Annotated in this window: 97 protein-coding genes, 2 tRNA genes and 1 pseudogene (1 of these 100 running past the window's edge); 39 read left to right on the top strand and 61 right to left on the bottom strand. The window is 68.2% G+C overall.

Annotated elements, in window-relative coordinates; genetic code table 11:
* Positions 1-138: the 5' end (the start) of a ribose-phosphate diphosphokinase gene (locus ACLM5J_RS13775; protein WP_413656999.1), read on the bottom strand. Its footprint begins 843 nt before the window's first position; only the first 138 of its 981 coding nucleotides appear in the window; its start codon is at positions 136-138; its stop codon lies beyond the left edge, outside the window.
* Between the two features lie 97 nt (positions 139-235).
* Entirely contained in the window at positions 236-1,639 is a 1,404-nt protein-coding gene (gene glmU, locus ACLM5J_RS13770; protein ID WP_413656998.1) for a bifunctional UDP-N-acetylglucosamine diphosphorylase/glucosamine-1-phosphate N-acetyltransferase GlmU, read from the bottom strand.
* 159 nt (positions 1,640-1,798) lie between these two features.
* Here glmU and ACLM5J_RS13765 point away from each other — a divergent pair, with 159 nt between their 5' ends.
* The gene (locus ACLM5J_RS13765; RefSeq protein WP_413656997.1) at positions 1,799-2,821 is read left to right on the top strand and encodes a hypothetical protein; all 1,023 of its coding nucleotides are present in this window, start codon (positions 1,799-1,801) and stop codon (positions 2,819-2,821) included.
* A gap of 25 nt (positions 2,822-2,846) precedes the next feature.
* On the opposite strand, the gene ACLM5J_RS13760 is transcribed toward ACLM5J_RS13765, so the two are convergent.
* The 5 genes from ACLM5J_RS13760 to ACLM5J_RS13740 form a co-directional block, all read right to left on the bottom strand.
* A complete protein-coding gene (locus ACLM5J_RS13760) occupies positions 2,847-4,025 on the bottom strand; it encodes an oxygenase MpaB family protein (protein ID WP_413656996.1) in 1,179 nt (392 codons plus the stop codon).
* 157 nt (positions 4,026-4,182) lie between these two features.
* Positions 4,183-4,261: transfer RNA gene (locus tag ACLM5J_RS13755), tRNA-Gln, on the bottom strand.
* Between the two features lie 144 nt (positions 4,262-4,405).
* Positions 4,406-4,693 (bottom strand): DUF6752 domain-containing protein, encoded by a 288-nt coding sequence (locus ACLM5J_RS13750; protein ID WP_413656995.1) that lies wholly within the window; start codon positions 4,691-4,693, stop codon positions 4,406-4,408.
* Entirely contained in the window at positions 4,690-6,339 is a 1,650-nt protein-coding gene (locus ACLM5J_RS13745) for a class I SAM-dependent methyltransferase (protein WP_413656994.1), read from the bottom strand. Before ACLM5J_RS13745 ends, ACLM5J_RS13750 begins: the two co-directional genes overlap by 4 nt.
* Positions 6,336-6,782 carry an adenylyltransferase/cytidyltransferase family protein gene (locus ACLM5J_RS13740; protein ID WP_413656993.1) on the bottom strand — a complete coding sequence of 149 codons (447 nt, stop codon included), beginning with the start codon at positions 6,780-6,782 and terminating at the stop codon, positions 6,336-6,338. Before ACLM5J_RS13740 ends, ACLM5J_RS13745 begins: the two co-directional genes overlap by 4 nt.
* Positions 6,783-7,004: 222 nt before the next feature.
* On the opposite strand from ACLM5J_RS13740, the gene ACLM5J_RS13735 reads away from it, so the two are divergent.
* Positions 7,005-8,102 carry an ATP-dependent DNA ligase gene (locus ACLM5J_RS13735; RefSeq protein ID WP_413656992.1) on the top strand — a complete coding sequence of 366 codons (1,098 nt, stop codon included), beginning with the start codon at positions 7,005-7,007 and terminating at the stop codon, positions 8,100-8,102.
* A gap of 20 nt (positions 8,103-8,122) precedes the next feature.
* The gene (locus ACLM5J_RS13730) at positions 8,123-8,668 is read left to right on the top strand and encodes a hypothetical protein (RefSeq protein ID WP_413656991.1); all 546 of its coding nucleotides are present in this window, start codon (positions 8,123-8,125) and stop codon (positions 8,666-8,668) included.
* Between the two features lie 58 nt (positions 8,669-8,726).
* Here the strand turns inward: ACLM5J_RS13730 and ACLM5J_RS13725 are convergent, their stop codons facing one another.
* Positions 8,727-9,839: a DNA polymerase domain-containing protein gene (locus ACLM5J_RS13725; protein WP_413656990.1), complete on the bottom strand. Its 1,113-nt coding sequence runs from the start codon at positions 9,837-9,839 to the stop codon at positions 8,727-8,729.
* A gap of 65 nt (positions 9,840-9,904) precedes the next feature.
* On the opposite strand from ACLM5J_RS13725, the gene msrB reads away from it, so the two are divergent.
* Positions 9,905-10,309: a peptide-methionine (R)-S-oxide reductase MsrB gene (gene msrB / locus ACLM5J_RS13720; RefSeq protein WP_413656989.1), complete on the top strand. Its 405-nt coding sequence runs from the start codon at positions 9,905-9,907 to the stop codon at positions 10,307-10,309.
* A 39-nt stretch (positions 10,310-10,348) separates the two neighbouring features.
* Here msrB and ACLM5J_RS13715 read toward each other — a convergent pair whose 3' ends face one another.
* Together ACLM5J_RS13715 and ACLM5J_RS13710 are read right to left on the bottom strand one after the other, a co-directional pair.
* Positions 10,349-10,762 (bottom strand): rhodanese-like domain-containing protein, encoded by a 414-nt coding sequence (locus ACLM5J_RS13715; RefSeq protein ID WP_413656988.1) that lies wholly within the window; start codon positions 10,760-10,762, stop codon positions 10,349-10,351.
* On the bottom strand, positions 10,759-11,217 hold the full coding sequence (locus tag ACLM5J_RS13710) for a cysteine dioxygenase (protein ID WP_413656987.1): 459 nt from the start codon (positions 11,215-11,217) through the stop codon (positions 10,759-10,761). Before ACLM5J_RS13710 ends, ACLM5J_RS13715 begins: the two co-directional genes overlap by 4 nt.
* A gap of 228 nt (positions 11,218-11,445) precedes the next feature.
* On the opposite strand from ACLM5J_RS13710, the gene hemQ reads away from it, so the two are divergent.
* Positions 11,446-12,144 carry a hydrogen peroxide-dependent heme synthase gene (hemQ, locus tag ACLM5J_RS13705; RefSeq protein ID WP_413656986.1) on the top strand — a complete coding sequence of 233 codons (699 nt, stop codon included), beginning with the start codon at positions 11,446-11,448 and terminating at the stop codon, positions 12,142-12,144.
* A gap of 56 nt (positions 12,145-12,200) precedes the next feature.
* On the opposite strand, the gene hemG is transcribed toward hemQ, so the two are convergent.
* The 5 genes from hemG to sfnG all read right to left on the bottom strand — a co-directional run bounded on the left by hemG (position 12,201) and on the right by sfnG (position 17,916).
* Positions 12,201-13,649: a protoporphyrinogen oxidase gene (hemG, locus tag ACLM5J_RS13700; protein ID WP_413656985.1), complete on the bottom strand. Its 1,449-nt coding sequence runs from the start codon at positions 13,647-13,649 to the stop codon at positions 12,201-12,203.
* A 243-nt stretch (positions 13,650-13,892) separates the two neighbouring features.
* The gene (locus ACLM5J_RS13695) at positions 13,893-14,399 is read right to left on the bottom strand and encodes a flavin reductase family protein (protein ID WP_413656984.1); all 507 of its coding nucleotides are present in this window, start codon (positions 14,397-14,399) and stop codon (positions 13,893-13,895) included.
* Positions 14,396-15,562 carry an LLM class flavin-dependent oxidoreductase gene (locus tag ACLM5J_RS13690; RefSeq protein WP_413656983.1) on the bottom strand — a complete coding sequence of 389 codons (1,167 nt, stop codon included), beginning with the start codon at positions 15,560-15,562 and terminating at the stop codon, positions 14,396-14,398. The genes ACLM5J_RS13695 and ACLM5J_RS13690 overlap by 4 nt, the downstream gene beginning before the upstream one ends.
* A gap of 33 nt (positions 15,563-15,595) precedes the next feature.
* Positions 15,596-16,804: an SfnB family sulfur acquisition oxidoreductase gene (locus ACLM5J_RS13685; RefSeq protein ID WP_413656982.1), complete on the bottom strand. Its 1,209-nt coding sequence runs from the start codon at positions 16,802-16,804 to the stop codon at positions 15,596-15,598.
* A complete protein-coding gene (sfnG, locus tag ACLM5J_RS13680; protein WP_413656981.1) occupies positions 16,804-17,916 on the bottom strand; it encodes a dimethylsulfone monooxygenase SfnG in 1,113 nt (370 codons plus the stop codon). The genes ACLM5J_RS13685 and sfnG overlap by 1 nt, the downstream gene beginning before the upstream one ends.
* A gap of 278 nt (positions 17,917-18,194) precedes the next feature.
* Between sfnG and ACLM5J_RS13675 the strand changes: the two genes are divergently transcribed.
* Entirely contained in the window at positions 18,195-19,121 is a 927-nt protein-coding gene (locus tag ACLM5J_RS13675) for a LysR family transcriptional regulator (protein WP_413656980.1), read from the top strand.
* Positions 19,122-19,198: 77 nt separating this feature from the next.
* Positions 19,199-20,143, top strand: coding sequence for a DUF4349 domain-containing protein (locus ACLM5J_RS13670; protein ID WP_413656979.1), 945 nt, complete (start codon positions 19,199-19,201; stop codon positions 20,141-20,143).
* A gap of 36 nt (positions 20,144-20,179) precedes the next feature.
* On the opposite strand, the gene hemE is transcribed toward ACLM5J_RS13670, so the two are convergent.
* Positions 20,180-21,205 (bottom strand): uroporphyrinogen decarboxylase, encoded by a 1,026-nt coding sequence (gene hemE, locus ACLM5J_RS13665; RefSeq protein ID WP_413656978.1) that lies wholly within the window; start codon positions 21,203-21,205, stop codon positions 20,180-20,182.
* A 70-nt stretch (positions 21,206-21,275) separates the two neighbouring features.
* Between hemE and ACLM5J_RS13660 the strand changes: the two genes are divergently transcribed.
* Positions 21,276-21,893 carry a DUF3000 domain-containing protein gene (locus tag ACLM5J_RS13660; RefSeq protein WP_413656977.1) on the top strand — a complete coding sequence of 206 codons (618 nt, stop codon included), beginning with the start codon at positions 21,276-21,278 and terminating at the stop codon, positions 21,891-21,893.
* Positions 21,890-23,143: an HRDC domain-containing protein gene (locus ACLM5J_RS13655; protein WP_413656976.1), complete on the top strand. Its 1,254-nt coding sequence runs from the start codon at positions 21,890-21,892 to the stop codon at positions 23,141-23,143. The genes ACLM5J_RS13660 and ACLM5J_RS13655 overlap by 4 nt, the downstream gene beginning before the upstream one ends.
* A 117-nt stretch (positions 23,144-23,260) precedes the next feature.
* Here the strand turns inward: ACLM5J_RS13655 and ACLM5J_RS13650 are convergent, their stop codons facing one another.
* Positions 23,261-24,664 (bottom strand): ABC transporter substrate-binding protein, encoded by a 1,404-nt coding sequence (locus ACLM5J_RS13650; RefSeq protein ID WP_413656975.1) that lies wholly within the window; start codon positions 24,662-24,664, stop codon positions 23,261-23,263.
* Between the two features lie 160 nt (positions 24,665-24,824).
* Between ACLM5J_RS13650 and ACLM5J_RS13645 the strand changes: the two genes are divergently transcribed.
* Positions 24,825-25,550, top strand: a complete 726-nt coding sequence (locus ACLM5J_RS13645) for a hypothetical protein (RefSeq protein WP_413656974.1) — start codon at positions 24,825-24,827, stop codon at positions 25,548-25,550.
* A gap of 38 nt (positions 25,551-25,588) precedes the next feature.
* Positions 25,589-25,990, top strand: a complete 402-nt coding sequence (locus ACLM5J_RS13640; protein WP_413656973.1) for a hypothetical protein — start codon at positions 25,589-25,591, stop codon at positions 25,988-25,990.
* A gap of 129 nt (positions 25,991-26,119) precedes the next feature.
* Here the strand turns inward: ACLM5J_RS13640 and ACLM5J_RS13635 are convergent, their stop codons facing one another.
* The 3 genes from ACLM5J_RS13635 to hrpA all read right to left on the bottom strand — a co-directional run bounded on the left by ACLM5J_RS13635 (position 26,120) and on the right by hrpA (position 31,394).
* Entirely contained in the window at positions 26,120-26,512 is a 393-nt protein-coding gene (locus tag ACLM5J_RS13635) for a type II toxin-antitoxin system PemK/MazF family toxin (RefSeq protein ID WP_413656972.1), read from the bottom strand.
* Positions 26,513-26,815: 303 nt separating this feature from the next.
* Positions 26,816-27,403 carry a hypothetical protein gene (locus ACLM5J_RS13630; protein ID WP_413656971.1) on the bottom strand — a complete coding sequence of 196 codons (588 nt, stop codon included), beginning with the start codon at positions 27,401-27,403 and terminating at the stop codon, positions 26,816-26,818.
* A 46-nt stretch (positions 27,404-27,449) separates the two neighbouring features.
* Positions 27,450-31,394, bottom strand: a complete 3,945-nt coding sequence (hrpA, locus tag ACLM5J_RS13625) for an ATP-dependent RNA helicase HrpA (protein WP_413657028.1) — start codon at positions 31,392-31,394, stop codon at positions 27,450-27,452.
* 80 nt (positions 31,395-31,474) lie between these two features.
* Here hrpA and ACLM5J_RS13620 point away from each other — a divergent pair, with 80 nt between their 5' ends.
* The 3 genes from ACLM5J_RS13620 to ACLM5J_RS13610 all read left to right on the top strand — a co-directional run bounded on the left by ACLM5J_RS13620 (position 31,475) and on the right by ACLM5J_RS13610 (position 34,277).
* Entirely contained in the window at positions 31,475-31,978 is a 504-nt protein-coding gene (locus ACLM5J_RS13620) for a hypothetical protein (protein ID WP_413656970.1), read from the top strand.
* Between the two features lie 149 nt (positions 31,979-32,127).
* A complete protein-coding gene (locus ACLM5J_RS13615) occupies positions 32,128-32,844 on the top strand; it encodes a response regulator transcription factor (RefSeq protein ID WP_413656969.1) in 717 nt (238 codons plus the stop codon).
* Positions 32,841-34,277, top strand: coding sequence for a sensor histidine kinase (locus ACLM5J_RS13610; protein ID WP_413656968.1), 1,437 nt, complete (start codon positions 32,841-32,843; stop codon positions 34,275-34,277). The genes ACLM5J_RS13615 and ACLM5J_RS13610 overlap by 4 nt, the downstream gene beginning before the upstream one ends.
* 6 nt (positions 34,278-34,283) lie before the next feature.
* On the opposite strand, the gene ACLM5J_RS13605 is transcribed toward ACLM5J_RS13610, so the two are convergent.
* Positions 34,284-34,877: a TetR/AcrR family transcriptional regulator gene (locus ACLM5J_RS13605; protein ID WP_413656967.1), complete on the bottom strand. Its 594-nt coding sequence runs from the start codon at positions 34,875-34,877 to the stop codon at positions 34,284-34,286.
* An 80-nt stretch (positions 34,878-34,957) separates the two neighbouring features.
* Here ACLM5J_RS13605 and ACLM5J_RS13600 point away from each other — a divergent pair, with 80 nt between their 5' ends.
* Entirely contained in the window at positions 34,958-36,454 is a 1,497-nt protein-coding gene (locus ACLM5J_RS13600) for a flavin-containing monooxygenase (protein WP_413656966.1), read from the top strand.
* A complete protein-coding gene (locus ACLM5J_RS13595; RefSeq protein ID WP_413656965.1) occupies positions 36,451-37,296 on the top strand; it encodes an SDR family NAD(P)-dependent oxidoreductase in 846 nt (281 codons plus the stop codon). Before ACLM5J_RS13600 ends, ACLM5J_RS13595 begins: the two co-directional genes overlap by 4 nt.
* 78 nt (positions 37,297-37,374) lie before the next feature.
* On the opposite strand, the gene ACLM5J_RS13590 is transcribed toward ACLM5J_RS13595, so the two are convergent.
* Positions 37,375-38,502 (bottom strand): glutamate--cysteine ligase, encoded by a 1,128-nt coding sequence (locus ACLM5J_RS13590; RefSeq protein WP_413656964.1) that lies wholly within the window; start codon positions 38,500-38,502, stop codon positions 37,375-37,377.
* A gap of 132 nt (positions 38,503-38,634) precedes the next feature.
* Here ACLM5J_RS13590 and ACLM5J_RS13585 point away from each other — a divergent pair, with 132 nt between their 5' ends.
* Together ACLM5J_RS13585 and ACLM5J_RS13580 are read left to right on the top strand one after the other, a co-directional pair.
* The gene (locus ACLM5J_RS13585) at positions 38,635-39,972 is read left to right on the top strand and encodes a threonine/serine ThrE exporter family protein (protein ID WP_413656963.1); all 1,338 of its coding nucleotides are present in this window, start codon (positions 38,635-38,637) and stop codon (positions 39,970-39,972) included.
* Between the two features lie 78 nt (positions 39,973-40,050).
* The gene (locus ACLM5J_RS13580) at positions 40,051-40,572 is read left to right on the top strand and encodes a DUF402 domain-containing protein (RefSeq protein ID WP_413656962.1); all 522 of its coding nucleotides are present in this window, start codon (positions 40,051-40,053) and stop codon (positions 40,570-40,572) included.
* 39 nt (positions 40,573-40,611) lie between these two features.
* Here ACLM5J_RS13580 and ACLM5J_RS13575 read toward each other — a convergent pair whose 3' ends face one another.
* The 4 genes from ACLM5J_RS13575 to ACLM5J_RS13560 all read right to left on the bottom strand — a co-directional run bounded on the left by ACLM5J_RS13575 (position 40,612) and on the right by ACLM5J_RS13560 (position 50,162).
* Positions 40,612-41,460, bottom strand: a complete 849-nt coding sequence (locus tag ACLM5J_RS13575) for a collagen-like protein (RefSeq protein WP_413656961.1) — start codon at positions 41,458-41,460, stop codon at positions 40,612-40,614.
* A gap of 234 nt (positions 41,461-41,694) precedes the next feature.
* The gene (locus ACLM5J_RS13570) at positions 41,695-42,381 is read right to left on the bottom strand and encodes a hypothetical protein (RefSeq protein WP_413656960.1); all 687 of its coding nucleotides are present in this window, start codon (positions 42,379-42,381) and stop codon (positions 41,695-41,697) included.
* Between the two features lie 213 nt (positions 42,382-42,594).
* A complete protein-coding gene (locus tag ACLM5J_RS13565; protein WP_413656959.1) occupies positions 42,595-43,995 on the bottom strand; it encodes a cystathionine beta-synthase in 1,401 nt (466 codons plus the stop codon).
* A gap of 128 nt (positions 43,996-44,123) precedes the next feature.
* Positions 44,124-50,162 (bottom strand): sortase domain-bontaining protein, encoded by a 6,039-nt coding sequence (locus tag ACLM5J_RS13560; RefSeq protein WP_413656958.1) that lies wholly within the window; start codon positions 50,160-50,162, stop codon positions 44,124-44,126.
* Between the two features lie 418 nt (positions 50,163-50,580).
* Here ACLM5J_RS13560 and ACLM5J_RS13555 point away from each other — a divergent pair, with 418 nt between their 5' ends.
* The 3 genes from ACLM5J_RS13555 to ACLM5J_RS13545 are packed head-to-tail and all read left to right on the top strand — an operon-like array spanning position 50,581 to position 55,278.
* Positions 50,581-51,849: an MFS transporter gene (locus ACLM5J_RS13555; RefSeq protein WP_413656957.1), complete on the top strand. Its 1,269-nt coding sequence runs from the start codon at positions 50,581-50,583 to the stop codon at positions 51,847-51,849.
* Entirely contained in the window at positions 51,846-54,218 is a 2,373-nt protein-coding gene (locus tag ACLM5J_RS13550) for a LuxR C-terminal-related transcriptional regulator (protein WP_413656956.1), read from the top strand. The genes ACLM5J_RS13555 and ACLM5J_RS13550 overlap by 4 nt, the downstream gene beginning before the upstream one ends.
* A 49-nt stretch (positions 54,219-54,267) precedes the next feature.
* Positions 54,268-55,278, top strand: a complete 1,011-nt coding sequence (locus ACLM5J_RS13545) for an SGNH/GDSL hydrolase family protein (RefSeq protein WP_413656955.1) — start codon at positions 54,268-54,270, stop codon at positions 55,276-55,278.
* Between the two features lie 50 nt (positions 55,279-55,328).
* Here the strand turns inward: ACLM5J_RS13545 and ACLM5J_RS13540 are convergent, their stop codons facing one another.
* Positions 55,329-57,521, bottom strand: coding sequence for an MMPL family transporter (locus ACLM5J_RS13540; protein WP_413656954.1), 2,193 nt, complete (start codon positions 57,519-57,521; stop codon positions 55,329-55,331).
* A gap of 141 nt (positions 57,522-57,662) precedes the next feature.
* Here ACLM5J_RS13540 and ACLM5J_RS13535 point away from each other — a divergent pair, with 141 nt between their 5' ends.
* Positions 57,663-58,985 (top strand): histidine kinase, encoded by a 1,323-nt coding sequence (locus ACLM5J_RS13535; protein WP_413656953.1) that lies wholly within the window; start codon positions 57,663-57,665, stop codon positions 58,983-58,985.
* Positions 58,937-59,581, top strand: a complete 645-nt coding sequence (locus ACLM5J_RS13530; protein WP_413656952.1) for a response regulator — start codon at positions 58,937-58,939, stop codon at positions 59,579-59,581. The genes ACLM5J_RS13535 and ACLM5J_RS13530 overlap by 49 nt, the downstream gene beginning before the upstream one ends.
* A gap of 148 nt (positions 59,582-59,729) precedes the next feature.
* Here the strand turns inward: ACLM5J_RS13530 and ACLM5J_RS13525 are convergent, their stop codons facing one another.
* From ACLM5J_RS13525 to ACLM5J_RS13480, 10 genes are all read right to left on the bottom strand, one after another.
* Positions 59,730-60,593, bottom strand: a complete 864-nt coding sequence (locus ACLM5J_RS13525) for a Bax inhibitor-1/YccA family membrane protein (RefSeq protein WP_413656951.1) — start codon at positions 60,591-60,593, stop codon at positions 59,730-59,732.
* Positions 60,594-60,788: 195 nt separating this feature from the next.
* Entirely contained in the window at positions 60,789-62,963 is a 2,175-nt protein-coding gene (locus ACLM5J_RS13520) for an acyltransferase family protein (RefSeq protein ID WP_413656950.1), read from the bottom strand.
* Between the two features lie 69 nt (positions 62,964-63,032).
* Positions 63,033-63,108 (bottom strand) — tRNA-Leu (locus ACLM5J_RS13515).
* A 7-nt stretch (positions 63,109-63,115) separates the two neighbouring features.
* Positions 63,116-63,697: a peptide deformylase gene (gene def / locus ACLM5J_RS13510; protein ID WP_413656949.1), complete on the bottom strand. Its 582-nt coding sequence runs from the start codon at positions 63,695-63,697 to the stop codon at positions 63,116-63,118.
* Between the two features lie 17 nt (positions 63,698-63,714).
* Positions 63,715-64,233, bottom strand: a complete 519-nt coding sequence (locus tag ACLM5J_RS13505) for a glycine cleavage system protein R (RefSeq protein WP_413656948.1) — start codon at positions 64,231-64,233, stop codon at positions 63,715-63,717.
* A gap of 61 nt (positions 64,234-64,294) precedes the next feature.
* Complete coding sequence (locus ACLM5J_RS13500) at positions 64,295-65,215, bottom strand: exopolyphosphatase (RefSeq protein WP_413656947.1); 921 nt, start codon at positions 65,213-65,215, stop codon at positions 64,295-64,297.
* Positions 65,212-65,706: a DUF501 domain-containing protein gene (locus ACLM5J_RS13495; protein ID WP_413656946.1), complete on the bottom strand. Its 495-nt coding sequence runs from the start codon at positions 65,704-65,706 to the stop codon at positions 65,212-65,214. The genes ACLM5J_RS13500 and ACLM5J_RS13495 overlap by 4 nt, the downstream gene beginning before the upstream one ends.
* The gene (locus ACLM5J_RS13490; RefSeq protein WP_413656945.1) at positions 65,703-66,290 is read right to left on the bottom strand and encodes an FtsB family cell division protein; all 588 of its coding nucleotides are present in this window, start codon (positions 66,288-66,290) and stop codon (positions 65,703-65,705) included. The genes ACLM5J_RS13495 and ACLM5J_RS13490 overlap by 4 nt, the downstream gene beginning before the upstream one ends.
* A 6-nt stretch (positions 66,291-66,296) precedes the next feature.
* Positions 66,297-67,577 (bottom strand): phosphopyruvate hydratase, encoded by a 1,281-nt coding sequence (eno, locus tag ACLM5J_RS13485; protein WP_413656944.1) that lies wholly within the window; start codon positions 67,575-67,577, stop codon positions 66,297-66,299.
* A gap of 106 nt (positions 67,578-67,683) precedes the next feature.
* Positions 67,684-68,760 (bottom strand): glycosyltransferase, encoded by a 1,077-nt coding sequence (locus ACLM5J_RS13480; protein WP_413656943.1) that lies wholly within the window; start codon positions 68,758-68,760, stop codon positions 67,684-67,686.
* A 168-nt stretch (positions 68,761-68,928) separates the two neighbouring features.
* Between ACLM5J_RS13480 and ACLM5J_RS13475 the strand changes: the two genes are divergently transcribed.
* The 4 genes from ACLM5J_RS13475 (at position 68,929) to ACLM5J_RS13460 (ending at position 74,568) form a co-directional block, all read left to right on the top strand.
* Positions 68,929-69,867 (top strand): hypothetical protein, encoded by a 939-nt coding sequence (locus tag ACLM5J_RS13475; protein WP_413656942.1) that lies wholly within the window; start codon positions 68,929-68,931, stop codon positions 69,865-69,867.
* Between the two features lie 68 nt (positions 69,868-69,935).
* Positions 69,936-70,511, top strand: coding sequence for a tetratricopeptide repeat protein (locus tag ACLM5J_RS13470; protein ID WP_413656941.1), 576 nt, complete (start codon positions 69,936-69,938; stop codon positions 70,509-70,511).
* Positions 70,512-70,581: 70 nt separating this feature from the next.
* Positions 70,582-71,703 carry a hypothetical protein gene (locus ACLM5J_RS13465; protein ID WP_413656939.1) on the top strand — a complete coding sequence of 374 codons (1,122 nt, stop codon included), beginning with the start codon at positions 70,582-70,584 and terminating at the stop codon, positions 71,701-71,703.
* A 255-nt stretch (positions 71,704-71,958) separates the two neighbouring features.
* A complete protein-coding gene (locus tag ACLM5J_RS13460; protein ID WP_413656938.1) occupies positions 71,959-74,568 on the top strand; it encodes an esterase-like activity of phytase family protein in 2,610 nt (869 codons plus the stop codon).
* 264 nt (positions 74,569-74,832) lie between these two features.
* Here ACLM5J_RS13460 and ACLM5J_RS13455 read toward each other — a convergent pair whose 3' ends face one another.
* The 6 genes from ACLM5J_RS13455 to ACLM5J_RS13430 form a co-directional block, all read right to left on the bottom strand.
* Complete coding sequence (locus ACLM5J_RS13455) at positions 74,833-75,231, bottom strand: MazG nucleotide pyrophosphohydrolase domain-containing protein (protein ID WP_413656937.1); 399 nt, start codon at positions 75,229-75,231, stop codon at positions 74,833-74,835.
* A gap of 51 nt (positions 75,232-75,282) precedes the next feature.
* The gene (locus tag ACLM5J_RS13450; protein WP_413656936.1) at positions 75,283-76,002 is read right to left on the bottom strand and encodes a hypothetical protein; all 720 of its coding nucleotides are present in this window, start codon (positions 76,000-76,002) and stop codon (positions 75,283-75,285) included.
* A gap of 48 nt (positions 76,003-76,050) precedes the next feature.
* Complete coding sequence (gene mfd / locus ACLM5J_RS13445; protein WP_413656935.1) at positions 76,051-79,575, bottom strand: transcription-repair coupling factor; 3,525 nt, start codon at positions 79,573-79,575, stop codon at positions 76,051-76,053.
* Positions 79,576-79,713: 138 nt separating this feature from the next.
* The gene (locus ACLM5J_RS13440) at positions 79,714-81,057 is read right to left on the bottom strand and encodes a serpin family protein (RefSeq protein ID WP_413656934.1); all 1,344 of its coding nucleotides are present in this window, start codon (positions 81,055-81,057) and stop codon (positions 79,714-79,716) included.
* Positions 81,058-81,123: 66 nt separating this feature from the next.
* Positions 81,124-82,038 carry a pseudouridine-5'-phosphate glycosidase gene (locus ACLM5J_RS13435; RefSeq protein WP_413656933.1) on the bottom strand — a complete coding sequence of 305 codons (915 nt, stop codon included), beginning with the start codon at positions 82,036-82,038 and terminating at the stop codon, positions 81,124-81,126.
* Positions 82,035-83,135, bottom strand: a complete 1,101-nt coding sequence (locus tag ACLM5J_RS13430; RefSeq protein ID WP_413656932.1) for a PfkB family carbohydrate kinase — start codon at positions 83,133-83,135, stop codon at positions 82,035-82,037. The genes ACLM5J_RS13435 and ACLM5J_RS13430 overlap by 4 nt, the downstream gene beginning before the upstream one ends.
* Positions 83,136-83,283: 148 nt before the next feature.
* Here ACLM5J_RS13430 and ACLM5J_RS13425 point away from each other — a divergent pair, with 148 nt between their 5' ends.
* Positions 83,284-84,945 (top strand): DNA repair helicase XPB, encoded by a 1,662-nt coding sequence (locus tag ACLM5J_RS13425; RefSeq protein ID WP_413656931.1) that lies wholly within the window; start codon positions 83,284-83,286, stop codon positions 84,943-84,945.
* 133 nt (positions 84,946-85,078) lie between these two features.
* On the opposite strand, the gene ACLM5J_RS13420 is transcribed toward ACLM5J_RS13425, so the two are convergent.
* On the bottom strand, positions 85,079-85,456 hold the full coding sequence (locus tag ACLM5J_RS13420; protein WP_413656930.1) for a nuclear transport factor 2 family protein: 378 nt from the start codon (positions 85,454-85,456) through the stop codon (positions 85,079-85,081).
* 129 nt (positions 85,457-85,585) lie between these two features.
* Between ACLM5J_RS13420 and ACLM5J_RS13415 the strand changes: the two genes are divergently transcribed.
* Positions 85,586-87,013 carry a hypothetical protein gene (locus tag ACLM5J_RS13415; protein WP_413656929.1) on the top strand — a complete coding sequence of 476 codons (1,428 nt, stop codon included), beginning with the start codon at positions 85,586-85,588 and terminating at the stop codon, positions 87,011-87,013.
* Between the two features lie 44 nt (positions 87,014-87,057).
* Here ACLM5J_RS13415 and ACLM5J_RS13410 read toward each other — a convergent pair whose 3' ends face one another.
* The 4 genes from ACLM5J_RS13410 to ACLM5J_RS13395 form a co-directional block, all read right to left on the bottom strand.
* Positions 87,058-87,741, bottom strand: a complete 684-nt coding sequence (locus tag ACLM5J_RS13410) for a copper homeostasis protein CutC (protein WP_413656928.1) — start codon at positions 87,739-87,741, stop codon at positions 87,058-87,060.
* Positions 87,742-87,822: 81 nt separating this feature from the next.
* Complete coding sequence (locus tag ACLM5J_RS13405) at positions 87,823-88,554, bottom strand: GntR family transcriptional regulator (protein ID WP_413656927.1); 732 nt, start codon at positions 88,552-88,554, stop codon at positions 87,823-87,825.
* Positions 88,555-88,681: 127 nt separating this feature from the next.
* Positions 88,682-91,234, bottom strand: coding sequence for an ABC transporter permease (locus ACLM5J_RS13400; protein WP_413656926.1), 2,553 nt, complete (start codon positions 91,232-91,234; stop codon positions 88,682-88,684).
* A complete protein-coding gene (locus tag ACLM5J_RS13395; RefSeq protein WP_413656925.1) occupies positions 91,234-92,001 on the bottom strand; it encodes an ABC transporter ATP-binding protein in 768 nt (255 codons plus the stop codon). The genes ACLM5J_RS13400 and ACLM5J_RS13395 overlap by 1 nt, the downstream gene beginning before the upstream one ends.
* A gap of 208 nt (positions 92,002-92,209) precedes the next feature.
* Between ACLM5J_RS13395 and ACLM5J_RS13390 the strand changes: the two genes are divergently transcribed.
* Both ACLM5J_RS13390 and ACLM5J_RS13385 read left to right on the top strand, forming a co-directional pair.
* Complete coding sequence (locus ACLM5J_RS13390) at positions 92,210-92,872, top strand: alpha-ketoglutarate-dependent dioxygenase AlkB (RefSeq protein ID WP_413657027.1); 663 nt, start codon at positions 92,210-92,212, stop codon at positions 92,870-92,872.
* Positions 92,873-92,936: 64 nt separating this feature from the next.
* On the top strand, positions 92,937-93,287 hold the full coding sequence (locus ACLM5J_RS13385) for a hypothetical protein (protein ID WP_413656924.1): 351 nt from the start codon (positions 92,937-92,939) through the stop codon (positions 93,285-93,287).
* A 52-nt stretch (positions 93,288-93,339) separates the two neighbouring features.
* On the opposite strand, the gene ACLM5J_RS13380 is transcribed toward ACLM5J_RS13385, so the two are convergent.
* From ACLM5J_RS13380 to ACLM5J_RS13330, 11 genes and pseudogenes are all read right to left on the bottom strand, one after another.
* Complete coding sequence (locus ACLM5J_RS13380) at positions 93,340-93,843, bottom strand: hypothetical protein (protein WP_413656923.1); 504 nt, start codon at positions 93,841-93,843, stop codon at positions 93,340-93,342.
* Complete coding sequence (locus tag ACLM5J_RS13375; protein ID WP_413656922.1) at positions 93,840-94,472, bottom strand: hypothetical protein; 633 nt, start codon at positions 94,470-94,472, stop codon at positions 93,840-93,842. Before ACLM5J_RS13375 ends, ACLM5J_RS13380 begins: the two co-directional genes overlap by 4 nt.
* The gene (locus ACLM5J_RS13370) at positions 94,469-95,617 is read right to left on the bottom strand and encodes an MlaD family protein (protein ID WP_413656921.1); all 1,149 of its coding nucleotides are present in this window, start codon (positions 95,615-95,617) and stop codon (positions 94,469-94,471) included. The genes ACLM5J_RS13375 and ACLM5J_RS13370 overlap by 4 nt, the downstream gene beginning before the upstream one ends.
* A complete protein-coding gene (locus ACLM5J_RS13365; RefSeq protein WP_413656920.1) occupies positions 95,617-96,918 on the bottom strand; it encodes an MCE family protein in 1,302 nt (433 codons plus the stop codon). The genes ACLM5J_RS13370 and ACLM5J_RS13365 overlap by 1 nt, the downstream gene beginning before the upstream one ends.
* Complete coding sequence (locus ACLM5J_RS13360; protein ID WP_413656919.1) at positions 96,915-97,958, bottom strand: MCE family protein; 1,044 nt, start codon at positions 97,956-97,958, stop codon at positions 96,915-96,917. The genes ACLM5J_RS13365 and ACLM5J_RS13360 overlap by 4 nt, the downstream gene beginning before the upstream one ends.
* A complete protein-coding gene (locus tag ACLM5J_RS13355) occupies positions 97,955-98,974 on the bottom strand; it encodes an MCE family protein (protein WP_413656918.1) in 1,020 nt (339 codons plus the stop codon). The genes ACLM5J_RS13360 and ACLM5J_RS13355 overlap by 4 nt, the downstream gene beginning before the upstream one ends.
* Positions 98,974-99,999: an MCE family protein gene (locus ACLM5J_RS13350; protein ID WP_413656917.1), complete on the bottom strand. Its 1,026-nt coding sequence runs from the start codon at positions 99,997-99,999 to the stop codon at positions 98,974-98,976. The genes ACLM5J_RS13355 and ACLM5J_RS13350 overlap by 1 nt, the downstream gene beginning before the upstream one ends.
* The gene (locus ACLM5J_RS13345; protein ID WP_413656916.1) at positions 99,996-101,297 is read right to left on the bottom strand and encodes an MCE family protein; all 1,302 of its coding nucleotides are present in this window, start codon (positions 101,295-101,297) and stop codon (positions 99,996-99,998) included. The genes ACLM5J_RS13350 and ACLM5J_RS13345 overlap by 4 nt, the downstream gene beginning before the upstream one ends.
* Positions 101,294-102,130 (bottom strand): MlaE family ABC transporter permease, encoded by an 837-nt coding sequence (locus ACLM5J_RS13340; RefSeq protein WP_413656915.1) that lies wholly within the window; start codon positions 102,128-102,130, stop codon positions 101,294-101,296. Before ACLM5J_RS13340 ends, ACLM5J_RS13345 begins: the two co-directional genes overlap by 4 nt.
* A gap of 2 nt (positions 102,131-102,132) precedes the next feature.
* Positions 102,133-102,882, bottom strand: coding sequence for an MlaE family ABC transporter permease (locus ACLM5J_RS13335; RefSeq protein WP_413657026.1), 750 nt, complete (start codon positions 102,880-102,882; stop codon positions 102,133-102,135).
* 432 nt (positions 102,883-103,314) lie between these two features.
* Positions 103,315-103,911: pseudogene (locus ACLM5J_RS13330) on the bottom strand (ABC transporter ATP-binding protein); the annotation flags it as partial.
* Positions 103,912-104,218: 307 nt separating this feature from the next.
* On the opposite strand from ACLM5J_RS13330, the gene ACLM5J_RS13325 reads away from it, so the two are divergent.
* Positions 104,219-104,548, top strand: coding sequence for a DUF6907 domain-containing protein (locus tag ACLM5J_RS13325; RefSeq protein ID WP_413656914.1), 330 nt, complete (start codon positions 104,219-104,221; stop codon positions 104,546-104,548).
* Between the two features lie 112 nt (positions 104,549-104,660).
* On the top strand, positions 104,661-104,891 hold the full coding sequence (locus ACLM5J_RS13320; protein ID WP_413656913.1) for a helix-turn-helix domain-containing protein: 231 nt from the start codon (positions 104,661-104,663) through the stop codon (positions 104,889-104,891).
* 187 nt (positions 104,892-105,078) lie between these two features.
* On the opposite strand, the gene ACLM5J_RS13315 is transcribed toward ACLM5J_RS13320, so the two are convergent.
* Entirely contained in the window at positions 105,079-105,714 is a 636-nt protein-coding gene (locus tag ACLM5J_RS13315; protein WP_413656912.1) for a hypothetical protein, read from the bottom strand.
* A 92-nt stretch (positions 105,715-105,806) separates the two neighbouring features.
* Positions 105,807-106,559 (bottom strand): hypothetical protein, encoded by a 753-nt coding sequence (locus ACLM5J_RS13310; protein WP_413656911.1) that lies wholly within the window; start codon positions 106,557-106,559, stop codon positions 105,807-105,809.
* A gap of 567 nt (positions 106,560-107,126) precedes the next feature.
* Here ACLM5J_RS13310 and ACLM5J_RS13305 point away from each other — a divergent pair.
* From ACLM5J_RS13305 to ACLM5J_RS13280, 6 genes are all read left to right on the top strand, one after another.
* Complete coding sequence (locus tag ACLM5J_RS13305) at positions 107,127-108,083, top strand: hypothetical protein (protein WP_413656910.1); 957 nt, start codon at positions 107,127-107,129, stop codon at positions 108,081-108,083.
* Positions 108,084-108,092: 9 nt separating this feature from the next.
* Positions 108,093-109,655 (top strand): Ig-like domain repeat protein, encoded by a 1,563-nt coding sequence (locus ACLM5J_RS13300; protein ID WP_413656909.1) that lies wholly within the window; start codon positions 108,093-108,095, stop codon positions 109,653-109,655.
* A 75-nt stretch (positions 109,656-109,730) separates the two neighbouring features.
* Positions 109,731-111,098 carry a helix-turn-helix domain-containing protein gene (locus ACLM5J_RS13295; protein ID WP_413656907.1) on the top strand — a complete coding sequence of 456 codons (1,368 nt, stop codon included), beginning with the start codon at positions 109,731-109,733 and terminating at the stop codon, positions 111,096-111,098.
* A 12-nt stretch (positions 111,099-111,110) separates the two neighbouring features.
* The gene (locus tag ACLM5J_RS13290; protein WP_413656906.1) at positions 111,111-111,851 is read left to right on the top strand and encodes a hypothetical protein; all 741 of its coding nucleotides are present in this window, start codon (positions 111,111-111,113) and stop codon (positions 111,849-111,851) included.
* A gap of 9 nt (positions 111,852-111,860) precedes the next feature.
* The gene (locus ACLM5J_RS13285; RefSeq protein ID WP_413656905.1) at positions 111,861-113,870 is read left to right on the top strand and encodes an Ig-like domain repeat protein; all 2,010 of its coding nucleotides are present in this window, start codon (positions 111,861-111,863) and stop codon (positions 113,868-113,870) included.
* Positions 113,871-113,999: 129 nt separating this feature from the next.
* Complete coding sequence (locus tag ACLM5J_RS13280; protein WP_413656904.1) at positions 114,000-115,292, top strand: helix-turn-helix domain-containing protein; 1,293 nt, start codon at positions 114,000-114,002, stop codon at positions 115,290-115,292.
* The last annotated feature ends 51 nt before the right edge of the window (positions 115,293-115,343 follow it).

Genomic DNA, 115,343 nt, shown 5'->3' with positions numbered 1-115,343 from the left:
GGAGTTGGCAAACTCGTACGCCGAGGTCGGCACCAACTGGGTGTCGAGGCGCTGAGCCACCTCTTCAGCAAGCGCGGGGTGCGCCCGTCCACTGAAGACCATGAGGTTCTTCTCGGTGGCCCGCTTCAATCCCGTCACCGCTTGCTCCCTAGCTATTGCGATTCACTCCGCCACCGACGATTCTGCCTCGCGAATCGCGATCAGGAAATCGGGGGTGTCGACGATGAGACGCCGGTTACTTTTCGTCGTCCGAGTCGAGTGCGGCACGCCGGGCAGCCCATCCCGCGATGTTGCGTTGCGGTGAGGCGCTGACGGCCAGCGCGCCGTCGGGAACATCGCGCCGCACGGTGGTCCCGCCACCGGTGCTCGCGTCGTCGCCGATCGAGACCGGCGCGATGAACGTGTTGTTCGAGCCGGTCTTGGTCCGGCTTCCCACGGTGGTGCGGTGCTTCTTCTTGCCGTCGTAGTTGGCGAAGATGGTGCCGGCGCCGATGTTGGTCGCCTCGCCGATCTCGGCGTCCCCCACATAGGACAGGTGCGGGACCTTGGAGCCGGCGCCGATGGTGGAGTTCTTGGTCTCCACGAAGGTGCCGATCTTGCCGGCCTCACCGAGCGAGGTACCGGGGCGCAGGTAGGCGAACGGACCGACCGAGGCACCGTCGCCGATCACCGCGAGCTCGCCATGGGTGCGCACGATCCGGGCGCCGACGCCGATCTCACAGTCCTTCAGGGTGGTGTCGGGGCCGATCACCGCGTCCTCGGCGACCACAGTGGCGCCGATCAGCTGGGTCCCGGGAAGCAGGGTGACGTCGCGGCTCAGCACCACGTCAGCGTCGATCCAGGTGGTCGCCGGGTCCATCACCGTGACGCCGGCCCGCATCCAGTCGACGACGATCCGGCGGTTGAGCTCGCGGCCCAGGGTCGCCAACTGCACCCGGTCGTTGGCGCCTTCGGTCTGCATGACGTCGTCGAGAAGGTGGGCGCCGACGGTGAGGCCCGCCTCGCGGGCGATCCCGACGGTGTCGGTCAGGTAGTACTCGCCGCCCGCGTTGTGGTTACGCAGTTGACCGATCGCACCGGTCAGGAACTCGGCGTCGAACGCCAGGATCCCCGAGTTGATCTCGGCAATCTCACGCTGGGCGGGGGTGGCGTCCTTCTCCTCGACGATGGCCTCGACGTCGCCCTCGTCGTTACGCACGATCCGGCCGTACCCGAAGGGGTTGCCGACCACGCCGGTGAGCACGCTGACGGCGCGCTCCGCGGCGTCGTGCTCCTCGGCGAAGTCACGGAGGCTCTCTCCGCGCAGAAGAGGAGTGTCGCCGGTGACCACGAGGACGGTGCCCGTGACACTGCCGCCGATCGCCTGCAGAGCGACCCGCACCGCGTCGCCGGTGCCGTCCAACGACTCCTGGACGGCGAGCACGGCGCCCGGCGCATGCTCCAGGATGTGCGGACCGACGGTGTCGCGCTGGGTGCCGACGACGGCGATGATCTGGGTCGGCTCGGCCTGCTGTACGGCATGCAGGACGTGGCCGATCATGCTGCGCCCGCCGATCGGATGCAGGACCTTCATCGTCTTGCTCTTCATCCGCGTACCACCACCTGCGGCGAGGACCACGACGGTGAGGTTCTTCGGCATTCTTACTTCCTCCGGCGACAGGCACATCCGCCCGACACAGGCGAACCAGAGATCCCAGCCTAACTGGGACGGCGGCTCCAGGCGGTCCGTGGTGGTATCGGAGCCACCTTCCACCGACTTTTCCCCAAAAGTTGTCACCGGCGAGCCAGAATCGGGGTCATGACGTTGACCCCGCTCGCGCAGCAACTCCTCGACGCCCAGGTGACGTGGCTCCTGGCCCGGTTCAGCGGCGAGGGGTCTGACGCACTGGCCGACGACATCGTCGACGATCTGCTGGCTCTCGGCGGCCAGATCACCTTGGCTCAGGCGCTGAGCGCCGACGACGCCAAGGCGGTCCTGAACCTGATCGCCGAGCGGGTGCCGCCGAGCACCGCCGCCAGCACCTTCGCAGCCGTGGTCGCCGACGTCGTCAAGGCCGGGCCGACGGCGCCCTTCACCCGGGGCGATCTGGTCCACCGGGACCACGTCGAAGGCCTGCTGGCTGAGGGGTTCGGCCTCTCCGACGTTGCCGAGTCGTTCCTCGACCAGATCGCGGACAGCCCGATGGTGGCCACGGTTGCGACCCGCTTCCTGGGCCGCGTCGTGGCCGACGTGATCGCCACCAACCGGGCCGTCGCGGAGAAGGTCCCGGGCCTGGGTTCACTGGTCTCGTTGGGCACCAGCATGGCGGGGAAGGTTGCCAGCGCCGCCGACAAGCCGTTGGAGTCGTTGCTCGGCGACACCGCCGGTCGCAGCACGTCGTTCGCGATGCGCCGGCTCAACAAGGTGGTCGTCGAGACCCTCAAGGACCCGGCCGCCCAACAGGCCGCCCTGGAGATCTTCGACCTCTATGCGGACCGTCCGATCGGCCGGTTCGCAGCGCAAGCCTCGACCGAGGACCTGCACCGGGTCGCCGGCCTGGTCCAGGACGTGGTGATCGCGGGCGCGGCCAGCGAGCCGTTGCGCGCGTTGATCGCCTCGCTCGTCGACGGCTTCTATGCGATCTACGCCGAGCACCCGCTGACGGCGTTGCTCGACGATCTGGGGGTAACACCTGACGAGCTCACCGAGCACGTCAAGCGAGCCCTGCCCGGTCTGTTGAAGGCAGCGGTCGGCTCCGGCGAGGTGGAGCGCATCCTGCGTCTGCGACTGGAGCCGTTCTACGCTTCACCCGAAGTAGCCGCACTGCTCGGCGGCGAGTGACTCCAACGGCGCGGGGGCCGCAGCGCTAGTGCCCCACCGCGCCCGGGACGGCGTCGACCAGGTCGTGCTCGATCGCGTGCTGGGCCTTGAGTCTGGCCAACTCGCGGTCGCGGATCGGGTACGCGGCCTCGGTGATCCGCTGTCGACCGAGCACCCGGAGCCGGAGCTGGTCGAGGAGCATCAGACCCGGCGCCGCGACCCGGATCACGTGCTTCGCGACGCCGTCGGGGATGTCGAGGCTGTCAGCGGCGTCGTCGCCGAGGAAGACCCGCGACATCCCGTACATCAGGTTGCTGGCCAGCGGTCGGCCGATGACCTGCGGGAGCGGGACCAGGTTGGCGAGTTCGGGAGCGAGGTACCCCTCGGTCAACGCCCGGACGAAGTCACGGCTGTACTGATCGGGTCCGGGAGAGGTGAGCCGGTACAGCTCCTCGATCCGCTGGTGGTCGACCTCGTGCAGCGGGTTGAGCCTGTCGTCGACCCCGATCAGATGGCCGACGTAGCGCCACAGGTGGTAGATGTCGTCGAGCTCGCCCGGGGTGAGTCGAACCCCGATCTGCGCCATCGCGGCAAGCGAGATGTGGCCGAACTCGGCCAGGGTGAACGCCATGTAGGGCTGGGGAATCGGCACACCCCAAGCGCGGTGGTCCCAGGTACCCGAGGCTTCGATGTGCTGGCGCACGTGGGCGTGGATCATCCGCACCCGGACGGTGTGCCGGAATCCGTCGGCACCGACCTGCATACCTCCGCGGGCGACGACCTTCGAGAGCCACTCCCCCACCTCGATCGAGCGGACCGCGGGCTGCGTGCCGTAGCGGCCGGTCAACAACAGCGGTTTGGCAGCGATCGGGTTGATCGCGCCCCGCAGCAGCGAGGCGGCGCCGAGCACGAGGCCCCACTGCGCGCTGTAGCGGACCAGCACGTCGGCGGCCCGGTCGAGGCGGTCACGCTCCAGCCAGAGCGGATCGGCGCCGACCTGGGCGATGAGCGCCGCGGCGGTCTCGTTGGTCGGCTCGACGCCGTCGGCGAGGTAGGCGCGGACCTCCCGCGCCGCCGCTCGACCATCCGCCACCACGGCGTCGGCGAGCGGGTCGCCCTGCCACATCCCGGCCAGCCAGCGCTCGCCGAGTTCGCCATAGCGCGCGAGCGCCTCCTCGGCCTTCAGCAGGTCCGTCGGAACCTTCGCGGCAGCACCGATACTCATGCTCTTCATTGAAGCAGCCGCGGTGAGCCATGTCACTCAAACTGTGACAGTTTCACTGTCTCTATTGCCGGGGGCCGCTCAGAGCACGTCGCGAGATGCACAACGCCGCTGTCCGGTGTCATCAGGTGACACCGGACAACGGCGCTGAGAAGATCTGCTCCCCGGGTAGGAGTCGAACCTACGTCGCTAGTCCTGATTCAAAGTCAGGCGGGCCCTGCCGGCAGACCAACCGGGGAATGCAACCTCGACCGCCCACCTGCGGGACTGGATACCCGCCCGGCAGAGCAACCGGGGATCGCTCCGCGGTCTCGCCGCGCAGCATGCAGGCACAGCGTACCCATGACCCGCCCGATCCCGTGCAGGGCCGCCGACTCTTCCACTCAGACGAGTTCGGTGCGGTACTTCTCCAGCACCTCCTGGACCTTCGCCTCGTCACGGTCGGCCGCGGGCACCAGGAGCTCGGCGACGACATCGGTGAGCTCGGCGATCCGGCGGTTCAACTGACGCTGCTCCTGGACCTCATCCTCCAACGCCCGCAGCCGCGAGAGCACGCCCACGTTGTGTTCGCGCGCCCTGCTGGCGAGATGCTGCGCACGGCGCAGCCGGCTCCGCAGCGCAAGCCGCTGGCGAGCTCGGGACAGGGGGCCGACAGCCTCGATGGTCGTCACTCTGATTCCTCTCCGCCCGCAGCAGCGGGCCGGTGTTCTGCCCCTGCGGGCTGGTTCCGTTCGGCGGTGCTACGGGTTCCCGGCGCCGGCCAACGCGCCACGAGCCGACAGATCGCCGGATCCGACTGCGCCAAGCTGTCCACGCCGGGCGCCACCTCGAGCCGCTCGATGACACCCCCCGACGCCTCGATCTCGGCACGGACCGACGCGACCTCGAGGCGGTGCACCAACGGAGCAGGCCCCGGGAGTGGCGCGTTCGGCGCTTCGGCGGAGAACTCCAGCAGCAGCGCACCGCCCCACCGCAACGACATCCGCGCCAGCAGCCACAGGTTCGCGCGCTCAGCCGGCTCCAGGCAGCCGAGCAGCTGCCGGGCGTAGAGGTGGTGCGGCGCCCGGGCCAGATCCGCGCCGTTGGCCAGCACGGTGCGCAACTCCCCCAGGATCAACGGCCGCACCTCGACGTCAGCCTTGGCGCGCCGCACCTCACGTTGGATGTGTCGACGCGAGAAGCGCGAGTAGTCGTAGGCCCGCACCGGGTGTCCCGCGGCAGCCAGGGCGATCGCGTCACGACCGGTGCCCGAACCGAGGTCGGCGACCGGGTCGCCGTCAGCCAGGAACGGTTGAACCCACGAGGCGAACTCCGAGCCTTCGGCGGGCACCTGGTGCACGCGCGGACTCTGATAGAACTCGCTCCACTTGCCCATGTAGGTCCGGAAGCCGCGCAGCCAGCCGTTGAGGCGCCGGACGCCGGGTAGCGGATCCGCGTACTTGAACGACGGATCCGGGATCCGCCAGTTCTCGCCGTAGAGGAAGCGGAGCATCGCCTCCGGGTCGGCCGGCGCCGGGAAGGCGTAGCCATGCAGGTCGATCGTCGACAACGGCAGCACGGCGGAGACCGGGAGATCTCCGCTCCGGTTGCCGAGTTGGTAGAAGGTCCCACCGACCCAGAACGCGACGAAGACGTCGATGTGGCACTGCCGGCCGTCGCTCAACGGCAGCAGCAGCTTGATGTCGCCGCCGGACATCCGCAGCAGCCGCCAGCCGAGTGCGCGCATCCTGCGTTCGATCCGATAGGACTCGCGGATCAGGTCGGCGGGTGACGCCGCTCGGCTCACGTAGCAGATATCGGAGTCAGAGTCGTGGGCGATCATCGCGCCGTCCCGGATCGCACCGAGCAGCATCCCGTAGTTCAGGTAGGCCTCGACGCCGACGGATCGCAGATCGTCGAGCGCACGGGCCGTGCCGCCGAGGATCTCTTCGCGGATCTGGGCGTCGGTCGCCGCGAAGGAACGGGTGAGGTGACCGACCTTGTCCACCGAGAGCGGATGGCCGGAGGCGTCGCGGATCGCGAGCTCGCCGACGCCGGTACCGAGCGCGACCTGCTGATCGGCGTAACGGACGCCGGCGCTGTCGGTGACCACGAGCCGACCCACGCCGTCGAGGTAGGGGCGGAGAACCTCGGGCCACGGCACCAGCAGGCCGCCGGCCTCGAGGCGGCCGTCGCGGGCCGGGGTGCAGGAGAAGAGGTACTGCCCGTTCAACTCGACCAGCAGCGGACCGTGCGCCTCAGCCGGAACATGCAACCCGGCGTCGTCGATGCGCACCCGAGCGGCCGCCGTCGGGGCGGCAGGGACGGCGACGCTCACGAGACGGCCCGAACCGCGCCCACCGGCGCGGCGGCGGCCTTGATCGCCCGACGGAGCTGGGTGCTGGAGGTGTGCACCGTGTAGGGGAAGTAGACGACCTCGGCTCCGACGCCGGCCATCTGCAGTTCCAACGCGTCACCCTTCGCCGTACCGCGCCAGTCGTCGCCCTTGAAGATCCGGTCGAAGCCGACCTCGCGCCAGGCGTCGATCTTGCTCGGCGTCAGCTCGGCGTGGACCCGATCCACGATGTCGAGTGCGGCGACGATCTCGAGCCGCTCGCGCAGCGGCACGAACGGCTGGACGCCCTTGGCCGCGAAGACCATCTCGTCACCGACGACGCCGGCGACCAGCACGTCACACATCTCGCGAGCCTGTCGCAGCACGTTGAGGTGCCCGATGTGGAACAGGTCGTAGACGCCGGGGGCGTATCCGATGACGCTCATGCTCGATCTCCATCACTTGAACTCGGGTAAGCCACCATATCCTAGTGACTAACTCTACTTTAACCAGAGGGGTGGAGACGTGCCGCGCTTTCCCGCAGGATCGGCGTGTGGCCGCCGCTCGGTGCCGGCAAGGTTGGCATCACGCCCTCTTCAGGCTGTCGAGGCGCGCAGGAGCCAGCTGAGTCGCACCGTAGAACGGCCTACCGACACTACGGTTGGCTCATGGACCTGCCCGTGATGCCGCCGCTGCTGCCCATGCTCGCCAAGCCGATCGCCTCCGTGGCCGCGACCGCCAAGCACGGCGAGGTGCTCTTCGAGCCCAAGTGGGACGGGTTCCGCTGCCTGATCTTCAAGGACGGCGAGGAGGTCGAGCTCGCGTCGCGCAACACCAAGCCGCTGACCCGATACTTCCCCGAGGTCGTCGCGGCCGCGCTTGAGCAGCTCCCGGACCGCTGCGTCCTCGACGGCGAGATCTTCGTGGCGCTCGGCGAGCCCGGCAACCAGCGCCTCGAGTTCGAACGGCTGCAGGATCGCATCCACCCGGCGAAGTCTCGGGTCGCGAAGCTCGCCGAGGAGACGCCGGCCGGATTCGCGGCGTTCGATCTGCTCGCCCTGGACGACACCGCATGGATCGAGCGCCCGCTGCGCGAACGACGTCAGGCCCTGGAAGGAGCGCTGGCCGGCTTGGACGGCCCCTGCTTCCTCAGCCGGGTCACCACCGATCCCGACACCGCCCAGGCGTGGTTCCACGAGCTCGAAGGCGCCGGTTTCGACGGCATCATCGCCAAGCCGCTCGACGCCAACTACGCGCCGAATCAGCGGTCGATGTTCAAGATCAAACACTCCCGCACCGCCGACGTCGTGCTCTGCGGCTACCGCGAACACAAGACATCGACGCCGGAGAACCCGCTGATCGGGTCGCTGCTCCTCGGTCTCTGGGACGGCGACTCGCTCCAGCACATCGGCGTCTCGGCGAGCTTCACCGCGAAGCGCCGTGCCGAGCTGTGGCAGGAGCTGCAGCCTCTGGTCTGCACCATCGACGAGCACCCCTGGGCAGCCTGGGGCGCAGCCGCGATCGCCAACCCGGATCGGGTCCCGGGCACCCAGTCCCGGTGGTCGGCCGGGAAGGACCTCTCGTTCACACCGCTGCGCCCGGAACGGGTGATCGAGGTGGGCTACGACCACATGGAAGGGCGCCGCTTCCGGCACACCGCCCAGTTCAAACACTGGCGCGACGACCGCGACCCGAAGAGCTGCACCTACGAGCAATTGGAAGAGCCGACCAGCTACGACCTGGCTAAGATCTTAAGTATCGACTGACGCTCGGAAGGGGATCCATCATGTCCACCCAGAAGCCCGAGAAATATGACGTTGTGCTGCTCTGCGAGGACGCACTCTCACGCCTCGACGCCCAGCAGGTCGTCTCCCTCCACGACGAACTGCGCGCCGAAGGCACCGATGTCGCCTACACCGTGCTGCTGCCGATCGACGACGCCGCCGCGAAGGTCGAGGCCGCGATGAGCTCGCTGGCCGCGGGCGAGGTGATGGCCTCTCCCGCCCTCGCCATGAGCGACGTCGACCTCGAAGAGGTTCGCCGCGAATGCCGTGAGCGCTCCGAGAAGAACCTGGCCGAGTCACTCACCCAGCTCCGGGCGATCACCGGGAACGTCTCGGGCAAGGTGGTCTCCGGTCAGCCGATCGACGCGCTCTCCGAGGTGGTCAAGGAGATCGACGCCCGTGAGGCGATCATCCTCACCCAGCCGCACGTGGTGGCCGAGTTCTTCCACCTCGACTGGACCTCCAAGGCGCGCCGGAAGATCGGCGTCCCGGTACTCCATCTGCTGGAGCGGGAGACCTTCGCCGAACAGGGCGAGAGCGGCGTCTGAACGCCAACTCCCAGCGAACTTCAAGTTTTGAACAAACTTGAAGTTCGCTGGGAGTTCGTCATTCCTCGATCCGGTTTCCCTGCTCGTCCCAGTGCTCGGCGACCTTCTTGCTGGGCTGCACGCGCGGCGGCTCACCCGGCATCTTCGGGTAGTCCGGCGGGTAGTTCAGCTCCACCGGATGCTCGTTCCACAGCGCCAGCAACGGCTCCAACGAGTGGGCGAGGTCGTCGATCTCGGCCCACGCGTCGCCGTCAGCCATCCGCTCAGGCACAGTGAAAAGGTTGAAGTCCATCCGCTCAGGCACAGTGAAAAGGTTGAAGTCGCGGGGGTCCTTCACCTCGGCCAGTTCCTGCCAACTCAACGGCGTCGAGACCGGGGCTCCCGGCAAGGGGCGCAGTGAGTAGGCCGAGGCGATCGTGCGGTCGCGGGAGTTCTGGTTGAAGTCGACGAAGATCCGCTCGCCACGTTCCTCCTTCCACCAGGCGGTGGTGACGCCGTCGTCGCGCTTCTCCAGCTCGCGTCCGAAAGCGATCGCGGCATGCCGGACGTCGACGAAATCCCACCGCGGTTCGATCCGCAGGAAGATGTGGATCCCCCGGTTGCCGCTGGTCTTCGCGAAGCCGCGCATCCCGAGGTCTTCGAGAAGTTCGCGGGCGACGTCGGCGACCCGGCGTGCGTCCGCGAAATTGGTGCCGGGCTGAGGATCGAGGTCGATCCGCAGCTCGTCCGGACGGTCGACGTCGGCACGCCGTACCGGCCACGGGTGGAAGGTGAGGGTGCCCATGTGGGCGCACCAGATCGGCACTGCCAACTCGGTCGGGCAGATCTCGTCCGCGGTCCGCCCCGAGGGGAAGGTGATGGTCGCCGTCTCCAGGTAGTCGGGCGCACCCTTGGGCACCCGCTTCTGGTAGAACGCGTCGGCGTTGCGGTCGCCGGGTCCGGTGGCCAGCTTCATCCCGTCGCGGACCCCGCCCGGCCAACGTTCCAAGGCGGTCGGTCGATCACGCAGGGCGCGCATCAGACCGTCGCCGACAGAGGCGAAGTACTCGGCCACCATCAACTTGGTCACCTCGGCGGTCCGCTCGGTCGCCTCGTAGATGACCCGGTCCGGACTGCTGACCCGGACCTCACGCCCGTCGACCTGCACCATCGCCGCCGCTGCCTTCGCCATGTTCACACCCTAGTGGCGCGGCTGGCGAGACGTCCGGTACGCAGATGCCGAGCTACGGTTGTGCCATGGCCTACAACGTGGAGAAGAGCGACGCCGAGTGGCGCGCCGAGTTGAGTCCCGAGGAGTACGCCGTGCTTCGCCAGGCAGGGACCGAGCGTGCCTTCGTCGGCGAGTACACCGACACCGAGACGGTCGGCACCTACAAGTGCAAGGCCTGCGACGCGACGCTGTTCAGCTCCGAGACGAAGTTCCACTCGGGCTGCGGCTGGCCGTCCTTTTATCAGCCCGTCACCGACACGGTCGAGTACATCGAGGACAACTCGCACGGCATGCAGCGCACGGAGGTCCGGTGCGCCAACTGCGGTTCTCACCTCGGGCATGTCTTCCCCGACGGGTTCGGCACGCCGACCGGAGACCGCTACTGCATCAACAGCATCGCGCTCACCCTGGAGACCCCCAGCTCAATGTGAGCTGAGGGTCGTCCCGAGGGCGATTTCCGGACGCTCAGCTCACATCGAGCTGGGGAGGCCGGCAGCTAGCCACGCCTCGAAGCCGCCGATGACGTCGACGGCGTTGCGCACGCCCAGGGCACGCAGCTCCTCGGCGAGCTGCTGGGACGAGTCGCCACGGCCACTCAGCAGCACCACCCGCGCGTCATACGAGGCTTCGGGCAACGCCGTCTCGCTGCGCGGGTCGAGGCGCCACTCCAACAGGTGCCGGTCGATGACCCGGGGCAGCAGGATCGGATGCGGCGAACCGTGACGGCGTCGCGCCAGCTCACTGCGGACGTCGGCCAGGACCACCCCGCCACGGAGCAACTCCTGGAACGCCGCACGGGCACTGATCCGGCCCGGCACACCGACGCCGTCGCCGGGCGCGAACGCCGAGGCTTCGAACTCCTGGGCAGCGATCGAGAGGCTCATGCCGCACCCCACTCCGCCGAGGCGGTCTCGACGCCGATCGGGTCGAGCAGTGAACCCAACAGCCGGTAACGGGTCATCGACGTCAGCCGCGGCGAGTAGACGTGGAGCGACGTCGCCGGCACCGCGCCGAGGTTGTGGATGTCGTGCACGTGGGCGGAGTTGAACGACCAGGCGTCTCGCACCCCCACGCTGCGGACCTGCACGCCGTTGCCACGGCTGTACTCGGTCAGCCGACCGGCGATGGTGGTGAAGGCGCCGTAGGCGTCGCCGTGGTCGTGCCAGCCCGAACTACTTCCGGGCGGCCAGGTGATCAGCCAGGCGTGCAGGTACTCGCTGGCGATGAGTTCGGTGCGTTGCCGGTGAGGTGCGCCGGCGTCGTGCAGGTGAAGCAGTTCGGGGTCGTCCGCGATGTCGCGGAGCGCCTCCAACAGAGGCAGGACAGCCAAAGAGGACATGGTTTCTCCAGGGACGTGTGTGAGTGACGGGGAAAGTCGTCACAGACAGAGGTCGCTGGCGGTACGCCGCAGGTCGACATGGAGGCGCTGGATCAGCCCTCCGCGAATGTCGACCATCATGCTCATGTTTCCAGTCTGCCTGATTCGTTCGAAAGAAGCAACCGACTCCGAGTGGGACCGGGCGGACCCTCCGTGACTGGGCTGGGAGCCGCTCGGCACAATGGCGGCATGACTTCGAACGCTGCCCGGGCCCGCGAACTCAACGACACCATCCGGTACACGATGTGGTCGGTCTTCAAGCTGCGCGACGTCCTCGGTGACGCCGACCGCGCCGCCGAGGCCGCCGAGGTCCAGGCGCTCTTCGATGCACTCGCCGCCGAGGACATCGTGGTCCGCGGGACCTACGACGTCTCGGGCCTGCGCGCCGACGCCGACCTGATGGTCTGGTGGCACGCGGCCACCTCCGAGGAGCTCCAGTCGGCCTACAACCGGCTGCGCCGCACCGCCTTCGGCCGCCGCCTCGAGCCGGTCTGGTCGCAGATGGCGCTGCACCGCCCGGCCGAGTTCAACAAGAGCCACATCCCGGCCTTCCTCGCCGACGAGGAGCCCCAGGCGCACGTCTGCGTCTACCCGTTCGTGCGCTCCTACGAGTGGTACCTGCTCGAGGACGGCGAGCGTCGTCGGATGCTCGCCGAGCACGGCAAGATGGCCCGCGACTACAAGGATGTCCGCGCCAACACCGTCTCCTCGTTCGCGCTCGGCGACTACGAGTGGCTGCTCGCCTTCGAGGCCGACCAGCTCGACCGGATCGTCGACCTGATGCGGCACCTGCGTGCCTCGGATGCGCGGCGTCACGTGCGCGAGGAGATCCCGTTCTACACCGGTGCGCGCACCTCGGTAACTGACCTGTTGCTGCGTCTTCCCTGACGCTGCCGAACGAAAAGCCCCCGAAAACGTCGTTTTCGGGGGCTTTTCGTCAGGGACTATCTCGGTGGGGTGGCGAGGAGTTGGGTGACGGCGCGCTCCGCGGAGGCGATGCAGGCGGGGATGCCGACGCCGTCGTAGAGGGCGCCGCAGACCGCGAGGCCTGAGACTTCGGCGACCGCCTCCCGGATCGCGGCGACCCGGTCGCGGTGACCGACGGCGTACTGCGGGAGGCCGCCGCCCCACCGCTGCACGTGGACGTCCAACGGGCGCGCCCGCAGACCGGTGGCGTCCGCCAGATCGGCCAGCGACCAGGCGACCAGTTCGTCGTCAGCGGCCTGCAACCCGACGGCGTCACCGTGCCGGCCCAGCGAGGTACGCAGATGGACGACGTCGCCGCCGTCAGTCGAGCGGCCGGCGTCACGGACCCACGCCCATTTGCCGAACGAGAAGGTCGACGCCTTGATCCGGCTCTTCTCACTCGGCGGCACCAGGAAACCGGAGACCGAGCCGTCCAACGCCGCCAGCCCGGCGAGGTCCGCTGCCCGGAAGGCGAAGGTGACCACCACGACCGAGGCCGTCTCGCACTCTGCCAGCAACCCCGAGGCACCGGGCGCCAACTCGGCCAGTAGACGCGCCGTGGGCGCTGCCGGGGTCGCCAGGACCACCCGGTCCGCAGTGATCGTCTCGCTCACCGGTAGCCCTGCGGCCGCGTCGTCACCAGGGACCGCGGAGCGGACGGCGTCCGCACCGGACGACGCCGCGCCGATCTCCACGACGAAGCCGGTCGCCACCCGGCGGAGCGAGCGAACCGGCGTGTTGCGCCGCACCGTGAACGCGCCACGCTCGACGAGCCGTTCGGGGAGTTGTCCCATCCCGCCCGCGAGACCGGCGAAGACCGGCACCTGCGACGTCGGCAGCGCGGTCGCCTGCTCCACCAGCGAGCCGCGCCGCACGAACTCCAGCAGCTGCGGCACGGCGGCTGCTGCGGAGATCCGATGCGCATGACCGGCGTAGACACCGCCGAGGAGCGGCTCGGTGAGCTGGTCGACGACCTCGGGCCCACAGCGCCGGGCCAGCAGCTCCCCGACCGAGATGTCGCCGTCGACGATCTCCGGACCGAGGCCGCGTTCGGCCTCGACCGCCGCCAGACCGGCGTCGCTGAGGAGCCCGCTGGCCCGCAATCCGTCCAGGTCCATCGGCACGCCCATCAGCGATCGCGGCATCGGCCGCAGCCGGCCGCGGGAGTAGATCCGCGAGCCGGCTTTGGTGGGATGGACGATCTCGAGGCCGAGCTCACGCGCCAGCGCGACCCCTTCGGGGCGACGGTTGAGCATCGCTTCGGCCCCGACGTCCACCTGCACACCAGCCACCGCGGCCGTCCGCAACTTGCCACCGATCCGGTCGCTGCCCTCGAGGACGATCACCTCGTACCCCGGCTCGGCAGCCAGCCGATAGGCGGCACTCAGCCCGGAGATCCCGGCACCGACCACTACGACCCGCGTCATGGGAACAGCGTTTCATGCACCGCCTGTCCAGGCGACTCCGCGCCCGTCGCGCTGATCTCGACAAGCTCGATCAACGGGCGCCGGCTCGATCAACGGACGCCGGCTCGATCAACGGACGCCAACCTGATCTCGACAAGCTCGATCAACGGGAGCCAGCTCGATCAGCGGACGCCAGCTCGATCAACGGGGCCCCGTCCGGCCCGACGAGTGGTGGCGTCGGGCCGGACGGGAGTCAGCGGGCGCTCACGACGAGAGCCGGGTGAAAGCGCTGCGGTGGAAGACCAACGGCGGGCTGTCGTCGGCCTGCTCCACGGCATGCAACCGCAGCAGGACGATGGTGTGGTCGCCAGCCTCCACCTCGCGGTAGATCGAGCAGTCGAACCGGGCCAGTCCGTCGTCCAGCGTCACGGCGCCCTGTGGGCTCCGGGTCACCTCAAGCCCGTCGAAGCGGCGGGCCGGATCTCCGGCCAACTGGCGGCAGGCGGCGCCGTGCCCTTCGGCGAGGACACTCAGGCCCAGATGGTCGGCGCGACGCAGGTCGGGCCAGGTCTTGGAGGTGTTGGCCACCGAGACCGAGACCAGCGGAGGGTCCAGGCTGACCGAGGTGAAGGAGCTCGCGGCCAACCCGACCAGCGTGCCGTCCACCTCGGCCGCCACCGCGACGACCCCGCTCGGGAAGACGCCGAAGGCCTGCCGCAGGGCGTGCGGATCGAGGTCCTGGTTGGTCCTCAACCCGGCGACGACGGTCATGAGGCCGCCACCTTCGCACCCGCGAACGGCACACTGCCGGACACCTGGCGCTGCGGCCTCGGGTCCACCCATCGTCCACGTTCGGCCAGGATCGGCAGCACGCCCTCACCGAACCAGTAGGCACCCTCCAGGTGCGGATAGGCGGAGAGCACGAACTCCTCGATCCCGAGGTCGGCGTACTCGCAGACCAGGTCCGCGACCTCCTCATGGCTGCCCACCATCGCGGTCCCGGCACCACCGCGGACCAGGCCGATCCCGGCCCACAGGTTCGGGTGGATCTCGAGCCGGTCGGCCCTGCCGCCGTGCAGGTCGAGCATCCGGCGCTGGCCCTCCGACTCGCTGCGGGCCAGCCCGGCTTGGACATCGGCGATCGCCGACTGCGGCATCTGGGCCAGCAGCCGGTCGGCCTCCGCCCAGGCCTCGGCCGAGGTATCGCGGGTGATCGTGTGCAGCCGGATGCCGAACCTGATCTTCCGCCCTTCACGCTCGGCCAGGCCGCGGATCCAGGCGATCTTCTCGGCCACCGCGGCCGGCGGCTCGCCCCAGGTCAGGTAGACGTCGGCATGGCGGGCCGCCACCCGTCCGGCGGCGGGCGACGAACCACCGAAGTAGATCTCCGGCGCCGGGCTGGGCACCTGGGCCAACTTCGCGGCCTCCACGGCAAGGTGTTCGCCGGCATAGGTGACCGTCTCCCCCGCCCACAACCGCCGCACGATCTCCAGGAACTCGTCGCACCGTTCGTAGCGAGCGTCCTTGTCGAGGAAGTCGCCGAACATCCTCTGCTCGTGGCTCTCGCCACCGGTGACCACGTTGAGCAGCAGGCGCCCGCCGGTCAGGTTCTGGTAGGTGCTCGCCATCTGTGCGGCCAGGAACGGAGCGACCAGACCCGGACGGAAGGCGACCAGGAACTTCAACCGCTCCGAGGTCTGGGAGAGCATCGCGGTACTCAGCCACGCGTCCTCGCACCAGGCCCCGGCCGGCGTCAGCGCGGCCTCGAAGCCGTTCTCCTCGGCAGCCCGAGCGACCTGGGTCAGGTAGCCGATGTCCGCCGGTCGACCGTTGGGGCCGGTGGAGACGCCGTGGCCGCCGGCGATCACGTGCCGCCCGTCCCCGCCGTTGGTCGGCAGGAACCAGTGGAAAGTGAGCGGGTGGGGGGATGACATGGGGTCACTTCCTCAAAGAAATAAGGGGATTGATCAGATCTGACCGTGGTTGGGCGGCAACGTTCCGTCGACCGCGTAGCGGCCGAGGTGCTGCACCTTCCACGTGGCTGGGTCGTGCAGGGTGTGCGTGCGCGCGTTCCGCCAGTGCCGGTGCAGGTTGAGTCCGTCCAGCGCCGACCGGGTACCGGCGACGTCGAAGAGTCCGCTGGAGATCTCGACGGCGGCAGCCGCACTGCTGGCTCGTGCCGCGGCCACCGCCAGGCTGGCCGCACCCGCCGACTCCGCCGTCAGCTCGACCTCCGCAGCCTCGACGGCGCGCGCCGCGGTCGCAAGCAGTGCCTCGGCGGCGCGAAGCTGGAGCTCGAACGTCCCGAACCGCTGCACGATCAGTGGATCGTCACCGGCCCGTGCGACCTGGGCGTCGGGATAGGGACGGCTCTTCTCCCGGACGAACCGCGCGGCGTCGGTGAGCGCGCCACGGGCGATCCCGGCGTCGATAGCGGAGTGCACCAGTTGGGCCCAGGCGCCGTAGACCTGCGGGCGTTCGAAGGTCAGGTGGTAGGGCGTGATCAAAGCGTCGGCGACGCGGACGTCGTCGAGCCGGACGGTCCCGGACGCGGTGGTCCGCTGCCCCATCCCCGACCAGTCGTCGACGACGGTGACGCCGTCGGCGTCGCGTTCCACCCAGGCGACATGGAGCGGGCCGTCCACGTCGAGGTGCGCGAGCACCGGGATCCAGTGCGCGAAGAGAGCACCGGTGGAGTACCCCTTCTCGCCACGCAGCAGCCACGACTCCCCACCGTCGGGGTGCAACGTGGTGCGGAGGTCGCGGACATGCTGGGTGCCGACCTCGGACTGAGCGTTGCCGAACCGCTTCCCGGCCAGCACCTCGCGGAGCAGGAACCGTTGCTGGGCAGGGGTTCCGTTCTCCCGTAGGGCGTTGACATAGGCGAAGTGACTCTGCGGGATCTGGGCGATCGAAGGGTCGGCGGTGGCCAGCAGTCGGGTCACCTCGGCGACGACGACCGGCCCCAGACCGGCGCCGCCGAACTCGACCGGCACGGTGATCGCCAGCAGCCCGCTCGCCGACAGCTGGTCGAGCTCCGCGGCGGGCAGGAGCCGTTCGGCGTCGCGATCCGACGCGGTCACGGCGAACCGGTCCGCCAACTCGGCAGCGACCCGGACGGCGCTCGCGGCGTCGAGTACCGGGACCGTCGCAACATCGGCCACGGTGACCGGCATCAGGCGGCCTTCTCGGCCTCGGCGGCCTCGAGCTCGCGGATGATCGGCAGCACCTTCTCCCCGAAGTACTGCACCTCCTCCTGGAAGTGTAGGAAGCCGAGCAGCAGAAGGTCGGCGCCCCGACGCTTGTACTCCAACGCCCGGCGCGCGACCTGCTCCGGCGTGCCGATCAGGCCGGTCCGGAAGCCGTCGTTGTACTGGACGAGGTCGGCGAACTCCGAGTCCTGCCACATGCCGGTCCTGTCGCCGGTCGCTTGCCCCGCCTGCTTGACGGCGGAGCCGAACCCTTCGACCGCCTCCCGGTCGGCGTTGGCGATGATCTCGCGCAACGTCTCGCGGGCCTCGGCCTCGGTGTCGCGGGCGATCATGAATCCGTTTACGCCGAACCTGATCGTCCGACCGGCGACGGCGGCCTGCGCCGAAACGTCCTTGACCTGCTCCTCGATCCCCTCCGGCGTGTTGCCGTTGGCGAAGTACCAGTCGCTGACCCGGCCGGCCATCGCGCGGGCGTCGGTCGAGTTGCCACCTTGGAAGATCTCCGGGTGCGGACGACTGGGCGAGCTCAGCGGCTTCGGCTTGAGGTCGAAGTTGTGCAGCCGGTAGAAGTCGCCGTTGAACTCGGCGTCCTCCGAGGTCCAGATCTCACGGATGTAGGAGATGAACTCCTCCGCGCGCCGATACCGCTCGCCGTGCTCCAGCCAAGGCTCGCCGAGCTGGGTGAACTCGTCCTTGAACCACCCGGAGACCACGTTGATCGCGGCCCGACCGCCGGAGATCTGGTCGGCGGTGGCGATGAACTTGGCCAGTACGCCCGGCTGCCAGAGCCCGGGGTGGACGGCGGAGATCACCTTGAGTCGTTCGGTGGCGAGCAGCAGCGCCAGGCTGAAGCTGGTCGACTCGTGCTGGTACGCAGCCCCGTAGGAGGCCATGTAGCGCACCTGGGTCAGGGCGTAGTCGAAGCCGTTGCGCTCCGCCAACTGGGCGAGCACCTTGTTGTACTCGTAGCTCCAGTCGGTGCGCTGCTCGATCTTGGAGACCACCAGGCCCCCGCTCACGTTGGGCACCCAGTAGGCGAACTGCAAAGGCTGGGCGACGCCCGACGACTCAGTCATCCCGAACTCCCTAAAGTTTATTACTTGACTCGACTTTATATGGATATTGAGATGCCGACCAAGCTCAACCTCCCCCGGAACGAGCGAACCGGTGATCGGCGGAACCTCTCACCGGGCCCGCCGACCCACTTCGCCCTCTGATCAACTTTGTCTATTGAATTTGTGTAGTATTCGGAGCGCGGACCACCCGGATCGGCGAAACCAGCCACTCGGCGTCACCGATCGGGGCAGCGGACGAACCGATCACCCCGCAACCAGAGAACCAGGAGAGGCGCGCTATGCGGATCGAACAGTTGGAGTACCTGACCGCGGTCACCCGCCACGGCTCCTTGCGGCGCGCCAGCGAGCACCTCCACCTCTCCCAGCCCGCGCTCAGCGAGTCGGTCCGCAACCTGGAGCGCGAGCTCGGCGTCAACCTGCTCGACCGCCGCCGCTCCGGTGCCCGGATCAGCCGCGACGGACGCGACCTGCTGCAACCCATGCAAGACGTGCTCGACGCCGTCGAGCGGCTCCGCGCCGCTGCCGACAAACAGCACCACGCCGGCCAACTGGTCCGCCTGGCCACGGTCAACGCCGGCACCGCGCCGCTGGTCGCCCCAGCCCTGCATACCTTCCGCAGCAGTCGGCCTCATGCCCATGTAGAGGTGATCAATGCCCGCCAGAACGACATCCACGAGGGGCTCCTCGAGGGCAGTATCGACCTCGGCCTGGTCAACCGACTGGAGAGCGACGACGTCCCACCCGGGCTCCGCAGCATCGACCTGATCACCGGCCACCCGGTCGTGGTCCTCCGCAGCGACCACCCCCTTGCCGCGCAGCCCGCGATCTCGATGGCCGACTTCATCGCCCAGCCGTTCATCGCGATGCGCGCCGGCTACCTGATGCACCGCTTCGTACATCGCCTGCTCGACGGCGAGCATCCCCGCCTGGCCTGTAGCACCGACGGCGCCGAGATGGGCAAGGTGTTGGTCGCCGAAGGGATCGGCCTCACCGTGCTCCCCGACTTCAGCGTCAGCGGCGATCCGCTGGAACGGACCGGCCTTCTCGTCGCGCGCCCACTGGCGACCCCGGTCCCCGCCGTCACCCTGAGCCTGCAACACCGCGACGTCGGCCAACTCGCCACCGCCGCCCAGGAACTGGCCGCCACTCTGATCCGGCAAGGTGGATCGGTCCAGCAGTACGCGGTCGACCGCACCGTCTCCTGAGCGCAGACCGCTCGCTCGGCGAGCGCCGGGAACCTGAGCCACCAGCTCGGCGTCAGATCCCTATGCGAACACTCTCCGTGCCTCCCCGCCGCCTCGCCACCCTCGCTGCAGCTCTGGCTGCGCTGGGCGCGATCGGCGCCTGCGCCAGCAGCGGGGACGCGGAGCCCGACTCCGCACAGGCGGGCGGGGCGTCGGAGTCCGAGCCCGCCCCTGCCACGGATGAAGGCAGCGACGGGGCAGACAAGCTCAGTGCCCTGCGCGACGTCTCAGATGCCGCTCCGCTCTCCTACTACGAGGAGCCGGCCAAGGCCGACACCCCGATCCGCGACGCGGTGATCCGGACCGGGACCATCTCCCTGCGCTCGCCCGAGGTGGCTACCGCCCGCGCCGAGATCCAGGAGATCCTCGACGCGCACCGCGGCGAGGTCTCCAACGAGAAGACCACCTCCGACACCGAGGGCGAACTGACCCATGTCCGGGTGGTGGCCCGCGTCCCGTCAGGCCAGTTCGCCACCACGATGACGGCGCTGGAGGGGGTCGCCACCACCCTCGACTCGAAGGTCAATGCCAAGGACGTCACCACCGAGGTGATCGACGTCCAGGCCAGGGTCCGCTCCCAGGAGAAGAGCCTGCGCCGGATCGAGGACCTGCTCGCCAGCGCTGCCAACCTCGATCAGGTGATCGCGATCGAAGGCCAACTCGCTCGTCGCCAGGCCGACCTCGACTCACTGAAATCCCGGCTGGCGTGGCTCAAGGACCGCACCTCGCTCTCCACCATCACCATCAACCTCGGCCTGGAGCAGGCCGATGAACCCGCGCCGGAGAAGGACGACGACGGTTTCCTGGCAGGCCTCGGCGACGGCTGGGACGCTCTCGGCACGGCTACCACCAACGTCGCCACGGCAACCGGCGCCGCCACCCCGTTCCTCGCCCTCGGCGCCCTGGTCGGCACCCCGGTCTGGCTGGTGGCGCGCCACAACCGGCGCATCCGACGCAACGAGGCCGAGCCCGCTCAGGTCTGAGCCGACTCGGCCTCGTCAGCCGTTGGCGATCGGGGTTCAGACGTAGGAGTGGACGAAGTCGGTCAGCCGCTTGAGCTGGTCCGGGTTCGTCGACGGGATCACGCCGTGCCCCAGGTTGAAGATGTGCCCCTTGGCTGCGCGCCCCGCTTCGATCACCTGAGCGGCCCGCTCCAACATCACCTCGGTCGGCGCGAAGACCAGCGTCGGGTCCAGGTTGCCCTGGACGCCGCGGTCGCCGACCTGGCTGATCGCCTGGGCCATCGGGGTCCGCCAGTCGACGCCCACGACGTCCGCCCCGGCCTCGCCCATCAGGGTGAGCAGGTTCGAGGTGCCGACCCCGAAGTGGATCCGCGGCACACCGAGCTCACCGGCCGCAGCCAGCACCCGCGAGGAGTGCGGCATCACGGCAGTGCGGTAGTCCTCGGGGGTGAGCGCACCGGCCCACGAGTCGAAGAGCTGGACCGCGCTGGCCCCGGCGTCGACCTGCACCTTGAGGTAGGCGGTGGCGATCTGGCCGATCTTGCGCATCAACGCGTCCCACACCTCCGGCGCGCCGAACATCATCGCCTTGGTCTTGGCGTGCTCCTTGCTCGGACCACCCTCCACCAGATACGAGGCGACCGTGAACGGGGCACCGGCGAAACCGATCAACGGGGTGCCGCCGAGCTCGCCGACCAGGTTCTGTACGGCCTGGGTGATGAAGCCGACGTGCTCGGGAGTCAGGTCCGGGATCGCCTCGACGTCGGCGAGCGTACGCACCGGGTTCGCCACCACCGGACCGATGCCGGCCTTGATGTCGAGATCGACGCCGACCGCCTTGAGCGGGAGCACGATGTCGGAGAAGAAGATCGCCGCGTCCACGCCGTAACGGCGTACCGGCTGGAGTGTGATCTCGGTTACCAGATCGGGGTTCATGCAGGACTCGAGCATGCCGATGCCTTCACGGACCTTGAGGTACTCAGGCAGCGATCGCCCCGCCTGGCGCATGAACCAGACCGGCGTGTGCGACACCTCCTCACCACGTGCGGCACGGAGGAAGACTGAGTCAGCGAGAGCGGTCACTCTTGAATCCTCCCAGGTCAGGCGGCGTGGCACCGCATCCGGGCGGCCGTCGGCGACCTACCCTGGAGACATGGTCGTCGGTCATCAGGCGCGCCCTGCCCCGGGCGCTGGACCGCAGCCCGCGTTGTTCACGTCGGCTGCGGCATCCATGAACGCCGCTCGACTGCGCCCGGAGATCGAGAGCGAGCCGATGCCGGCACCGCAGCGGATCGCGCCCTACGCCACCGCGCTCTCGGCCGACGTCGTCGTCGACGACGAGGATCTCGGCACCGGCCGGTTGATCCTGCTGCACGACCCGGACGGCAACCAGGCGTGGGGCGGCGAGTTCCGTTTTGTCGCCTACGCCCGCGCTGAGATCGACCCGGCGCTGGTCGTCGACCCACTTCTCGGCGAAGTCGGCTGGAGTTGGCTCACCGACGCCCTCTCAGCCCACGGCGCGGCGTACACCGCAGCCTCCGGCACGGTGACCCGTGTCGCCGTCGAGAACTTCGGTGCGATGGCCGATGAAGAGCGCAGCGCCCAACTCGAGGTGCGCGCATCCTGGACCCCGGAGGTCCCCGATTCGGGCGACGTCCGGGCACACGTAGAGGCATGGGGCGAACTGTTGTGTACCTCGGTCGGCCTTGAGCCGGTCCCCGACGGCGTGACGTCGATGTCGTCGCGGCGTCCCGGTGGTTCAGCGTCGTGAGTACGCCACCCGAAGAGCCCACTGTCGACGACAAGCCGCCCGCCCCGCTGCTCACCCTGAGCGACGGACTCGGACCGGTGATCGACACGCCCGCCGGTCTTGCCGACGTGGTGGACCGCTTCGCGGCCGGCCACGGTCCGGTCGCCGTCGACGCCGAACGGGCTTCTGGCTACCGCTACTCGGCGCGCGCCTACCTGATCCAGCTCCGCCGTGATGGTTCCGGCACGGCCCTGATCGACCCGACCATGGTCGGCGAGATGGGGGCGCTGCAGGAGGTGATCGGCAGCACGGAATGGATCCTGCACGCCGCCACCCAGGACCTTCCCTGCCTCTCCGAGGTCGGGCTCCACCCCGGCAGCCTCTTCGACACCGAGCTGGCCGGTCGGCTGCTCGGCTATCCGAGGGTCGGTCTGGCCACGCTGGTGGAGACCGCCCTGGGCCAGGCGCTGCGCAAGGAGCACTCCGCCGTCGACTGGTCGAAGCGCCCGCTGCCCGAACCGTGGTTGGAGTACGCCGCCCTCGACGTCGAGCCGCTGGTCGCGCTCCGCGAAGCGATGCGTGCCGAACTCGACGAGGCCGGCAAGAGCGAATGGGCCCGCCAGGAGTTCGACTTCCTGCTCGGCTTCGAACCCACCCAGCGCGCGGAGCCGTGGCGACGGACCTCGCAGCTGCACCGCGTCCGCAGCCGCCGCGGGCTGGCCGCCGTCCGTGAGTTGTGGATCGCCCGCGACACCATCGCCGCGCACCGCGACGTCACCCCGAGCCGCTTGATCCCCGACGCCGCAATCATCGCGGCCGCCCAGGCGATGCCGACCGACCGCGCCGCCCTGTTGGCCACCCCCGGCTTCACCGGCCGCGGCGCCTCGCGCCATGCCCGGGAGTGGATCACCGCGATCCGCGAAGCTGCTGCCCTCGGCGAGGACGAACTGCCGGCGCGCAACGCCCGCAACGACGGACCGCCGATCCCGCGGGCCTGGGCCGAGAAGGACCCGGAGGCCGGTCAGCGCCTGGCGTTGGCCAAGGAGGCGATGACGGAGCTCTCCGAGCACGTCTCGGTGCCGACCGAGAACCTGCTCACCCCGGACACCATGCGTCGGGTCCTGTGGACGCCCCCGGACGCCGCGGCCAGCGACCTGGTCACCGCCGTCGGCGAGGCGTTGAACGGTTACCGGGCGCGCCCGTGGCAGGTGGAACTCACTGCACCGCTCCTGGCCGAGGCGATCCTCAGCGCTCGCGCCGCGACCGCCTGAGCCGGCACGGCTGAGCGCGTCACCAGCTCGGTTCGCAGCGAGAACGCTGGTACCCGTCAAACGCGAAGCGCGCACCCACCATCAGGTGGATGCGCGCATCGTTGCGTCACGGGTCCGTCAGCCTGACGGCGTCGGGCTGCTCGCCGAATCGTCGGACGGGTCACTCGACGGGTCCGTCGTGGCGCCGGTCGACGGGCTCTGCGAGGGCGACTCCTCGACCGGCGCGAGCACCGTGCGGGAGAGTTCGTCGACCTCCTCGGTGGCGGCCTGGAGATCCTCCAGCACGCGGGCGTAGAAGAGCTGGTGCAGGTGCGGGGCGAGCAACTGCTCCAGGTCGCCCCAGACCTCGAGGGCCGGCGGCGTCACGATGTCGCGCACGGAGCGGTTGAACACCTCGGCGTGGGCCGGGAGCTGGTCGCGCTGCAGGAACGCGTCGGACTCGGCCACCTCGTTGGAGGCCGGAACCAGGTAGCCCGCCTTCGCGACCTCGGAGACGGACTCCGGGGCCATCGCGTGCACCACGAAGTCGGCGGCTGCCGAGGTGCTGCTGGCCGACGCCGAGAGGCAGAGGCCCTTCACGTCACCGATGGTGCGTTCGTTGTCGATCGCCGGCATCGGCATCACGTCGAACTGCAGGCTCGGCGTCTTGCGCAGCTCCGGTACCAGGTTGCGGTAACCGGCGATCATGCCGAGCTTGCCGGTCTTGAACCGCTCCAGCGCGTCCATCTTCGCGAGCTGCTTCGGGGTCGGCGTCAACTGGTTGTTGCGCAACACGTCGAGCACCTCGGCCAGGGCCTCGCGGTCCGTCTCAGCGGAGAGCGTCAAGGAGGTCGGCTGCTTCGGGTCGTCGAAGAGTTCACCGCCACCCGAGTAGATGAAGGGTGCGATGCCCTCCAGCGTCGGGTCGATGTGGACGCCCTTCGCGCCGGGCCGGCCGGCCGCGAACTCCGCCGCGGCTGCGAACTGACCGAAGGTCCAGAAGGCGTGCGAACGCGGCGTCGGCAGCTCGGCCTCCCGCATCGCCGCCCAGTCGATCAGGTTGGTGTTGAAGTAGATGACCATCGGCGAGACCGCGTACGGCATGCACTGCAGGCGGCCCTCTTCGGAGAAGGCCATCAACGCGTCCCGCTTGTAGTCGTCGCCGAACGCGACGTCGCGGGCCGCCAACAGCTCGTCAAGCGGCTGGTTGAGCTTGTCGGAGACCACCGTGCCGAGATCCTGGCGCGACAACAGGTAGATGTCGGGCGGCGTCTCGCTGCGCAGCGCCCGCACCACACTCTGCTCGTTGTCGACGGCCTTGAAGGAGACCTTGACCTTCGGGTTGTCTTCGTTGAACTGCGCGACGGTGCCCTTGAGCGCCTCGACCTCCTCAGCAGCCCCGTAGGCCATGAAGGTGAGCTTGACCGGCTTCTTCGCGGTGCCCTGTGGGTCCTTGGGCGGGGTGCCTGTGTCAGCGGAGCAGCCAGCGACTGCCGTTGCCACAAGCAGCATTCCGGCTGCCATCAATGCCCGGGTCTTCACGCCCTGTTGCCCCTCACTGGTGGTTCCTGATTCCCCGACACGATAGCGGTCTATGTCGACTTCCTTGGGCCGAAGACCCTGCTTGGGCTGCTGTATGAGACATCAACCACGCCCGCGCGTCCCTTTCAAGCAGTCGCGAACCTCGCCTATGTTGGACGATATGAGCCTTCCCCTTCGCGGCCTTGCCAGCCTGGCCACCGCCAGCGTCCTGCTCCTCTCGGTCGCTGCCTGCGGCGACGACGACAAGGGCGACTCCGCCGGCTCCGACCAGCCGACCAACTCCTCGCAGCGCCCGGCCGCCACGCCGACCGACACCCCGACGTCGGCCTCCTCGGAGCCGACGACGGCACCAAGCTCCACCGAGGGCACCGTCGCGCCGCCGGCACAAGGGCTGGCCGCGCACCTGTTGCCGGCCGAGGCGCTGCCCGCCGTCGGCACGGGTACCTGGACGGTGAGCGAGACCGGCTCCGACGACGGTGAACCGTTCGGCGAGTGCGGGCGGTTCTCCCTGGTCGATGTCGGCGCCACCGAGACCGTGGTCCGCGAGTTCGACGCCGGCGAGGGCGTCAGCGCCGAGCAGTTGGTCGCCGAGTTCCCCGACAAGAAGTCGGCCTGGCGGGTGCACCAGGTGCTCAAGTCGTGGCACAAGGAGTGCGCCTCTAACCCCGACGTCGCCAAGGTCAGCCCGCTGAGCAACGTTGAGGCGCCCTCCGGCGTCGCGCAGAGCTACCTGGTCACCGGTAAGGACCCGCAGGAGTTCGAGGGCGTGGCGATCAACCGGGTCGGCACCCTGATCAGCATCGCGCTGATCGATGTCGAGGGTCAGGCCTGGCCGAGCGACGACCCGCTGGCCGCTACCGCGAAGGCAGCCGCTCCCCTACTCTGAGATTCCGCGCTGCCCGTCTGAGAGATCGGAGTGTGCCGATGATCCGCATGCTGATCCGCGCCGCCGTCTTCCTGGCCTCGGCCGCGATCGGAATCCTGGTGGCCTCCGCGCTCCTGGACGACGTCCGGATCAAGGTCTCCGGCTTCTTCGCCGTCGTGGTGATCTACTCGGTCCTGCAGCTGGTGATCACCCCGTTCGTGATGAAGATGGCCGCGCGTCACGCCTCGGCCTTCCTCGGCGGCTCCGGCCTGGTGGCGACGTTCATCGCGCTCCTGGTCGCCGTCGCCTGGGGCGATGCGCTCTCGATCTCGGGGATCGGCACCTGGATCGCAGCCACCGTCGTGGTCTGGCTGACCACCGCCCTGGCCACCCTCCTGCTGCCGTTCCTACTCGCCAAGGCCGGCGTCAAAGCCGCTGCGGCCCGCTCCGACGCCACCTAAATCTTCTCCACCTTTCCGAGATAGTCCCTGACGAAAAGCCCCTGAAATCGTCGATTTCAGGGGCTTTTCGTCAGGGACTATCGGGTGGGGACGGATGGGAAGCTTCAAATGGTCAGAGAGTTGGCGGGGTCAGATCGGGAGGTGCAGGCGGGCCTGGGCGACGACGGCGTCGAAGATCGGTTGCGGCAGCGCGGCACCCTCGCGGCGGACGGTGGTGTCCTCGATCCGTAGTAGGCGGTTGATCCGGACCTCGCTGGGGCGGCGCTCGCGGTCCCAGGCGCCGGTCCCGACATCCATCCACAACCGCCCGGCCTCCGCCTCCTGCGCCGCGTCGCGGTCATGGTCGACCGAGGTGAGCTGGAGCGCGAGCCAGAAGTCGCCGTCACGGGCCAACAGCAGCACCGGGCGGTCCTTCCCCTGGCTCGGATCCTCCTCGTAGGGGACCCACGCCCAGACCACCTCGCCCGGATCGGGCTCGCCATCGATCTCCGGCGAATAGCTGACTTCTGGTCCGTCGCTCATGCTCGGAGCCTAGTGTCCACGCTCGGCTTTTGAGGGAGCCGATCGGCACGTACGATAGGCACCGCACGCCGGACTGCGGCAGCCCCGGGTCCCAAAATTAGCCGCCTAGAGCGGCCACGCGCCGTGAGGCGCTCCCGGTCCGGCGTGCACTACCTTGCGAGGTCCCGACAAGCTCGACCAACGGGACTTGCGGGGTCTCGACAAGCTCGACCAACGGGACTTGCGAGGTCTCGACAAGCTCGACCGACGGAGCAAGCTCGACCAACGGAAACGACTCGACCAACGGGGCTTGCGGAGCGCTGCTTAGTGCAGGCTGCCGGCCAGCTCGTGACGAGCGGCCTCGGCGAGTTGCTCCCCCAGCGTGCGCATCTGGGTCGCCTGGGCGAGCTCCAACTGGGTCCGTCCGGCGGCCACCACCTGGGCGAAGGCAGCCGCACGCATCAGTACGTCGGCGAAATCGGTCTCGGCGATCCCGCGCAGCACGGCGTCCACCATCGCGCGGACCTCGTCGGGCCCCGGCGGATCGGCGACGCCGGCCACCACGTGGTCGACCTCCGCCACCCGCCGTCCGGTGTCGAACTGCAGCGCGGCCTCCAGCGGCTGGGCGTGCACCCATTCGCGGAGCAGGTAGAGCCGCCAGAGGCACCCGGCCAACGACTCCGCAGGCGAGCCCGCCCACAGGTCCGCCAACGCCTCCAACCCTTCGGCCTCGGCCAGGTGCACCACCCGGCCGATCAGCTCCTCGTCCTCGCTCCCCCGGGCACCGCGGACCAGCAGGGCGGCAGCACGCTCGGCGGCCTCGGTCACCAACGCCGGATCGGCACCGCCCTCGACAGCTTCGAAGAAGCCGTCACCGGGGGTGAGCGGGCGGTGGTAGGGGCGCGAAGTCACCGCACCACCTTACGCGCCTGCCGATAGCCGATCGTGCAGCGCGCGCTCAGCCCAGAGCCTTGCGGATCCGCGCGTCGGAGACCGACTCCTTGGTGCCGAGCTGCTGCGCCCACAACGAGACCCGGTACTCCTCCAACATCCAACGCACCTTGCGCAGGTCGGCGTCCGGCGGACGGCCCGGCGGCAGCGCGGCGACCCGGTTCAGGTAGGCGGACTGCAGTTCGCCGATCTGATCCATCAGCTGCCGGTCCCGGGCGACCTGGCTCTCCAGCTTCTCCCGGCGGACCAGCAGCGCACGCAGGTAGCGAGGCAGGTCACGCAGATGCGCCACCCCGGCGTCGACGATGAAACCTCGATAGACCAAGCGGCCCAGGTGGGCCTGGAGGTCGGTCAGCGCCGGCAGGGTGTGCAGGTCGGCCCGGCCACTCAACGCCCGATCGGCCTGGCGCCACAGATCCAGCACCGTGAAGACGTCGTAGAGGACCCCTCGGGTGGCGGCGACCAGATCCGCGTGCGAACCGATCCCAGCCAACAACGCCTGGTAGTCGGTTTCGGTGCGCACCGGTTTGCGGGCATCGATCGCCTGCAGCAGGACGGCGGCCCGGCAGTCGTCGAGCAGGTCGGCGTGGGTGGCGTAGGGCGAGCCCGCCAACTGCAGTTTCTCGGCGTTGCCGAGCCCGTCCAGGATCTCCTTGACCGGCGACCTGGTCTCGATCAGGAGCAGCCGCAGGACGCCGAGCCGGTGCCGGGCATCCTGCTCGGACGCCGACCCGAAGACCTGCAGGCCGACGCTCTCCCCCTCGTCGACCAGCGCCGGGTAGCCGCGCACCTCATGCCCGGCTCGGACCGTGGTGAACGACTTCTCGATCTCGCCGAAGGTCCAGCTCCGCTGCCCCGTCACGGTGATCCCCGAGTCCGCGGCGGCCTCCGCCATCGCGGCCGCGAACCTCGGCCGCAACGGCTCCTTGAGCGCCTCAAGGTCCTTGCCGCGGCCCTGCTCCCGGCCGGCTTCGTCGACGATCGAGAAGGTGGGCTTGAGGTGGTCGGGCACCTTGGCGTAGTCCCACGCCTCACGGGGCACCTGGACGCCGGTGGTCGAGCGCAACCAGCGCTCCAGCGCATCCAGCAACGGCTCCTCGCCGGCCGGAACCGCCGCGAGGAATTCACGGGCCCGGTTCGGGGCGGGCACGAAGTTGACCCGCAGCTGTTTGGGCAGGCTCCGCAACAGCGCGGTGACCAACTCTTCACGCAGCCCCGGAACGTTCCAGCTGAACTGGCCGCCGTCGACCTGGTTCAGGGTGCTGACCGGAACCTCGACGGTGACGCCGTCCTCTGCGGTGCCCGGCGCGAAGTGGTAGCTGAGGTCGAAGGTCAACCCGCCACCGTCGGTCGCGGCCTGCCAGTGCTGGGGATAGTCCGCGGCGCGGATCTCCTCGGCCGTGTCGTGGGTGAGCATGTCGGGGTCGAAGTCCAACAGCTTCGGCTGCTTCTGCCGGGCCCGCTTCCACCACTGGTCGAAGTGCGCACCGCTGACGACCTCGGCACCGATCCGCGCGTCGTAGAAATCGAAGAGCGTGTGCTCGTCGACGACGATGTCGCGGCGCCGCGCCCGGTGCTCCAACTCCTCGGCCTCGTCGAGCAATCGTTGGTTGTGGTCGTAGAACTTGTAGCGTCCCGACTCCAGCGCACGCCACTCGCCGTAGACCAGCGCGTGCCGGATGAAGAGCTCACGCGCCAACGCGACGTCGATGCTGCCGTAGTTGATCAACCGGTCGGCGGCCAGCGGAACGCCGTAGAGCGTCACCTTCTCGTGGGCCATCACCGCGGCCCGCTTGCTCGACCAGTGCGGCTCGGAGTAGCTGCGCTTGACCAGGTGCGCGCCGAGCCGCTCAGCCCACTCCGGTTGGATCGCGGCGTTCTGCCGTGCCCACAAGCGGCTGGTCTCGACGAGTTCGCCCGCCATCAGGAACTGCGGGTTCTTGCCCTTGAGCACCGAGCCGGGGAAGACCGCGAACCGAGCGCCCCGGGCCCCGAGGTACTCGCGGGGTCCGCGCCGCTGCGGCGCCTGCTTGCCGGGGGCAGGCTTCTCCCGCTCCTCCAGCAGACCGATGTGCGAGAGCAGGCCGGAGAGCAACGCCTGGTGGATCCCGTCAGCGTCCGGGACGTCGGCGGGCCGGCCGACCTCGATCTTCATCTCCTTGGCGACCTGACGCAGCTGCGACTCGAAGTCCTGCCACTCACGGACCCGCAGATAGTTCAGGTGTTCGCGCTTGCACATCCGACGGAACGCGCTGGAGGAGAGTTCCCGCTGCTGCTGTTTGAGGTGGCGCCACAGGTTGAGCCAGGTGATGAAGTCCGACCGGTCGTCGGTGAAGCGGGCGTGCAGCTGATCGGCCTGGGCCCGCTGCTCCTCGGGACGTTCGCGCGGGTCCTGCAGCGAAAGGGCCGCAGCGATCACCAGCACCTCGCGGGCACAGCCGGCCCGCTCGGCCTCCAGGATCATCCGGCCCAGCCGCGGGTCGATCGGCAACCGGGCGAGGCGCCGTCCGAGATTGGTGAGGCGGGGACCGTTGTGCCGCCGTCGCCCGCCGCGCGCGGGTGCGGACGCGGGTGCGGACGCGGGTGCGGACGCGGACGTCATACGTTCCGTGGGTGCGGACGCACCGTCCGGATGACGTCCGGCAGGCTCTGCGGAGCTGATCGCGCCCAGCTCCTCGAGCAGCTGGGTACCGGCGGTGACGTTCCGCTTGTCCGGCGGCTCCACGAACGGGAACCGGTTCAGGTCGCCGAGTCCGAGGGAGGCCATCTGCAAGATCACCGAGGCCAGGTTGGTGCGCAGGATCTCCGGGTCGGTGAACTCCGGACGAGAGTCGAAGTCCTCCTCCGAGTACAGCCGGACGGCGATACCCTCCGAGACCCGGCCGCAGCGGCCGGAGCGCTGGTTGGCCGAGGCCTGGCTAATCGGCTCGATCGGCAGACGCTGCACCTTGGTCCGCAGCGAGTAGCGGCTGATCCGCGCCACCCCGGAGTCGATCACGTACTTGATACCCGGCACCGTCAGCGAGGTCTCCGCGACGTTGGTCGCCAGCACGATCCGCCGGACCCGGCTCGACGTCGGCGGATGGAAGACCCGGTGCTGCTCGGCTCCGGAGAGCCGCGAGTAGAGCGGCAGCACATCGAGCAGTCCGTTCCGATCGATCGCGGTCAGCGCGTCGGCGGTGTCCCGGATCTCCCGCTCGCCGGGAAGGAAGACGAGGATGTCGCCGGGGCCCTCGGCACTGAGCTCGCGGACGGCGTCGACGATCGCCTCGGTCTGGTCGCGAACGACCGGATCGCCGTCCTCGTCGGCCTCGGGCAGCTCGACCAACGGGCGGTACCGGATCTCGACCGGGAAGGTGCGCCCGGAGACCTCGATGATCGGCGCGGGCTTGCCGGAGCGGTCCGCGAAGTGTTCGGCGAACCGCTCGGGGTCGATGGTGGCCGAGGTGATGATCAGCTTCAGGTCCGGCCGCTTGGGCAGCAGCCGCTTGAGGTAGCCGAGGATGAAGTCGATGTTGAGACTGCGCTCGTGCGCCTCGTCGATGATCAGGGTGTCGTACCGCTTGAGATCGCGGTCGCGCTGGAGTTCGGCGAGCAGGATGCCGTCGGTCATCACCTTGATCTGGCTGGACTTCGAGGTCCGGTCGGTGAAGCGCACCTGGTAGCCGACGACGTCACCGAGTTCGGTGCCGATCCCGTCGCTCGCCAGCTCCTCGCTGATCCGCTCGGCGACCGAGCGAGCGGCGATCCGGCGGGGCTGGGTGTGGCCGATCAGACCGTTGCTGCCGCGCCCGAGTTCCAGGCAGATCTTCGGCAGCTGGGTGGTCTTTCCGGAGCCGGTCTCGCCGGCGACGATCACTACCTGGTGGTCACGAATAGCCGCAGCGATGTCGTCTCTACGGGCGCTGACCGGAAGCTGGGGAGGATAGGAGATCTGCACAACGTGCTCGATTGTCCCCTACGAAGGCACCTCACAGCATCTCGGTAATCGGCACACAGCTGAACCACAGGTCCGCGAGCCACCGTGGGCGTATGACCGAACACGACGAGAACCGCCCACAGGGCGCCGTTCCTGGTCCCGCTGCGGGCACCTCCGATGGTGCGCCCGGAGCCCCAGGAACCGGACCGAACGACCCCACGACCGTCTTCGCACAGTCCCCCTCAGCCGCCGCGCAGCCGAGTGGCGAGCCCCCGGCCACGGGGCCGGCCAAGCCGCGGTTCCGGGAACGGGTCTGGAGCTGGAAGGCCTTGACGGCGTCCGCGCTGGCCGGGCTGATCATCGGCGGCGGCACCGGCGCCGCGATCGCCGCAGTGGCCTCGGACGACGGTGGGCACCATGACCGGCGCGGACAGTTCCAACCGGGCGAGGGCAGGCCGGGTGGCCCGGGCGGCTTCGGCCGCGGCGGCGACGGCCAGTTCGCCCCGCCCGGAGGCGGACAGATGCCGGGTCAGAACGACGGTCAGAGCGACGGCGGGAGCAACGGCGGGGGCGACCAGTCGACCCCGAACAGCGACTCCAGCACGAACCAGTCGTGACCGGACGGCCGACCGCCCGGGACGTCAAACGTTGCGAGGACCCACCTCCACAACACGCATGACGTCCCACCGGGAGGCGGCACCGCTTCACAGGAATCTCACAGCAAGCACACAGACCGATCACGGATCACCGGCGCAGAATCATAGGTATGACCGAGACTCCGCTGACCCGTGCCGACGGCTCACCTCTCCGCGTTCTGGTCGTCGACGACGAGGTGAACCTGGCCGAGTTGATCGCGATGGCGCTCCGGCTCGAGGGGTGGCAGGTGGACCAGGCGCACGCCGGCTCCGAAGCGGTCAGCACGGCACGGGCCTGCGACCCGGACGCGGTCGTCCTCGACATGATGCTGCCGGACTTCGACGGCCTCGAAGTACTGCGCCGACTCCGCGCCGAGCGCCCGGCGCTACCTGTCCTCTTCCTCACCGCACGCGACGCCGTCGAGGACCGGATCGCGGGCCTCACCGCGGGCGGCGACGACTACGTCACCAAGCCGTTCAGCCTGGAGGAGGTGGTGGCCCGGCTCCGCGCGCTGATGCGGCGGGCCGGCGCCCAGAGCCAGCAACGCACCGCCCTCCTCGCCGTCGGCGACCTCACCCTCGATGAGGATTCCCGCGAGGTGCGCCGCGCCGGGACCGAGGTACACCTGACCGCCACCGAGTTCGAGCTGCTCCGGTACCTGATGCGCAATCCGCGACGCGTGCTGTCGAAGGCACAGATCCTGGATCGGGTCTGGGCCTACGACTTCGGCGGGCAGGCGAACGTCGTCGAGCTCTACATCTCCTATCTGCGCAAGAAGATCGACGCCGGCCACGAGCCGATGATCCATACGATGCGCGGCGCCGGCTACGTCTTGAAGCCGGCATGAGACTCCCCCATTCGCTGACGGCTCGGCTCACCATCACCGCGGTGGCCCTGGTCGCCGTCGTCTCGGTGCTGCTCGGCGGACTGACCACGCTGGCGATGCGGTCGAACCTGACCGACCAACTGGACCGCGAGGTCAAGGCGTCCCTGCAGCGCGCCGTCAACGTGCGCCCGCCGATGCCACCGGCCGACCGCAACGGCGGCTTCGGCGATATGCCGCGCCAACAGGTCGGCTCACTGCAGGCCCTGATCGGCGACGACGCCAGCTTCGGCCAGGTGTTGGAGGAGGGCAGCGGCGAACGCGGCCGCGAGCAGCTCTCCAGCACCGCACTCAACCGCCTCGCAGAGCTCCCCGCCGGCAAGATCAGCACCGTCGAGGTCCCCGGCCACGGCCGGTACCGGGTCGCCGTCGTCGAGTCGGACGGGGTGCGGCTGCTCGCCGGGCTGCCCACCGACGAGGTGGACCAGTCGCTGGAGTCGTTGCTCTGGTCGGAGATCCTGCTGGGGCTCGGCGCGACCGCCCTGGCTGGGCTGGTCGCCTCTCTGTTGGTGCGCCGTCAGCTGCGCCCGTTGCGCGAGGTGGCCGCCACTGCTCACGAGGTCGCCGCGCTTCCTCTGGCCAGCGGCGAGATCGCCGTCCATCCCCGCGTCGACGACCGGCTCACCGACGAGAAGACCGAGGTGGGCCAGGTCGGCGCCGCGCTCAACACCCTGCTCAGCCATGTCGAGGAGTCGCTCGCCGCCCGACACCGCAGCGAGCAACAGGTCCGCCAGTTCGTCGCCGACGCCTCCCATGAGTTGCGCACGCCGCTGGCCACCATCAAGGGCTACGCCGAACTCTCCCGGCGCGCCCCGACCGACCCGACGACGACCACCGCCGCGCTGGACAAGGTCGAGACCGAGGCGGCGCGGATGTCCGGCCTGGTCGAGGACCTTCTGCTGCTGGCTCGGCTCGACGCCGGGCGCCCCTTGGAGACCGGCACGGTCGACGTGACCCGGCTGCTCCTGGAGTCGGTCTCGGACGCGCGGGTACTCGGCCCGGAACACCGTTGGCAGCTCGACCTACCGCAGGACGTCGTCGAAGCCGCGGGCGACGAGGAACGGCTGCGCCAGGTGGTCCGGAACCTGCTGGAGAACGCCCGGAGACATACCCCGCCCGGCACCACGATCGACGTCGGCGCCCGGCCGCCGGTGATCGCCGGAGGACCGGTCACCATCACCGTCACCGACGACGGCCCCGGCTTCAGCGAGGAGCTCTTGCCGAGCGCCTTCGAACGGTTCACCCGCGGCGACGCGGCCCGGCATCGGGGCACCGACCCGGGCGGCTCCGGGCTCGGGCTCTCCCTGGTCCGGGCGATCGTCGAGGCGCACGGCGGCGCCGTCGCGCTGAGCAGCCGACCCGGTCAGACCCGGTTCACGATCCGCCTGCCGAGTTGACCGGCGTCAGCGGCTGAGCTCGACCAACGACAACAGCGCGCCGCCCATCAGGTTCAACAGCTCTTCACGGGTGACGTCGCCGGGGTCGCGGGCCCATGAGAGCACCAGGTCCTCGACCATCGCCGACCAGGAGTGCACCACGATCCGAGTCAGCCGCGTGTCGGCGAGGACCAGGCCTTCGGGGTCCTCGTCGAAGAGTCGTTCGGTGAGCGCGTTGCGGGCCTCTTCGTAGATCGCCCGGAGCTTGGGGTTTCCGCCACCGGCACCCTTCACCAACGACAGGTAGCCCTCGTAGTTCTCGACGACGTAGTCGAGGTACGCCGCGACGCCGTAGGTGAGCCGGGCGAGCGGGTCCTCGTCGGGCGGCGGCATCGTCGCCTCGATCAGGTCGTCCGCCGCGCGCCGGACGACGGCCTCATGGAAGTCCGACTTGTTGCCGAAGTAGTGGTACAGCAACCCCCGTGAGATCCCGGCCTCCTCGGCCAGCGTCTCGATCGACAGCTGGTCGAGGCTTCGGGTGGCGAGCAGCCGGACGCCGAGGGTCAGCAGCTGCTCCCGCCGCGTCGACGGGTCGAGGCGAACCCGCGGTGTGGAGGTCATGACCGAAGCTTACTGAACGTGAGTCAACCGACATCCAGAGGCCTATTGACGCACGTTCAACAACGTGTCACGCTCGTTTCATGAGCACCCATGTGGACCACCTCGTGATCGGCGCCGGCTTCGGCGGGCTCGGGGCAGCGATCAAGCTCGACGAGATGGGCGAGCGCGACTTCCTCGTCATCGAGAAGGACGGCGGGGTCGGCGGCACCTGGCGCGCCAACAGCTACCCGGGCGCAGCCTGTGACGTACCCAGCCAGCTCTACTCGTTCTCGTTCGCGCCCAACCCCGATTGGTCGGCGTCCTTCTCGCCCCAGCCCGAGATCGAGGCCTACCTGGTCCGGGTCGCCGAGGAGTCCGGCACCCTCGACCGCTTCCGCTTCGGCGTCGCGGTCACCGACGCCGCCTGGGACGACACCGCCAAGCACTGGCGGGTCAGCCTCTCGGACGACACCACCGTCACCGCGACCACGCTGATCAGCGCCGCGGGCGGCCTCTCCGAGCCGAAGCTCCCCGAGATCGAGGGGATCACCGAGTTCGCCGGCACGATCTTCCACTCCGCCCGTTGGGACCACGACGCCGACCTCACCGGCAAGCGGATCGCCGTGATCGGCACCGGCGCCTCGGCGATCCAGATCGTCCCGCAACTGCAGAAGCAGGCCGGGCACCTCGACGTCTACCAGCGCACCGCGCCGTGGGTGATCCCGCGCAACGAGCACCGCTACACCGCCGTGGAGAAGTTCGCCTTCCGCCACCTGCCGTTGGTGCAGAAGGCCTCCCGCACGGCGATCTACTGGGGCCGCGAGACCTACGTCCCCGCCTTCACCGCGATGCCCAAGCTGGCCTTCCCGGCCAAGCAGATGGCGCTGATGAACATTCGGCGTGGCATCAAGGACGAGGCCCTGCGCGCCAAGGTCACCCCTAACTACGAGATCGGCTGCAAGCGGATCCTGATCTCGAACACCTACTACCCGGCGTTGGCCGCCGACAACGTCGAGGTCGTCACCGACCGGATCACCCGGGTCACCCCGACCGGCATCGTCACTGCGGACGGCACCGAGCGCGAGATCGACGTCCTCGTCGTCGCGACCGGCTTCCACACCACCGAGCAGCCGATCGCCCAGCACGTCCGCGGACGTAACGGCGACACCCTCGCGAAGGTGTGGGCATCCTCTGGACAGACCGCCTACAAGGGCACCACCGTGCACGGGTTCCCGAACCTCTTCGAGGTGGTCGGCCCGAACACCGGCCTGGGCCACAGCAGCATGGTCTTCATCATCGAGTCCCAGCTCGCGTACATCACCGACGCGATCCGCACCATGCGTCGCCAGGGGCTTGCCGCGGTCGAGCCCAAGGCCGAGGTCCAGCAGCGCTGGAACGACGACCTGCAGCACCGGATGAAGCGCACCGTGTGGAGCACCGGCGGCTGCGCCAGCTGGTACCTGGACGAGCATGGCCGCAACACCACGTTGTGGCCGCGCAGCACCTTCGTCTTCCGCCAACTACTCCGGAGCTTCGACGCCGGATCGTACGAACTCACTCCCGTAGCCACCAAGATCAAGGAAGAGGCGTCCGCATGAAGTCCCTGCAGAACAAGGTTGTCGTGATCACCGGAGCCGGTTCCGGCATGGGCCGCGAGCTCGCCCTGCTGGCGCACAGCCGCGGTGCGAAGGTGGCCGTCTCCGACTGGAACCCGGAAGGTCTCGCCGAGACCGTCGCGCTGCTGAAGGCCCAGGGCGCCACCCTGCACTCCGCGGTGCTCGACGTCTCCGACCGGGACGCGATGGGCGCCTACGCGCAGACCGTGGTCGACGAGTTCGGCGTGGTCAACATGGTGATCAACAACGCCGGCGTCTCGATGACCGGCGACTTCGAGGAGATGACCTACGAGGAGTTCGACTGGATCGTCGGGGTGAACTTCAACGGCGTCGTCAACGGCACCAAGGAGTTCCTGCCGCACCTGATCGCCTCCGGCGACGGCGCCGTGGTCAACCTGTCCAGCCTCTTCGGCCTGATCTCGATGCCCGGCCAGTCCGCCTACAACGCCACCAAGTACGCGGTGCGTGGTTTCACCGAGGCGCTGCGTGAAGAGATGCTGGTCAACCGGCACCCGGTCACCGTCACCTGCATCCACCCGGGCGGCATCAAGACCGGGATCTCCCGCAACGGTCGCAAGACCGAGAGCCAGGACGGCGCGACGATCGACAAGCTCTTCGAGGAGAAGCTGGCCCGGATGCCCGCGGACAAGGCAGCCAAGATCATCCTCGACGCCGCCACCAAGGGCCGTGCCCGCCAGTTGGTCGGCATCGACGCGCACATCCTGCACCACTTCGCGAAGCTCACCGGTTCGCGCTACCAGGACATCGTCGCGATGGGCTCCAAGCGGGTCATCCCCGCCAAGAAGGCCACCGCCCGCCGCTGACCAGCACGCACTCGACGCGATAGCGGTCGATCACTGTCACCTAGCGACAGCGATCGACCGCTATCTCGTTTCCGAGGCCTAGAGCGAGTCGTGCAGTTCGTCCACCAGCGAAGCGACCACGGAGCGGAGGTCCCCGTCGTGGGCGGCGGCCACGGCGCGCTGCCGCTGGTAGGAGGCACCGCGGGCGGGGATCTCCGCGACGGAGTGGAGTTCGGCCTCGCAGCCGAGACGGCGTGCGGTCGGCGTCAGCCGTTCGAGGAGGTCGTGCAGGTCGTCGGTGACGAGGCGTTCGTTGCTGGCGGCGTCCAAAATGATGATCGCGTCGAGCCCGTAGCGCGCGGCGCGCCACTTGTTCTCCTGGACGTGCCACGGCGGCATCGTCGGCAGATCTTCTCCGGCCGCCAGGCGGGTGTCGAGGTCGACCACCAGACAGTGCACCAGCGCCACCAGCGCGGCCATCTCCGGAAGCGTGGAGACGCCGTCGCAGACGCGGGTCTCCAGGGTGCCGTGCTTGGGCGCGGGCCGGATGTCCCAGCGGATCTCGTCGACGTTGTCGATCACGCCGGTGGTGAGCTGGTCGGAGGCGAACGACTCGAACTCCTCCCAGGTCGCGAACTGGAACGGCAGTCCCGCCGTCGGGAGCTGCTGGAACATCAGCGCCCGGTTCGAGGCGTATCCGGTGTCGACACCCGCCCAGACCGGCGACGACGCCGAGAGCGCCTGAAGGTGCGGGTAGTAGTTGAGCAGCGACGACATCACCGGCATGATCCGCTTCTTCTCCGGCAACCCGACGTGCATGTGCACGCCCCAGATCAGCATCTGCCGCCCCCACCACTGGGTCCGGTTGATCAGCTCCTCATAGCGGTGGCCCTCGGTGAGCTGCTGGGCCGACCATGCCGCGAACGGATGGGCGCCCGCACCGAAGAGGTCGATACCGAGGCTGTCGGCGGCCGGGATGACGACGTCGAGGCTGCGCCGCAGGTCGTCCATCGCCTCACCCACGGTGTCGTTGACGCCGGTCACGATCTCCACGGTGTTGCGCAGCATCTCCTTGTGCAACCGGTTGCCGTGCTCCAGTTTCGGCCGGGCGACGTCGAAGAGTTCGGCCGCCCGATTGACCAGGTCGCGGCTGTCGCGGTCGACGAGGGCGAACTCCCACTCGACACCCAACGTCGGACGAGGCGAACCCTGAAAGTCGATGCGCACGCTCGACAGCCTAGCCCCGCTCAATGTGACCCCAGCGTCCGGAAACGGGCGTTTCGAGGACGCTCAGGTCACATTGAACCGATCTGGGACGATAAGGAAATGTCCACCCCCGAGCGCTCTGTCCCTCTGGTCATGGATCTCAGCCTGCGGATCGGCGAACTGCTGCTGGACAACGGCGCCGGCGCCGCCGACGTCACCGCGACGATGCAGGCGGTCGCCTTCCATCTGGGCCTGGCCCACCCGATCGTCGACGTCACCTTCACCACGCTGTCGATGAGCTACCAGGAGACGCCGGACATGGTGCCGATCATGCAGATCCGCACCGTGAAGCAACGCGAGATCGACTACGAGGACCTGACCCGCGTCGACCATCTGGTCCGCGACATCCTCGCCGACCGGATCGATCTGACCGAGGCCCGCGCCGCCGTCGCGCAGCTCACCTCTTCGGGCCACCACCGGCACCGGCTCGCCGTCACCGCGGGCTGGGGCGTGATGTGCGCCGGAGTCGCCTTCATGCTGGGCGGCGGCGCCGCCGTCTCCGCGATCGCCTTCACCGCTGCGGTGCTGATCGACCGGCTCCAAGCCTGGATGAGTCGACGCCGGCTCCCGAACTTCTACCTGCAGGTGATGGGCGGCGCGGTCGCGACCGTGCTGGCGGTGGCCACCGCCGCCGTCGACTGGGAGGTCGATCCGTCACTCGTCGTGACCTCGAACATCATCATGCTGCTCTCCGGGATCGGCTTCATGGGCGGACTGCAGGATGCCCTCACCGGCTTCTACCTGACGGCGGGTGCGCGAATGACCGAGGCGCTGCTCTCCACCGCCGGAATCATCGCCGGGGTCTCCGGTGGCCTCGCCCTGGGCGGCGTCCTCGGTGTCGACCTGGGCCGACTCAACCCCGGCGCCTTCGGTCTGGAGTCGTGGCCGGTGCTGGCGCTGGGAGCGGCGATCGCCGCTGCCGGATTCGCCTTCGCGAGCTACTCCCCCAAGCGGGTCCTGATCCCGATCGCGGTGATCGCGGCGGTCGCGATCCTGATCACCAACGGGGTCGAACTGGCCGGATTCGGCCGCCCTTGGGCGGTCGCCTGCGCGGCGTTCGTGGTCGGCCTGGTCGCCTACTCGGTGGCCGGCATGGTCCGGGTTCCCCCGCTGGTCGTCGTCGTCTCGGCGGTGGTCCCGCTCCTGCCCGGCCTCTCCATCTATCGCGGTCTCTCGCTGCTCTCCGAGGGCGGCACGATGACATCGCGCGGCCTGCTCGCCATCGTCACCGCGGCCTCGGTGGCGCTCTCGATCGCCGCCGGGGTGATCCTCGGCGAGTACGTCGCCCAGCCGCTGAAGCGCGAGGCTCGCAAGTTGGAGACCCGACTTTCGGGACCGCGCCTGGTCGGCCCGCTCCGGGTCCGCGCCGGTCGCACCAAGCGGTCCGGACGCCGTGGGAACCGGTCCACAGGGGACCCGAGCACCAGCTAGGCGTGGCGGTCCTCCCGCTAGCCCGCCTCGGTGTGCTTTGCTGCCCCTGTGGAGGTGGGGCAACGGGTAGAGATCGCGATGACCAAGTGGCGCACGCTGCCGCATTGGTCCTATCCCGGTATCTACCTGGGCAGTGATCAGCACGGCGACTGGATCGGCCTGCCCGACGGCACCCTGTACCAACGCCCCGGCGTCGAGTACCGCGCCACCCACGACACTGTCACGCTGGTCCCGTCCCGCGACCTTCCCGAGCGCGGCTGGCTCGCCGCCTTCCACAGCAAACCCTGGTCGAAGCCGGCACTGCGCCACCCGGTCGAGGTCTACGTCGACATCACCACGCCACCGCGGTGGGAGGGTTCGGTGTTGCGCGCCGTCGACCTGGACCTCGACATCCTGCGCGGTCCGTCCGGACGGACCTGGATCGACGACGAGGACGAGTTCGCCGAGCACCGGCGCACCCTGGACTACCCCGATGTGGTGATCGCGCACGCCACCTTGAACTGCGAGCAGGTGCAGGAGGCGGTACAGAGCCGGACAGCGCCGTTCGACGATGAGAGTCCGCGGCGCTGGCTCGGAACTCTGGCCGCCCTGGCGCACTGACCGCGGCGCCCGAGAACGCCGACAGTCAGACGTGGGTCGTCAGCCGACCTTCAGTGCGGTGAACTCGGCCCGGTTCACCATGATCTGCCCCGATCCCGCGGTCCCCTGATTCGCGTCGTAGCCGAAGGCGACCAGTTGGATCTCAGCCGGTGCCGCGATGGTGACCACCGTGGTGCCGTTGACAGCGATGTGGCGCCCGGTGGGGGTCGGCATCAAGGCGTTGGGGCTGATGCTCCCCTCGTTGAGGGCCGGATCGGCACTCCAGTCGAACTCGTTGTCGTTGTCCCGGTCGGTCCACAGTGACAGTTGCGGGTAGACCTTGGCGTCCGCAGCGAGCGCGGTGTCGTTGATGAACTCTCCGTTCACCGTGAGCTGGTAGGTGCCCGGCTGAAGCGTGATCGAGGTGTTCAGATCCGTGTAGCGGGTCCTGATCGAGCCGCCGATGTTCGCGATCAACGGCTGGCCGGGGACGGTTGCGTGCTTGAAGACGATCGACGCGTCGCTGCCCGGAGCACCTGTCTCGCCCTTCTCTCCCTTGTCTCCCTTCTCTCCCTTGGCACCTGGCGTTCCGGGCGTACCCGGCAGGCCGGGGGTTCCGGGAGCGCCGGCGTCGCCCTTGGGCCCGACGGGTCCGGCAGCACCAGCCGGACCGGTCGCGCCGGTGGCACCCTTGGCCCCCGGCGTGCCAGCCTTGCTCAGCTGGCTCCGCACCGAGGCCGACAGGTCGCTGCTGCTGACCGTGCCGTTGTCGATGTGCTTGCTCTTCACGGCGCCGGCCTTGATCTGCGACGAGCCGATCAGCCGGTCCGCGACCGCGCCCGTCGTACCCAGACCGATCACCAACATGGTTCCCGCTGCCACCACTGCGATGGGCTTGTGAACCCTCATCGGGCCCCCTCAATAGTCGAATGTCCAATACGGCGATTCGTCGGCAGCACAGGGCACTACCGACTGGGGCCGGACCAGCTTGAAGGGTTCCGCGAAAGGAAATCCGTGAGACGGGCGATCTTGTCACGAGGGTGATAGCGAAAATCGGCCTGCTGTCTAGACCGGATCGCGCGGAGGAAATGCACAACGCCCCCATCACCTAAGCGATGGGGGCGTTGTCGAAATGCTGTTAGATCAGCCGACCTTGAGGGCGGAGATCTCGGCGGCGTTCACCTTGATGGTGCCGGCGCCAGTGCTCTGCTCAGCGGCGTCGTAGCCGAAAGCGACCAGCTGAACGGTGGTCGGAGCAGAGACGGTGAGGACCGTCGAGCCGCTGACCTGGATGTGGCGACCAATGACGGTCGGGATCAGGGCGTTCGGGCTGATGCTGCCCTCATTCAGGGAAGCGTCGGCGTTCCAGTCGAACTTGCCGTCCTTGTTCTTGTCGATCCAGACCGACAGCTGCGGGTAGACCTTGGCGTCGGCGTCCAGCGCAGTGCCGTTGATGAACGACCCGTCGACGCTGATCTGGTAGGTGCCCGGCTGCAGCGTGATGGAGGTATCCAGGTCGGTGTAACGCTCCTTGATCGAGCCACCGATGTTGTCGACGACCGGAGTGCCAGCCATCACCGCGTGCTCGAAGCTGATCGAGCCAGCGGGGCCAGCCGGACCGCGCGCACCAGCGGGGCCGGTCTTGCCGGTCTTCGCCAGCTGCTTGCGCACCGACGACGACAGGTCGCTGCTCGAGATGGTGCCGTTGGCGATGTGCTTGCTGGTGACAGCGTTCTTCTTGATCTGCGACGAGCCGATCAGGCGGTCTGCGACGGCACCGGTGGTCCCGAAGCCGACAACGATGAGAGCACCGGCTGCAACAGCAGCCATGGGCTTATAAATCCGCACAGAATTCTCCTAGGTAGTTACTCCGCTGATTGCCGCCTGGGGCCGGCATTCGCACCAGCATGATGACTAGACGGCCGGCACGTCATCGGAATGATAAAAAAACCCTTGAAAACAGTGCGGCATTTGGAAACCAGGTCTAGACAAGGCCTACCTAAGTCAGCTAAAGATCCTGCGCCGCCCTCGCCCAGGCGCGCGTCACTGCTGGGCGAGCTGCGAGAGCAGATCCTGACGGGTCAGCACACCGATCGGCTTGCCGTCCTCCTGCACCAGCAACGCATCGGCCTCCTGGAGCGCCACGACCGCTGCGCTGGCCGGCTCGGTCGAGCCTATCGTCGGCAGCGCCGGGGACATGTGTGCCTCGACGGAGTCGGTGAGCGAGGCGGCGCCGGTGAAGAGCGCATCGAGCAGGGTGCGCTCCGAGACCGAACCCGCCACCTCGGCCGCCACGATCGGCGGCTCGGCACGGACGACGGGCATCTGTGAGACGCCGTACTCCTGCAGGATGTGTACCGCCTCGGCGATGGTCTCGCCCGGGTGCGTGTGCACCAGATCCGGCAGGTGTCCGGACTTCCCGGTCAGCACGTCGCCGACAGTGCGCTCGGCGCTCTCGGTCCCACCGGTCGGGAAACCGTAGGTCGCCAACCAGTCGTCGTTGAAGACCTTGGTCAGGTAGCCGCGGCCCGAGTCCGGCAGCAGGACCACGATCACGGCGTCCTTGCCCTCCGGGGTGCCGGCCAGCTCGGCGGCCAACTGCTTGGCGGCGAAGGCAGCCATCCCCGACGAGCCGCCGACCAGCAGCGCTTCCTCCCGGGCCAGTCGCCGGGTGAAGGCGAACGAGTCGGCGTCGGAGACCTCGATGATCCGGTCCGCGACACCCCGGTCGTAGGTCTCGGGCCAGAAGTCCTCGCCGACGCCCTCGACCAGGTACGGCCTTCCGGTGCCGCCGGAGTAGACGGAGCCCGCCGGGTCGGCGCCGATCACCTGAACGTTCGGGTTCTGTTCCTTGAGGTAGCGGCCGATGCCGCTGATCGTGCCACCGGTGCCGACCCCGGCCACGAAGTGGGTGATCTTGCCTTCGGTCTGGCGCCAGATCTCCGGACCGGTGGTCTCGTAGTGGCTCCGCGGGTTGTGCGGGTTGGAGTACTGGTCAGGCTTCCAGGCGCCGGGCTGCGAGGCGAGCCGATCCGAGACGTTGTAGTAGGAGTCCGGGTGTTCGGGGGCGACCGCCGTCGGGCAGACGACGACCTCCGCGCCATAGGCCTTGAGGACGTTGCGCTTGTCCTCGCTGACCTTGTCCGGGCAGACGAAGATGCACTTGTAGCCCTTGGCCTGCGCGACCATCGCCAGTCCGACACCGGTGTTACCCGACGTCGGTTCGACGATCGTGCCGCCCGGCTGCAGTGCACCGGAGGCTTCAGCCGCCTCGATCATCCGGGTCGCGATCCGGTCCTTCACCGAGCCGCCGGGGTTCAGGTACTCGACCTTCGCCAACAGCAGCGGCCCGTCGCTGTCGGCATCGGCGCGGTCCAAAGAGCGCGACAGACGCAGCAGCGGGGTGTTTCCGATCAGATCGAGCAACGAGTTCACGTAGTCCACGTGCTCAGGCTAGCCCGGAACGCACACGAAGCCGCCCCGACTCGGGGACGGCTTCGTGCGTGTCGACCCTCGGGGCCCCCACCCCTCCGGTGCAGAGGAGACTGATCGGGTGGGTGGCCGCTATCGGATCACCGGATGGGTTTGGCGATCACCACCTGGTTACGGGTGTAGTGGAACCGTCCACCCGGACCGGTCACCTTGCCGGTACAGGTCACCAACACCAACTGGTGGGCACCACGCGTGCTGAACAACGACGACGCCAAACGCTTCGTCCGCAACTGCGAGTAGACCTTGCTGATCCGATAACGCTGCACCTTCCCATCAGCACCCGTCACCGCAACCACCTGGCCCTTACGCGCCTTGTTCAACTTCCCGAACTGACCCGGACGATCCCCCATGTCCGACACGTGACCAGCCACCACAGCCGACCCCACCCGCTCACCGGGCGCTGCCGAACTGCTCAACCAACCACCAACCGACACATCACCCGGAATCCGCATCACACCACCCGGCTTACCGGCCGGCTGCACCACAGCGTCCATACCCAACGCCTTGATCTTCACCCGCGACGGGTTCGCCAACCGCGCGAAGAAGTCCACCGACGCCCCCGTATCGATCCGCACCACGCCATAACCAGGACGGTGCACCAACGTGGTCTCCGACGCCAACCCACAACCGTGACTGGCCGCCAGATTCTCCTCATCGGCCGACGTCGTCACCACCCAGGTGTAATAACCCGGCTCATTGACCCGCACCTTCGGCGTCCGGCTCACACCGTTACGCGGCTTGAACGTCACCGTCCGCACCTTGTTACCAGGCACACACATGCTCGCCGAACGCTTCGCCGTCGGCCCATACAAGGTCGCCCGGCCCACCGAGGTGCTACCCGCCACGAACTCCTTCAACGTCACCGTGTCGAACAGCTCCACCGACCCGGTACGCCCACTCCCACCAACGCCGAGCACAACCCGCTTGGCCGAAGCCTTCGTCGACAACGACGGCTGCGTCGGACCACCCGGGACCTTCACCACATTGCTCGGGCCACTCACCAGCGGGTCCGGTGCCGGTCCACCACCAGGGTTCGGCGGCACGAACGACGCCTTCGCCACGTTCACGATCTCGCCGACCTTGAGGTCCTTCAACTTCACCGCATAGGTCGCGGTGAAGGTCGCGCTGGCACCCGGCGCCAGATCCACCACACTGGACGGCGTCACCGCACTCAGCCCCGGCAACGCATCCACGATCGCGACGTCATGCGCCGTACCAGTACCGGTATTGGTGACCACGAACGTGTAGGTGACCTCATCACCCACATCCGCCTTACCCGACACCGCCTTGTCGATCGTCAGCGCCGACGACTTCACCACATCAAGCTCGGCGACCGGGTCCACCGTGTCCACGGTGTCGACATCGTCCTCGCTCACCACAGCACCACCCGGACGCGTACCCGTCACAGTGGCGATATTGACCACGCTGCCCCAGTCCACATCGGCCTGCGTCACCACATAGTCATCGGCGGTGAAGACCCGGCTCGCGCCCGGCGCCAAGGTCACGTTGCTCGGCGACACACCACTCACCATCGGGTCAGTGACCGAGATACCGCTGATCGTCACGTTGCCCGTGTTCTGCACCGTGAAGGTGTAACTGATCGTCTCATCGACATCAGCCAAACCATTGTTGTTAGCGTCATCCAACTCCGAGACCTTGTCGATCGACAACCCCGGCGCATGCGGCACCAAACCCGTCGACGAACCATCCGGATCCGAGGTCACCGAACCACCACCAGGCCCAGTTCCCGACGCAGTCGCGGTGTTCACCAACGAACCACCCGCATCAACATCAGCCTGCGTCACCACATACGTCGCAGCGAAAGTCGCACTCGCACCCGGAGCCACCGTCGCACTCGCCGGAGTGACCGCCGACAACCCAGCCATCGCATCGTCGATCGAGACACCCGTCAACGTCACATTGCCCGTGTTCTCAGCACGGAACGAATAAGTGATCGTCTCACCCTTGTCCGCAACACCGTTGTTGTTGGTGTCGGCGAGCACGGAGCCCTTCTCCAACTCCAGGCCGGGAGCCCGAGTCACCAGATCGACATCAGCACCATCACTCGGCGAGGTCACGTCACCACCGGACGGGTCCGTACCCGTGGCCGTCGCCGTGTTCACGACCTTGCCCCCGCTGTCCACATCAGCCTGCGTCACCGTGTACGTCGCGGTGAACACCGCATCCGCGCTCGGAGCCAAGGTGGCAACACTTGCCGGCGTGATCGCGGACAGGCCCGGCAGGGCGTCGTCGATCTCGACATCATCGACCGTCACGTTTCCGTCATTGGTCACCGTGAAGGTGTAGGTGATCACGTCACCCGCATCGGCAACACCGGCAGTGCCACCATCGGTGGTCAGCTCAGCGTCCTTCACCACAGCCAGACTCGGGTCTGCATCGACCAGGTCGACACTCGCGTCATCAGCGGGAGAGACCACCGGGGAACCGGTGGGGTCTTCACCCGAAGCCGTTGCAGTGTTCAGGATGGCCCCCCCAGCATCGACGTCGGCCTGCGTCACCGTGTAGGTCGCGGTGAACGTGGCGTCATCACCCTCGGCCACCGTGGCCACCGCCGCCGGCGTGATCGCCGACAAGCCCGGAAGGGCATCGGCGATCGAGACGTCGTCGATGTCGACATTTCCGTCGTTCGTCACCGTGAAGGTGTAGGTGATCACGTCACCCGCATCGGCAACACCGGCAGTGCCACCATCGGTGGTCAGGGCAGCCGTCTTCACCAAGGCCAGGCTCGGGTCAGCCAGCGAACCGATCGCCCGGCAGCCGGCCGTCTCGTTGTTGGCCATCACCGGGTCGTAGGCAGGTCCGGCGACCGCGGCTGGGAAACACAGTTCGGTTCCGGTCACGCCGGCACCCACGCTGATCTGAAGGACCAGCGCGTCGGGGACGTCTTCCGCCAACATCCGTGGGTCACCTGAACCGTCGACGGCCTCACAGGTGAGGGTCGCCGGACCGACAACCGGAGCAGCACCGGCGGGCGTCGTGCACTCCCAGCCTGCAGCTGAGAGATCGGTGACCGAGATACCCGCCGGAACGTCCAACTCGACCGTCGCCGACGCGGTGTCGTTCCCGCCCTTGTTGGTAACGGTGTATCCCAGGCTTCCGGTCGTTCCCGGAATCAGCGGCGCCGTCTCCGAGAGTGCGATCGCGAGGTCTGCCTCGTCGAGGGTCACACACACCGCCAGTGGCTCCGCCGGCAACGTCTCGTTGGAGTCGACGGCGACGGTGTTACAGGCCTTCTGCCCAGCTGCCGCGCCAGAACCGACTGCTGCCGAGAAGACGACCTCCTTCGACACCCCGGCGGCCAGTGGTCCGTCGACGGCGATCCGGATCGCCTTCTTTCCCGCCGCAGTGGCGTTCCAGTCGTTGACGGTGCCAGCGGCCCCTGGGTTCACCTCCGGTCGTGCCGGGTTGATCGAGCCCGAGAAGTCGACCGACAGGCCGGTTGATGCCGAGACCACCGAATCGACAGTGAGCGCGAACTCCGATCCGCGAGCAGACGCTCCGGCCAGCAGACCGGTGTCACCGACGTGCGGGAGCACGTCGTAGGAGACGACGTCGTTCAACGTCGTGTTACCCGTGTTCTGAAGCAGGATCCGGTACTGGATGTCGCTGGCGTCGACCGGGACCTTGTGAACCTGCGTCGGGTTGGAGACCCAGTTGCACCCGTCGGGCTCACCCGCGTCGGGGATACACAGGGACTTGACCACGCGCAGTCCGTCGGAGGCCGCCACCACGAGAGCACCGCTGGCAGTTGAGGCAAACTCTTCGGTGCTGTCGTTGTCCGCGTCCACGTCACCGGCGTCGAGGTAGGCGTTCGCCTCGGCGCGGAACTGGTTGGGTCCGCTCACGTAGCCGGTGCCGACGGCGTCGCGCCACGCACCACTCTGATCACCGGCGAGCACCGTCGCGGTGACTCCGGTGCCCACAGCAGCGCTGTTGGTGGGCGAGGCCTTCACCGTGAGTGTCGGCCAGTAGTCGTTCACGGCAGGGTTCACCGTGACCGTCACGGGCCAGGTGGCGACGACGACCCGTCGCTGTTCGCCGGCGACCGTGCGGGTCGCGTAGTCGAACGTGACGCCGGCCGGGGCCGTGGCGGTCACACCGGTACCCGGGGCCGTGAACGACGCCGAGCCCGGGACGATCTCCCAACCGGCGGGCGCGACGAAGGTCAACTGCGGCCGCAGGGCCGTGCCCGGCCACGGGTCGTCCATCCGGGCACGCATCGAGTAAGTGACCTCGGAACCCACCGCCGGGTTACCTCCGGCATCGACGACAGGCGCGGTGGTGAAGCCGGCGATCAGGGCAGGCGTCGGCTGCGTGTAACGCGCCGTCCGCACGGCGTCAGCCGAGACGGCCCTCGACGGCAACGGCTGGCCGCCGACGGTGAGGTAGTTGTCAGGGGACCCGTCCTCATCGGCGTCCGCCGGGTAGTTCAGCGTCACGTTAGCCGTGTTGGTACGTTCCTCGCCGATCTTCGGGATCGCCCCGTCATCGACGCGGAAGCGGTAGCCCATCTGCATCGTGGTCTGCGTGGTGTCGCTCGGCAGGATCCGGCCAGCTGCCAGTGGTGCCGTGGTTCTAGCACTGACGAACCAACGCCCTGGCGCAGCCTCGACGAACTGGCTGGCCGCTACCTGGCTGGTGCCGGTGTCGCCGACGTTGTCGACCCACTCCACGGTCGCCTCCCAGCCGGCCGGCGCACCGCTGTAGGCGTAGGCGTAGATCCGGTGGACGCGGATGTGGTCATGCACCAGGTTCGTCTCGTCGATCACCGCGCTGGCCGCCACATTGCCTCGGTTCGACACGGCGACTCGCCATTCGCGATTGCCGTTGTCGGTCTCCCCTGCGGCGGGCACGTTGACCGCGTAGACGGTGGGGTTCCCGCCGAGGTTTCCGTCACCGTAGGAGAACTGGCTGGAGAAGCCGTTGGAAATGGCCTTGTTGACCTCGAGGCCGCCGAACGGCGACGTGCACGCTACCTGGTTGTTGATCGAGCCGTTGGTCGTGCCGAGTGTGCGAGCGGTGTCCAGGTAGTTCACCGAAACGTCGACGGAGGAAGTCACCTGCTTGGTGAAGTTGCAGCCGTTCGCATCTGCCTCCGGGAAGTTAGTCCCCGGGAAGATGACGGTGACCGAGCGGGGACCCCAGAAGGCATCGTCGTCGTCCGGCACCAAGCTGTTGTGCAGCGCCGCGCCGCCACTGTTGTAGCCACTGAACGCCATCAATCCCCAGCCGCCACGTGCACCGTAGGAGGGCGCGGCAGCCGTACCACGGGTCCAGGTCACGGTGTGGTTGACGTTGTCGATGACGCCGCCGTCACTGGCGGACTGGATGACGGCCTCGGCGGGCACTGTCTGAACGATCTTGTAGTTGCCGGTGGCGACGAGGTCGGCGCTACCTGCCTGGTTCGCACCGGGGTTCCAGATCATGTTGCCCGGGTTGACCGAGACTCTGTAGTCGACGGGAACATCGGTCTTGAACGAGCCGTTGGCGGGCGCGAGCCCGGCGCTCGGACCGGTAGGAGTACCGATTCGCCAGGTGACCGGCGCGGCGGTCCTCGTGATCGGCGCCGTGGCGGTGTCGGAGGTCAGTGTCGCCGACATCAGAATGTTGAAACCGTCGGGGTAGAAGGACCCGTTCGGGACCTCTCGGTTGCGGCTCGGCTGATAGCCGTAGGTCACCGTGAACGTGTTCGACGTACCGGCGACGAGGTTACCGAGGTCGATCACCTTGCCGGTGATGTCGGTTCCGCCGATCGTTCCGCCGGACGACGGGGCCACCCAACTGGCGTACTTGAGGATCCACTCCCCAGCGGGCAGCAGACCGTGCGGATCGGTCGGTGCCGTCGACATCTGCACCTTCGCGTTGTCACAGTCAGCCCCGGTGCACGCGAACTGCACCCGATAGGTGATCTGGTTGGCGTTGTCGCCATTCGTGGTTTCGGTGATCGGGTTTCCGCTGGTCAGGTTGATCGGCGTGATCTGGAGATCGAGAACTCCAGCACCAGCCGCGTTGGCAGCCTGGAACGGGACCCCGGCCAAAAGCCCGGCCATCATGATGATCACTACGGACCAGCGCATCGTCCGGCGACGTGCCGTCACGAGCGGGGCTGTTTTCCCTTCGGCTCCGCCGACGGCACCGAAGCGATGGCACTGCCCTCGCAACCGCGCAAGCATTGACCGCGCTGCTTTCCTGTTCACAACCGAACCTCTCTCGACATGGCTCCCGAATAGGTCTGTTCGCCGCCGCCCGTTTCAACGGCACAGCCCAGGCGGATGAACTGTTCCGACAAGGTGAGGTGATCAGGGTGGCCTGAAGTTCACCCTCTGGTTCACCCTCTGCTCACCCGTTCGGCCAGGTCCTGGAGAGCTGGTTTGCGAGCTGCTCTCACTTAGTCGGTTTCGAGCCCAACCCCGGCGGAGAGCGATACCCTCGGTCCGGGCGGCTTGCCGGTGAGATGTGCCAACATCGGCCAAGCTCTGGGGGGCTGGGATTGGCAGTCGTCACAGAGGAAATTGCATGCGCGCGGAGAACCGGACCATCACGGCCCTGTGCAGTGTCGAGTTGTTCGCACTCACGGCGCTGGTCGTACCGATCTCGGTCGGCTTGGCGATCCGCGTCCCAGAGGTCACCGGCCTGACCCGCGAAGTGGCGCTGAGCGCCGTCGTCGTTCCGGGCGCGATCACCGCGATGCTCGCCAACCCGCTCTTCGGCTGGCTCGGCGACCGATCCAAGCGTCGTCCGCTGTGGGCGCTCGGCGGGGTCTGTGCAGGCGCGGGCGCGGGGGCCGGCTTGGCCTTCGCCCCCAATCTGCTGCTGTTGGCCATCGCCTGGTGCGCGATGCAAGCCGCATACAACGCGACGTTCGCGGCCCTCTACGGCACGATGGCAGACCTGCTGACCGATGAGCAGCGGGCCACGGTCTCAGGATGGTTCGCCGCGGCGGCATCGGGGGCGGTTATGCTCGGAATGGCGGCGGTAATGGTGCTGCCACGCTCGACTTTCGTGTTGCTCGTGCTGTTCCCGCTGCTCACCGTGGTGGTCACGCTTCCCGCCGTCCGACATCTGCTCACCGTGCCGGTGCCGTCCGTGCCGGAGCGTGCTCTTCAGGTCGGGCTGCTTGGGGGCCTACTGCGTGCTCCCGCCGCCTACTGGTGGGTCTGGCTCCAACGGTTGGTGACCCAGGCCGGCTATGGTCTGATCACGCTCTACGGCCTCTACTACCTGCAACGACGGACCGGCCTCGACCAAACCGCAGCTGGCACCTGGGTCGCGGCGTCCTCGTTCGCCGCCTCAGCCCTTGCGGTCGCCGCGGCGATCTGGGTCGGCCGGGTCGGCATCCAACGAGCGGGCATCCGACGCGTGATGTTCGCGAGCCTGGCCCTGCTCGCCTGCGCACTCGTCGTGAAGGCGGTGGGGACCGCCCCGGCGATGTACACGGTCGCTGCGATGATTGCGGGTCTCGGTATCGGTGCCTACTCGGCACTCGACCTGACTCTGGTGCTGAAGGCGGTGGATGGTCCGCAGGCCGGAACCCTGCTGGGCTTCTTCAACATCGCCCGCACTCTCCCGCAGTCATTGGTTCCCTTCGCCGCTCCTGCCGTTCTCGCTCTCGGGGCTGGCGATCCGTTGGGACCACCCAGTTCCCAGAACTACCTGGCCCTCAACCTGATCGGAGTTGCCCTGGTGGTTGTCGCGGCTGCCCTGGTGCGCCCGATCGGCGCCCGACTCTTGGACCCCGCTCCCGAACGTGAGGTCGTCCCCGGCGACCTGACCGGTTCCCGATGACGTCGACGCGTGACGGCGTGGGCCTACTCAGGCTCGACGGCTCGCCGGCTCTCACCTATCTCCATGCGCCGGCGTGGTTCGGCCTCGACATCATGATCCGAGCAGGCTTGCTGTGGCCGGGCTCGTTCGAGACCAGGACCGTGGACCAGTTGTCCCGCCCCGAGCTGGATCAACCCCATCGGACCGGAGTTGTCGTCGATCTCCGCGGAGTGCCCGTATCTAGCAACGAGCTGACGTTGCTCCTTCAGCAGCGGACGGGCCACCCGACCGTCGTCGTCGCAGAGCAGGAGCCGCCACCCGACTTTCGCCTGCTCGGGCTGCGCGTTCTCGGACCGGCCGACCTCGCCCTTCCCCTGCCCCAGGTCGCCGACCTGCTTCGCAGTGGGGGTTTCGCCCCGGTCCAGTCAGCGCTGCAGGCCATCCACCGTGAGTCCGGGGGCTGGCCGCTTCTCGTCGAGGCAGCAGCTGCTGGGCTGCGCAGGGACGATCCGGAGGCGGACGTCAGCGCGGCGATCGCCGTGATGCGCCGCGTCGCTGCGGACACTGTGCTCCCACGGCTCCCAGGCCGCTGGCGTCAGATCATCGATCGCGTTGCCGTGCTGGACGGTCTCGCCGCGCCGGAGGTGGATGCCCTCCCCCGCGACGCGGTCGCGGTGGTGCACGAGATGCTGGTCGCGAACCTGTTGGTCTCCCGGAGCTCGGAGGACGGCACGGTGCTCACGCTTGTGCCAGCCGTCGGTGCTGCTGCAATCACCGACTTGGCTTCCGATCCCGCCGCGTTGGCCCGTCTGCGTCGGGACGGCGCGCTCAGCCGCCATCGTCTCGGAGTACTCGATGCCGGCCTGACCGCCGCACTCGAGGCGCGTGACTACGAACTTTGCGCCGAGATCCTCGACACCTGGACGATGAAGTTCTCCTTCACCCGGCACCGCGCGATCGGTCAACGTGCCGTGCTGGCATTGCCGTCCGAAGCGCTGGTCGGACGACCCATCGCCTCACTGCGTGGCGAGTTCCTGGGCAGCGTCCCTCTTGGCGGCACGCCACTACGTTTCCCTGCCACCGGGCCGGAACTCCGGGCCGCGGTTCGTACCGGGGCGGCACGACGTCTGGTCGAGCAATCCTTCCTCGCCCTGGTCGGGCACCGAAGCAGCTACCGCTACGGTGCAGCCACGCAGATCGCGAGGGCCACCGGACCACTCGTCGACCTCGGGGTCCGGGCGGTGCATTCTTCGGTCGCCGGGATCGCTTCCCTCTGGTACCTCCAGGCTGGCCTGGCCGAACAGCTCCACGGCAACTTCGCGGGCGCACGCCAGTACTACAACAGAGGTTGGCAGGAACGCGCCTACGACGAACTCGGATTCGTCTCCCGCGACCTGGCGAGCAAACTTGCACTGATCCATGCCGTCGAAGGTCGTGGCGCAACCAGCCGCCGCTGGTTGTCCACCTTTCCCAATCTCCCCAGCGACGTGGGGCAGGTGGACCACTGGATCAACTACGGGGTCGGCGCGGCACACCTCGTCCTCGCCGTCGAGGATCTGCGTTCGCCGGATGTCGATGCGTGGGAGCGCAAACATGACGACGGATTCGAACGTGACGAGTTGTTCATCCATGTCGCGGAGGCGAGGGTGCGCTGGGCGCTGAGCCTCGGCCAACCAGGATCGGCGCGCCAGTTGCTCGCTGACGTCCTCGCCAGGTCTGTCGCCACTGCCTCCGACGGCGTCCACCCGGCGACACTCCGGGCACTAGAAGCCGAGACCTGGCTCGCCGAAGGCAAGGCTCATCCCGCCGCGCACCTGCTCAATGAGATCCCAGCGTCTGCGCCGCAACGACGGGTTCCACAAGCACGTTTGATGGTGATGACCGACCGGCCCGAGGACTCCCTGCGCGCGGTCGATCACGGCCTCGCGCAAACTGACACGACCCTCCGCGATCAGGTCGCGTTGCAGTTGATCAAGGCACAGGCCGCCGATCTGCTCGGCGACTCGTCGGTCGCGATCACCGCGATCGGGTCCGCGACACGCACGATCAACATCGAAGGTCTCCGCAGAGCGCTCACCACCGTTCCGGGCGAACTGCTGGCGAAGTATGCCGACTACGTTCCCGGTCTGGCGGACACCCTCGCTGAGCTTCGCCGCGACGGCTGGCTCCCGATCCACCCCGGCCGAACAGCGATGGTGACGCTGTCCGACCGCGAACGGTCCGTCCTGCAGGCTTTGGCGGCCGGCGGCACCAACAGCCATATCGCAGCGTCGCTCTTCCTCTCCGAGAACACCATCAAGACGCATCTTCGAACGCTCTACGCGAAGCTGGGCACGAAGACGCGCGACGGCGCGGTCGCACAAGGCAGGGCGCTCGGCCTGATCACCTGATCCGGTCGCGTCTTGCAGCAACAGTTGTCGCGATCAGTAGGATCTCTGCGTGGGGAAAGCAGCAGCAGCTCGGAAGTTGGCGGCTGCCGCCGCATACGGTGGCGGCGGCCTCTCTGTGCTCGGCGGAAGCCTCTACGGAGTGCTCCGAGCCGAGGCGGCGCTCGCCCGCAAGGTGATCGGCAACGCCACCGGAACCCCTCCTGACGCCACCGGTTGGTACGGCCGGGGCCGCCCCGGCCCGGCGATCACCGTCGCGCTGCTCGGAGATTCCAGCGCTGCCGGCTACGGCGTCGCGAAGGTCGAGCAGACGCCAGGTGCCAACCTGGCCTCAGGTCTGGCCGAACGGGCTGACCGCCGGGTCTACCTGCGCTCGTTCGCGGTGGTCGGCGCGCAGTCCAGCAACCTGGCCGCACAGGTCGAGGCCGCATTGCCGGTCGAACCCGACATCGCCGTCATCCTGATCGGCGCCAACGACGTCACCCACCGGGTGCTCCCCAATGCGTCGGTGCGTTACCTCTCCGAGGCGGTACGACGGCTCCGCAACGCGGGCGTCGAGGTCCTCGTCGGGACGTGTCCCGACCTGGGCACCATCAAACCGCTGCAGCCCCCGCTGCGCCAGGTCGCCCGATCCTGGTCGCGACGCCTCGCTGCGGCCCAGGCGATCACCGTTGTCGAAGCAGGCGGACGGACCGTGTCCTTGGCCTCGATCCTCGGCCCCGAATTCGCCGCCGCACCCGCGTTGTTCTTCGGCCCGGACCGGTTCCATCCCTCCGCCGACGGCTACGCGTCGTTGGCCTCGGTGCTGTTGCCGTCCACCTTGGCTGCCTTGGGCCTCATCCCCGAGGAGGACGCCACCCCGCGTCCGCTGCGCGGCGAAGGCGTGCTGCCGATCGCCCGTGCCGCCGTGGAGGCTGCTCGCACCCCCGGTACCGAGCTCGACGGCACCGAGGTCGGCGGCTCGCGCCGTGGCGTCCGCGGGCTCTGGGTCGAGCTGCGCCACCGCCGCCGGGGCCCCCGCACCACCGCGGAAGCCCCAGCGACCAGCGAACAACCTGCCTAGCCGAACCGTCAGGCACCCGCGCCGAACCGTCAGTCACACGCGTCCAACCGTCAGGCGTTGACGAGCTCGCGCTCCGGGACGACGGGCCGGGCTCCACCGAGCCGGTTCAGCCGCTTCTCGAAGACCAACATCAATGCCGGCAGCAGCACCAACCGGACGACGGTCGCATCGATCGCGATGGCGGTCGCCAGACTCAACCCCATCTGCTTCATCTCCACCATGCTCAAGAAGCCGTAGGCCAGGAAGACCGAGACCATCACCGCGGCCGCGCTGGTCACCACGGAGGCGGTGTCGGTGATCCCGCGGCGCACCGCATCGCGATAGCCGACGCCGTCGACCAGATGCTCGCGGATCCGGCTGAGCACGAAGACGTGGTAGTCCATGGAGAGGCCCACCAGCACCACGAAGCAGAAGAGCGGTACCCAGTTGATCAGCTGCCCGGTCGAGGTGTAGCCGAGGAGCCCGTCGGCCCAGGAGTACTGGAAGACCAGCACCATCACTCCGAAGGCGGCACCCACCGAGAGCAGGTTCAACGCGGTGGTGATCAGCGCGAGCGTGATCGAGCGGAAGTACCACCAGATCATCAACATGGTCAGCGCCAACACGAAGACGATCACCAAGCGCAGGGTGAGGGCTTGGTTGTGGTCGTAGTCCATCGACATGGCGACGTCGCCGCCGACCGCCCATCGCAGTTCGCCGAGGCCCTGATCGTCAAGCACAGTTGGTAGGAGCTCGTCGCGTAGCTCGGTGACCGCGTCCTCATTGGCCTGCTCGCCCTCCGCCGCCGGGCCGGCGATGGCCAGGCTTCCGGTGCGGCCGTCGTCCGAGAGCCGGGTCTCTCCCGGCACGCCGACACCTGCACCTTCCGCCGCTGCGGCGACGGCGGCCAACCCGGTCTCCACCTCGGCGGGGTCACCGCTCAGCACCACCTCAAGAGTGGGCCTCTCGCTGGGGAAGATCTCCTGCACCCGCTGCGCAGTCTGCACGACAGGTACGTCCTGGGGCAGCGTCTCCAACGAGCCAGACTGCAGCTTGAGCCCCAGCGCCGGAGCCGAGATGGCCACCAGTACGCCTCCGGCCAGCAATGCGGCCGCTACCGGGCGGCGGAGCACCGGTGCCACCAGACGTCCGCTGATCGCGCCGTTGGGCACCTTCGCCTGTAGCCGCCACAGTCCGGGGACCCGGCCCTTGTCGATCCGCGGACCGAGCTTCGCCAGTACCGCGGGGACCACGGTCAACGATCCCAGTACCGCGACCCCGACGACCAGGATGGCGCCGACCGCCAAGCCTGCGAAGACCATGTCCCGGCTGAGGAAGAGCCCCGCCATCGCCACCATCACTGCCAGCCCCGACAGCACCACTGCGTGTCCTGCCGAGCGGGCGGCGAGCTCGATCGCCTCCGTCGTGCCCACTCCACGCCGTCGTTCAGAGCGTTCCCGCTTCAGGTAGAGCAGGCAGTAGTCGACCCCGACCGCCATCCCGATCATCATCACCACGCTGGCCACGCTGCCGGCGTCCGGGACCAGCATCGACAACGGGGCGTACAGGCCGAGCGCAACGGCGATGCCGGTCAACGCCAGCAACAGCGGTACCCCGGCAGCGACCAGGGCGCCGAAGGCGAAGACCATGATCAACAAGGTGATCGGCAGGCTGATCGCCTCGGCCTTGAGCAGGTCGGAGCCGACCCGCTCCCAGATGGCGGTGTTGATCGAGGTGCTGCCGCTCTGCTCGATCCGCAGCTCCGGGTGCGCCTTCGCGACCCGCTCGGTCACCTCCGAGATCGCCGGCACGTCGTCCTCGGCCTGGTCGGCGTCGCGGGCCAGCACGATGGGCAACAACGCCGCGTCACCGTCGGTCGACCAGACCGGATCAGCGACCGAGCCCACCTCGCCGAGCTCGGCGAGCTCGTCCTGGAGTTCGGTGATCGCCTTGCCTGCTTGACGTTCGAAGCTCGGCTGGCCGCCCCGCTCCGGTGTGATCAGCACTGTCTCCACCGGCTGGTCGCTCAGGCCGGCCTCGTCGATCATCGCCGCGGCCTCGCCGCTCTGTCCCACCCTGGTGTCGTCGTCACCGATCTGGGTGGTCGGCACCAGCGCCATCATCACGATCGCGGCAAGGACCAGGCCCAGCCAGCCGCCGATCGCACGCCACGGGTGGCGAATGCTCCAGCGGGCGAGGCGGACCGTGCGCGGCGGGCGCTGACCCGCTCTCTGCTCGTCTCGGTTCATCGGGTTCTCGGTCATGAGCAGAAGCCTTGTCGCGTCCGCCTCGTACCGCGATGGAGCGAACTCCCCTAACCAATGGTGGTGCTAGCCCCACCGACAACTCTCGACGATCGCTGGAGGATGGGAGACTCAGAACGTCGTAGGACTAGGAGATCCGTGATGAGCACCGCCGCCACCGTCACCCCTGGACTGGTGCCACCGCCGCGGTTGGGCCAGCCCGGAGCACTGCGGTCGCGCCTCAAGCTCTCCGCCTGGAGCTTCGTCTACGTCCTGCTGGCGGTCCCGGCCCTAGTCCTGGGCGTCGTGGTGCTGGTCTCGCTCTCGGTCGCCGTGGTCGGCGTCGGGCTGGCGTTACTGCTGATCTTCGTACCGTTGCTCTCCCGGTTCGCCGACCTGCATCGGGTGACCGCCGGGCATCTCCTCGGCCGCAAGATCGAGCGTCCGTACCGCCGCGAGGTCGCAGCGCCGTTGCCGATGCTGCGGGCCTGGGCCGCCGAGCCGGGCCGGTGGCGTGAACTCGGCTGGTCGTTCATGTCCTTGAGCCTCGGCTGGGTGATCAGCTGGCTCGCCTTCGGCTTCGCCCTGGCGGTGGTCTGGTACCTGGTCTTTCCGTTCGTCTACTGGGTCTCGCCGGCGGGCGTCTTCGAGGTGAACTACAGCTTCATCGTGCTCGACACCCAAGCCAAGGCCTTCATCGAATGGGCCCTGTTGCTCGTCGTGATCCCGCTGTGGTGGCACGGCACTCCGCTGCTGATGCGTTGGCGGGTCCTGCTCGATGAGGCGATGCTGGCGCCGTCCCGGGCCGACCTGGAGCGCCGCGTCGCCGAGGTCACCGAGTCGCGCGCCGAGTCGATCGACCATTCGGCGGCCGAGATCCGGCGGATCGAACGCGACCTCCACGACGGCGCCCAGGCCCGTCTGGTCTCGCTCGGGATGAGCCTCGGCCTGGCCGAGCAGAAGCTGCGGGAGAGCCCCGAGCAGGCGCTGGAGCTGATCCGCGAGGCGCAGGCCGGCGCGCAGGGTGCGCTCGGCGATATCCGCGGCGTGGTACGCGGTATCCATCCGCCGGTGCTGGCCGACCGTGGCCTCGGCGGCGCCGTCCAAGCCCTCGCGCTCGACCTGGATGTACCGACGTCGGTGCTGATCGACCTGCCCGGCCGTCCGCCGGCACCGGTCGAGTCGGCCGCCTACTTCGCGATCAACGAAGCGCTGGCCAACGTGGTCAAGCATGCGGGCGCTACACGGGCCATCGTCGAGGTCTACCACCGCGAGGGACGGCTCCGGATCGCGATCAGCGACAACGGGCGCGGCGGTGCCGACCCCGCTGGCGGCACCGGCCTGCGCGGGTTGGCCAAGCGCCTCGCTGCGTTCGACGGCACAATGACCCTAGAGAGTCCCCTCGGGGGCCCGACCAGGATCACGATGGAGATTCCGTGCGCGTTGTCATCGCCGAGGACCATGCCCTCCTCCGGGACGGTCTGACCCGTCTCCTGGAGGCCAACGACTGCACCGTCGTCGCCGCCGTCGACAACGGTCCGGAACTCGCCAACGCCTTGGCCTCGTTGGAGGTCGACGTCGCGGTGGTCGACGTCCGGATGCCGCCGACCTTCACCGATGAGGGGCTCCGGGTGGCGATCGCGGCCCGCGAGGCCAAGCCAGCGTTGCCGATCCTGGTGCTGAGCCAGTACGTCGAACAGCTCTACGCCCGCGAGTTGCTGGGTTCGGGTGCGGGTGCCGTCGGGTACCTGTTGAAGGACCGCGTCTCGGACGTCAGCTCGTTCGTCGCCTCGGTCCGCCAGGTCGCGGACGGCGGCACCGTGCTGGATCCGGAGGTCGTGGCGGCACTGGTCTCCACGGCCGGCCGAGGATCGCGGCTCGACCGGCTGACCCCTCGTGAAGCGGAGGTGCTGAGCCTGATGGCCGAGGGCCGTTCCAACGCGGCGATCGCCGGCCGTCTGGTGGTCACCGACAAAGCGGTGAGCAAGCACATCGGCAACATCTTCGACAAGCTCGACCTGCCGATGTCCGACGACGACCACCGCCGGGTGCTCGCCGTCGTCGCCTGGCTCCAGGGCTGACCAACCTCCCCTCCGGCGGACGTCATAGGTTCCGAGCAGGGCGACCCTCGAAATGCATGACGTCCCAAGGGAGAACCCTCGGGACGTCATACGTTGCGTGTACCCGCTTCCTCGGGACGTATGACGTCCGCAAGGGAAGAGGGGTGGATCAGTCCTGGCTGAAGATCGCCAGCAGGCGGAGCAGGTTGGTGTAGATCCAGACCAGGGAGACGGTCATCGCGAAGGCGGCACGCCACGACTCGCGCTCCTCGAGGCCGGCTGCGATGCCCTGCTCGACGAAGTCGAAGTCGAGGATCAGCATGAAGATACCGAGCACCAGGCCGACCACTGCGGTGATCATGCCCAGGGTGCCGAAGCCGAAGAGGCCCATCCCGGCGCCGAACATCCGCAGCACCATCTCCAGCAGGCCGAGGCCCACCATGCCGAACATCGCGGCGACCACGAAGACGCGGAACTTGTCGCCGACCTTGATGTTCAGGAACTTGTAGGCCGCGAGGGTTCCGGCGAAGGCGGCGAAGGTACCCATCACCGCGTTGGTCACGATGCCGTCACCGAACTGGGCGTCGAACATCTTGCTCAGCGCACCGAGCGCAATACCCTCAGCCGCACAGAAGGCCAGCACCAGCGCCGGGCTGATCACCCGCTTGAACGAGTTCACCATCGAGAGGATGAACGCAGCACCAGCACCCACCATCGCGGCGAGGTAGATGCTGTTGAGCGCCGAAGTGCTGTCGATCGCCGGCGTCATGATCCAGGTGATCACGGCGGTGACGATGACGACACCCAGCGAGATGCCGGTCTTCTGCACCACGGAGTCGATCGTCATCGGGCGCTGAGCGACCGGCGGCGCGGCGTAGCCGTACTCACCCTGACCACCCTGACCGGCGTAGCCGCCCTGGGCGATGTTCCACTGCGCCGGGTCGTTGCCGACATAGGTCTGGTTGGCGTGTCCGTGCGCGTGCTGGCCGTTGAAGCCCTCAGCGCGGCTGAACACCGGGTTGTTGCTCTGCATGGTTGGTCTCTCCTCGGAGGCCTGGCGGTAGTGGCTCGTAGTCAGCCACCGTGATGCTTCCAGTGTAGGCAGCACCTACACATAAAGAACGAGCGTGGACGTGGGGTTGTTCCCCCAAATTTGACCAGGCGGACGCCGAATCCGGCTCGCCACCCGCTCCCCGCCACGGCGACGACCGTCGGCTCGGCCCCGACCTCAGTCGGCCGAACCCGCCGCACCGTCAGCCGGCGAATCCTCGGTGAGCCCGAGTTCCTCCGCCAACGACCCTGCCAGATGCCGCGCGTATTCGTTCGTCATGTGGCTCGAGTCGCGGTACGCGACCAGGTCTCCGACAACGGTCGGACAACGCCCATCGACGCAGAACCACTGCTGCGTCTCGGCCGACTCGACCCCAGCCTCGCGGGCTGCCTTCCGCTGATCGGACTGCATCCGGCCATGGTTCTCCTGCGTTTCGAGGAGGCAGGAACTCAACGTCGCCCGCGCCGAGCCGAGGCAGGTCGCCGGGTCCGTGATGACCCGCGGAATGTCGAGCAGGAAGACCGTCCGTTCGGCCCTCGTCTTCAACCTCTTCAACGCCTCCACGTAGCCCTGCTTGACGACGGGACGGGTGTCGGCGTTCGCCGTCAGGTGTTCGCCGTCCGGACCCCGCAACCCACCGACGGGCGCTGACGTCGACATGACCAGCAACTCCGGCTGGATCTCGGCGATCTGGTCCGCCGCCCAATCGCGGAACTCGACGCACCCCGTGTTCGGCCGATCGCTGTCCGTCAGGTCCGGAGTGACCAGCGAAGCGCTGCACTGCACCCGGACGAAGTAGTAGGTGCGGTAACCGTACTTGCGACCGATCGCGTCGAAGGCATGGATCCAATGCCGGGCATGAGAGTCACCGACGAGGACGATGCTCCGCTCGCTCTCGACGTCCCCGCGAGGGCAGAGTTCCCGCACCGAATCGTCGGCATAGTCACATCGACCGACATCGGCATACGAGTCGACCAGATCGCTCAACTCGGGTCGCAGGGCGGCCGGCAGGTCACGGTCTTCCTCTGCGGCACCGACGGCCGCCTTCACCATCGCCTGTGCGCGGTCCGTGGTGCCATAGCGCTGCTGCCAGTCCGAGCCGAGAGCGACCACCTCACCGTCCCCGTCAGGACGGTGGGTCAGATAGCTGGTGGAGCTCCACCACACCCCTAGCAGCAGAAGCACCGTCGCCGGATAGACGACGACCCCACGCCACGACGGCGCCAGCCACTGAGCGCGGCGGAACGGGGTCTCCACCAGCCGGAACGTCAACCAGGCAAGGGCGAAGGTGAGCGCGACGATCGCCACCCGTTCGAACGCCGTCAGCTCGCGACCGAGGTACTGGACCGGGATGACCAACAACGGCCAGTGCCAGAGATAGAGCGAGTACGACCAGTCACCGGTCAGCGTCATCGGGCGCACACTGAGCAGGCGATCGGTGACACTGCGGACGGCGCCGAGCCCACCCGCCACCAGGATCGCGGCGCTGCCCAACCCAGGCACGGCGGCTCGCCAACTCGGGAACGGCGTGGCCTCGTTGAAGGTGAAGCACGCCCACACGATCGCGGCCAGACCCGCAGCGGCGAGCAGCTCCACCGCAAGCCGCGGCCACTCCTTCGCCGACGGCGACCGCTCGCGCTGCGCCAGCCAGATCGCACCGAGGGCGCCCAGCCCGAGCTCCCAGGCGCGCGTGAAAGGTGAGAAGTAGCTCGCTGTGGGGTTCGCCCCGGTCTGAGCGATCGACCACCACAGGCTGGCGCCGGACAGCACCAACAACACCAGGAGCAGCGCGCGTAGCTCAGCGGCGGTGTCACGCCGACGGGCACCTTGGCTGCGCCGGTGCTTCCGCGCCACCAGCATCACGACCGCGAGCACCACCAACGGCCAGACCAGGTAGAACTGTTCCTCGACCGCCAACGACCAGTAGTGCTGGACCGGTGACGGCGGGAGATCCCTCGAGAAATAGTCGGTCTCCGCCATCCCCAGGTGCAGGTTGATGGCGAAGAATCCCGCCCAGATCGTGTCGTTCAGAGCACCCGGGGCATAGACCGGCCCGAGCCACAGGACGGAGGCGACTGCGGTGGCGACCAGGACCACCGTCGCGGCCGGCAGGATCCGCCGGGCCCGTCTCGCGTAGAAACCTAGGATCGAGACCTTCCCGCTCCGGTCGACCTCGCGGATCAGCAACTGGGTGATCAGGAACCCCGAGATCACGAAGAAGACGTCGACCCCCACGAAGCCACCGGCCAGCGGCGCGAACTGCGCGTGGCTGGCGATCACCGTCAGTACCGCGACGGCCCGCAACCCCTGCACATCGGAGCGCAGGGCGGTACGGGACGTGGGGGCAGTCACAGCGAACGAGCCTAACGCAGCCGATCCTCAGCCCAGCAAGCCGCAAGGCTCGCCCGACCGCTCCCGAACTGGTGCCCCCGGTGGGACTCGAACCCACACTGCATCGCTTTTAAGGCGACTTCCTCTGCCGTTGGGATACGGGGGCGGCTACCTCATAGGTAGGTCTTGCGAGGGTAGATCGCGTGGGCGCCGGCGGCACGGTCCAAGAAGAGCAGACCGTCACAATGGTCGATCTCATGCTGCAGGGCCCGCGCCTCGAAAGCGTTCGCGGTGAAGGTGACCACCTCGCCGGTCCCAGGAAGCTGACCACTGACCACGATCCTGCTGGCCCGCTTCACGTCGCCGGTGAAGTCGGGAACACTCATGCAGCCCTCGCGTGCCTTCTCGTTGCGCGAGCTGGCCACCACCTCTGCGTTGCAGAGCACGAAGGTGCCGTGGTGGTCACGCACCTTCGGGTGCTCCGAGACGTCTACGCAGAAGACTTTGACGCCGACCCCGACCTGGGGAGCGGCCAGACCCACGCAGCCCGGCGAGACCCGCATCGTGGCCACCAGGTCGGCAGCCAACTGGACGATCTCCGGCGAGGTCGGGTCGACCTGGTCGCCGAGGGTGGAGAGCACCGAAGCAGGCGCCCGGACGACGTCACGCAGCGTGCCCTCGACGTCGAGCTCACTCACATCCCAGTCGGCGAGCCGCGTGGAGAGAGTGGCTTCGTCGACCTCTTGCTGGCTCACGGTCCAGCTCCGTTCGCTCACAGCTCGTCGGCCTCCACAGCCGCAAGGGTGACGCCGACGCCGAGCTCGGCGGCCACCTCGTTCAGCGAGACGCGGACCGCGTCGATGTCGGTGTCCGCGCCGAAGTCCACCTCGGCGACCAGAAGGTAGAGCTCACCGGCCAGCCGGGTGGTCAGGTCGGTGATGTTGCCACCGACCGCAGCGACGCGCGCCACGATCGAGGAGACGATGCCGGGGCGGTCGCCGCCGTGCACGGTCAACACCCACGAGCTACCGGCTGCCGAGGCGGCCTGCTCGACCGGAACCTCACGGACCGTGACGGTCAACTGGCCGCCGTCGGTGAGTGGAGTCAACGCGTCCTCGATCGCCGCCGTCGCGGCGTCGCCGTCGCTGATCAGCATCATCGCGAAGTGCCCACGCAACAGCGTCATCGTGGAGTCTTCGAGGTTGAGTCCCAACGATCCGAGAACGGCGGTGGTTTCAGCGATGATGCCCGGGCGGTCGTGGCCGAGGACGGTAATGGCGTGGAGGGTCACCCGCGCAGTCTAGTCAGCGCGCCCGCAGCGCGGCTCAGGCCCAACGGCTCAGGCCCGACGATCAGGCCACCGACCACGCGATGCCGTCGAGGATGTCGGACTCCGAGATCACCAACGCCTCGACCGCTGTCCGCCGCAGAACCCGATCCAGGATCAGCGCGCCGGCCCCGATCACGTCGGCGCGGCCAGGATGCATGTAGGGCAACGCCAGCCGTTCGGCGACAGAGCGCTCCAACAGCCCGGTCACCGCATGGTGGACAGCCGGCGTGGGAAGCACGGCTTGGTCGATCCGCTCCCGGTCGTACCCGTCCAGACCGAGCACCCCGGCCGCCACCGTGATGATGGTGCCGGCGACGCCGACCACGGTCCGGGCCTCACCCGCAGGCACCGGGCAGGCGTCCAGGGCACCGTCGATGTCGGCGATCGCTGCCGCCAACTGCTCGGGAGTCGCGGGGCCGCTGTCGAAGTGTCGTTCGAAGAGTCGGACCGAGCCGATGTCCATCGAGTGCGCGGCACGCGGGCCATCGGCCAGTGAACCCAGGATCAGCTCCGTCGAACCGCCGCCGATATCGACGACCAACAACGGTTCCGGGTGCTGGTCGCGCAGGTTACGGACCGCCCCGTCGAACGAGAGCGCCGCCTCCTCCGCACCGGCCACGACCTCCGGATCGATCCCGAGCCGTTCTCGGACGCCGGCCGCGAACTCCGCGCCGTTGCGGGCGTCCCGGGCCGCGGAGGTGGCGCAGAACCTGATCCGCTGGACCGGGTACTCCGCGATCGCCGCCGCGTACTCGTCGATCGCAGCGAAGGTCCGCGCCAGCGCCTCGGGAGCGAGCTCACCGCTGCGATCGACGTCCTGACCCAGCCGCACCATCCGCGCTTCGCGGACGTGGACCTGCGCCGCACCGCTGGCACGGTCGAGATCGGCCACCATCAACTTGATCGTGTTGGTGCCGCAGTCGATCGCCGCGACGGTGGTCATGAGTCAGCGGGCTCCACGCACGGACCACTAGCCCACCACTCGCCGAGCAGGTCGAGCACCTCGTCGCCGAGCGGGTTGACGCCGCGGCCCTGGGCCAGTGACTGACCGGCCAGGACGTGCAGGCACTTCACCCGGTTGGGCATTCCGCCCGCGGAGATACCGTCGATCTCCTCGACCTGGCCGATCGCGGTACGCGCCTCCAGGTAGGCCTCGTGGGCCTTCTGGTAGGCAGCGGCGAGCTCGGGATCGGAACCGAGGCGGTCCTGCATCTCCTTCATCAGGCCTGATGCTTCGAGCGTGCCGATCTTCGAGGCGGCCCGCGGACAGGTCAGGTAGAAGGTGGTCGGGAACGGCGTCCCGTTCGGCAGCCGCGGCTCCGTGGTCACCACGTCCGGGTTGCCACACGGGCAACGGTGCCCGATCTCGTGGATGCCACGGGGTTCACGGCCCAACTGGGCCTGGATCGCTGCAACGTCGCTGGGGTCAATCACTGTTTCGGTGCCTCAAGTTTCTCGGCCGGAGCTTCTTCGTCGGTAGGCGGATTGCCGGCAAGCTGGACCGACTGCCAGGCGGTGTCCCACCACGCCGGCGGAACCTCGGCCTCAGGCGTGGGCGCGTCCGGCAGAGGCGCGGCCAGGTCGACCGGGTCACCGTTCTCGTCGAGGACCCGGTAGCTCTTCTCTCCGGGGAAGACGTAGTTGAACCGCTCGCGCGCCTGCTGCACGACGTAGGCGTCGTCGTCGAGGCGCCGCTTCTCGCGTTCCAGCTTGGAGATCTGCGACTCGCTCTTGTCGATCTGCGCGCGCAGATCGGCGATGTGTTCGCGCTGCTGCATCCACGCCCGCATGCTGGAGGCGTAGGAGACCGCGAGCACGGTCAGCACGACCAGCAGGATCGCGGCACGGCCGGTCAGCTTGGGTTTCGCCTTGCCGTTCTCCCGCGGCGCGGTTGCGCCGGGGGCCGAACGACCGGTCGGCCGGCCGGCCGCCGCAGCGCGGGGCCGGGCCCCCCGAGGGTTCGCCGGGCGGCGACTCCCACGGGGCCCGTTCTCGCGATCGTTGCGGCGGTCGGCCATGACCGATCAGGCCTGCTTGTACCGCGGGAAGGCGCTGGCGCCGGCGTAACGTGCGGCCTCGCCCAGCTCTTCTTCGATGCGGAGCAGCTGGTTGTACTTGGCGACCCGCTCGGACCGAGCGGGCGCGCCGGTCTTGATCTGACCGCAGTTGGTGGCCACCGCGAGGTCGGCGATGGTGGTGTCCTCGGTCTCGCCCGAACGGTGGCTCATCATCGACCGGAATCCGTTGCGGTGCGCGAGGTCGACCGAGTCGAGGGTCTCGGTCAGCGAACCGATCTGGTTCACCTTCACCAGCAGGGCGTTCGCCTGACCGCCGTCGATGCCGCGCTGCAGCCGCTCGACGTTGGTGACGAACAGGTCGTCGCCGACCAGCTGGGTCTTGGTGCCGAGAGCGTCGGTGATCGCCTTCCAGCCATCCCAGTCGTCCTCGTCGAGCGGGTCCTCGATGCTCACGATCGGGTAGTTGTCGACGAGGTCGCTGTAGTACGCGATCATCTCGGCGGCCGACTTCTGAGCGCCCTCGAAGGTGTAGGAGCCGTCGGTGCAGAACTCACTGGCGGCGACGTCGAGCGCGAGGACCACATCGGTGCCCAGCTGGTAGCCGGCCTTCTCGACGGCCTCAGCGATCAGGTCGAGCGCGGCACGGTTCGACTCGAGGTCAGGCGCGAAACCACCTTCGTCGCCGACGGCGGTGGCCAGGCCGCGGCTCTTCAGCACGGCCTTGAGCGAGTGGTAGACCTCGACGCCGACGCGGACGGCCTCACGGAAGGTGGGCGCACCGATCGGCGCGATCATGAACTCCTGGATGTCCACGTTGGTGTCGGCGTGAGCACCACCGTTGAGGATGTTCATCATCGGGACCGGCAGCACGTGTGCGTTCGGGCCACCGACGTAGCGGTAGAGCGGGAGCGCAGCGGAGTCGGCAGCGGCGCGGGCCACGGCCAGCGAGACGCCGAGGATCGCGTTAGCGCCCAGGTCTGCCTTGTTCGGGGTGCTGTCGAGGTCCAGCATGGTCTGGTCGACCAGGCGCTGGTCGTCGGCCTGCAGGCCGATGATCGCCGGGGCGATCTTGTCGAGGACGACGTCGACGGCGTTCCGCACGCCCTTGCCGAGGTAGCGGTTACCACCGTCACGGAGTTCGACGGCCTCGAAGGCGCCGGTGGAGGCACCGCTGGGCACAGCGGCACGGGCGAAGACGCCGTCTTCGAGTTGCACCTCCACCTCAACGGTGGGGTTGCCTCGGGAGTCGAGAATCTCGCGGGCGCCTACAGCTTCGATCGCGGCCATCGGGGGTTGCTCCTGGGTGTCGTACCTGCGGGTATTTGCGGAGCAAGCCTAACGGTGCCGTCTCCGCGTTCAGCGCGGCACTCGCCGCTGTGGGACACCCGGCTGATCAGGGGTGGTCGGTGAACCAGGCGAGGTTGGCCTGGAGGCGTCCGTCCTCAGGGTGGACGGCGAGTGCGCGACGGGCCGCGGCCTCCCCTTCGGCCTTGTGTCCGGCCCACCAGCAGTTGACCGCCAACTCATCGAGCGCGCGCCAGGTGTAGGTGGCGGAATCGACGAAGAGGGCGTCACTGCCAGGGTGCGGTAACCGGGCCGCCTCGCGTGCATAGAGGAGGGCGATGGGGTACCTACCCTGTTGTCGCTCCAGCCGCGCAGCCTGGACCAGCGCCTCGGCCCGATTCGGCACCAGGGCGTACGCCGATAGGTGCATCGCGATCATCTCGGCCGGCGCCCTTCCCAGGCGTTCCATGCAGAGTGCGGCCTCGAACCGGGCGCAGTAGGTCTCCTGGATCCACCCGGCTTGATTCTCGGCGCGCACCAGATACGCCGCCAGCGCTCGTCCGTCGTCGCCGGCGTCACGCCACGACTGCGCCAGATAGAACTGGAGCCGCGGGTCGTCGGGCGTCCGCGCCAGTTCGGCCTCGATCACCGCGGCGTCCTTGCGGTAGGTGTCGGGGTCGAGCGAGCGCGCCCCTTCCTTGCGAACGTAGTAGCGCGGCGCGTCGAGCTGCCCGACGACGGCGTCCGGCAGGTCCAGGTACTCGTGGATCGCGCCGGTCCAGGTCCACGGTCGGTCCAGCCGAACCAGGCCGAGCCGGGAGTAGTGGACGCCGGCGAACTCGACCGGCAGGTGGTAGCCGTCGGCAGTCAGTTCGGGCAGCTTGTCGGGAAGGTCGGTCAGCACTTCGTCGGCGTCGATCCACAGCACGTAGTCACCGGGCGCCGACGCCAGCGCACGAGCTGCGTCCAACGCCTGTTGACGATTGTGGCCGAACGAGACCCAGGGCCGCTCGATCAGCTCACCGGGCAGGTCACCCAGCACCCGGCGCACGATCTCCTGTGTCCCATCGGTGGAGCCGGTGTCACTGACCACCCACCAGTCGATCAACGGCAGCACGCTGCGCAACGACCGCTCGACGACGTGGGCCTCGTTCTTGACGATCATGTGGAGGCCGATTCCAGGCATGGCGCGATAGTACGGCCCGGTGTGGCGCGAGGGCCGGTTCAGACCCCAGGACCATCGGCCGCCTACTGGGGACGTTGGTCCCTGCGACACTGGCCCGTTCACTTGACCGTCCGGCCCGAACGGTCTAGCGACTCCTCAACCGAAGGCTGACCGCCCCTAACTGACCGGGTGATCCTTGTATCCCGCATCCGTCATCGCTCGCTCTCGGTCGCGTTCGCCTCGCTCGCGTTCGCCGCGGTGCTCAGCCCTGCAGCCGGTTCGGCGGCCTCCGCCGTTGGGCCCAAGTCCGACTACGTGACCGACCGGGACCGCATCGTCGCCTGCGTCGACCGCGACACCGGCAAGCTCCGCCTGGTGTCCTGGACCGAGATCAAGAAGATGCGCGCGAACCAGGAGAAACGACGCTGCACGGGTAACGAGCGGGTCCTGCGCTGGAGCGTGGCCGCAGCCAGCGGAAAGCCCGGCAAGACCGGGCCCGCCGGGCCGCGCGGCGCCACCGGCGCGGCCGGGCCCGCGGGTGCTATCGGCCCCCAGGGCGTCCAGGGTGTGACCGGAGCGCAGGGCGTCACGGGACCGCAGGGTGTTCAGGGTGTTCAGGGCGTTCAGGGCGTGACCGGACCGCAGGGACCGACCGCCGACAGCGGGGCCACCGGCGCGGCAGGACCGACCGGCCCGGCCGGACCCACCGGCGCCCAGGGGCCCGCGGGCGTCGCGGACTACGCCTACGGACGCACCCAGAACGGCACCAGCCTCAACCCGGGTGGCGCCAACACCGTCATCTTCGCCGCGCCGATCGCCACCGGCGAGATCACCTCGGTGGGCAACGGCTTCGCCGTGGAGGCTGGCACCTACCAGGTCACGCTGTCAGTGCGGAGCGAGTCGACGAACGCCGCGATCTGGTGGGTCGACACCGCTTCCGACTACACCCCGCACGCCGGGAGCCAGCTCTCCTTCCCCGCTGCCGCCAACGCCTCGGCGGCGATCACCAGCTCGGTGACCTTCGTGACGACGGTGACCGCTGGCGAGATCTTCCGGCCGCGCTATGTATCCAGGGCGCAGGCGAACTTCCGCGACATCCAGCTGACCATCGTCAAGCTCGCTGACTGACGCCCGGATCGTCGGCGGACTCGACGCGATCGCGACGGCCAGGCATGCCGGACACTAAACTCCGCGCCATGCCTGGCCTTTCGCGTTCTCCGCAGTCCCGTCGCCTCGTTCGCGGCGCCGTCGTCAGCTGCGCGCTGATCGCCGTCCTGGCGGGATGCTCCGGGGACGACGAGAAGCAGGCGCCGTCCAGCGACGCCGAGCAGGCCGCCGTCGCCGCGCTGATCGACCAGGGCGTCAGCTCGCTCAGCGCGGGCAACCCCGATGCCGCCACCATCGCTTTCGAGCAGGCTCTTGAGCTCGACGAGGATCAGGCCGTCGCCCAGTACAACCTCGGGCTGATCGCCCAGCAGAACGGCAACGACTCCGCAGCCGCGGCCCGCTATGACGCCGCACTGAAGATCGACGGCGCGTACGGCCCCGCTCTCTACAACCGGGCGATCCTGTGGGAGACCAAGGACCTGGACAAGGCGATCGCCTTGTACCGCAAGGCGATCGAGGCCCAGCCGGAGCACGCGCCCACCTACATGCGACTCGGATTCGCGCTCGTCCACCAGGGCAAGAACGACGAAGCGGCACCGTTCTTGGAGAAGGGCGTGGCCCTCGACCCGAGCATGAAGAACGTGGACGCGCCGCGCTACAAATAGCGTTCCACTGGTCCAGACCAGGCCGCGCTTCCTTCTGCCGACGACTTTTCGGTGCCCTAGTCTGCTACGAGTGAGCACGCCTACCAGATCGCACCGCGCCTTCTCGGCGACCTTCGCCACGCTGGCCTTCGCGGCCGTGCTCGGCCCGAGCCAGCTGCTGGGTAGCCCCGCCTCAGCCGCGCCGGACGACTATGAGGTCGACGGCAAGAAGATCATCGCCTGCGTCGATCGCGGCACCGGCAAGTTGCGCGTCCTGAGCGCCGCCGAGGTCAGGAAGATGCGCGCCACCAACCAGGCACGCCGTTGTAAGGCCTCCGAGCAGGTGATCCGCTGGTCCGTCGAGGCCGAGCGCGGCGCGACCGGAGCGACCGGGGCCACCGGCGCGGTGGGCCCGACCGGCGCCGTCGGAGAGACCGGAGCCGTCGGCGCGACCGGCGCCCAGGGAGTCCAGGGCGCGACCGGACCGACGGGAGCCACCGGAATCACGGGGGCCATCGGCGCAACCGGTGCCACCGGCGACGTCGGCCCACAGGGCATCCAAGGCATCCAGGGCGTCACCGGCGCGACCGGACCGACGGGTGCCACCGGCCACACCGGCCCACAGGGGCCTCAGGGAATCCAGGGCATTCAGGGCGTCACGGGGGCGACCGGCCCGACCGGACCGACGGGCGCCACCGGAGAAATCGGAGACATCGGCCCACAGGGAATCCAAGGTGTCACCGGACCGGCCGGCCCCACCGGCTTGCAGGGTATCCAGGGCGCCACCGGTATCACCGGCACTCAGGGCCAGACAGGCTTGCAGGGCGTCACCGGACCTACGGGCCCCGCCGGCCTCACCGGCGCGACCGGCGCGACCGGTGCCGGCATCACCGGCCCGACCGGCCCTACGGGAGTGCCGGGCCCGACCGGCCCCGCGGGCGTTCCCACCTACTACTACGCCAGCAACTCGGCGTCGGGGGCGACCCCGGGCAGCGGCACCTACGTCACGGCTACCTGCAACCCCGGCGACATCGCGGTCAGCGGCGGGCACTACGGCTCGTCGAACCAGACGGACGTCTTCGTCTACGACTCGTTCCCGACCTCCGGCTCGAACACCCCCGACACCACCGATCCCACCGCGTGGACGGCGATGTACTGGAACAGCGGTGGCGGCGTCACCTTCACCGTCTACGCCGTCTGCCTCGACCGCTAGCCCGCGAGTCCGCTAGTCCGCGATAGTCCCTGACGAAAGGCCCCCAAAAGCTGCGCTTTTGGGGGCCTTTCGTTCGGCAGCGTCCGACTCATGACAACAACCCGCAAGTTCGTTCGACGCGCTCGCCGGCCCGTCCGGACCCCTGATCCGTTCGCCAACCGCCACCTCCAGTTCACCCGGACGCCGCCGCCCGATCCACCCGCGCCGCCATCGTGCCCGAAGTAGCTCTCGGGTTCCCTGGCGAAAGGCATGTTCATGCAGAAGCGACGCGTCGGCGCCGCAGCGGCGGTAGCCGCAGCACTCACCCTCTCGACCCTCGCGGTCGGATCCGGAGCCGGGAGCGCCGCCCCGGCCACGTCGGCGTCCGCAGCGACCGCCCACTCCTTCCACCGGGTAGCCACCTACCCGGTCTTCCAGAACGTGCCGGACGGCGTCGACCCCGCAGCCGCCACGGTCGCCGAGATCTCCACGGTCACCGAGGACGGCAAGACCGTGATCTACACCGACGCACTCGGCAAGCGTGCCGGCTTCCTGGACATCACCAACCCGGCCAAGCCCCGCGGCCTCGGCAGTATCGACCTGACCCAGACCGGCCACGCCGACGACCAGCCGACCTCGGTCGCCGTCGCCGGGAACTACCTGCTCGTCGTCGTCGACACCACGGCCGGTGACTTCGCCAACCCGAGCGGCCGCCTCGACGTCTTCGACCTCGCCAGCAACCGAGCCCACCTGCGCAGCATCGACCTCGCCGGGCAGCCGGACTCGATCGCGATCAGCCCCGACGGCGGGTACGCGGCGATCGCCATGGAGAACCAGCGCGACGAAGAGGCCACCCCCGCCGGAGGGAACGAAGGCGACCTGCCGCAGGCGCCGGCTGGCTTCGTGCAGGTCGTCGCGCTCACTGGCGCCCCTGCCGCGTGGACGCCGTCACCGATCGCGCTGACCAACACCGACGGCAGTGCGCTCCCGTCCTTCCTCGCCGCAGGGATCGAGTCGCCCACCGACCCGGAGCCCGAGTACGTCGACATCAACGGTGACAACCAGTTGGTGCTGACGTTGCAGGAGAACAACGGCGTCGTGGTGATCGACCTGCCCAGCAAGCAGATCACCAAGGTGTTCAGCGCCGGAAACGCACAGGTCACCGGCGTCGACACGAAGAAGGACGGGCTCTTCGATCCGACCGGTTCGCTGGACCTTCCCCGCGAGCCCGACGCCGTCCAGTGGGTGGGCGACGGTCTGGTCGCCACCGCCAACGAGGGCGACTGGAAGGGCGGCACCCGCGGCTGGACCGTCTTCGACGCCTCGACCGGAGCCGTCGTCTGGGACGCCGGCAACTCGTTCGAGAAGATCGCCACCCGACACGGCCTGCACAACAACGACCGCGCCGCCAAGAAGGGTTCCGAACCCGAAGGCCTCGCGTTCGCCGAGATCGGTGGAAAGCCGCGCGCCTTCGTCGGCTCCGAGCGGTCCAACTTCGTCGCTGTGTATGACATGAGCAACCCCCGATCCCCCAGGTTCGAGCAGATCCTGCCCACCACCAACGGCCCCGAAGGCCTGCTGCCGGTGCCTCAGCGCAACCTGCTCGTGGTCGCCTCCGAGACCGACGACGCTGCCATCAACGTGCGGGCATCGGTCGGCCTCTATCAGCTCGGCAAGGGTCAGCCGGCGTTCCCGTCGGTCGCGTCTGCCGACGTCGAGGGGCAGCCGATCGGGTGGGGTGCGCTGAGCGCACTCAGCGCCGACCCGAAGTCGGGGTCCCGGATCTACTCGGCCAGCGACTCCGCCTACGCAACCGGTCGGATCTACTCGATCAACACCGCCCGCACCCCCGCGGTGATCGACAAGGTGATCGAGGTGACCGACGCGGAGGGCGCGAAGCCGAAGATCGACATCGAAGGCCTGCACGCCCGCAAGGGCGGAGGCTTCTGGCTGGCACTGGAGGGTGCGTCCGGGCCGGAGAACAAGCTGGTTCGCACCGATGCTGCGGGGAAGATCCAGCAGACCGTCGAACTTCCTGCCGAGATCACCGCCGGCCTGGGCAAGCAGGGCCTGGAAGGCGTCAGCTCCTGGGGCACCGGATCGCAGGAGACCGTCTTCGTGACCCTGCAGCGCGAGGCGGCCGACGAGAACTTCGTCCGGATCGGCCGCTACCAGGTCAGCACCGGCACCTGGTCCTGGTTCGCCTACTCGCTCGAGAAGACGATGGTCGAGGGCGATTGGATCGGCCTATCGGAGATCACCGCTCTCAGTGCTGACGTCGTCAGCGTGATCGAGCGGGACAAGCTCAACGGTCCGCGCGCCAAGGTGAAGCGGATCTACACCGTCGACCTTGCCGCCGCGTCCAAGTCCACGGTCGGTTCCGTGCTGCCGGCCAGGCCGGTGCGCAAACGGCTCGCCGTCGACCTGCTGCCCTACCTGCGTTCCGACGCCGGGTGGACCCAGGAGAAGGTGGAGGGGTTCACGATCAGCGGCTCCGGCCAGGTCTTCGCGGTCACGGACAACGACGGCCTCAAGGACGCCACCGGCGAGACGCAACTGTTCCGCTTGGGCACTGCCAGCAAGGTGTTCGCGAAGGAGCTGCGCACCAGCGCCACCGTGAAGGCGAAGAAGCGCACAGTCCGCAAGGGCCACCGGGTGGTCGTCAAGGTCAAGGTGACCGCGGCTCAGGCAGCGCAGCTCAGCGGCAAGGTGAAGGTGCTCTCCAAGGGCCGCACCCTCGGCACCGCAACGCTGAAGTCAAACGGCACCGCCACCTTGAAGATCAAGGCGAACAAGCGCGGCAAGCTGAAGCTCCGGGCCACCTTCACCGGGTCGGCCTTCGCCGCGCCCAGCACCAGCCGGACCCTCACTTTCCGCGTCCGCTGACCGATAGACCCTGACGTTAAGCCCCCAAATGCACCGCTTTTGGGGGCTTAACGTTCGTCAGCGTTGCTCTGATGGCAGCAAGTCGCGAGTTGCCGCAGGTGGGGCGACGGCGTCCGGCGAAGTCGAGAGTTCATGCCGTTCGACGATCGCTGCCGAACGAAAAGCCCCTGAAATCGCCGATTTCAGGGGCTTACTGTCAGGGACTATCTCGGGGGGACTATCTCGGGCGGAGGGGACTTACAGGGGGCGGAGGCGGGGGCGGCGTCAGGAGCGTTCGGCGCGTTTGACGGCCTGCCAGATCTCGTTGATCTCGTCGGCGCTCAGGGGCGGGTCGTCGGGGCTCCGGCCGAGCGAGGCGGGGTCGAAGACATGCGGGTTGCGACGGCGCAGCTTCGCGGTGATCCCAGCGGCGACGTCGTCCATGGTGAACTCGCCGCGCTCCTCGGCGATCGCCGCGTGGAAGACCACCTGCAGCAGTAGGTCGCCCAACTCCTCGCACAGGTGCGCCGGGTCCCGCTCCTCGATCGCCTCCGCGACCTCCGCGGCCTCCTCGTGCAGATACGGCACCAGCGACTCGTGGGTCTGCTCCGCCTTCCAGAGACACTCGCGGCGGAGCCGTCGCATCATCGCGATCAGTTCGGGCAGCGGCTCGTTCTCGTCCACCTCTCAAGCATGCCTCAGGGCCGAACTCCTCCGTGGACCACCCAATGCGCTTCAGGCGGTCGGCGCGCACTTCTGCGCCGCGGGGAGCGCGTCCACATAGGCAGAGTCGGGCTGCTCGGTGCCGTTGTAGGCCTCGATCGCCTTCGCGATCTGGCTCACCGGCTCAGCCAGCGAACCCGCATTGAAGTGGTACCCCTCGGCGGTGGCCGGCGCGAACCGTGGATCGCGCTCGATCTCCAGACCGTCGGCCCACTGCTGCACCTTCCGCTGTCCGACAGCGAGCGCCTGCTGTGCGGCGGCCTGGTCGACAACCGGGCCGTTCTGCCCGCCCGCGGCCAGGTAGACCGCCTGGGTATCGACCCGGGCACTGATCTGCGCGAAGTCCTTCAACTCACGGCCGGACAACCCGTACTGCGCCGCCGCGTCGTCCGACTGCTGCATCAGCCAGGACCGCACGCCCTGGACATCGAGCTCCTCCGCCGCCGCGTACTGTCGCGCCACCTCGGCGTCGGTCAGCAACTGCACCGAGTCGTTACGCAACACCTGCAGCGGCAACGCGCTGGCCTGGTCACCGTTCGCCTTCAGGTACAGGTCGCAGTAACGCTGCGTCAGGTCGTCGACGGCGTCCAACGCGATCTGCTGCTTCCCCACCACCACCGCCGCTCCGGGGTGCGCTTCGTTACGGACGGTCTGCGATCCGCAGGCGGAGAACGCCAGCAGACCGACCGTCGCAACGGCACCGATTCGAGCCAGGTGGAGGGGTGAGTTCACGTCGCTGCTCCTCGAAGGTCAAGTGTGGCCAGGACCACACTCTCTCATTCAAGCAGGCTGCGGGGCAGGATCAATCACAGTGTCGATGACGCCCCGTGCCCAGGCCAGCAGCTCCTCGTCGCGCAACGGTTGGGTCGGCTTGGTGGCGGGCCGTGGCACGAGCACCGACGAGGTCGCGTTCTTGACCAGGCTCTTCGGGTAGAGCCGGTTGAGCCGCACGACGCGTGAATCGGGCAGGTCGACGGGGTGGAAGCGGACGTTACGGCCAGCCATCGTCACCTCGGTGATGCCGGCGGCACGGGCCCGCGCCCGGAACCGAGCCACCTCGAGCAGCGAACGGACCGGCTGTGGCGGGTTGCCGTAACGGTCCTTCAACTCCTCGGCCAGCGCCACGACGTCTGCGTCGGTCCGCACCTCGGAGAGCCGCTTGTACATCTCCAGGCGCAACCGTTCGGTGGGGATGTAGGAGTGCGGCAGGTGGGCGTCGATCGGGATCTCGACCCGGACCTCGCCGACCTCCTCGGTGTCGTCCTCGCCCTTGAACTCAGCCACCGCCTCGCCGACCAGGCGGACGTAGAGGTCGAAGCCGACGTCGGCGATGTGGCCGGACTGCTCACCACCGAGCAGGTTTCCGGCGCCACGGATCTCGAGGTCCTTCATCGCGATCGCCATACCGCCGCCGAGGTCGGAGTGCTGGGCCAAGGTGGCCAGCCGCTCGTGCGCCGTCTCGGTCAGCGGCTTCTCGGTCGGGTAGAGGAAGTAGGCGTAGGCCCGCTCCCGCGACCGACCGACCCGGCCACGCAACTGGTGCAGTTGGGAGAGGCCGAGCGAGTCGGACCGTTCGATGATCATCGTGTTCGCGTTGGAGACGTCCAGGCCGGACTCGACCAGGGTGGTGCAGACGAGTACGTCGAAGCGCTTCTCCCAGAAGTCGAGCATCACCTGCTCGAGCTGCTTCTCGTTCATCTGGCCGTGTGCGGTGGCGACGCGAGCTTCGGGGACCAGTTCTTTGAGCTTCGCGGCCGCCTTCTCGATCGAGTTGACCCGGTTGTGGATGTAGAAGACCTGGCCGTCACGGAGCAGCTCACGACGGATCGCGGCGACCACCTGGCGGTCCTCGTAGCCTCCGACGTAGGTGAGCACCGGGTGCCGCTCCTCTGGCGGGGTGGCGATCGTCGACATCTCCCGGATGCCGGTGATCGCCATCTCCAGGGTGCGCGGGATCGGCGTCGCGGACATGGCGAGCACGTCGACGGAGGTCCGCAGCCGCTTCATCTGCTCCTTGTGCTCCACACCGAAGCGCTGTTCCTCGTCGACGATGATCAGTCCGAGGTCCTTGAACTTCACGTCCGCGTTGAAGAGCCGGTGGGTGCCGATCACGATGTCGACCGAACCGTCGGCCATCCCGGCCATCACCTCCTTGGCCTCCTTGTCGGTCTGGAAGCGGCTCAACTGCTTGAGCACGACCGGGAAGCCGCTCATCCGCTCGGCGAAGGTGGAGTGGTGCTGGGTGACCAGCAGCGTGGTGGGCACCAACACCGCCACCTGCTTGCCGTCCTGGACCGCCTTGAAGGCAGCGCGGACGGCGATCTCGGTCTTGCCGTAGCCGACGTCGCCGCAGACCAACCGGTCCATCGGGATGACGCGCTCCATGTCGCCCTTGACCTCTTCGACCGTGCTCAGCTGGTCCGGGGTCTCGGTGAAGGGGAAGGCGTCTTCGAGCTCGCGCTGCCAGGCGGTGTCGGGACCGAAGGCGTGGCCGCGGGTCGCCTGACGTGCGGCGTAGAGCTTGATCAACTCGGCCGCGATCTCCCGGACCGCCTTGCGGGCCTTGTTCTTGCGCTTGGTCCAGTCTCCGCCACCGAGACGGTCGAGGCTGGGCTGTTCGCCACCCACGTATCGGGTCACCTGGTCCAGGGTGTCGGCAGGCACGAAGAGCCGGTCGGCAGGCGCACCACGCTTCGAGGCGCCGTACTCCAGCACCAGGTATTCGCGCATCGCCCCGCCGACCTCGCGCTGCTTCATCTCGACGAACCGGCCGACCCCGTGCTGCTCATGGACGACGAAGTCGCCAGGCTTGAGCTCGAGCGGGTCGATCTGCTTGCGGCGCCGGGCCGGCATCTTGCGCATGTCGCGGGTCGATGACGCCTGACCGGTGAGGTCGTCGTCGGTGATGACGGCGAACTTCTCGCCGACCAGGCCTCCGAGCAGGCGGCCCCAGGTGACGGTCGTGATGCCGTCACCTCGCGCGGGCGCCTCCCCCGTCTCGTCGAGACGGGCCGGCAGGTCGTTCTCCCCCAACACCTCGTAGGAGCGCTCCGCCGAGCCGTGGCCCTCCCGGACCAGGAAGACGGCGCGGCTCTCGTCGTTCCAGGTGCGGATGTCGCGGATCGCCTGCGCGACGTCGCCGCGGTAGCTCTCCGCAGGCTGGACGGCGACCACACGGGTCTCCGGTGCCCCCGGCTCCGGCGCGAGCGCGGTGGCCTCCTCGTCGAGGCCGAAGGGGCTCAGTGACCACCAGGCCAGGCCACGGGCCAGCGTGTGTTCGCGGACGTCGCCGATGCTGCGGTAGGAGGCTGCGCCCAGGTCGATCGGTGCCGCACCGCCCGTTGCGGCAGCCGCCCAGCTCGCGCCCAGGAACTCCTCACTGGTGGCTACCAGGTCGTGGGCCCGGCTCCGGGTGCGTTCAGGGTCGAGCACCAGGACCTGGGTGTTGATCGGTAGCAGGTCGACGAGGAGCTCCATCTCGTCGACCAGCACGGGCGCCAGGCTCTCCATCCCTTCGGCAGCGATGCCTTGGGCGAGCTTCTCGGTGATCTCACGGAGTTCGGGATGCTGCTGACCGAGCGCCGCAGCCCGCTCCCGGACCTCGGGGGTGAGCAGCAGTTCGCGACACGGCGGCGCCCAGAGCTGGTCGACTGCCTCGAGGGTGCGCTGATCGGCGACCGAGAAGCTGCGGATCTCCTCGACGTCATCGCCGAAGAATTCGACGCGGAGCGGGTGCTCCTCGGTGGGCGGGAAGACGTCCAGGATCCCGCCGCGGACCGCGAACTCGCCGCGCTTCTCGACCAGGTCGACCCGGGAGTAGGCGGCGTCGATCAGCCGGCGCGCGGCGTCTTCGATCTCGATGGTGTCGCCGACGCTGAGGGCGACCGGCTCCAGGTCGCCGAGGCCTTTGACCTGCGGTTGCAGGACGCTGCGCACCGTGGTGACCACCACGTGGAGCGGGGTGTCGCCGGGGTGGCAGAGCTGGCGTAGCACCGCGAGGCGCCGTCCGACCGTGTCGCTGCGGGGACTGAGCCGCTCGTGCGGCAGCGTCTCCCAGCTCGGGAAGAAGGCCACCTGGCCCGGTTCGATGAGGTCGCTGAGCGCGGCGACCAGATCCTCGGCCTCGCGTTCGGTCGCGGTGACCGCGAGCACGGTGCGGCCTTCGCGGACCAGGCCTTCGATCAGGAAGGGACGGAGCCCGACGGGACCGGTGAGATCCAAGGCGTTGACGGTGCCGGCGTCGGCCAAGGCGCCCGCAAGGGCGGGTTCGGACAGGACGATCCGGGCAAGTCCGGAGAGGCGCACAGGGGTTCCCTTCACAGTGCAGGCACAGCACGAGCACCCCCGGTTCGAGAATCCGGGGGTCGTGCCGATCAGTCTACGCGCGGCCCCCGACACGTTTCGTGGGTCGTCGGGGCCTCGGAGTACCGCCCGGGCGAGCCCTCAAGCCGTCGGGTCGCTGACCCGTCCCAGGAAGAGCGGAGTCCGGTGCTCGACGTCGTGGATCACGAAGAGGAAAGGGCGGTCGCAGAGCATCGTGATCGGCTGGTCGGGCATCGGTGCGGAGCGCACGCCCATCTCCACCGCAGTGGCGGCAGCCGCCTCGGTACCTTGCTCGTCGACGGCGATGAAGCTCTCCTGCAGGACCGTGTCGATCTGCAGGTCGCGGTCGGCGGACGCCGTCCCGGGTGCGGCCATCGGCTCGAATTCGGCGTCACTGGTGAAGGCCCGCGCCATCCCCGCCTGCTGCAACGGCGGCACCAGGTTCGCCTTCGTCCGGAACTCCCACTTCGGCATGGTCAGGTCGACCGTGGGAGCCGTCGTGGCGTCGTCGGCCAGCATCGCGCCGAGACCACCGTCGATGACCTGCTGTTCGACCGCGCCTTGCTGCCCGGCCTGCGGTAGCACGATCGTCATCGCCAACTCACCACCGAGATACGGCACGGTGACCGCCTGCCAGGTGTCGTCGGCGCGGTAGCTGGCATTGGTCAGGCTGGTGCTCATCATCGGCGCGGAGACGGTGTTGTCGCCGTCGAGGTCGAACTCGCGGTCGCCACTCGGCGTGAACTCCGATGCCCAAGGGGCCTTGAAATAAAGGGCATTGACCAGAACGAGCCTGGTCAACTCGCTCAGGGTGCCCTCCCCGAGCAGCTCCGGAATGCGATCCCGGGTCTGCTCGGCGGTCCAGCCGTTGATCGCTCGGCGAGCAGCCCGGGCGTCGTGCTTGAAGTCGACGACGCGCATCCCGGCACCGAAGTCGCGTGCCAGGGTCTCCAGGAACGGCTCCGCCCAGGTGACGTCGTCCTGCCCGAAGAGCGCGTTGGCTGCGGCGAGCTCGACCTCCCGGTCGGGCTTGCCGTCGCCGTCCTCGTCGACGCCGCCTGCCAACGACTCGAGCCGCTGGGTCAACGCGTTGAGCCCACCGTTGAGGGCATCGAGGTCGTCGACCCCGAGCACCGCGAGCATCTCCTTCTGGGTGGTGTGTCGGGCGCCGTTGCTGGTCATCGCCAACGCAGCCGCCGCCGAGTACGGCGAGAGGGCAAGGTTGCCGTCGTCATCGGCGAGACCCGCATAGAGCGCCCCGGCGAGACGGTCCATCCCGTCGACCACGGTGTCGATCGCCGCTGGGTCGCCGGTCTGCCGCTCCGCGCTGGCCTGCACCAGCTTGAGCGACGCTTCCGACGCCTGGTCACGTTCCGGAGATTGGCCACACCCGGCGAGCGAGGAGAAGAGGGCGAGTGCGGTCAGGGAGGCGGCCGCGCGGAACGGGATCGTCGTGAGCGTCATGCAGGCTCAGACGGTCCGGCACCCCACCCGGTTCCCTGGCGTCTCTCCGAAACCGCTGCTAGCGGCTCATCCCGCGTAGGCGACCGCGATCGCCGCACCCAGCTTGGCGTTCGCCCGCACCAGCGCGATGTTCGCGGTCAGGCTTGCTCCACCGGTGATCTCCACGATCCGGCCCAGGAGATAGGGGGTGGCCTCCTTGCCGTGGATGCCGAGCGCATCCATGTCGGCCAGCGCCTGCTCGATGATGCCGCCGATCTCCGCGGCCGGGATCTCGTCGGCCTCCGGGATCGGCTGCGCGATCACCACACCACCGGCGATCCCCAACTCCCACTTGGCCTTCATCACCGCAGCGATCTGCTCGGCGCCGTCAACCCGCATCGGAGCGGCATGCCCGCTGGAGCGCGAGTAGAACGACGGGAACTCGTCGCTGCCCTCGACCAGCACCGGCACGCCGAGGGTCTCCAGCTTCTCCAGGGTGAGCCCGATGTCGAGGATGCTCTTGACGCCGGCGCTGACGACCGCGACGTCGGTGCTGCTGAACTCGGTGAGGTCCGCGCTGATGTCGAACGACTCCGATGCACCGCGGTGCACACCACCGAGGCCACCGGTCACGAAGACCTTGATCCCGGCCAACGCGGCGAACCGCATGGTGGCGGCCACGGTGGTCGCACCGTGGGTCCCGCGCGCCATCACGTACGGGATGTCGCGCACGCTGACCTTGGCGACGTCGGGGTGGCTGGCGAGGACCTCCAGGTCGTCGGCAGAGAGCCCGATCCGGGGGACGCCGTCCAGGATCGCGATGGTGGCGGGCACGGCGCCGTTCTGGCGAACGATCTCCTCGACCTCGCGCGCCATCTCGACGTTCTGCGGGTACGGCATGCCGTGGCTGATGATCGTGCTCTCCAGCGCCACGACAGGGCGCCCGTCGCGGAGCGCTGCGGCAACTTCGTCGGTCAAGGTGAGCAGGGGGTGCGGGGTCATCGGAGTCTCCTGACAAGACGGTCGGTGAGGTCGGGGCGGACGGTGTGGGGGCTGGCGATGGTGAGTGCGGCGGCGGCATGTGCGAACTCCGCGGCTCGGTGAGCGGCCTCGCCGGCGAGGGTGGCGTGGCAGAACGCGGCGAGCATCGCGTCGCCGGCTCCGGTGACGTCGACGACCGCACTCGGTGCGACGGCCGGCAGGGCGACGGTTTCCCCGTCGGGCCCGCACCACAGCGAGCCATGCTCGCCGAGCCGGACCCAGACGTGGGTGACGCCGCTGGCTTGGAGTTCGCGGACGGCGTCGGCGATCTCGGTGTCGGCGCTGATCGTGCGACCGACCAGGGCGCCGAGCTCGTCGCGGTTGGGGGTGATCACGTGGATCGGGCGCTCGGGATCGAGGAGCGCCCGGAGAGGTTCGGCCTTGGGCACGCTGACCGGCTCCAGGATCACCGGAACGTCGGAGGCCGCGGCCAGGTCTAGTGCGTACCCGAGGGTGGCTGCGGCGAGGTTCCCGTCGAGGACGACGAGGCTGGCAGTGGCGATGAGGTCGCGGGCCTCATCGATGGCGGCGGGGGTCAGTTCGGCGGTGGCACGCATGTCGGCGACGGCGATCACGAGTTCGCCGTCGGCGTCGAGGACCGCCGTGTACGTGCCGGTGCCGTGGGCGCTGCGCCGCACGTGCTCGACCCGTACCCCGGCGTCCGAGGTGGCGGCGAGGACCTGGTCACCGAGAGCGTCGGCGCCCACCACGGCGACCAGCGAGGTCCGGGTGCCGAGCCGCGCGAGGTTCTCGGCGACGTTGCGACCGACGCCGCCTGCCGCGAAGGTGGTCAGCCCCGGGTTGCTGGTGCCGGGCCGGGCGGCGTTGGCGCTGGTGGCCTTGATGTCCATATTGGCGCCGCCGATGACGACGACGGAGGGGCCGTCACCGAGCACGTAGCCGCGCCCGAGGATGACTCCCTTCTTGCCGAGGTTCGACAGGTGCACGTTGACGGCGGCCCGGGTGGTGCCGAGGGCCGTGGCGATGGCGGTGGAGTCCAGCAAGGAGTCCCGGCGCAGCAGCGCCACGATCTCGCTCTCCCGCTCGGTCAGATTCACGCTTATCAGAGTAAAGCCGCCTTATCCCGATTAGCAACCCTGCATACCTCGTACTGCGAGCCTCGTGCGGACGTCATCCGTCCCGAGCAGGCGGGTCCACGGTTCGCACGACGGCCCGCCTCGCACAGGGCGCGCGTAGGCTGGTCCGGTGAATGACGGCCCCCTGATCGTGCAGTCCGACAAGACCCTGTTGCTGGAGATCGATCACGAACAGGCCGGCGAATGCCGCCTCGCGATCGCGCCGTTCGCCGAACTCGAGCGCTCTCCCGAGCATGTGCACACCTACCGGCTTACCCCGCTCGGACTCTGGAACGCCCGCGCCGCCGGCCACGATGCCGAGCAGGTCGTGGACACCCTGCTCAAGTACAGCCGCTACCCGGTGCCGCATGCCCTGCTGGTCGACGTCGCCGAGACGATGGCGCGCTACGGCCGCCTACGACTCGAGAAGCACCCGACCCACGGCCTGGTCCTCTCCTCCACCGACCGGCCGGTCCTCGAAGAGGTGCTGCGCGCCAAGAAGATCAAGGGGATGCTCGGCGAACGGCTCGACGACGACACCGTGGTCGTCCACGGTTCTGAGCGCGGGAACCTCAAGCAGGCCTTGCTGAAACTCGGCTGGCCCGCCGAGGACTTCGCCGGCTACGTGGACGGAGAAGCGCACCCGATCGAGCTCAACGAGGACGGTTGGGAGCTCCGCACCTACCAGCGCGAGGCCGCCGAAGCGTTCACCGCTGGCGGCTCCGGGGTCGTCGTTCTTCCTTGTGGGGCAGGGAAAACCATCGTTGGTGCCGCCGCGATGGGCGAGGCCAAGGCCACCACGCTGATCCTGGTCACCAACACGGTCTCCGCGCGGCAGTGGAAGGACGAGCTGATCAAGCGGACCTCCTTGACCGAGGACGAGATCGGCGAGTACTCCGGCGCCGTCAAAGAGATCCGGCCCGTCACCATCGCGACCTATCAGGTGTTGACCCTGCGCCGGAAGGGCGTCTACCCGCACCTGGAACTGCTCGACGCACGCGACTGGGGCCTGATCCTCTACGACGAGGTCCACCTGCTGCCGGCCCCGATCTTCCGGATGACCGCCGATCTCCAGGCGCGCCGCCGTCTCGGGTTGACGGCGACCTTGGTCCGCGAGGATGGCCGCGAGGGCGACGTCTTCAGCCTGATCGGCCCGAAACGGTATGACGCCCCCTGGAAGGACATCGAGGCGCAGGGCTGGATCGCCCCCGCCGACTGTGTCGAGGTCCGGGTCACCCTGCCGTCGTCGGAGCGGCTGGCCTACGCGACGGCGGAGCCGGAGGAGCGGTACCGGCTGGCGGCGTGCACCCATCACAAGGTCGATGTCGTCGAGCAGTTGATCGCGCAGCATCCGAACCAGCCGACCCTGGTCATCGGCCAGTACATCGAGCAGCTCGACGAGTTGGCGGCGGCGCTCGACGCGCCGGTGATCAAGGGCGAGACGCCGGTCAAGGAACGTCAGCGCCTCTTCGACGCCTTCCGCTCCGGCGAGATCAACACCCTGGTCGTCTCGAAGGTCGCCAACTTCTCGATCGACCTGCCCTCAGCCGAGGTCGCGATCCAGGTCTCCGGCTCGTTCGGTTCGCGCCAGGAGGAGGCGCAACGACTGGGTCGGCTACTCCGTCCGGGCGAGCCGGGCCCCGACGGCGAACGCAAGATCGCGCACTTCTACACGATCGTCTCGAGGGACACCGTGGACGCCGAGTTCGCCCAGAACCGCCAGCGATTCCTCGCCGAGCAGGGCTACGCCTACCGGATCGTCGACGCCGACGACCTCTCGCCGCGGCCCTGATCTCCTCCACACCTCCCGAGATAGTCCCTGACGAAAAGCCCCGCGACACGCCGTAAAAGCGGGCGAAACGTCAGGGACTATCGGGAGCGTGGCGCGAAGCGGTGACTTCAGGTGAAGGTGGTTCAGGCTCGGATCAGGCCATGACCATGTCGGCCTCGGGCGACCAGTAGGCCTTCATCGAGGTGATCAGGCCGGCGTCGTCGAAGGTCATCACCTCGATCGCGGAGACGGTCATCGTGGCGTCCGGAAGCTTGGTGACGACGTCGAACGCGAAGGCGATCGCCGACTCGCCCGAAGCGCGGACCTCGCGCAGGTTGGTCTGGATCTCGAGCTGCTCGAAGCTGCGATAGAAGGCGCCGATCTCGTCCCGACCGACCTTGGGGTCGGTTCCGACCGGGTCTTCCAGGGTGCCGTCGGGCGCGTAGAGCGCCATGATCTCGTCGGCCGTGCCGCTCGACACCAGACCGAGGTACTGCTCGACGGTCGCCTTGCGCTCTTCGATGCTCGCCATACCCACTCCTAAAATAAGAACACGTTCTAGCGGACAGCACTCTAGCCCGCCCCGCTCAATGTGACCTCAGAGTTGGCGAACCGTCTGGTTTCGGACCGAGAGGTCACATTGAGCGGCTAGCTTGCCTGTGTGTCCCGTCGCATGCTCTGGCCCTCCATCGGCCTCGCCCTCCTCCTGATCGTCGCCGGCCTCGGCGCCTTCACGGTCTATCGGCACTTCAACCCGAGTGACGACGGCCCGCCGCACCCCGACTCCTGGGACAAGCGGGTGGCGCCCTACGCCGCCCAGGTGGAGAAACTGCGTGGCCTGAAGTTCAAGGAGCCGGTCTACGTCGACTTCCTGAGCGTCAAGGAGTTCAAGGCCAAGGTTCAGGTCAAGGACGACGATCTGGACGACGATGATCGCGCCGAGATCGAGGCCTACGAAGGGATGCTGCGTGCCCTCGGCCTGATCGACGCCAAGGTCGACATCTTCAAAGCGTTCAACACCAACAGCTCCGGCGGCACGTTGGCCTACTACAGCCCCGAGGACGAGCGGATCCGGATGCGTGGGCGCCAACTGACGCCGGCCAACACCGCGACCCTGGTCCACGAACTGACCCATGCGCTGCAGGATCAACACTTCGACCTGGAGGACGGTCTCAACGCTGACGACGACACCCGGGCCTCGATCTTCCGCGCCGTCGCCGAGGGCGATGCCAGCCGGGTCGAGAAGCTCTGGGTCGCCGACCTCCCCACCAAGAAGCGGGAAGCGGTGGAACGCAGCCAGCAGAAGCTCTACGACCAGGGCATGAAGGACCTGCGCGGCGTCCCGGCTTTCGTCCAGGCGTCGACCGGAGCCCCCTACGCCCTGGGCGAGCCGCTCTCCACGCTGGCGGCCGCGGCTCAGGGCCTCAAGGGCGCCAACGACCTCTTCGACGACACCCCCACCACCGAGGAACATCTGCTGCGCCCGTTCAGCTGGCTGGACGGGAAGGAGAAGGCCAAGTCCGTTCCCGAGGTGACGCTGACGAAGGACGAGAAGGCGGTCGAGGACGCCGACGGCGACTTCGGCGCTCTCGGCTGGCTCTTCATGCTTTCCGAGCGGATGCCGGTACTCACCGCGCTCGACGCCGCCGACACGTGGGGCGGTGACCACTACCGTTCCTTCACCCGCAACGACCGGATCTGCGTACGGACGCACTACCGCGGCGACACCGCGGCCGGAACGACGACGATGCTGAACGCGCTGCGGACCTGGGTCGCTGGCGCTCCCGACGGCACCGCCAGCGTCCGCGCCAAGGCCGACTACCTGGTCTTCTCGTCCTGTGACCCGAAGCGCGCCACCAAGCGCGGCTCCCAGGCATCGGTCGATGCCCTCACCCTGGTCGCCACCCGCTCCGCGCTCGCCGCCCAGCTCGTCTCCGAGGCCGGTCCGGCGTTGAGCACCAAGGCGGCCTGGTGCTTCGGCGACCGGTTGATCCGGGAGTACAGCATCAAGCAGCTCACCAGCGACGCCTTGCCGCCCGGCTTCACCGCCACGGCACAGCGGATCAGCGCCTCCTGCCTCACCGCTTGATGTGAGCTGAGCGCTGCAATTCGCGGCAATTCAGCGCGCTGAGGTCACATTGAGTTGTCGAGGAGGAGGCGCCAGGAGCGCACATGCCCGGCGTCCACGTAGGCCCGATAGGAGCCGCTCGGGCGGCTCTGCGGGCCGAGGTGGAACTGCCCGACGCCGGCTCGGACCAACCACGGCACCTGCTCGGCGACGAGCCCACGACCGGGCAGCAACATCGCGGCCGCGCTCCGGTCACCCTCGGCGAACGCCAGCAGCTCGTCGTAGCCGACGCCGAGCCCACGCGGAGACCCCGAGGCCAGGACGGCGTCCAACCCCGGCAGCGTACGGAGCGCCCGCCACGCGCGTTCCGTCTCCAGACAGTCGTCAATCGCGTCGTTGAAGGTCCACGGCACACCGGGGTTCGCCTCGGCGATCCCCCCGCAGACCTCGACGTCGACGCCCAGTTCGGCGTCCAGGAACCCGAACATCACGCCCTCGGCACCCAGCGCGAGATACTCGCCGACCAGACCGCAGAGCCGGGTGAACTCACCACCGGTGGTGGTCCGCGACTCGTTGAGCCGTAGGGCCACCCGGACCGGGATCGACGCTTCGCGGATCACGCCGAGCGCCTGTTTGAGATCGGGCGAGAGCCCGCTCTCGGTGGTGAGCAGCAGCCGGTCCGCGCCGCCTTCGACTGCACCCGCGACGTCACGTACCTGGCGTACCTCGACCTCAAGTAGCGGTGACATGGCCGCAGCCTATTAGCTCAGAACCCGAGTTCTGCGGTGGTTGACGCACCACAGGCGACGGCGTTTCGCCGACGGCGGCGCTCAGCGCTCGGTGCCGTCCCCGGCGAACTGCACCCACATCGTGAACCGGTCGGCACGGTAGGTGGAGCGGGAGACCTCGACGATCTTGTCGCCGCAGACCGCACGGCGAGCCACCCGGAGCACGGGAGAGCCGACGGCGATCTCGAGCATCTCGGCCTCTTCACCGGTGGCGACGTCAGCGGCGATGGAGTCCTCGGCCCAGGTCGGGTGCAGGCCTCGGCGACGGAGTGCGTCGTAGAGGCTGGTCGGGGTGCCGGACTGGAGGAAGCCGGGGAGCAGGACCTCGGAGAGAAAGGCGTCCTCGATGCACATCGGCTGGGCGTCGGCGCGACGCAACCGCTTCCAGTGCAGGACGGGGTCGCCCTCGGTCAGGTTCAGCACGCGGGCGATGCCGGGGCCGGCCTTCTCGATCCGGGCGATCAGCGTCTGCGACTCCGCGAGCATGCCGCGGGCCTGCATCTCCTCGGTGTAGCCACGCAGGGCACCGACCCGGGTCCGCGGGCGGGCCACGTAGGTGCCCTTGCCGGGGATCCGCTCCAGTAGACCTTCGGCGACCAGCGCGTCGATCGCTTGACGGACCGTCATCCGGGCGACGCCGAACCGCTGCACGAGCTCGCGCTCGGAGGGTGCGGGTGCTCCGACCTCGGCGCCGGCGATCAGGTCGCGGACGTACTCACGCACCGCGACGTGCTTGAGACCCGTCACGTTGCTCAGTACATCTAAATCGCTCACGTTGGCGAGTCTAGAAGTAGCCGGACGCTACCCGCGAGTCTCCCGACCCGATATGACCCAGACGGACTATCAACCTTGCCCTATTGGTCCCACACCTTCCGGACACTGTCCACGAATGCGCCGGTATTTAGTCCGTGGCGATCGCTTGAAGCACGTCGAGCCGGGCTGCACGACGAGCTGGGAAGACCGCGGCGAGCACACCCACCACCAAGGAGAGCGCCAGGAAAGCAGCGATCGCGATCCACGGCACCTGGATCACTTCGAGCCCCTGGGAGGCGAGGTCCTTGAGCAGCACGTACCCGAAGATCAGGCCGAGCAGCACTCCGAGCACCGCGCCGAGGAAGGAGATCACGATCGACTCCAGCCGGATCATCTGCCGCAACTGCCGTCGGGAGAGCCCGATCGCCCGGAGCAGCCCGATCTCCCGGGTCCGTTCGATCACCGACAACGCCAGCGTGTTCACGATGCCGAGCACCGCGATCAACAACGCCAGGGCCAGCAGGCCGTAGATCAACGCCAGGATCCGGTCGATCGGTCCGCGCGCCTCGTCAGCCAGCCCTTCCTGGTCCTTGACCGAGATCAGCTTCTGTTGCTCGGTGAGCCGATCGAGGGCCGTCCGCACCTGGGTACGGTCCGCCCCGGCGTCGAGCCGGATCATCACGTAGTTGTCGACCGGCCGGAAGCCCATCTGCTTGAGCGCCTCCAGCCCGACCACCCACGAGTCACCGAAGAGCTCGTTGTCGCGGTAGACCCCGGCGACCCTCAGCCTCGCCTCCCCGGCGGGAACCTCGATCTTCAGAGTGTCGCCCGGCTTCAGGTTGTCGTCCTTCGCCTGACTCTCGGAGACCAGGACCGCATCGGGCTTCTTCACCTCGGCGGTCGCCCCCGACGCCATCTCGACCTTCACCCCGACGTCGATGCTGTCGGGTTCGATCCCCTGCAGGACGGCGGTGCCACCGCCGGGCTTCTCCACGAACTGGAGCCGGACCCGGGTCACCGCTTCGACGCCGTCGATGCTGGCCGCTTCGTCGGCGATGCTGGGGCTGAACGCCGCCCCGAAGACGTTGGAGATCACGTAGTCGCCGACGAAGTTCTCGGCCACCGCCCGGTCGACGCTGGCCTTCGCGGAGGAGCCGAGCATCGCCATCAACGTGCAGAGCGTCAACCCGATCATCAACGCGGAGGCGGTCGCCGCGGTACGCCGGGGATTGCGCAGCGAGTTCTGGCCGGCCAGCTTCCCGACCATCCCGTACAGCCGACTGAAGAGCAGGTCGGCGGCGTGCAGCAAGGGCCGCGACAGCACCGGGCTGGCCGCCGCAACACCGAGCAGCACCGCCAACGCCCCCAGCCCCAGGACGTAACCGGAGTTCGGCACATCACCGAAGAGCGAGACGGCGATAGCGACCCCACCGAGACCGATCGCGATCACCGCACCGATCAGCCGACGTTGCACGCTGGACTCCGGCAACGCGACGTCGTCACGTAGTGCTGCGATCGGCGCGATCCGCCCGGTCCGCCAGGCCGGGATGGCGGCCGCGACCATCGTCACCACGATCCCGATCGCGTAGGCGAGGAAGACGGTCAACGGCTCGAAGACCATCGGCGTACTGCCGAGGTCGAGGCCGAACTTCTCGAATCCGAGGCGAATCCCGAAGAAGAGCAGGACGCCGAGGCCGAGGCCGAGGGTCGAGCCGACGACGCCGAGGATGAACGCCTCGAAGAGCACCATCGCCTTCACCTGTCGGCGCGACGCACCCAGGGCGCGCAGCAGCGCGAGCTCCCGGCTGCGTTGAGCGACCAGGATCGAGAAGGTGTTGACGATCAGGAACGACCCGACGATCAGCGAGATCACCGCGAAGATGAGCAGGAAGGTGGTCAGGAACCCGATCTGGTCGAGCAGGCCGGTGGCCGCTTCGTCGGCGGCGTCGTCACCGGTGACGGCCTCGACGCCGTCGGGCAGGACGGCCGCGACCCGGTCCCGCAGCTCCTGTTGGCTGACGCCGGGCTTCGCGGTCACCCAGTAGTCGTTGAACGCCTTCTCCCCGTTGAGGAAGAGCTGTTGGGCGCTTGCGGTGTCGAAGACGGTGAGGGTGGCCCCGTTCAGCGACCCGCCTTCACTGAAGCCGAGGATGCCGACCAGGCGCGGCTTGAGCGACGCAGTCTCCGCCGTGGTGGCAAGTTCAACGGTGTCGCCGATCCGGTACCCCGCCTTCTCGGCGGTCGCCTTGTCCAGCGCGATCTCGTCGATACTGCCCGGCTGTCGGCCCTGTAGGAGTTCGATCCCCTTCAGGCCGTGACCGGCCGGGGCGTCGGTGAAGTTGCTGGCGATGGCGGGCGGGCCGTTGCCGCCGATCGGGTCGCCGTCCTTGCCGATCACATAGACGCCGAGTGCGGTGACGTTGCCGTCGACCCGCGCGGCGCCGTCGACCGCCCGCAGTTCCTTGCGCAGCGATGCCGGCAGGGTGATCGCCGACGGCGTCCCGTCGGCGGCGATGCCCCCGGTCGGACGGACCACGACGTCGCCGACCGTGCTGGCGAAGATCGCCGTGAACGACCGGTTGAGCGTGTCGCCGAAGACGAGCGACCCGGTCACGAACCCGACGCCGAGCACGATCGCGAAGGTGCTCATCAGGAGGCGCAGCTTGCGCCCGAGGAGGCTCTTGAGGGAGGCCCGCAGCATTACCGCGCCTCGTCGGCTCGGAGCCGCGGCGCCGTCATCGCGGTCATGATCTCCAGGACCCGTTCGCGGGTGGGCTGACGCAGTTCGTCGACGACCTGGCCGTCCGCAAGGAAGACCACGCGGTCGGTGTAGGCGGCAGCGACCGGGTCGTGGGTGACCATCACGATCGTCTGGCCGTAGTCGTCGACGCTGCGGCGCAACAGGTTGAGGACCTCGGCACCGGAGTGCGAGTCGAGGTTTCCGGTGGGTTCGTCGGCGAAGACGATCGCCGGCCTGCTCACCAGCGCTCGGGCCACCGCTACCCGTTGCTGCTGTCCGCCGGAGAGCTGGTTCGGCTTGTGCGCAAGACGGTCGCCGAGCCCGACAGTGCCGATCACCGTGTCGAACCACCCGGGTTCGGGCTTCTTCCCGGCGATGTTGAGCGGCAGCGTGATGTTCTCCTCCGCCGTCAACGTGGGCACCAGGTTGAACGACTGGAAGATGAAGCCGATCTGATCGCGGCGGAGCCGAGTGAGCTCCCGGTCCCCGAGCCTGCTGAGCTCGACGTCGCCGAGGTAGACCTGCCCGGAGTCCGCGGTGTCCAGCGCGGCGCAGCAGTGCATGAGAGTGGACTTGCCCGATCCGCTGGGCCCCATCACCGCGGTGAACTCCCCGGCAGCCAGCTCCAGGGTGACGTTGTCGAGGGCTCGGACCAGCGCGTCTCCGGCCCCGTAGGTCTTGCTCAACTGCACGACGCGGGCGGCCGGCTCAGCGGTCGGGGTGCTCATGGTGGCCAACCTAGGGGAAAAGTGACCTGCGCCACTCCCCTTTTCTGGCCTTACTCCTTTCCCCCAGCGGGACGTCATACGTTGCGAGGAGGCGCTCCCACGGAACGCATGACGTCGCCACGCGCGCGCGTCTATCGAACAATTGTTCGATGGAAGATGTAACGTGAAGGCGTTCGGGCGGTTCGGGGAGGAGCGTGGGGTGGGTCGGATCGAAGTGCAGAGCACCCTCTTCGACGCCGTCGCGGCGCCGGAGCCTGCCGCCCGTGGCACGTCGCATGACACAGCCGGGGGCGCCGCACTGGCCTCGCTGAGCGCTACCCGCCGAACCCATCTGAGCGCCGGGGCCTGGGTCGATGTTCGACCGAACTGGTTCCAGGCCGCGGACGACGTCTTCGCGGCGCTGGTCTCCGCGGTCCCGTGGCGCGCTGAGCGGCGCACGATGTGGGATTCGGTGGTCGATGTCCCCAGGTTGCTGCATACCTATGCAGCCGGCGACCAGCTCCCGCATCCGGCGCTGGCCGCGGCTCGTGAGGCGCTGAGTGCTCACTACCTCGCCGAGCTCGGCGAGGAGTTCGCAACGGCGGGTTGCTGCAACTACCGCGACGGCAACGACTCCGTCGCCTGGCACGGCGACACGATCGGCCGAGGCCGGACCGAAGACACCGTGGTCGCCATCGTCTCGTTCGGCAATCCGCGGAAGCTGGCGCTGCGGCCCCGGGGCGGCGGCCGCACGATCGGTTTCACCATGGGACACGGCGATCTGCTGGTGATGGGCGGCTCCTGCCAGCGCACCTGGGAGCATGCGGTACCGAAGGTCGCCCAGGCCGGGCAGCGGGTCTCGGTCCAGTTCCGGCCCGCGGGCGTTTTCTGAACTTCGTCCCTGGCCCACCCAGGGCCGACGGAGCCGCTCACCACCAGCGCGCCACAATGGCCAGATGAGCGACTTCCTGTTGTCCGCACGCGCCTTGGTGATGCGCGACCTCGAAGCCACCGGCAGCGCATCGCCGGAGGTTGTTTCGCTCCTTGAGGACATCTTGATCAACCGCCGCTGGTGGTCGGACCAGTGGCCCGCCGGTCGGCAGTACCTTGACGGTCTGGTCGCTCAAGATCTCCAGGACGAACTGCTCGAGCACCGCGGGCGCTGGCCGCTGTGCCCGCGGTGCGACGACGCCGTCCACGCCCTCTACATCCACCCCGAGTTGGGCGGGCCGGACCCGGTCTGGGTCTGCGAGGACTCAGGCACCGTTGTCGCCCCGCTCGGCGACCTCGGCATCCGCGCCACCTGAGCGGACGCCGAGGCAACGCCTCGCGGCGTCTCGAGAGCTACCGCCCCGAGTACTACAGGACCTCGAACCGCTCCACGCGCCACGCGCCACCGATCCGCTTCAGGTCGACGGTCACCATCGCCGCCGAGACGGTCAGCTCCTTGTCGGTGGAGCGCTGGCTCCGCTGGTCGAGAAAGACCAGGAGCTCCGCCGAGTCGTCGGTGACGCGCTTCGCACCTGTCGCCGACACCTCAGCGCTGAGCACCAACTCCTGCCCCGGTGCCTGCTCCATCAGCGTCTTCATCAAGGTGTCGTACTCGGCTCGCGCGTCACCGATGAGGAAGTCGTCGGCAGCGGCCTGGCTGGCCGCCGGATCCGCGAAGTCGTAGCTGAAGACGGAGACCAGCCCGATCGCCGCCTCCTTGATCACCTGCTCTGTCGCTGCCTCGTCGATCAGCGCCTGGTTGTCCGGCGCGTCCTCACGGCTCACGACGTAGCCGCGCCCGAAGAAGGCGACGCCGGCAAGCAGGCAGATCACCGCCACGATCAGCACGCCGTACTTACGCACAGAGGTCATTTGAGGTTCACCCCCACCGTGTTCAGGTTCTCCACCAGCCACTTACCGTCGACCCGGACGAGATCGGCCGCGAACCGGTTGCGCTTCTCAACGGCACCACCCTCAGCAGAGGAGTCGCGGACCTCGGTGATGATCGAGGCGATCACGGTCGCGGTGTCCTCACCGAGTTCGGTGACGGCGACACTCAACACCTTGCCGACGCTGACCGCCTGACTGTCGATCAGGGTCTGCCGCTTCTCGTCTGCCTGATCGGCGAACTGGTCGCCGAGGACGCCGGTCGTCGCCGCCTCCCAGGCGGCGAGGTGCTCGTCGACCTTCTGGTAGTCCATGGTCTGCAGGACGGCGAGATTGTTGCTCGCTGCCACGATCACCGCGTCGCGCCGTTCCGCCCGAGCCGCGTCCGGGTCAGGCTCGGCGTCCCGCCAGAACATGACGCCGAGGACCAGGACGACGAGGCTCACCGCGAGCAGGCCCCACGGTGCCCAGCCGGGGAGCCAGGTGGACGACGTCGGAGCGCCGCCATCACCCGCGGTTTCCTTGCCCGGCACCGGTTCGTCGTCCCGCACACCTTCGTCGTCCCGCACAGCGTCGTCCACCATCAGCCCCCGATCAGCCTCGTTGCGGGTCATCGTCCCATCAACTGCCCCAGGTCATCGGCCATACGCAGATTGACGCGAGGAGTTTTCAGGCTCTTCGTCCCACGCACACCGGTGCCCGTCGACGGCGCTGCCGTACAGCCGGCCATGGTGTTGAACGGCTGACCCTTCGACGTCTCCACCCCGGGACGGAGCTGGGTACCGCCGTAGCCCGAGGTGCACGCGGCCGGATCGAAGTAGGTCTGGGCGAGACCCAGGTTCAGACCCTGCGAGGTGGTGACCGCCCACCCGATGCTCATCGCGTCCGGCAGGTTGATCATCGAGTTCCGGACTCCGGCGGCGTTGACCCCGAAGACCTGAGCCGGCGTCACGAGGTTGGCCATCAGTTCGCCCAGCGGCCCCCCGACCTGCTGGATGACCTTCTGGAACTCGCGCGCCACCTGAGGCGTGTTCTCGATCAGCTTCCGGATCTCCGTGTCGGACTCCTCCATCGCCTTGGCGAAGACCGCGAGGTCGCGGCTGAACGCCTTGATGCTGGCCTGGGAGGCGAGTTGGGTGTCGAGCACCTGGCCCGAGTTCCGGATCAGCGAGGAGGTGACCACGAAGTTGGCCTGCGCGGTCTCGGCGAACGACGACAGGGTGGTGTTCAGCTGGCGCAGCGGCTCGGCGCCGTCGCGGGTCCATTCGTAGACCTCGTCGATCACGGTGGCCAGATCGTCCTTCGGCACCGAGTTGAGGAAGTTGCGGGTGCTGAAGAGGAGGTCGTCCATCGGCGGCGGCAGCACTGCGTTGGTGCCGTCGATCCAGTCGCCGTTCTTGAGCAGATCGTCGGCGCCGTCCTCACCGGCCAACTGCAGGTACTGCTCGCCGATCGCGGAACGGTTGACCACCGCGACGTCAACGTCGGCGGGGATGTCGGGCCCACCGCCGTCCAGCCGGAGCACGACCTTCACGCCGTCCCTGGTGGCACGCAGACTCTCCACCCGTCCGACCGGAACGCCTCGGTAGGTGACCTCACCGTTCTCGAAGAGACCGCCCGCTTCGGGGAGTTGGACCGAGACCCGGTAGTCGCCGCCGAAGCTGCCGACGCCGAGGTACTTGACGGCGAGGTACGAGGTAGCGAGAAGCCCGACGATGACGAACGCCGTCAGCTTCACGCGCACAGTGCGGCTGAGCACTACTCACCACCTCCCGTGACCGTCTCGGTCGGTTGCGTCGGATGCGAAGGGGGCGACGACGCGCTGGGTTCACCGGTCGGCGAGATCATCACCGTCGGCGACGGCAACCCAGGCAGAGCCGTGTCGGTCGGGGTGAGCAGGCTGGGCGCCGGTCCGGCGGGGGTCGCGGCGCCGTCCTTCTTCTTCCCCTGCTTCGGCCCGGGGTCGGTCAGCTCGGGGTAGTCGTCCCAGTTCAGCCCCGGTTGCATTCGGTTCGCAGTGCCACGCGCGAAGGAGCCGTCGGTGGGCTGCGGCCAGGCGCAGGCGAAGGCGCCGCAGTTGTCCGGAGTGCGGAAGTTCGTCGTCACGAAGCCGTTGAAATAGTCACCCTTGATCGCCTCCAGGACGGAGTCCGGGAACGGGTAGGTGAGCAGGATCTGCAGCGCGTTGGGCAGGTCGGTCCCGGCCTTGGCGAGCTGTTCCAGGATCGGCTCCAACGCCTTGAAGTCCGCAATGATGTCCTTCTGCGCGGTGTTCAAGGTGTCGACGGTGACCTTCGAGAGCTTGTCGAGCGAGGAGAGCATCGCCACCAGCTGCTTGCGCTGGTCGACCAGCACCTGCATACCGGGGCTGAGGTCTTCGAGCGCCGTCACGATCTTCTCCTTGTCGGCCTCGAGCGAGGCACCGAGGCGCTCCAGACCGTCGAGAGCCGCGGTCAGCGACTCCTTGCGATCGTCGAGCCCGCTCACGAACGTGTTGATCCTGCGGAGGAACGCCTTGATCTCCTCGGGCCTACCGGCTGAGACCTTCTGCAGCTCCTTGGAGATCTCCTGGAACTGGCCGACGCCACCACCGTTGAGCACCAGTGAGAGCGCACCCAGCACCTCTTCCACCTCGGCGGCGTGTGAGGTCTGCGCGATCCCGAGGTGTGCGCCGTCGCCGAGCCGGGCAGCCCCCGGCGCAGCCGGGCGGACCAGCGCCACGAACTTCTCACCGAGCAACGAGGTCTGCTGGAGCCGCGCGTCGGTGCCCTCCGGGAGGCGCACCTTGCGGTTCAGCTTCAGCTCGACGCGGGCACTCTTGCCGTCCTTGTTGAGGATGATCTTGTTGACCTGACCGACCTCGACGTTGTCGACCTTGACGCTCGACTGCGGCACCAGGTCGAGCACGTCCGCGAAGTCTGCGGTGATCACGATCGGGTCGCTGCCCAGATCCGCGCCGCCGGGGAGATCGGTCTCGTAGACGCCGCCCCCGATCAGGCCGCAGCCGGTGGCGGTGAGCCCGAGAACCGCGGTCGCGCTGATCAGTCCGAGCCGCTTCATTCGCCGGCCCCCTTTCGGTTCAGCAGCACCGGAGGCGCGTCCGGGGAGCTCCGTCCGGTGAGCCCGCCGTCGCTCCAGGTGGTGATCTCGTGCAGGTTGCCGCGGCTGTCCAGCGTGCCGGTGCGCGGGTTGTAGGCCTTGATGAAGTTCTGCAACAGCAGCGGCACGTTCCGTACCGTCTCCTCCAGGGACTTGCGTTGCTTGACCAGGACGCTGGTCGGCCCCTGTAGGTTGCGGACGCTGGTGTTGAGGTTGTCGCGGTTCTCCCGAATGAAGTCGTCGAGGACCACGAAGGCGTCCGCCAGGTTGGCGGCAGCGTCGGCGAGGTCGTCCTTGTCCTCGGCCAGATAGCGAGTGACCGCTGCGAACCGCTTGTTCATCGAGGCGACGTCGGCGTCGTTCTCCTTGAGCATCCCGTTGAACTTGTCGAGGTTCGCCAGGGTCGCGAAGAACTCTTCGTCGATGCCGTCCAGAGTCGCCGCGGCTTCACCGAACTCGCGCATCATGCCGTTGAGCTTGGCTCCCTGGCCGTCCAGGTTCTCGGCAGCGACCGCCAGGAACTTGGAGAGTGCACCGTTCTTGTTGACCCCTTCGGGGCCGAGTTGGTCGCTGACGTCGATCAGGCTCCGATAGAGCGAGTCGATCTCGACCGGCACAGCGGTCCGGTCGACGTCGATGACGGCGCCGTCCTGGAGCGTCGGGCCTTCGGTCCACGGCTGAGTGAGCTGGACGAAGCGGTCGCTGACGACCGTCTGCGCCACGATCACCGCGGCGGTGCTCTGGGCGATCTTGTGGTCCGGGTCGATCTCCATGGTCACCTTGACCCGGGAGCCTTGCGGGTCGACGTCGGTCACCCGACCGACCGGGACACCCAGCACCTGGACGTCGTTGCCGGGATAGAGGCCGACGGTCTGGGTGAAGTAGGCGGTCACCTCGGTGGGCTCCTCCGCAAGCACTGTGCGCTGGAGGGCGAATCCGCCGAGACCCACCGCGACCACGGCGACGACGGCGATCCGCTTGGAGCGGCGCGACAACTTCATCGTCCGCCTCCCTTCTTCGGCGTGCAGTTCCGCAGGACGTCGTTCTCCAGCAGCGGCGCACCTTGGCCGTCGAAGAGGCCACAGATGTAGCTCTCCAGCCAGTGACCGTTGGCGGTCGTCGCGGTGAGCACGCGGTAGTAGGGGCCGAGCTTCTTCAGCGCGGAGTTCAGGTTGGCCTCGTTCCGTTGCAGGATCGCGGAGACCCGGTCGAGCTTGGCCAGCGCCGGCGCCAGCGTCTTCTGATTGTCAGCTACCAGGCCACGGACCTGGACACCGAGGTTCGCCGTCCCCTTGAGCATCGCCTGGACGGCGTCGCGCCGGTTCTCCAACTCCCCCATCAGGTCATTGCCGTCAGAGAGGATCTTGGCGAACTCGGCGTTCCGCTCGGCGAGGGTGCCGGTGACGCTGGTGGTGGACTTCAGCAGTGCGGAGAGGTCGTCGTCACGCGTGGAGATGGTCCGCGACAGGGCGCTCAGCCCGGAGACCAGCTCGCGTACGGCGGGCGGGGTGTTCTCGAACGCCGTCGAAAGCACCTCAAGGCTCTTCTCCAACTGGGCGGTGTCGATCTGGTCGATCTCCGACGACACGTCCGAGAACGCCGCGTTGACGTCGTAGGGAGTGGTCGTCCGCTCCAGCGGAATTGCCGCGTCGAGATCGCCGCCCCCGGCAGGAGAGATGTCGAGGAACTTCCGTCCTAGCAGGGTCTTCACGCTGATCCCCGCGGACGTCTGGTCGCCAAGGTCGACGCCCTTCACCCGGAAGGTGACCTTGACCTTGTTGCCCTCGAGGCTGAGTTTGGTCACCTCGCCGACCTTGACGCCGGAGACTCGCACCTCATTACCTTCGCGAAGCCCTCCGGCCTCGCGGAAGTAGGCGGTGTGGGTCTCGCCGCCCCCGATGATGGGCAGCGACGCCGCGTTGAAGGTGGCGAAGAAGACTGCGGCCAGTGCGAGCAGCCCGACGACGGCGATGACGACTTTGTTGCGTTCGGCGAACGACAACGGGTGGCGGGCCATCAGCGGCACCTCCCCGCAACCGGCTTCACACCGAGATCGCCGTAGTAGCCCTCAGGCATCGGAATCCGTCCCTTGATCGAGCAGAGATAAACGTTGATCCAGGACCCGTAGCTGGCGGTGCGACCGATCCTGTCGAGCTTGAGCGGCAGAGTCTGGAAGAAATCGTCGAGCACGGCCTCGGAGTCAGCGAGGTTCTCGGAGAGTTCGCCGAGCGCGTTGATCGACCCCTTGAGCGGCTGCCGGGTGCCTTCCAACAGCCCGGCGACGCTGGTCGTCAGGCCGCCGAGGCCTTCGATGGTGCTGCCGATGACGGCGCGGTCCTCAGCCAGACCGCTGACCAGTTCCTGCATCGTGGAGACGGTGGTCGAGAGATCTTCGGACCGGGTGTCGACGGTGTCGAGCACCTCGGTCAGCGAGGCGATCAACTGACCGATCACCTCGTCCCGTCCGGCCAGGGTGCTGCTCAGGCTGGCGGTGCTGGAGAGCAGCCCCTCGACCGTCGTCCCCTCGCCCTGGAAGACCGCGATCACCTGTGCGCTCAGGTTGTTGACCTGCTCGGCGTCGAGGAACTCCAGCAACGGCTGGAAGCCGTTGAAAAGGACGGTGAGGTCGAGGGCCGGCTTGGTCTCCTTGACGTCGAAGGTGTGGCCGTCCTTGAGTTCGTCGCCTGGCGTGGGCGAGGGCATCAGCGCGATGTAACGCTGGCCGACCATGTTGCGGAACCGCAGCTCGGCCTTCATTCCGGCGAACATCGGCGCCTCGTCGTTGACCTTGAAGGTGACCTCGCCGAGGTTGTCCCGGCCGACCTGGATCTTCTCGACCGTGCCGACGCGGACACCGGCCATCCGCACGTCATCTCCCTTGTTCAGGCTGGTGACGTCGGTGAAGAGCGCTGTGTACGTGCGGTTCGTGTCGCCGCTGCTGTTGCTGATCGTGGCGGCCAGGGCAGCAGTGGCCAACAAGGTGGCGAGGGTGAAGATCAGGCTCTTGATCAACACCGGCGTGATGGATGCGGTCCTACTCATCTCAAGCTCACCTTCGCTCCGCGGAGCACCGGACCGAGCAGCATGCTCGACCACTGCGGGTAGTCAGCGGGGGCCATCCCCAGGGTGGGGGCGACCAACTCGGCGATCAGCCGGTTCTCTGACGGCGAGTTCGCATCGCCGAGACCCGTCGCTGCGCTGAGGACCTCCGGCGCGAACCGACGCGGCGGAGCCGGGGTCTGGCGGGGCGCGACCTGCTGGTCGCCCACACTCGAGCCGCGCGATGCCGGGTCACCGGTCACATACGGACACTTGGACTTGCCCTGGGTGGGGAAGGTCGGCGTGTCCTTGCCGACCAGGTACTTGCCCCGGCTCTTGACGACGCTGAGCTTGACGTGGAGACCGGGCTCGTCGGTGCCCTTACCGAGAACCGTGTCCATCTTCGGAGCGAACTTGGTCGCCGAGCGGAGGATGCACGGGAACTGGTCGGCGTACGGCCGGACCGCCTCCAGCGCCTTCCTGCTCTCCGCGGAGAGCACCTCGATGGTCTTCTGGTTGTCGTCCATCCAGCCGGTGACGTCGTTCGAGCTGGTGATCACCGAGGCGAAGAGCGCGGTGAGGTTGTCGTTCTCGTCGACCAGCATCTGCGAGGTGGTGGCCATCGACTCGACCGCGTCCAGCAGATCGGGCGCGGCGTCAGCGTAGAGGTTGGCGACCTCGGCGAACTTGGCAAGGTTCGTGGTCATCTCGGGGACCAACGGGTTGAGCTTCTTGAAGTAGTCGCTCCAGGCCACCATCATCGTGCCGAGATCCTCACCCTGGTCGCGAAGCATCAGCGACATCTCGCCCAGGGCGGCGGAGAGCTTCGCGGGCTGGATCGCCTGTAGCATCGGCAGTAGTTCGTCGAAGACCTCTTGCAGTTCGACTGCTTCGGTGGAGGAGTCCTCCCGGATCACGTCGCCGTTGGCCAGCCCGCCGTCACCGGCGAACGCTTCTCGCAAGGAGACGTAGCGCTCCCCGAAGAGGGTCTTGGGCAGCAGCCGAGCCACGGTCTGCGGCGAGATGTCCTTGGCTACGTCGGGGTCGAGGGCCAGCGTCAGCTTGGCGCCCTGCTCGGACGAGCTGATCTTGGCGACGCGACCGATCGGGACGCCGTTGAGCTTCACGTCGGAGCCGGTCTGGAGCGAGTTGCCGAGCTTGCCCGTCTCCAGGGTCACGTCGACGCTCTTGGTGAAGCTCTGGTTGTAGGCGGCCATCGCGCCGACCAGCAGCGCGCCGATCAGGACGGCGTAACCAAGGCCCAGGAGGACGTCGGGAAGACGGCTCTTGCGCGGACTCATCCAGCGATCCTTACGGTGGTGGTGGTTCCCCACAGCGCCATCGACAGCACCAGGTCGAGCACGGCGACGGTGACGATGCTGCGGCGAACCGCGGTACCGACGGCGATGCCCACCCCGGCCGGCCCGCCGGTCGCGGTGTAGCCCAGGCGGCAGTGGATCAGGATGATCAGCACCGCGAAGATCAGCACCTTCACGAACGACAGCAGGATGTCGATGGGCGGCAGGAAGAGGTTGAAGTAGTGGTCGTAGGTTCCAGCGGACTGTCCGTAGAAGTAGACGGTGATGATCCGGGAACCCGCATACGAGGTGAGAAGTCCGATCACGTAGAGCGGGATGATCGCGATGAAGCCGGCGACCACCCGGGTGCTCACCAGGTAGGGCACGCTGGGCACCGCCATCGCGGTGAGCGCATCGACCTCCTCGTTGACCTGCATCGCGCCGAGCTGGGCGGTGAAGCCGGAACCGACCGTGGCTGAGAGCGCCAGCGCGGCGACCAGCGGCGCGATCTCACGAGTGTTGAAGTAGGCGGAGATGAAGCCGTTGAGGGTTGCCGTGCCGATCTGGTCGAGGGCCGCGTAGCCCTGCATGCCGACGACGGTGCCGACGAAGAGCGTCATCCCGAGCATCACGCCGATGGTTCCGCCGATCACGGCGAGCGCACCCGAGCCGAAGCTCACTTCGGAGAGCAGCCGCAGGACCTCTTTGGGGTACCGGACCACGGTGCTGGGGATCCGGATCAGGACGTGGCCGTGGAACCGCAGCGCTTCGCCGAGGGCGGCCAACCGGTTGACGGGTACGTCGCGGAGCCTGGACACGCCGGAGAGCTCGATCATGCTCAGGCCCCCTTCCCGGGCACGAGTTGCAGATACAGGGTGGTGATCACGAAGTTGACGAAGAAGAGCAGCAGGAAGGTGATCACCACGGACTGGTTGACCGCATCGCCGACGCCCTTCGGGCCGGGTGCGGTGTTGAGTCCGCGGTAACAGGCGACGACGCCAGCGACGAAGCCGAAGACGACGGCCTTGATCTCGCCCACCCACAGGTCGGAGAGCTGCGCGAGCGCGGTGAAGCTGGAGAGGTAGGCACCGGGCGTCCCGCCCTGGACCACCACGTTGAAGAAGTAGCCACCGAGGACACCGACCACCGAGACCAAGCCGTTGAGCAGGACCGCCGCGAGCACACAGGCGATCACCCGGGGCACGACCAGCCGTTGCACCGGTGAGATGCCCATCACCCGCATCGCGTCGATCTCGTCGCGGATCCGCCGGGTGCCGATCTCGGCGCAGATCGCGGCACCACCGGCGCCGGCGATCACGAGTGTGGTCACGATCGGCGCCGCCTGTTGGACCACCGCCAGCACGCTGGCCGCGCCGGTGAAGGACTGAGCACCGATCTGCACGGTGAGTGTGCCGAGTTGGAGTGCGATCACCGCGCCGAACGGGATCGCCACCAGCATCGCCGGGATCCACGAGACGCTGACGACGAACCAGAACTGCTCCAGGGTCTCGCGGGCAGCGAAGGGACGCTTGAACGTCTCGCGGATGGTGTCGAGGGCGAGGGCGAAAAGGTCACCGACGCCGGTCAGCGCTCGGGTCGCGACCCCCCGGGTGGGTACCGATCGTTCTCGGTCGCTCTCCTCGTCGTCGGCGACATACAGGCGCGAGGCGCCGGAGGCGACCCGCTCCCGATGCCGATCGCCACCGGCGCGCGGCATCCCGGTCCGAGGGGTGAGCTGCCGCGGCAGGACCTCGATCGGCCGCGCCCCGGCGTGCCGGGAGAGCAGGGCCGTGCCACCACCGGCACCGTTCATATCGAACTCGTCGTACGCAGCGACGTCGGTGGTGCTGTGGTCGGTCTCCTCGCTCATCCCGATCGGACCGTCCGGGTCGCCGCTCATGAACTGACTGACCACCGGGTGGTCGGTGAGCAGGAACTCCTCACGCGGACCGAACATCACCAGCTCGCGCCGGTAGAGCATGCCGAGGTTGTCGGGAAGGGTGCGCGCGAGCTCGATGTTGTGGGTGACCACCAGCATCGTGGTGTCGGTCGCGGCGTTCACCTCCATCAGCAGCTGGGCCAGGTTGGAGGTGCGGACCGGGTCCAGGCCGGAGTCCGGCTCGTCGATCAGGATGATCTCCGGGTCGATGACCAGCGCTCGCGCCAGACCGGCGCGCTTCTTCATACCGCCGGAGATCTGCCCGGGAAGCTTGTGCTCCTGGCCGGCGAGTCCGACCAGGCCGAGCTTGTCCATCACGCGTTCGCGGATCTTCGCTTCGGGCAGCTTGGTGTGCTCGCGGAGCGGAAAGGCCACGTTGTCGTAGACGTTCATCGAGCCGAAGAGAGCGCCGTCCTGGAAGAGCACGCCGAACTTCTTGCGCAGCTCCAGGCGTTGCGACTCCCGTGACGAGACCATGTCGACGCCGTCGATCAGGATCTGCCCCTCCTCCGGCTCCAGAAGGCCGATCAGCGCCTTGAGGAAGACCGACTTGCCCGTGCCTGACGGACCCAGCAGTGCCGTGATCTCCCCTGGCGGCAGGGTGAGTGTCACGTCATGCCAGATGTTCTGACGTCCGAAGCTCTTGGTCAGGCCAGTGACCTCGACGAGTCCGCCCATCGTTTCCCTCTCGGTTCGCGGTGCTTGCAGTGGGGAGCCCCCACTGCTTGATTGACCGTATGCGTGATCCCGATCACCACAAGGGGTTCCGGCCATCGAATCCCCGGATCGGCACCGAAAGTTCCAAGACTTGTGACGTGGTTGACAAGATTCGACATCGATCGAATTTGCCTCTTTTCTGTACCCACGGTCCGTGGGTGCCTCCGAAACCCTGCTGCCCCGCCCCAGCTCAGAGTTGCTCAGCGGCCGTAGTCACTGCACCGGATCGGACCGGTCCACCACCGGTCCCCAAGCTTCAAGGAGCACCATGAGGGCGAACCCATCACCTAGTTGGCAGCACGATCCCTGTCCGGACTGGTGCGTGATCACGCACCACGAGAACGACCTGGTCGAGGACCGGTTCCATGACGCCACCAGCGTCTCGGTTCCGGTCGTCCTCGCCGGCTCGTCCGCGCTTGAGGAGGTCGACAACTCCGACCTCTTCCTGGCGCTCTTCCGCCGGGTCGGCTCCGACGACGACTGGCTGCACATCTCGGCACCCGAGGCGGACCACGGTGGTTTCACGGTCTCGCTGACGAGTGCGCGCCGGCTGGGCGATGCGCTGAGCCGACTTCCTGGCAGCGGCCCACCGCCGTGACCTGCGGGCTCTTGGACCCCGCTCTTCCTCCACAGGCGGAGGATCGCGTTGAGTTGTCCACCGGGTCTCTCGGCCCCTGGCCCCAACCCTGGCGCGCCGCCAGACTGCTGCCATGACAACGCAACTACATCAGCAAGTCGGTCGCCGTCTTCTCGCTATCCGCCAGGAGAAGAAGGTCAGCCAAGAAGCCCTCGCCGATTCGATCGGCATGCACCGCTCCTACATCGGAGCATTGGAACGAGGTGAACGAAACCCCAGTCTCCGCGTGATCTACAACGTTGCCGAACGCCTCGGCGTCAGCACCGACTACCTACTCTGCTCCCACGGAGAGCAACACACCTAAGCCTCCCCAGCCGGCGACGATACCGATGCTGTCGTCGGCTGAGGCTGGCCCGCACACCGCTCAAGGCTCCGTGTAGATCCAGAACGGCACCGAGATCCCACCGTCGTCGTTACCCAATACATCCCAAATGACGAACGCGGACGACGTCCCTGGACCTGCCAGTGACCGCCGCCCGCGTCCGTCGAGGTCAGGGCGCGACACGCCCGTTGCTGATGTCGAGCTCGACCTGGTTGCCGCTACCCGGGATCACCGAGTTGATCAGCCAGGTGTTCAGGCCACAGTTCTGGAAGTTGCCGATGGTGAACTCGCCACTGAGGTGCCCGCCGTTGAAGAGGTTGAACTCGCCGGAGGGCGGCGACGCGATCGGAATCGTCACCGGGTCGCTGGTCCGACAGTGCGGACCGGCGAAGGTCGGGAAGCCGAGCACCCGGATGTTCGAGAGCCGGATGTAGTAGCTGGCTACCGCATCGACCCGACTCTCCACCGGCGCCGCACTCAGCGAACCGGCGATCGGCGCCACTTCTTGGAAGGCGACGTCGGCGGTGACCGGCAGGAAGCCGATCAGATTGAACTCCGTCTCCGTGCCCGGCAGCGGCATGCTGCCGGTGAAGTCGAAGGTCGCGTAGTCGAGCGCGGTGCTCAACGTGGACGGTCCGAGCTCGATGGTTGAGCCGGTGCTGGCGATCTGCGCCTCCCCGGAGGCGTCGTACTGAATGTTGAGGATCGGCGCGGCGCTCGCCGGCGAGGCCTGCAGGGCGACCGCGGCCGCGGTCGCCGTGGTGGCGGCGAGCCCGAAGCGGAGCCACTCTTTGAGGTGCTGCATCTTCACTCCTGACGTTGGTGCGGATGGGAGAATCGACGGAGCGGGGTGCCGAACCTTGGCCGTTCGACACCCCGCCCTCGCCGAGCAGCCGGCTACTCCGAGAGGTAGACCGGCAGCGGGACAGTGATCTCGTCCTTGTCGTTGCCGACAGCGTCGGCCCCGATGTCGAAGACACCCTGGAAGTCGGCGGAGTCACCGACACCCACCAGACCGAAGCAATTGGCGGCGCCGCCACTGCCGATCGAGGTGATCGTCAGGTTGCCGGTGTAGCCGGTCTCGTTGACCGTGAGCGCCTGCGTGGCCTCATCGAACGAGCCGTCGGCCACGCCGGAGACGGTGAAGTCACACGCTCCGGGGGCTGCGGTCGCGTAGACCCGCGCCGTCAGTAGCCCGCCGCCGGCACCGGTGATCTGACCGGCGATCACGTCGGTGTTCGCCGCCGTCGCCGGGCCACTCGCCCGGAGCTCCCAGTTGAGCGTGGGCTGTACCGTCATCGCCAGGCCGGCCGGACCCCGACAATTCTTCCAGTCCAACCCGTGGAAGGTCTCCGGGGTGTTGACTCGAGTGACCGGCATGATCGTGGCGATCGGGTTGTTTCTGTTGAGGCCTGCGTGCACCTTGCCTTCGACGTTGACGTCACCACAGTCCATATTGGTGATGGTCCCGAGGTGATCGACCGAGAAGTCGATCCCCGCCGGGGTCGAGGTGCCGAAGAAGAGATGGTCGGCGGTGGCCGTGGAGCCGCCCACCTCCACGTCATACGGCGGGTGGGCGAAGGCCGAGGAGATCAGGACGCCGATGGCCGCGATCGCCAGACCTCCTGCTCCGATGAGCTTTCGTTTCATATTGCACTCCTTAGCTCAGGCGGCACCGGGCGGTGCCACTGACGCCATGGTGCGCATGCGACTGAGCAATTAATCAATACCAAGGAGAAACTGAGGACTTTAGTCCCGGGCGGAATCGAGCCAGCTTGTTATCCGCGTGATAAAACACTTCGCACTCTGACCGCGGTTGCCCATTCCGTTCTTGAGTCGTGCAGGATTTGCACTCGCCGACCGCACCTGCCAGCAAAATCTCCCACTACTCTCGACACTGACCCGCAAATGCCCCGGAAAGGACGGCCCCCGCAGGAAATCTGCGCCCGCGCCTCGCGCCGACTTCCCCCTCCGCGACGCACAACCAACGCTGGCCCGCGTGTCGCGACAATGCTTCCTTTTGACCAATTCTCCCCAAAAGGGACATTGCAGTAGGTCGGGAAGCCACACAGAGAAGCACTTGGAAATACCAAGAAATTCCGGCGAAACTCTAATTTATTACCCGCGTCACAACTTTTCCAGAATTCTCGCTGGCAAGCCAGGAAAGATCGCCGGTCCCTCTTTTCAGTGGCATCCGTTCCCGTGCACCGTTCGGGTATGCGCTCGACCTTTCTCCTCCTTCTCTGTGCCAGCACCGCAGCTGTCTCCCTGGTCGCGTCAGCGGGGCTAGCCGACGAGGGACCGCGCCCTGGCCTGCCCCGGCACACCGAGCCGGGCGGCAGCTGGAACTCCGTGGTTCAGGGCGGGGCCTCCGAGGCTCGGCGCGCCAAGCAGTGGGTGCGGGTGCCGATGCAGGCCACCTCGCTCTACACGACGAACCGGAACCTCGCCCCACCGGAGGAGTCGGGCCACCGGATCTGGGAGAACACCAACTATCTGTACTTGATGGCGGAGACCGGCGCACGGCACCACTACGGGCTGTCGGCTCCGTTCACGGTCCGCACGACGGCCTTCGGCACGATCCCCGTCTCCGCAACCTTGCGGCTGGCACAGCGCCGCACCAGCGAGGACCTACCAACTCCACTCATCGTCCAGACTCTCGACGAGTGGTACGCCGGCCGGGTCCGACCGCCCAGCTGGGGAGAGGTCCATACCCGATACTACGACCTCAACGCCACCGACGCGCTTTTCGTCGAGGTCGAGGAGCTGACTGTCGACGGCGTCGATCTCGGGCTCCGCGCCGGTTGCCGCACCAGCACCGCAGCCCCGGTCGCCCTCCATGGCGAGGGCTTCGAGGTGCCCGACCCCGAGATTGATGAGAACAACGTCCTCGCCTCCGGGCACTTCACTGCTGGCAAAGGCGGCCTGATCACCGGCACTGCGGATATCCCCGCCTTCGCCAACTGCCGCACCGAGAGCGACGAAGACGTCTCTCGCCTACTGACCGCCGCAATCAGCGGCCCTGGCAACAGCCTCACCCTCCATGTATCGCCGCCCGCTGGCTGCGGCCGGCTGTTGCCTGACGTCGGCGCTTACGACCCTACCGTCCACTGCCCGTCTCAGATTCCGCCGGGCATCACCCTGCCGCCCGCGCGGTTCACACCCACCCCTTAAGGAGCAACCATGACCATCCGACCAGCCCTCCGACCGCCGATTCGGGCCCGCGCCGTAGCGCTTGCCTGTGCCGCGCTCCTCACCGCGAGCCTGGCCCACGTCGGCGCGGCCGAGGCTAACCTCTCCCCGGCCGACGCCGGAGCTGCCGTGGCCTGGGGCAAACCGGACGCCCCGCCACCGGTCCTCCCGTCGGCACTGGCCGAGACCCCCCTCGCCCAGGCCTTGGTCGTCGGCACCGAGGGGCTCTTCCTCACCTCCGCCGGCGAGGTGATGGTCCACAGCGGCGTCGAGACCAAACAGGTGCCACCAGAACTGGCAGGGAAGAAAGTCGCACTGATTGCCGCCGACCCCTCCTTTTCGGACCTCGCAGCGCTCACCGACGACGGCGAGCTGATCTTCTGGGGTGCTCGCAGCACGGTCAGCAACACCACCGGCGTCGACCTGACCAACCTGCGCCAGCTCGATCTTGGGGCCCGGTTCGGCGTCGGCGTCAAGAGCGACGGCACGGTGGTCACCTGGGGAGAGAACACCTACGGTCAGACCAACGTCCCGGCCGGGCTCACCGATGTGGTGAAGGTGGCTGCCGGCTCTGCGCAGGTCTATGCGTTGCGGGCCAACGGCACCGTCGTCGCCTGGGGCCGCAGTGTGCAGAACCAACTGGTACTGCCGCCCGAGCTCACTGTGCCAGGGTCCGTCAAGGACATCGAGGCTCGCGTCGCAGGCGGTTTGGCGCTGCTGGCAGACGGCACGCTGCGCTCCTGGGGACAGAACACCACGGGTGAACCAGCCAGTGCCGTCAACGCCGTCCCTGCCTCCGTGAACGGGCTGACCATCACCCAGATCGCTTCGACGACTTCCTACGCAACCAACCTAGCCATCGACTCCACCGGCGGAATCCACGTGTGGGGGCTGCCCACCCAACTCCCCTCGGCGATACCGGCCGGACTCGACGGTCGCACCCTCTCCCACGTCGCCGTCGGCGGCGAGCTCGCCGTCGCGATCCAACGCAAGGTCATGACGATCACCGCCTCCACCGTCACCGGTACCGCCAAGCAGGGCAGCACCCTGACCGGGACGCCGGCCACGTTCTCCGGTGCCCCGACGCTCAGCTACCAGTGGCTCGCCAACGGCACGCCGATCTCAGGCGCGACCGAGCGCACCCTCACCCTCGGCTCCGCCCAGGTCGGTAAGCGGATCAGCTTCCGCACCATCGCTCTCGACGGCTCCACCCCGCTGAACTCGGACAGCACCCAGACCGCGGCCGTCACCCCGCTGGCGCCGGTCAAGGTCGCCTCGAAGACCGCCATCTCCAAGGTCAAGGGCAAGAAGAAGACGGCCACCTTCTCGATCCGGGTCACCCGCTCCGGCGGTACCCCGACCGGGAAGGTCGCGGTCCTGATCAAGCGCGGCAGCAAGACGGTCTACAAGAAGAGCGTGACCCTGAGGTCCGGCTCGGTGAAGGTGACCGTCAAGCGCCTCAAGAAGGGGAAGCACACCATCTCCTCCACCTACGCCGGCGACACCCGCAGCCGGCCTTCCACAGCGGCGAAGCGGTCCTTCCGGATCCGCTGACCGCTCCGCGTGGGGTGGGGTGCTTCCTCACTCGCCCCACCCCACGCTCCCGCTCCACCTACTCGGAGGAACCCCATGGCATCCGTCCCCACCCCGCGCCGACCACGACGCCGTTTGACGGATACGGAGCGCCGCGCCGCCTGGCTGACCCGGGTCCAGGCGCCGTTGGACGAGGCTCGACCAGAAGTGGGGATTCCGGAGTTCGTACAAGCGCTCCAGGAACGGGTCCCGAACCTCACCCAGCAGTTGGTCCACACCCTGCAACGTGAGGTCACCGCCTTCGCCGGCGGCAAGACACGGCGCGCGATCATCCGGAGGGCCGCCCGCTCCGCCACCGGCGAGTTCTTCGCCCTGCTCGAGGGAACCGTGCCGAACGACCCGGCGGTCTCACAGAGCTTCCAGCAGGTCGGGTTCGGGATCGCCTCCGAGGGCAACACCTTGGAGCCGATGCATATCGCGCTGCGGATCGCCCACCTGGAAGCCTGGCGAGTGCTCTCCGAAACCGCGACCACTCACCAGGTCAGCACCCATTTTCTCGGCAGCCTGGGCGAAGCTCTCGACCTCTATTTCGCACACCTGGAGGAGGAAGCGGCGCACGGCCATACCCACGGCGTCCAGATGCGCGACGCCGATCGCGGGGTGATCCGGGAACGGCTGCTCGCGGAGATCTGCGTCGACGATCACTTCGGCTCCGCGGAGGACCGTGCGGATCGGATCACCGTACTGGCCGCCGGCGCCGATTGGCCGTTGGCTTCCGAGGTAGTAGCGATGAGGGTCGCGTTCGAGGGCGAGTTCCCCACCCTGGCCGAGCCTCACCACGACATCTTGATGGACGCCCGACGTGCCCCGGCCCTGTTGGTCTGTTCGCCGCAACGCGCCGAGGAGGCCAGCGCCGAGTTGCTGCTTCACGACTCCGTGCTCCGGATCTCGATCAGCTGGCCGGTAAGTCCCACCGAGCTCCCCGCCGCGGATCGCATCGCCCGCCGCACCCTGGATCTGGTCAGGCTGCGGGAGACCTCGTCGCACCGGGTCCTCCGTACCACCGAACACATGTACCAGCTGTGGATCCACTCTGAGCCCGAGCTTCGACGGCGTCTGGTCAATGAGATGCTGCAACCGTTGCTCACCGAGAAACCACGCTCGCGCCGGCTGCTCGCCGAAACCCTGTTGGCCTGGATCGCCACCCGCGACAGTGCCCCGATCGTCGCGGAACGGATGGGAGTCCACCCGCAGACCGTCCGATACCGGCAGCGCCGGATGCGCGAGGTCTTCGGCGACCTGCTGGAGGATCCTGAATTCATCGCGGTCGCCTCGCTGACCCTGCGTGCCTCGCTCCCGTTCTGGCGGATCGGGGACGACGCCGACCTGATGGGGCCAGCTCCGCAACGCCGTCCGGCCAAAGGCACGCCCGTCACCGGACAGCGCCGCTCGCAGGATGAGTGAACAGGTGCCGTGATGCCATCGTCCCGCCCTGCCCTGCACCGACGCGCCGTCGGCGCTGCCGTTCTTGCCGCAGCGACCCTCGGCATCGTGGGCATCCTGCAGAGCACCACCGATGCACGGTCACCGAACGAACCTCCTGTTCGAAGCGACTCCTTCACGGTGCTCGGCTCGCCCCCGACACAACGCCCCGAACTCAGCGCACCGCGGGACCCCCTCACCGGCGCCGAAGTCGGCTACGCGGTCCATCTCGCCGCCACCGACGCCAGCCTTCCGCGCTCCGCTACCGATGTCACTGGCGACAACGGCGCCGAAGTGCTCACGGTGGAGCTTCCCGCCGAAGTTGTGCCCGACCGTCGGCTTGCGGTGGTCGGTCTCTACGACTACACCGCCGGTCAGGGATACCAACAGACCGTCGATCTCGGCTCCGGTCAGGTCCGGTCGACCCGCAACCTCGCCGAGGCGAAGATCTCCGCCGACGAGGCGCGCGTCGCAGTACAGCTTGCGATCGACCACGATCCCGCGCTGACGTTCACCGCGGAGTTCCAGGCAGCGCAGGGCACGCCCCTGGTGAGTGCCGATCAAATCGGCTACGCGGCCGGTGCCTTCACCTTCGACGGCAGTACCGCCGGCGGGGATCGATGCGGCGCTCATCGCTGCGCCCAACTGCTGCTCCGGCTTCCCAACGGGACCTACCTGACCACCACAGACTTCGTGGTCGATCTCTCGGCCCGGGCCGTGGTCCGGCTCCGGTGAGGAGGCACTATGCGCATCCTTCGTCTCAGCTTCGCGGTGACCGTGTTGGTCCCCCTGTTCTGCGTCTCTGCGTTCTCTCCGTTGGCACCGGCGCCCACTCCATCCGGTGCAGGGTGGGCGGCAGCGATTGGGACTACGCCAGCCGCTGCTGAGACCCCAGCCCCGGACTGTCCGCAGAGCCTCGTCGAGGAGACGCTGGCCAACGGGGCTTCCTGGCGGATGTGCGTCCGGGTCCACGAGATGAGGGGGCTGGTCCTGGAGCAGATCGAGTACCGTCCGCCGAACAGTCGTGAGTTCAGCGGCTACAAGCGCGTGCTCGACCAACTCTCCTTGGCGCAGCTGAATGTGCCTTACGACAACGGTCATGTGCAGTACAACGACATCACCTCCTTCGGCTTCGGCGGCACACATCTGCTGAGTCAGAACTCCACCACCTGTCCGGGCGAGGCCAGCGACGTCACCCAGACCTACCTGAGCGGCGGAGAGTTGGTCAGCCGCACCATCCCCGGGATCTGCGTCGATGAGGTGGACACCGGGCTGGCCCACCACTCCGTGGAGAGCGACGGCGCGAGCGAGCAGCGCTTCGCCGCCCGGGGCACCGCCCTCCAGCTGAGCTCGCTGTCGAAGATCTCCTGGTACAAATACCAGCAGCAGGTCACCTTCGACGGCGTCGGCACGATCGACGTCGCCCTCGGCGCCACCGGGGACGTCGCTCCCGGCGGCCCGGGCGGCAGCCACTTCTCGACCGACCCCGACTATGGCTGGCCGTTGGGTGGTCCCATCGCTGAGTCGGGCTTGGAAACCCATGCCGCGTCCCATTGGCACAATGCCATCTGGAAGGTCGACTTCGGCATCGACGGCGGCTCCCGGCAATACGTCGAGGAGTGGACCTACGCCAACCGCTCCACCCCGCCCTCGCTCCCGAAGTTCGCCGGTACCGGTACCCGTCGCTCCCGTGCGTTCTCGGCGCACCGCGGCGAGGGCACCGGTCAGAGGTGGTTCCGGGTACTCAACCCTGACTCGATCAACCCCGACGGCCACCCCCGCTCCTACGCGATCGTCAACGAGAACGACCCGAACACCACGATCCCGGTCTTCGAGCCAGAGCTGAGCTTCACCAACCACCGCGCCTGTGCCGAGTACGCCTCGATGAACCTGAACGCAGAGTGCCCGGGTCTCTCCGTCCTCGACTATGTAGCCGCCGACGAGGCCGAGCTCACCGACCCGGTGGCGTGGGTCAACGTCGACTTCCACCACGTGGATCGCGATGAGGATCAGAGCCCGATGCCGATGCACTGGCAACGGTTCCAGCTCGTTCCGCGCGACTTCTTCGCCCAGAGTCCCGACACCCCGGACCAACGCAGCTGCATCAACGGCGCGGGCTGGATCGACTCCCTGGACTCGCCCTGCGTTGCCACCAACCTGGCGGCACCGCAGATCCGGCCAAGCTCATCGGCGCTTACCGCCGGCACCCTGCTCCACGCAGAGCCCGGCAGTTGGAACGAGTCGCGCACAACCTGGACCTACCACTATCTCTGGTACCGCGACGGGCGCCCGATCACGAGCACCGACGCAGCCGGCTCGACCGTCGCCGCGATCGAGCCGACCTACCGGGTGCGCCCGGAGGACCTCGGCACGACGTTGAACGTACGGGTGACGGCGTCGCATACCGGCTACCCGTCGGGGACGGCCGACTCCCCAGGCCTCCGCATCCCCGCCGCCCCACGAACGCCGCGCCGGGCCAGCTCTCTCACCGTGGCGGCGGCATCGATCCGAGCGGGTCGAAGGCCGCGGCTGTCGGTGCACGTGACCACGTCAGGCGCGGTCCCAGCAGGGAAGGTCGAGATCCGTCGGGGCGCCAAGACCCTCACCGTCGCCCGGTTGGTCGACGGTGCGACCCGGATCAGGTTGCACCGTTTCCGCCGGGTCGGGCGTCACCGGTTGACCGCGATCTACACCGGCAGCTCCACCGTGGCACCGAGTCGTCGAACCGTCACGGTCCTCGTTCGGCGTCGATGAAACCACGGCCACCCCCTCAAGAAATCCGCTACGGATACGTAGCAATGTGGAAGCGTCCGTTGCCTAGATTTGTGGCTCCTGAAATGTGCGGAAGTTATCAACGTCGCACAGCGCAGGAGCCAGCAGAGCGTGGAGCAGCCCGCAGATGAGCCTCAGAGCACCATCGATGAGACCGAGGAGTGGAACAGGTCCCTAGCCCACTTGATCGCGTTGACGCCGTCGGATGTCTTGGCCAGAGCCACCACCGTGGGGGTCGCGGCCAGGTTCGCCACAGCGACCATGCGCGAGGTAGCGCGCGAGGTCTCCGCCTACGCAGACGAAGGCGGCCAGGCGACGACCACTTCCAGCCTGTCCAGCACGCTGCTCGAGATCGCCGAGGACATCGCGGAGTCACCCACCCCGCTTGACGAGCGCACCGCCACGACGATCGGGCAGCGCCTGCACGACCTCGGCTTCGCCGAGACGCACCGGGCCATCTCCTTGGACGACCTGAGCCGGGTCGCAACGGTCGCGCTGCGGCAACTCTGGCGCGAGTTCCACCGGCTGGCGATCACCCGCGGCTGGGACAGCGACCTACTCGGCGAGGTCGGCGAGACGCTGCTCCTGGTACGCCAGCACGTTGACCGGCTGATCACCGAGGGCCAGCAGAGCGCCGGCAAGCCGCCCCGCGACCCACACGTCGTCCAGGATCGCCTGATCCTGGCGCTGGTCCGGGAAGGCAACGACAACCCCGAGCAGTGGCTCGACCTGGCGGCCCGTTGCGACGCAGCTCATTGGGAACTGCCCGATCAACTGGTGGTGATCAGGCTCCACCACGACGCCGCGACCGTGCGCCCGCTGGTGCCCGACACCGTGCTCGTCGACCAGATCTCAGCTCCGACCCGCCTGATCGTTCCCGCTCCGCTGAGCGAGGCGACCACGGACCGGCTGACGGCTGGGCTCACGAAGCCGCGGCTCGCCATCAGCACGCCGGTCGCGCCGTCGGACTGCGCCAGCGGCGACCGCTGGGCCCGGCGGGCTCTGGAACTGATCGACGCCGGCGTACTGAACCCCGCACCGGCGACCTGGTGCGACGACCACACCGCCCTGCTCTGGCTTCACGCGGAGCCGGAGATCCGCCGACGGCTGGTCCAGGAGTTCCTCGGCCCGCTGCTCAACGAGGGGCCGACCACCCGGATAAGCCTCGCCGAGACGATGCTGGCCTGGCTCACCACGCGCGACAGCGCCCCGGTCATCGCGGAACGGCTCGACGTCCACGCCCAGACGGTGCGCTATCGCTGGCGCAGACTGACCGAACTCTTCGGCGACCAGCTCCGCGACCCCGAGTTCATCGGCATGGTGACACTCCTGCTCCGGGCGACGGTGCCACTGTGGCGCAGCGGCGACGATGCCGATCTGGAGGCGTTCCGCAACAATCGCTAGCTGTGATGTCCAGCCACGTTGGTCGAGATTCTGCGATGACACGGTCTGACT

Source organism: Nocardioides sp. Bht2, assembly GCF_047308515.1.
Classification (GTDB): domain Bacteria; phylum Actinomycetota; class Actinomycetes; order Propionibacteriales; family Nocardioidaceae; genus Nocardioides.
This window is presented reverse-complemented; position numbering and strand designations above follow the sequence as displayed.

What these genes read in the sequence shown, in the direction of transcription:
- ACLM5J_RS13605 (WP_413656967.1), bottom strand. Translation starts at nt 34,877, where the DNA reads ATGACCTCCACACCGCGGGTTCGCCTCGACCCGTCGACGCGGCGGGAG.
- glmU (WP_413656998.1), bottom strand. Translation starts at nt 1,639, where the DNA reads ATGCCGAAGAACCTCACCGTCGTGGTCCTCGCCGCAGGTGGTGGTACG.
- ACLM5J_RS13660 (WP_413656977.1), top strand. Translation starts at nt 21,276, where the DNA reads ATGGTCGTCGGTCATCAGGCGCGCCCTGCCCCGGGCGCTGGACCGCAG.
- hemQ (WP_413656986.1), top strand. Translation starts at nt 11,446, where the DNA reads ATGACTTCGAACGCTGCCCGGGCCCGCGAACTCAACGACACCATCCGG.
- ACLM5J_RS13715 (WP_413656988.1), bottom strand. Translation starts at nt 10,762, where the DNA reads ATGAGCCTCTCGATCGCTGCCCAGGAGTTCGAAGCCTCGGCGTTCGCG.
- ACLM5J_RS13375 (WP_413656922.1), bottom strand. Translation starts at nt 94,472, where the DNA reads ATGACCCGCAACGAGGCTGATCGGGGGCTGATGGTGGACGACGCTGTG.
- ACLM5J_RS13570 (WP_413656960.1), bottom strand. Translation starts at nt 42,381, where the DNA reads ATGGCTGCTGTTGCAGCCGGTGCTCTCATCGTTGTCGGCTTCGGGACC.
- ACLM5J_RS13435 (WP_413656933.1), bottom strand. Translation starts at nt 82,038, where the DNA reads ATGACCCCGCACCCCCTGCTCACCTTGACCGACGAAGTTGCCGCAGCG.
- ACLM5J_RS13595 (WP_413656965.1), top strand. Translation starts at nt 36,451, where the DNA reads ATGAAGTCCCTGCAGAACAAGGTTGTCGTGATCACCGGAGCCGGTTCC.
- sfnG (WP_413656981.1), bottom strand. Translation starts at nt 17,916, where the DNA reads ATGACTGAGTCGTCGGGCGTCGCCCAGCCTTTGCAGTTCGCCTACTGG.
- ACLM5J_RS13635 (WP_413656972.1), bottom strand. Translation starts at nt 26,512, where the DNA reads ATGAGCGACGGACCAGAAGTCAGCTATTCGCCGGAGATCGATGGCGAG.
- ACLM5J_RS13620 (WP_413656970.1), top strand. Translation starts at nt 31,475, where the DNA reads ATGACCGAACACGACGAGAACCGCCCACAGGGCGCCGTTCCTGGTCCC.
- ACLM5J_RS13585 (WP_413656963.1), top strand. Translation starts at nt 38,635, where the DNA reads ATGGATCTCAGCCTGCGGATCGGCGAACTGCTGCTGGACAACGGCGCC.
- ACLM5J_RS13675 (WP_413656980.1), top strand. Translation starts at nt 18,195, where the DNA reads ATGCGGATCGAACAGTTGGAGTACCTGACCGCGGTCACCCGCCACGGC.
- eno (WP_413656944.1), bottom strand. Translation starts at nt 67,577, where the DNA reads ATGGCCGCGATCGAAGCTGTAGGCGCCCGCGAGATTCTCGACTCCCGA.
- ACLM5J_RS13480 (WP_413656943.1), bottom strand. Translation starts at nt 68,760, where the DNA reads ATGCCTGGAATCGGCCTCCACATGATCGTCAAGAACGAGGCCCACGTC.
- ACLM5J_RS13385 (WP_413656924.1), top strand. Translation starts at nt 92,937, where the DNA reads ATGAGCGACTTCCTGTTGTCCGCACGCGCCTTGGTGATGCGCGACCTC.
- ACLM5J_RS13760 (WP_413656996.1), bottom strand. Translation starts at nt 4,025, where the DNA reads ATGAGTATCGGTGCTGCCGCGAAGGTTCCGACGGACCTGCTGAAGGCC.
- ACLM5J_RS13295 (WP_413656907.1), top strand. Translation starts at nt 109,731, where the DNA reads ATGGCATCCGTCCCCACCCCGCGCCGACCACGACGCCGTTTGACGGAT.
- hemG (WP_413656985.1), bottom strand. Translation starts at nt 13,649, where the DNA reads ATGACGCGGGTCGTAGTGGTCGGTGCCGGGATCTCCGGGCTGAGTGCC.
- msrB (WP_413656989.1), top strand. Translation starts at nt 9,905, where the DNA reads ATGGCCTACAACGTGGAGAAGAGCGACGCCGAGTGGCGCGCCGAGTTG.
- ACLM5J_RS13535 (WP_413656953.1), top strand. Translation starts at nt 57,663, where the DNA reads ATGAGCACCGCCGCCACCGTCACCCCTGGACTGGTGCCACCGCCGCGG.
- ACLM5J_RS13365 (WP_413656920.1), bottom strand. Translation starts at nt 96,918, where the DNA reads ATGAAGCGGCTCGGACTGATCAGCGCGACCGCGGTTCTCGGGCTCACC.
- ACLM5J_RS13460 (WP_413656938.1), top strand. Translation starts at nt 71,959, where the DNA reads ATGCAGAAGCGACGCGTCGGCGCCGCAGCGGCGGTAGCCGCAGCACTC.
- ACLM5J_RS13300 (WP_413656909.1), top strand. Translation starts at nt 108,093, where the DNA reads ATGACCATCCGACCAGCCCTCCGACCGCCGATTCGGGCCCGCGCCGTA.
- ACLM5J_RS13325 (WP_413656914.1), top strand. Translation starts at nt 104,219, where the DNA reads ATGAGGGCGAACCCATCACCTAGTTGGCAGCACGATCCCTGTCCGGAC.
- ACLM5J_RS13640 (WP_413656973.1), top strand. Translation starts at nt 25,589, where the DNA reads ATGATCCGCATGCTGATCCGCGCCGCCGTCTTCCTGGCCTCGGCCGCG.
- ACLM5J_RS13645 (WP_413656974.1), top strand. Translation starts at nt 24,825, where the DNA reads ATGAGCCTTCCCCTTCGCGGCCTTGCCAGCCTGGCCACCGCCAGCGTC.
- ACLM5J_RS13730 (WP_413656991.1), top strand. Translation starts at nt 8,123, where the DNA reads ATGTCCACCCAGAAGCCCGAGAAATATGACGTTGTGCTGCTCTGCGAG.
- ACLM5J_RS13555 (WP_413656957.1), top strand. Translation starts at nt 50,581, where the DNA reads ATGCGCGCGGAGAACCGGACCATCACGGCCCTGTGCAGTGTCGAGTTG.
- ACLM5J_RS13305 (WP_413656910.1), top strand. Translation starts at nt 107,127, where the DNA reads ATGCGCTCGACCTTTCTCCTCCTTCTCTGTGCCAGCACCGCAGCTGTC.
- ACLM5J_RS13725 (WP_413656990.1), bottom strand. Translation starts at nt 9,839, where the DNA reads ATGGCGAAGGCAGCGGCGGCGATGGTGCAGGTCGACGGGCGTGAGGTC.
- ACLM5J_RS13580 (WP_413656962.1), top strand. Translation starts at nt 40,051, where the DNA reads ATGACCAAGTGGCGCACGCTGCCGCATTGGTCCTATCCCGGTATCTAC.
- ACLM5J_RS13290 (WP_413656906.1), top strand. Translation starts at nt 111,111, where the DNA reads ATGCCATCGTCCCGCCCTGCCCTGCACCGACGCGCCGTCGGCGCTGCC.
- ACLM5J_RS13310 (WP_413656911.1), bottom strand. Translation starts at nt 106,559, where the DNA reads ATGAAACGAAAGCTCATCGGAGCAGGAGGTCTGGCGATCGCGGCCATC.
- ACLM5J_RS13525 (WP_413656951.1), bottom strand. Translation starts at nt 60,593, where the DNA reads ATGCAGAGCAACAACCCGGTGTTCAGCCGCGCTGAGGGCTTCAACGGC.
- ACLM5J_RS13400 (WP_413656926.1), bottom strand. Translation starts at nt 91,234, where the DNA reads ATGCTGCGGGCCTCCCTCAAGAGCCTCCTCGGGCGCAAGCTGCGCCTC.
- ACLM5J_RS13315 (WP_413656912.1), bottom strand. Translation starts at nt 105,714, where the DNA reads ATGCAGCACCTCAAAGAGTGGCTCCGCTTCGGGCTCGCCGCCACCACG.
- ACLM5J_RS13410 (WP_413656928.1), bottom strand. Translation starts at nt 87,741, where the DNA reads ATGTCACCGCTACTTGAGGTCGAGGTACGCCAGGTACGTGACGTCGCG.
- ACLM5J_RS13320 (WP_413656913.1), top strand. Translation starts at nt 104,661, where the DNA reads ATGACAACGCAACTACATCAGCAAGTCGGTCGCCGTCTTCTCGCTATC.
- ACLM5J_RS13380 (WP_413656923.1), bottom strand. Translation starts at nt 93,843, where the DNA reads ATGACCTCTGTGCGTAAGTACGGCGTGCTGATCGTGGCGGTGATCTGC.
- ACLM5J_RS13685 (WP_413656982.1), bottom strand. Translation starts at nt 16,804, where the DNA reads ATGCCGGTCACCGTGGCCGATGTTGCGACGGTCCCGGTACTCGACGCC.
- ACLM5J_RS13440 (WP_413656934.1), bottom strand. Translation starts at nt 81,057, where the DNA reads ATGACGCTCACGACGATCCCGTTCCGCGCGGCCGCCTCCCTGACCGCA.
- ACLM5J_RS13735 (WP_413656992.1), top strand. Translation starts at nt 7,005, where the DNA reads ATGGACCTGCCCGTGATGCCGCCGCTGCTGCCCATGCTCGCCAAGCCG.
- ACLM5J_RS13340 (WP_413656915.1), bottom strand. Translation starts at nt 102,130, where the DNA reads ATGATCGAGCTCTCCGGCGTGTCCAGGCTCCGCGACGTACCCGTCAAC.
- ACLM5J_RS13710 (WP_413656987.1), bottom strand. Translation starts at nt 11,217, where the DNA reads ATGTCCTCTTTGGCTGTCCTGCCTCTGTTGGAGGCGCTCCGCGACATC.
- ACLM5J_RS13610 (WP_413656968.1), top strand. Translation starts at nt 32,841, where the DNA reads ATGAGACTCCCCCATTCGCTGACGGCTCGGCTCACCATCACCGCGGTG.
- ACLM5J_RS13350 (WP_413656917.1), bottom strand. Translation starts at nt 99,999, where the DNA reads ATGAGTAGGACCGCATCCATCACGCCGGTGTTGATCAAGAGCCTGATC.
- ACLM5J_RS13540 (WP_413656954.1), bottom strand. Translation starts at nt 57,521, where the DNA reads ATGACCGAGAACCCGATGAACCGAGACGAGCAGAGAGCGGGTCAGCGC.
- ACLM5J_RS13500 (WP_413656947.1), bottom strand. Translation starts at nt 65,215, where the DNA reads ATGACCACCGTCGCGGCGATCGACTGCGGCACCAACACGATCAAGTTG.
- ACLM5J_RS13550 (WP_413656956.1), top strand. Translation starts at nt 51,846, where the DNA reads ATGACGTCGACGCGTGACGGCGTGGGCCTACTCAGGCTCGACGGCTCG.
- ACLM5J_RS13470 (WP_413656941.1), top strand. Translation starts at nt 69,936, where the DNA reads ATGCCTGGCCTTTCGCGTTCTCCGCAGTCCCGTCGCCTCGTTCGCGGC.
- ACLM5J_RS13395 (WP_413656925.1), bottom strand. Translation starts at nt 92,001, where the DNA reads ATGAGCACCCCGACCGCTGAGCCGGCCGCCCGCGTCGTGCAGTTGAGC.
- ACLM5J_RS13615 (WP_413656969.1), top strand. Translation starts at nt 32,128, where the DNA reads ATGACCGAGACTCCGCTGACCCGTGCCGACGGCTCACCTCTCCGCGTT.
- ACLM5J_RS13490 (WP_413656945.1), bottom strand. Translation starts at nt 66,290, where the DNA reads ATGGCCGACCGCCGCAACGATCGCGAGAACGGGCCCCGTGGGAGTCGC.
- ACLM5J_RS13575 (WP_413656961.1), bottom strand. Translation starts at nt 41,460, where the DNA reads ATGAGGGTTCACAAGCCCATCGCAGTGGTGGCAGCGGGAACCATGTTG.
- ACLM5J_RS13360 (WP_413656919.1), bottom strand. Translation starts at nt 97,958, where the DNA reads ATGAAGTTGTCGCGCCGCTCCAAGCGGATCGCCGTCGTCGCCGTGGTC.
- ACLM5J_RS13285 (WP_413656905.1), top strand. Translation starts at nt 111,861, where the DNA reads ATGCGCATCCTTCGTCTCAGCTTCGCGGTGACCGTGTTGGTCCCCCTG.
- ACLM5J_RS13765 (WP_413656997.1), top strand. Translation starts at nt 1,799, where the DNA reads ATGACGTTGACCCCGCTCGCGCAGCAACTCCTCGACGCCCAGGTGACG.
- ACLM5J_RS13600 (WP_413656966.1), top strand. Translation starts at nt 34,958, where the DNA reads ATGAGCACCCATGTGGACCACCTCGTGATCGGCGCCGGCTTCGGCGGG.
- ACLM5J_RS13695 (WP_413656984.1), bottom strand. Translation starts at nt 14,399, where the DNA reads ATGACCGTCGTCGCCGGGTTGAGGACCAACCAGGACCTCGATCCGCAC.
- ACLM5J_RS13345 (WP_413656916.1), bottom strand. Translation starts at nt 101,297, where the DNA reads ATGAGTCCGCGCAAGAGCCGTCTTCCCGACGTCCTCCTGGGCCTTGGT.
- ACLM5J_RS13420 (WP_413656930.1), bottom strand. Translation starts at nt 85,456, where the DNA reads ATGGCGAGCATCGAAGAGCGCAAGGCGACCGTCGAGCAGTACCTCGGT.
- ACLM5J_RS13690 (WP_413656983.1), bottom strand. Translation starts at nt 15,562, where the DNA reads ATGTCATCCCCCCACCCGCTCACTTTCCACTGGTTCCTGCCGACCAAC.
- ACLM5J_RS13740 (WP_413656993.1), bottom strand. Translation starts at nt 6,782, where the DNA reads ATGAGCGTCATCGGATACGCCCCCGGCGTCTACGACCTGTTCCACATC.
- ACLM5J_RS13355 (WP_413656918.1), bottom strand. Translation starts at nt 98,974, where the DNA reads ATGGCCCGCCACCCGTTGTCGTTCGCCGAACGCAACAAAGTCGTCATC.